Source organism: Pseudomonas sp. ANT_J12 (assembly GCF_008370045.1).
GTDB lineage: Bacteria > Pseudomonadota > Gammaproteobacteria > Pseudomonadales > Pseudomonadaceae > Aquipseudomonas.
Genome location: NZ_VOBN01000023.1, coordinates 1 through 85,101, shown reverse-complemented (window position 1 = coordinate 85,101; position 85,101 = coordinate 1). Strand labels below are relative to the sequence as shown.

The 85,101-nt window shown below is 59.3% G+C and carries 78 protein-coding genes and 1 pseudogene; 51 read left to right on the top strand and 28 right to left on the bottom strand.

The window, feature by feature from the left end; all coding sequences use genetic code 11:
* Positions 1–197 precede the first annotated feature (197 nt).
* The 5 genes from FQ192_RS29240 (at position 198) to FQ192_RS29220 (ending at position 6,164) form a co-directional block, all read left to right on the top strand.
* Positions 198–1,301 (top strand): ABC transporter ATP-binding protein, encoded by a 1,104-nt coding sequence (locus FQ192_RS29240; protein ID WP_149661645.1) that lies wholly within the window; start codon positions 198–200, stop codon positions 1,299–1,301.
* A 12-nt stretch (positions 1,302–1,313) separates the two neighbouring features.
* Positions 1,314–2,789, top strand: a complete 1,476-nt coding sequence (locus FQ192_RS29235) for a mannitol dehydrogenase family protein (protein WP_149661644.1) — start codon at positions 1,314–1,316, stop codon at positions 2,787–2,789.
* Positions 2,790–2,916: 127 nt separating this feature from the next.
* Positions 2,917–4,413, top strand: coding sequence for a xylulokinase (gene xylB, locus FQ192_RS29230; RefSeq protein WP_149661643.1), 1,497 nt, complete (start codon positions 2,917–2,919; stop codon positions 4,411–4,413).
* Positions 4,414–4,428: 15 nt separating this feature from the next.
* Positions 4,429–5,373, top strand: a complete 945-nt coding sequence (locus FQ192_RS29225; RefSeq protein ID WP_149661642.1) for a carbohydrate kinase — start codon at positions 4,429–4,431, stop codon at positions 5,371–5,373.
* 170 nt (positions 5,374–5,543) lie between these two features.
* The gene (locus FQ192_RS29220; protein WP_149661641.1) at positions 5,544–6,164 is read left to right on the top strand and encodes a hypothetical protein; all 621 of its coding nucleotides are present in this window, start codon (positions 5,544–5,546) and stop codon (positions 6,162–6,164) included.
* Between the two features lie 85 nt (positions 6,165–6,249).
* On the opposite strand, the gene FQ192_RS29215 is transcribed toward FQ192_RS29220, so the two are convergent.
* The gene (locus tag FQ192_RS29215; RefSeq protein ID WP_149661640.1) at positions 6,250–7,551 is read right to left on the bottom strand and encodes an OprD family porin; all 1,302 of its coding nucleotides are present in this window, start codon (positions 7,549–7,551) and stop codon (positions 6,250–6,252) included.
* 350 nt (positions 7,552–7,901) lie between these two features.
* Between FQ192_RS29215 and FQ192_RS29210 the strand changes: the two genes are divergently transcribed.
* Genes FQ192_RS29210 through FQ192_RS29175 form a run of 8 tightly spaced genes read left to right on the top strand, consistent with a single transcriptional unit; the run spans position 7,902 to position 16,546 of the window.
* Positions 7,902–10,193, top strand: coding sequence for a type VI secretion system tip protein VgrG (locus FQ192_RS29210; RefSeq protein WP_149661639.1), 2,292 nt, complete (start codon positions 7,902–7,904; stop codon positions 10,191–10,193).
* On the top strand, positions 10,190–11,758 hold the full coding sequence (locus FQ192_RS29205) for a hypothetical protein (RefSeq protein WP_149661638.1): 1,569 nt from the start codon (positions 10,190–10,192) through the stop codon (positions 11,756–11,758). The genes FQ192_RS29210 and FQ192_RS29205 overlap by 4 nt, the downstream gene beginning before the upstream one ends.
* Positions 11,759–11,762: 4 nt before the next feature.
* Positions 11,763–12,701 (top strand): PoNe immunity protein domain-containing protein, encoded by a 939-nt coding sequence (locus FQ192_RS29200; RefSeq protein ID WP_149661637.1) that lies wholly within the window; start codon positions 11,763–11,765, stop codon positions 12,699–12,701.
* A gap of 54 nt (positions 12,702–12,755) precedes the next feature.
* The gene (locus FQ192_RS29195; RefSeq protein WP_149661636.1) at positions 12,756–13,553 is read left to right on the top strand and encodes a PoNe immunity protein domain-containing protein; all 798 of its coding nucleotides are present in this window, start codon (positions 12,756–12,758) and stop codon (positions 13,551–13,553) included.
* The gene (locus FQ192_RS29190) at positions 13,546–14,313 is read left to right on the top strand and encodes a PoNe immunity protein domain-containing protein (RefSeq protein ID WP_149661635.1); all 768 of its coding nucleotides are present in this window, start codon (positions 13,546–13,548) and stop codon (positions 14,311–14,313) included. Before FQ192_RS29195 ends, FQ192_RS29190 begins: the two co-directional genes overlap by 8 nt.
* On the top strand, positions 14,303–15,070 hold the full coding sequence (locus FQ192_RS29185; RefSeq protein ID WP_149661634.1) for a PoNe immunity protein domain-containing protein: 768 nt from the start codon (positions 14,303–14,305) through the stop codon (positions 15,068–15,070). Before FQ192_RS29190 ends, FQ192_RS29185 begins: the two co-directional genes overlap by 11 nt.
* Positions 15,067–15,837, top strand: a complete 771-nt coding sequence (locus FQ192_RS29180) for a PoNe immunity protein domain-containing protein (protein ID WP_149661633.1) — start codon at positions 15,067–15,069, stop codon at positions 15,835–15,837. The genes FQ192_RS29185 and FQ192_RS29180 overlap by 4 nt, the downstream gene beginning before the upstream one ends.
* A complete protein-coding gene (locus FQ192_RS29175; protein ID WP_256672394.1) occupies positions 15,812–16,546 on the top strand; it encodes a YcxB family protein in 735 nt (244 codons plus the stop codon). The genes FQ192_RS29180 and FQ192_RS29175 overlap by 26 nt, the downstream gene beginning before the upstream one ends.
* Before the next feature lie 24 nt (positions 16,547–16,570).
* Here FQ192_RS29175 and FQ192_RS29170 read toward each other — a convergent pair whose 3' ends face one another.
* The gene (locus tag FQ192_RS29170; protein ID WP_149661632.1) at positions 16,571–16,867 is read right to left on the bottom strand and encodes a hypothetical protein; all 297 of its coding nucleotides are present in this window, start codon (positions 16,865–16,867) and stop codon (positions 16,571–16,573) included.
* Positions 16,868–17,245: 378 nt separating this feature from the next.
* Between FQ192_RS29170 and FQ192_RS29165 the strand changes: the two genes are divergently transcribed.
* The 3 genes from FQ192_RS29165 (at position 17,246) to FQ192_RS29155 (ending at position 18,745) form a co-directional block, all read left to right on the top strand.
* Positions 17,246–17,794 carry a hypothetical protein gene (locus tag FQ192_RS29165; RefSeq protein ID WP_149661631.1) on the top strand — a complete coding sequence of 183 codons (549 nt, stop codon included), beginning with the start codon at positions 17,246–17,248 and terminating at the stop codon, positions 17,792–17,794.
* 194 nt (positions 17,795–17,988) lie between these two features.
* Positions 17,989–18,258, top strand: a complete 270-nt coding sequence (locus FQ192_RS29160; protein ID WP_149661630.1) for a DUF2790 domain-containing protein — start codon at positions 17,989–17,991, stop codon at positions 18,256–18,258.
* A gap of 91 nt (positions 18,259–18,349) precedes the next feature.
* The gene (locus FQ192_RS29155; protein ID WP_149661629.1) at positions 18,350–18,745 is read left to right on the top strand and encodes a hypothetical protein; all 396 of its coding nucleotides are present in this window, start codon (positions 18,350–18,352) and stop codon (positions 18,743–18,745) included.
* On the opposite strand, the gene FQ192_RS29150 is transcribed toward FQ192_RS29155, so the two are convergent.
* Positions 18,742–19,011 (bottom strand): DUF1652 domain-containing protein, encoded by a 270-nt coding sequence (locus tag FQ192_RS29150; RefSeq protein WP_149661628.1) that lies wholly within the window; start codon positions 19,009–19,011, stop codon positions 18,742–18,744. The genes FQ192_RS29155 and FQ192_RS29150 overlap by 4 nt on opposite strands.
* 385 nt (positions 19,012–19,396) lie before the next feature.
* Between FQ192_RS29150 and eco the strand changes: the two genes are divergently transcribed.
* The gene (gene eco / locus FQ192_RS29145) at positions 19,397–19,879 is read left to right on the top strand and encodes a serine protease inhibitor ecotin (protein ID WP_149661627.1); all 483 of its coding nucleotides are present in this window, start codon (positions 19,397–19,399) and stop codon (positions 19,877–19,879) included.
* Between the two features lie 182 nt (positions 19,880–20,061).
* The gene (locus tag FQ192_RS29140) at positions 20,062–20,367 is read left to right on the top strand and encodes an NIPSNAP family protein (RefSeq protein WP_149661626.1); all 306 of its coding nucleotides are present in this window, start codon (positions 20,062–20,064) and stop codon (positions 20,365–20,367) included.
* Positions 20,368–20,391: 24 nt separating this feature from the next.
* Here FQ192_RS29140 and ilvA read toward each other — a convergent pair.
* Positions 20,392–21,387, bottom strand: a pseudogene (ilvA, locus tag FQ192_RS29135) (threonine ammonia-lyase, biosynthetic); the annotation flags it as partial.
* Positions 21,388–21,733: 346 nt separating this feature from the next.
* Between ilvA and FQ192_RS29130 the strand changes: the two are divergent.
* Positions 21,734–22,066 (top strand): DUF2834 domain-containing protein, encoded by a 333-nt coding sequence (locus tag FQ192_RS29130; RefSeq protein ID WP_149661624.1) that lies wholly within the window; start codon positions 21,734–21,736, stop codon positions 22,064–22,066.
* On the opposite strand, the gene FQ192_RS29125 is transcribed toward FQ192_RS29130, so the two are convergent.
* Both FQ192_RS29125 and FQ192_RS29120 read right to left on the bottom strand, forming a co-directional pair.
* Positions 22,047–22,970: a magnesium transporter CorA family protein gene (locus tag FQ192_RS29125; RefSeq protein ID WP_133839708.1), complete on the bottom strand. Its 924-nt coding sequence runs from the start codon at positions 22,968–22,970 to the stop codon at positions 22,047–22,049. The two genes, FQ192_RS29130 and FQ192_RS29125, sit on opposite strands and share 20 nt — an antisense overlap.
* A 7-nt stretch (positions 22,971–22,977) precedes the next feature.
* Positions 22,978–24,552, bottom strand: a complete 1,575-nt coding sequence (locus FQ192_RS29120) for a RimK family protein (RefSeq protein ID WP_149661623.1) — start codon at positions 24,550–24,552, stop codon at positions 22,978–22,980.
* 92 nt (positions 24,553–24,644) lie between these two features.
* Between FQ192_RS29120 and rimI the strand changes: the two genes are divergently transcribed.
* Entirely contained in the window at positions 24,645–25,745 is a 1,101-nt protein-coding gene (gene rimI / locus FQ192_RS29115) for a ribosomal protein S18-alanine N-acetyltransferase (protein ID WP_149661622.1), read from the top strand.
* Between the two features lie 126 nt (positions 25,746–25,871).
* On the opposite strand, the gene FQ192_RS29105 is transcribed toward rimI, so the two are convergent.
* Positions 25,872–27,023, bottom strand: coding sequence for a PQQ-dependent sugar dehydrogenase (locus FQ192_RS29105; protein ID WP_149661620.1), 1,152 nt, complete (start codon positions 27,021–27,023; stop codon positions 25,872–25,874).
* 51 nt (positions 27,024–27,074) lie between these two features.
* The gene (locus FQ192_RS29100) at positions 27,075–27,389 is read right to left on the bottom strand and encodes a hypothetical protein (protein ID WP_149661619.1); all 315 of its coding nucleotides are present in this window, start codon (positions 27,387–27,389) and stop codon (positions 27,075–27,077) included.
* A gap of 202 nt (positions 27,390–27,591) precedes the next feature.
* On the opposite strand from FQ192_RS29100, the gene FQ192_RS29095 reads away from it, so the two are divergent.
* Both FQ192_RS29095 and ligD read left to right on the top strand, forming a co-directional pair.
* A complete protein-coding gene (locus FQ192_RS29095) occupies positions 27,592–28,467 on the top strand; it encodes a Ku protein (RefSeq protein ID WP_149661618.1) in 876 nt (291 codons plus the stop codon).
* A gap of 33 nt (positions 28,468–28,500) precedes the next feature.
* Positions 28,501–31,008: a DNA ligase D gene (ligD, locus tag FQ192_RS29090; RefSeq protein WP_149661617.1), complete on the top strand. Its 2,508-nt coding sequence runs from the start codon at positions 28,501–28,503 to the stop codon at positions 31,006–31,008.
* 160 nt (positions 31,009–31,168) lie between these two features.
* Here ligD and lpxO read toward each other — a convergent pair whose 3' ends face one another.
* Positions 31,169–32,068 carry a lipid A hydroxylase LpxO gene (gene lpxO, locus FQ192_RS29085; RefSeq protein WP_149661616.1) on the bottom strand — a complete coding sequence of 300 codons (900 nt, stop codon included), beginning with the start codon at positions 32,066–32,068 and terminating at the stop codon, positions 31,169–31,171.
* 483 nt (positions 32,069–32,551) lie between these two features.
* Here lpxO and FQ192_RS29080 point away from each other — a divergent pair, with 483 nt between their 5' ends.
* Both FQ192_RS29080 and FQ192_RS29075 read left to right on the top strand, forming a co-directional pair.
* Entirely contained in the window at positions 32,552–34,141 is a 1,590-nt protein-coding gene (locus FQ192_RS29080) for an ABC-F family ATPase (protein WP_123410456.1), read from the top strand.
* Between the two features lie 272 nt (positions 34,142–34,413).
* The gene (locus tag FQ192_RS29075; RefSeq protein WP_149661615.1) at positions 34,414–35,601 is read left to right on the top strand and encodes an MFS transporter; all 1,188 of its coding nucleotides are present in this window, start codon (positions 34,414–34,416) and stop codon (positions 35,599–35,601) included.
* A 91-nt stretch (positions 35,602–35,692) separates the two neighbouring features.
* On the opposite strand, the gene FQ192_RS29070 is transcribed toward FQ192_RS29075, so the two are convergent.
* Both FQ192_RS29070 and FQ192_RS29065 read right to left on the bottom strand, forming a co-directional pair.
* On the bottom strand, positions 35,693–36,730 hold the full coding sequence (locus FQ192_RS29070) for a dienelactone hydrolase (RefSeq protein ID WP_149661614.1): 1,038 nt from the start codon (positions 36,728–36,730) through the stop codon (positions 35,693–35,695).
* A 263-nt stretch (positions 36,731–36,993) separates the two neighbouring features.
* On the bottom strand, positions 36,994–37,605 hold the full coding sequence (locus tag FQ192_RS29065) for an FMN-dependent NADH-azoreductase (protein WP_149661613.1): 612 nt from the start codon (positions 37,603–37,605) through the stop codon (positions 36,994–36,996).
* 130 nt (positions 37,606–37,735) lie between these two features.
* Here FQ192_RS29065 and FQ192_RS29060 point away from each other — a divergent pair, with 130 nt between their 5' ends.
* Entirely contained in the window at positions 37,736–38,644 is a 909-nt protein-coding gene (locus FQ192_RS29060; RefSeq protein WP_149661612.1) for a LysR substrate-binding domain-containing protein, read from the top strand.
* On the top strand, positions 38,641–39,000 hold the full coding sequence (locus FQ192_RS29055) for an MmcQ/YjbR family DNA-binding protein (protein WP_149661611.1): 360 nt from the start codon (positions 38,641–38,643) through the stop codon (positions 38,998–39,000). Before FQ192_RS29060 ends, FQ192_RS29055 begins: the two co-directional genes overlap by 4 nt.
* On the opposite strand, the gene FQ192_RS29050 is transcribed toward FQ192_RS29055, so the two are convergent.
* Complete coding sequence (locus FQ192_RS29050; protein WP_149661610.1) at positions 38,997–39,425, bottom strand: DUF1294 domain-containing protein; 429 nt, start codon at positions 39,423–39,425, stop codon at positions 38,997–38,999. The two genes, FQ192_RS29055 and FQ192_RS29050, sit on opposite strands and share 4 nt — an antisense overlap.
* Positions 39,422–40,252, bottom strand: a complete 831-nt coding sequence (locus FQ192_RS29045) for an undecaprenyl-diphosphate phosphatase (RefSeq protein ID WP_149661609.1) — start codon at positions 40,250–40,252, stop codon at positions 39,422–39,424. Before FQ192_RS29045 ends, FQ192_RS29050 begins: the two co-directional genes overlap by 4 nt.
* 291 nt (positions 40,253–40,543) lie before the next feature.
* On the opposite strand from FQ192_RS29045, the gene FQ192_RS29040 reads away from it, so the two are divergent.
* The 9 genes from FQ192_RS29040 (at position 40,544) to FQ192_RS29000 (ending at position 48,950) form a co-directional block, all read left to right on the top strand.
* Positions 40,544–42,178 carry a methyl-accepting chemotaxis protein gene (locus FQ192_RS29040; RefSeq protein WP_149661608.1) on the top strand — a complete coding sequence of 545 codons (1,635 nt, stop codon included), beginning with the start codon at positions 40,544–40,546 and terminating at the stop codon, positions 42,176–42,178.
* A gap of 129 nt (positions 42,179–42,307) precedes the next feature.
* Complete coding sequence (pnuC, locus tag FQ192_RS29035; protein ID WP_149661607.1) at positions 42,308–42,871, top strand: nicotinamide riboside transporter PnuC; 564 nt, start codon at positions 42,308–42,310, stop codon at positions 42,869–42,871.
* Complete coding sequence (locus FQ192_RS29030) at positions 42,868–43,392, top strand: AAA family ATPase (protein ID WP_149661647.1); 525 nt, start codon at positions 42,868–42,870, stop codon at positions 43,390–43,392. Before pnuC ends, FQ192_RS29030 begins: the two co-directional genes overlap by 4 nt.
* Positions 43,393–43,723: 331 nt before the next feature.
* Complete coding sequence (locus FQ192_RS29025) at positions 43,724–44,161, top strand: hypothetical protein (RefSeq protein ID WP_149661606.1); 438 nt, start codon at positions 43,724–43,726, stop codon at positions 44,159–44,161.
* A gap of 1 nt (position 44,162) precedes the next feature.
* Positions 44,163–44,735, top strand: a complete 573-nt coding sequence (locus FQ192_RS29020) for an adhesin (RefSeq protein WP_149661605.1) — start codon at positions 44,163–44,165, stop codon at positions 44,733–44,735.
* Positions 44,736–44,791: 56 nt separating this feature from the next.
* Positions 44,792–46,078 carry a heme utilization protein gene (locus FQ192_RS29015; RefSeq protein ID WP_149661604.1) on the top strand — a complete coding sequence of 429 codons (1,287 nt, stop codon included), beginning with the start codon at positions 44,792–44,794 and terminating at the stop codon, positions 46,076–46,078.
* A 62-nt stretch (positions 46,079–46,140) separates the two neighbouring features.
* On the top strand, positions 46,141–46,821 hold the full coding sequence (locus FQ192_RS29010) for a C39 family peptidase (RefSeq protein ID WP_149661603.1): 681 nt from the start codon (positions 46,141–46,143) through the stop codon (positions 46,819–46,821).
* Between the two features lie 33 nt (positions 46,822–46,854).
* A complete protein-coding gene (locus FQ192_RS29005; RefSeq protein WP_149661602.1) occupies positions 46,855–47,622 on the top strand; it encodes a hypothetical protein in 768 nt (255 codons plus the stop codon).
* A 47-nt stretch (positions 47,623–47,669) separates the two neighbouring features.
* Positions 47,670–48,950, top strand: coding sequence for a transporter (locus tag FQ192_RS29000; protein ID WP_149661601.1), 1,281 nt, complete (start codon positions 47,670–47,672; stop codon positions 48,948–48,950).
* 147 nt (positions 48,951–49,097) lie between these two features.
* Here FQ192_RS29000 and FQ192_RS28995 read toward each other — a convergent pair whose 3' ends face one another.
* Positions 49,098–50,423, bottom strand: a complete 1,326-nt coding sequence (locus tag FQ192_RS28995) for a sigma-54 dependent transcriptional regulator (RefSeq protein WP_149661600.1) — start codon at positions 50,421–50,423, stop codon at positions 49,098–49,100.
* A 343-nt stretch (positions 50,424–50,766) separates the two neighbouring features.
* Here FQ192_RS28995 and FQ192_RS28990 point away from each other — a divergent pair, with 343 nt between their 5' ends.
* The 3 genes from FQ192_RS28990 (at position 50,767) to nhaB (ending at position 54,161) form a co-directional block, all read left to right on the top strand.
* Positions 50,767–51,033, top strand: coding sequence for a hypothetical protein (locus FQ192_RS28990; protein ID WP_149661599.1), 267 nt, complete (start codon positions 50,767–50,769; stop codon positions 51,031–51,033).
* 265 nt (positions 51,034–51,298) lie between these two features.
* Positions 51,299–52,588, top strand: coding sequence for a hypothetical protein (locus FQ192_RS28985; protein ID WP_149661598.1), 1,290 nt, complete (start codon positions 51,299–51,301; stop codon positions 52,586–52,588).
* Between the two features lie 70 nt (positions 52,589–52,658).
* Positions 52,659–54,161, top strand: a complete 1,503-nt coding sequence (gene nhaB / locus FQ192_RS28980) for a sodium/proton antiporter NhaB (protein ID WP_149661597.1) — start codon at positions 52,659–52,661, stop codon at positions 54,159–54,161.
* A 115-nt stretch (positions 54,162–54,276) separates the two neighbouring features.
* Here the strand turns inward: nhaB and FQ192_RS28975 are convergent, their stop codons facing one another.
* Genes FQ192_RS28975 through gnd form a run of 3 tightly spaced genes read right to left on the bottom strand, consistent with a single transcriptional unit; the run spans position 54,277 to position 57,598 of the window.
* Positions 54,277–55,101, bottom strand: a complete 825-nt coding sequence (locus tag FQ192_RS28975; protein ID WP_149661596.1) for an HAD family hydrolase — start codon at positions 55,099–55,101, stop codon at positions 54,277–54,279.
* Complete coding sequence (zwf, locus tag FQ192_RS28970) at positions 55,098–56,621, bottom strand: glucose-6-phosphate dehydrogenase (RefSeq protein WP_149661595.1); 1,524 nt, start codon at positions 56,619–56,621, stop codon at positions 55,098–55,100. The genes FQ192_RS28975 and zwf overlap by 4 nt, the downstream gene beginning before the upstream one ends.
* Positions 56,618–57,598: a phosphogluconate dehydrogenase (NAD(+)-dependent, decarboxylating) gene (gene gnd, locus FQ192_RS28965; RefSeq protein ID WP_149661594.1), complete on the bottom strand. Its 981-nt coding sequence runs from the start codon at positions 57,596–57,598 to the stop codon at positions 56,618–56,620. Before gnd ends, zwf begins: the two co-directional genes overlap by 4 nt.
* A gap of 273 nt (positions 57,599–57,871) precedes the next feature.
* On the opposite strand from gnd, the gene FQ192_RS28960 reads away from it, so the two are divergent.
* The 4 genes from FQ192_RS28960 (at position 57,872) to FQ192_RS28945 (ending at position 62,833) form a co-directional block, all read left to right on the top strand.
* A complete protein-coding gene (locus FQ192_RS28960) occupies positions 57,872–58,051 on the top strand; it encodes a DUF6026 family protein (RefSeq protein WP_133839677.1) in 180 nt (59 codons plus the stop codon).
* A gap of 229 nt (positions 58,052–58,280) precedes the next feature.
* The gene (locus tag FQ192_RS28955) at positions 58,281–60,029 is read left to right on the top strand and encodes a phosphoethanolamine transferase CptA (RefSeq protein ID WP_149661593.1); all 1,749 of its coding nucleotides are present in this window, start codon (positions 58,281–58,283) and stop codon (positions 60,027–60,029) included.
* 211 nt (positions 60,030–60,240) lie between these two features.
* Positions 60,241–62,481, top strand: a complete 2,241-nt coding sequence (locus FQ192_RS28950; protein ID WP_149661592.1) for a TonB-dependent siderophore receptor — start codon at positions 60,241–60,243, stop codon at positions 62,479–62,481.
* 145 nt (positions 62,482–62,626) lie between these two features.
* Positions 62,627–62,833 carry a hypothetical protein gene (locus FQ192_RS28945; RefSeq protein WP_149661591.1) on the top strand — a complete coding sequence of 69 codons (207 nt, stop codon included), beginning with the start codon at positions 62,627–62,629 and terminating at the stop codon, positions 62,831–62,833.
* 83 nt (positions 62,834–62,916) lie between these two features.
* Here FQ192_RS28945 and FQ192_RS28940 read toward each other — a convergent pair whose 3' ends face one another.
* From FQ192_RS28940 to FQ192_RS28920, 5 genes are all read right to left on the bottom strand, one after another.
* On the bottom strand, positions 62,917–63,408 hold the full coding sequence (locus FQ192_RS28940; protein WP_149661590.1) for a GNAT family N-acetyltransferase: 492 nt from the start codon (positions 63,406–63,408) through the stop codon (positions 62,917–62,919).
* 72 nt (positions 63,409–63,480) lie between these two features.
* Positions 63,481–64,062 (bottom strand): DinB family protein, encoded by a 582-nt coding sequence (locus tag FQ192_RS28935; RefSeq protein WP_149661589.1) that lies wholly within the window; start codon positions 64,060–64,062, stop codon positions 63,481–63,483.
* Positions 64,063–64,079: 17 nt separating this feature from the next.
* On the bottom strand, positions 64,080–65,198 hold the full coding sequence (zapE, locus tag FQ192_RS28930; protein ID WP_149661588.1) for a cell division protein ZapE: 1,119 nt from the start codon (positions 65,196–65,198) through the stop codon (positions 64,080–64,082).
* 225 nt (positions 65,199–65,423) lie between these two features.
* The gene (locus FQ192_RS28925; RefSeq protein WP_149661587.1) at positions 65,424–65,765 is read right to left on the bottom strand and encodes a nuclear transport factor 2 family protein; all 342 of its coding nucleotides are present in this window, start codon (positions 65,763–65,765) and stop codon (positions 65,424–65,426) included.
* A 52-nt stretch (positions 65,766–65,817) separates the two neighbouring features.
* Positions 65,818–66,534, bottom strand: a complete 717-nt coding sequence (locus FQ192_RS28920) for a YafY family protein (protein ID WP_149661586.1) — start codon at positions 66,532–66,534, stop codon at positions 65,818–65,820.
* Between the two features lie 191 nt (positions 66,535–66,725).
* On the opposite strand from FQ192_RS28920, the gene FQ192_RS28915 reads away from it, so the two are divergent.
* The gene (locus FQ192_RS28915; RefSeq protein ID WP_149661585.1) at positions 66,726–67,778 is read left to right on the top strand and encodes an aldo/keto reductase; all 1,053 of its coding nucleotides are present in this window, start codon (positions 66,726–66,728) and stop codon (positions 67,776–67,778) included.
* Positions 67,779–67,898: 120 nt separating this feature from the next.
* Here FQ192_RS28915 and speB read toward each other — a convergent pair whose 3' ends face one another.
* Together speB and FQ192_RS28905 are read right to left on the bottom strand one after the other, a co-directional pair.
* Positions 67,899–68,858: an agmatinase gene (speB, locus tag FQ192_RS28910; protein WP_149661584.1), complete on the bottom strand. Its 960-nt coding sequence runs from the start codon at positions 68,856–68,858 to the stop codon at positions 67,899–67,901.
* A gap of 13 nt (positions 68,859–68,871) precedes the next feature.
* Positions 68,872–69,963 carry a polyamine ABC transporter substrate-binding protein gene (locus FQ192_RS28905; RefSeq protein WP_149661583.1) on the bottom strand — a complete coding sequence of 364 codons (1,092 nt, stop codon included), beginning with the start codon at positions 69,961–69,963 and terminating at the stop codon, positions 68,872–68,874.
* A 102-nt stretch (positions 69,964–70,065) separates the two neighbouring features.
* Here FQ192_RS28905 and FQ192_RS28900 point away from each other — a divergent pair, with 102 nt between their 5' ends.
* The 3 genes from FQ192_RS28900 (at position 70,066) to FQ192_RS28885 (ending at position 73,510) form a co-directional block, all read left to right on the top strand.
* A complete protein-coding gene (locus tag FQ192_RS28900; RefSeq protein ID WP_149661582.1) occupies positions 70,066–70,959 on the top strand; it encodes a LysR family transcriptional regulator in 894 nt (297 codons plus the stop codon).
* Positions 70,960–71,351: 392 nt separating this feature from the next.
* Positions 71,352–72,800, top strand: a complete 1,449-nt coding sequence (locus FQ192_RS28890) for a nucleobase:cation symporter-2 family protein (protein ID WP_149661581.1) — start codon at positions 71,352–71,354, stop codon at positions 72,798–72,800.
* Positions 72,801–72,853: 53 nt separating this feature from the next.
* Entirely contained in the window at positions 72,854–73,510 is a 657-nt protein-coding gene (locus tag FQ192_RS28885; RefSeq protein ID WP_149661580.1) for a TetR/AcrR family transcriptional regulator, read from the top strand.
* Between the two features lie 48 nt (positions 73,511–73,558).
* Here FQ192_RS28885 and FQ192_RS28880 read toward each other — a convergent pair whose 3' ends face one another.
* From FQ192_RS28880 to FQ192_RS28865, 4 genes are all read right to left on the bottom strand, one after another.
* Positions 73,559–77,119, bottom strand: coding sequence for a molybdopterin cofactor-binding domain-containing protein (locus tag FQ192_RS28880; protein ID WP_372242368.1), 3,561 nt, complete (start codon positions 77,117–77,119; stop codon positions 73,559–73,561).
* A gap of 16 nt (positions 77,120–77,135) precedes the next feature.
* Positions 77,136–77,612, bottom strand: a complete 477-nt coding sequence (locus FQ192_RS28875; RefSeq protein WP_149661579.1) for a (2Fe-2S)-binding protein — start codon at positions 77,610–77,612, stop codon at positions 77,136–77,138.
* A gap of 159 nt (positions 77,613–77,771) precedes the next feature.
* Complete coding sequence (locus tag FQ192_RS28870) at positions 77,772–78,257, bottom strand: MarR family winged helix-turn-helix transcriptional regulator (RefSeq protein WP_149661578.1); 486 nt, start codon at positions 78,255–78,257, stop codon at positions 77,772–77,774.
* 132 nt (positions 78,258–78,389) lie between these two features.
* A complete protein-coding gene (locus FQ192_RS28865) occupies positions 78,390–79,442 on the bottom strand; it encodes a 2,5-dihydroxypyridine 5,6-dioxygenase (protein WP_149661577.1) in 1,053 nt (350 codons plus the stop codon).
* 310 nt (positions 79,443–79,752) lie between these two features.
* Here FQ192_RS28865 and FQ192_RS28860 point away from each other — a divergent pair, with 310 nt between their 5' ends.
* From FQ192_RS28860 to FQ192_RS28840, 5 genes are all read left to right on the top strand, one after another.
* A complete protein-coding gene (locus tag FQ192_RS28860; protein ID WP_149661576.1) occupies positions 79,753–80,901 on the top strand; it encodes an FAD-dependent monooxygenase in 1,149 nt (382 codons plus the stop codon).
* Entirely contained in the window at positions 80,898–81,704 is an 807-nt protein-coding gene (locus FQ192_RS28855) for an alpha/beta fold hydrolase (protein WP_149661575.1), read from the top strand. The genes FQ192_RS28860 and FQ192_RS28855 overlap by 4 nt, the downstream gene beginning before the upstream one ends.
* An 18-nt stretch (positions 81,705–81,722) precedes the next feature.
* Positions 81,723–82,475 carry an Asp/Glu racemase gene (locus FQ192_RS28850; RefSeq protein ID WP_149661574.1) on the top strand — a complete coding sequence of 251 codons (753 nt, stop codon included), beginning with the start codon at positions 81,723–81,725 and terminating at the stop codon, positions 82,473–82,475.
* Positions 82,476–82,694: 219 nt separating this feature from the next.
* On the top strand, positions 82,695–83,327 hold the full coding sequence (locus tag FQ192_RS28845) for an N-carbamoylsarcosine amidohydrolase (RefSeq protein WP_149661573.1): 633 nt from the start codon (positions 82,695–82,697) through the stop codon (positions 83,325–83,327).
* A gap of 423 nt (positions 83,328–83,750) precedes the next feature.
* Complete coding sequence (locus FQ192_RS28840; RefSeq protein ID WP_149661572.1) at positions 83,751–85,061, top strand: MFS transporter; 1,311 nt, start codon at positions 83,751–83,753, stop codon at positions 85,059–85,061.
* Positions 85,062–85,101 lie beyond the last annotated feature (40 nt).

The following is an 85,101-nucleotide window of genomic DNA, read 5'->3' as shown; positions in this document are numbered from 1 at the left end:
GATCTTCGGCTGGATCAGCCAGAAACAACTGGGCCGCGGCCTGTCGTTTGGTGCAGTGAAGTAGCCCGGAATCCGCTCCTTGTAGGAGCCAGGCTTGCCGGCGAAGGCGTCCGTTAAATCGCCTTCGCCGGCAAGCCTGGCTCCTACAAAAAGCGCGCCCGGCTCAAATAAATAAAAACATGTGGAGGCCCATCATCATGGCCAACCTGAAAATCAAGAATCTGCAAAAAGGCTTCGAAGGCTTTTCCATCATCAAGGGCATCGACCTGGAAGTGAACGACAAGGAATTCGTGGTGTTCGTCGGTCCATCGGGCTGCGGCAAGTCCACCCTGCTGCGCCTGATCGCGGGCCTTGAAGAGGTCAGCGGCGGCACCATCGAACTCGATGGCCGCGACATCACCGAAGTCAGCCCGGCCAAGCGCGACCTGGCGATGGTGTTCCAGACCTACGCCCTGTACCCACACATGACCGTAAAAAAGAACATGTCGTTCGCCCTCGACCTGGCCGGCGTGCCAAAAGCCGAAGTCGAGAAGAAAGTCGGCGAAGCGGCACGCATCCTCGAACTCGGGCCGATGCTCGAACGCAAGCCGAAACAACTGTCCGGCGGCCAGCGCCAACGGGTCGCCATCGGCCGCGCCATCGTGCGCAACCCGAAAATCTTCCTGTTTGACGAACCGCTGTCCAACCTCGACGCCGCCCTGCGGGTGCAGATGCGCCTGGAACTGCTGCGTCTGCACAAAGAACTCAAAGCCACCATGATCTACGTGACCCACGACCAGGTCGAAGCCATGACCATGGCCGACAAAGTCGTGGTGCTCAATGGCGGTAAAGTTGAACAAGTCGGCTCGCCGCTGGACCTGTATCACCAGCCGGCCAACCTGTTTGTCGCCGGGTTCCTCGGCACGCCGAAAATGGGCTTCCTCAAGGGCAAAGTCACTCGTGTTGAAAGCCAGAACGTCGAAGTCCTGCTCGACGCCGGCACCCGCATCACCCTGCCGTTGAGCGGCGCCAATCTGAGCGTCGGCGGCCCCGTAACCCTGGGGATTCGCCCGGAACACCTGAACCTGGCGCAAACCGGCGACTGCACCCTGCAAGTCACCGCCGACGTCAGCGAACGCCTGGGCAGCGACACCTTCTGCCACGTGGTGACCACCTCCGGCGAAGCGCTGACCATGCGCGTGCGCGGTGACCTGGCCAGCCGTTACGGTGAGTCGCTGAGCCTGCACCTGGACGCCGAACACTGCCATTTATTCGATGCCGACGGCGTGGCGTTAACTCGCCCACTGCGCGCCGCTGCCTGACGAGACTATGCGATGAAACTGAATAAACAGAACCTCAATCGCCTCGCGCCTGAGGTGGCACTGCCCGCCTACGCCCTGAGCGATACGCGCCAAGGCATCGCCCACATCGGCGTCGGCGGTTTCCACCGGGCGCATCAGGCGTATTACACCGATGCGCTGATGAACACCGGCGAAGGCCTCGACTGGGCGATTTGCGGGGTCGGCCTGCGTGCCGAAGACCGTCGCGCCCGGGACGATCTGAAGGAACAGGATTACCTGTTCACCTTGTTTGAACTGGGCGACGACGCTGACGCCGAAGTCCGGGTGATCGGCGCGATCCGCGACATGTTGCTGGCCGAAGACAGCGCCGAGGCGCTGATCGACAAACTCGCCAGCCCCCAGATCCGCATCGTCTCGCTGACCATCACCGAGGGCGGCTACTGCATCGACGACAGCAACGGCGAGTTCATGGCCCATTTGCCGCTGATCCAGCACGACCTGGCGCACCCGAACGCACCGAAAACCGTGTTCGGCTTTCTCTGCTCCGCGTTGGCCAAACGTCGCGCCGCCGGCACGCCAGCGTTCACCTTGATGTCCTGCGATAACCTGCCGCACAACGGCGCGGTAGCCCGCAAGGCACTGCTGGCCTTCGCTGCGCTGCGCGATGCCGATCTGCGGGACTGGATCGACCAGAACGTCAGCTTCCCCAACGCCATGGTTGACCGCATCACGCCGATGACCAGCACCGAGCACAAACTGCAATTGCACGACAAAACCGCGATCGACGACGCCTGGCCGGTGGTCTGCGAACCGTTTGTGCAATGGGTGCTGGAAGACAAGTTCGTCAACGGCCGCCCGGCCTGGGAAAAGGTCGGCGTGCAGTTCACCAACGACGTCACACCTTACGAAGAAATGAAGATCAAGCTGCTCAACGGCAGCCACCTGGCCCTGACATATCTGGGGTTCTTGAAGGGTTATCGCTTCGTCCACGAAACCATGAACGACCCGCTGTTCGTGCGTTACATGCGCGCCTACATGGACCTCGACGTCACGCCACAACTGGCTTCGGTGCCGGGGATCGACCTGACCGAATACAAGAACACTCTGGTGGCGCGGTTTTCCAATCAGGCGATTGCCGATCAACTGGAGCGGGTGTGTTCGGACGGTTCCTCGAAGTTTCCGAAATTCACCGTGCCGACGATTAATCGCCTGATCGCTGACGGCCAGGAGACCAAGCGTGCGGCGTTGGTGGTGGCGGCCTGGGCCTTGTATTTGAAGGGCGTGGATGAGAATGGCGATACCTATTCGATTCCCGATCCGCGGGCGACGTTCTGTCAGGCGTTGGTGGCGGATGATGCGTTGATCACCCAGCGGTTGTTGGAGGTCGATGAGATTTTTGGCACGGCGATCCCGCGTTCGGCGGAGTTTGTCGCGGCGTTTGAGTGGTGCTGCAACAGCTTGCGAGAGGTGGGCGTGACCCGAACCCTGGAAAAAGTACTCGCGGCCTGATCGTTCCCACGCTCTGCGTGGGAATGCAGCCCGGGACGCTCCGCGTCCCCCATCCAAAAGCGGACGCAGAGCGTCCATTGAGGCATTCCCACGCAGAGCGCGGGAACGATCTTCGGTAGGGTCATCCATGGCAAACCAACAACGATTCCTCGGCATCGACTGCGGCACCCAAGGCACCAAAGCCATCATCCTCGACGCGGTCAGCGGTCAAGTGCTGGGCCAGGGCGCCGCCGCCCACACCCTGATCAGCGGCGCCAACGGTCGGCGCGAGCAAGACACCAATCAGTGGCTGGAAGCCTTCGCCCTCGCCACCCGACGCGCCCTGCTCGCCGCCAACGTCGACGGCCAGGACATCCTCGGCATCGGCGTCTCCGGCCAGCAACACGGCCTGGTGTTGCTCGACGATCAAGGCCAGGTCCTGCGCCCGGCCAAGCTCTGGTGCGATACGGAATCCACCCCGGAAAACGATCGTCTGCTGACGCATCTGGGCGGCGAAAAAGGCTCGCTGGAACGCCTCGGCGTCGTCATCGCGCCGGGCTACACCGTGTCCAAACTGCTCTGGACCAAAGAACAGCACCCACAGATTTTTGCCCGCATCGCGCGCATCCTGCTGCCCCACGACTTCCTCAACTATTGGCTCACCGGCCGCAGTTGCAGCGAATACGGCGATGCGTCGGGCACCGGTTATTTCAATGTACGCACCCGCCAGTGGGACTTGCAGCTGCTGCGCGACATCGACCCCACCGGGCGCCTGCAAGCGGCGCTGCCGGAGCTGATCGATGCGCACCAAGCGGTAGGAACCGTCCTGCCCAGCATCGCCGAACACCTGGGCATCAACCCGCAAGCGCTGGTGTCCAGCGGCGGCGGCGACAACATGATGGGGGCCATCGGTACCGGCAACATCCAGCCCGGGGCGATCACCATGAGCCTGGGCTCCTCGGGCACGGTCTATGCCTATGCCGAACAGCCCAAAGTCAGCCCGGACGCCTCGGTCGCCACGTTCTGCTCCTCCAGCGGCGGCTGGTTGCCGTTGATCTGCACCATGAACCTGACCAATGCCACCGGGGTGGTTCGCGAGTTGTTCGAGCTGGATATCGAGCGCTTCAACGCTCTGGTCGAACAGGCGCCGATCGGTGCGGACGGCATGTGCATGTTGCCGTTCCTCAACGGCGAACGCGTCCCCGCCCTGCCCCACGCCACCGGCAGCCTGCACGGCTTGACCATGACCAACCTGACCCAGGCCAACCTGTGCCGCGCCGCCGTCGAAGGCACGACCTTCGGTCTGCGTTACGGACTGGACCTGCTGCGGCAAAATGGCTTACAAAGCCGCAGCATTTGCTTGATCGGCGGCGGCTCGAAAAGCCCGGTGTGGCGCCAGATCGTCGCCGACATCATGAACACCCCGGTGATCTGCACCGAACAAAGCGAAGCCGCCGCCCTCGGCGCGGCGATTCAAGCGGCGTGGTGCAAGTCCTGGTCTAACGGCCACGAAAGCACCCTGGCGGACTTGTGCGAGCGCTGCGTGAAACTCGACCTGGCCAGCGAAACCCTGCCGATCGCAGAGAATGTGGCGGCCGCGCAGCAGGCTTACGAACGCTATCAACAGCATGTCGCAACCCTTTAAAGAGCGAACAATTCTATGTATCTGGTGTGTGGCGAAGCGCTGTTCGATTTCTTCAGCGAAGACGATGCCAGCGGTCTGGCTTCAAAAGTGAATTTCAAGGCGATTGCCGGCGGTTCGCCGTTCAACGTCGCGGTGGGTTTGCGCCGCTTGGGCGTGGATTCGGCGTTGTTTGCCGGGTTGTCCACCGACTACCTCGGCCGCCGCTTGCAGCACGTGTTGCAGGACGAAGGTGTGTGCCCGGATTACCTGGTGGACTTCGCCGCGCCGACCACCCTGGCGATGGTCGCGGTCGGCGCCAATGGCTCGCCCCATTACAGCTTCCGCGGTGAAGGCTGCGCGGATCGGCAATTGCGCCTGGAGCATCTGCCGGTGCTGGGGCCTGAAGTGCGCGGTTTGCACATCGGTTCGTACTCGCTGGTGGTGCAGCCGATTGCCGACACCTTGCTGGCGTTGGTGGGTCGCGAAAGCGGTAAACGCCTGATCAGCCTTGATCCGAATGTGCGGTTGAATCCAGAGCCGAACATCGACCTGTGGCGTTCGCGGATTGCCGAACTGGTGAAGTTGGCCGACCTGATCAAGGTCAGCGATGAAGACTTGAGCCTGCTCTACCCCGAGCAAGACCCGGCGCGTGTCATTGAAGGCTGGTTGCAGCATCGCTGCCAATTGGTGTTTTTGACCCGTGGTGGCGAAGGCGCAACGGTGTTCAGTCGGGCCCATGGTTCGTGGTCGGTGCCGGCGCAATCGGTGAAGATTGCCGATACGGTCGGGGCTGGCGATACCTTCCAGGCTGCGTTGATTACCTGGCTGACCGAGCATCAGCTGGATTCGGTGGACGGTGTGCAGCGCCTGAGTCGGGAGCAGATTGACGGGATGTTGAAGTTTGCGGTGCAAGCGGCGGCGCTGACCTGCAGCAAGACCGGGCCGGATTTGCCGTATCGGCAGCAGTTGGATTTGCACTGAACCGATCGTTCCCACGCTCTGCGTGGGTACGCAGCCCGGGACGCTCCGCGTCCCATCCAGAGCCAAACGCGGAGCGCGCCGACCAGGCATTCCCACGCAGAGCGTGGGAACGATCAAAGGTCCTGTGTAAACTGTCGCCCTTTTTAAGCGCATGACGGGAAGACGGGCTTTTGAACTCTAGGCAAACAGCTGGGCTTGTATTACTCACGACAGTGCTGGCCGGTTGCAGCACCTCGCCGCCCCGCTCCCCCAACGATATCTGCGAGATCTTTCGGGAAAAGAGCGACTGGTACGACGCCGCGCAAGTCACGCAAAAACGCTGGGGCGTGCCGATCCAGGTGCCCTTCGCGATCATGTATCAAGAGTCCGGCTATCGTTACGACGCCAAGACACCGCGCAAATACCTGCTCTGGATCATTCCGTGGGGCCGGGTGTCGACGGCATCGGGCTACGCCCAGGCCAAGGACGAGGTCTGGTCCGACTATCAGAAAAGCACAGGCAGAGGTGGGGCCGACCGCGAGGATTTCGATGACGCCATCGATTTTGTCGGCTGGTACATGGACAAAACCGCCAGCATCAACGGCGTCTACAAATACGACGCCTACGGGCAGTACCTCAACTATCACGAAGGCTGGGGCGGCTATCGCCAGAAAACCTACGCCAGCAAAGCCTGGCTGGTGGCCACGGCCGGCAAGGTCCAGGGTCGATCCGATCTGTATGCGCAGCAATACGCTGGGTGCAAGAACGATCTGAATCGCGGGTTCTGGAGCCGGTTCTGGCATTGGCTCTAAACCCCGTAGCTGCCGAAAGCTGCGATCTTTTGCTCTTGCTTCTAAAAGATCGCAGCCTGCGGCAGCGCCTACAAAGTCCTACCGGTCACAACACCGAGAAGTTGTAACTCACGATCAACCGGGTCTCATCCACGTCCCGGGCAAACTTCTCGTAATTGGTACGGTACGTCGCATTGCGCAAACGCAAACTCACGTCCTTGAACGTCCCGCTCTGCACCACGTACTTCAGCTCGCTGTCGCGCTCCCACTCCTTCCCGTCCTGAGCGCTGCCCAGCACCTTGATATGGTCGCCGTTCACATAACGGGTCAGGAAACTCAGCCCGTTGAGGCCAATCGCCTTGAAGTCATAGTCATAGCGCAACTGCCACGAACGCTCTTGCGCGGCGGCGAAGTCGTTGACCTGCACATAGTTGACCAGGTACGGGTTGGTGCCATCCAGGTACGGCATCGAGTTGTCGCCATTCATGCGCTGCCAGCCGGCGCTGAAGGTGTGGCCACTCAACGCATACGACAGCATGCCGCTCAGGGCACGATTGTCGATGGAACCGGCACGGGCGGCGCCGCTGTCGGCACTTTTCAGCAGTCGCAGATCCGCCTTCAGTACGCCATCACCCAACGGTTGGTTGGCCAACACACCGACGAAGTGCTGGCGGTAGATGTCCTCCAGTTCCGCGTAGTGGTACTGCGCGGTCAGGCGCTCGTTGATCTTGTAGTCGAAGCCGTACATGTCGAAATGGTCAGCGGTGACATTGCAGGCGTAGCGCTTGTTCTTGCAGTGCACGCGGATGTCTTGCGCATCCGTCGAATCCCGGGCCGTGTATTTGTCCAGCCGCGCGGCCATGAAGGTCAGGTCTTTGACCTCTTTGGAGGTCAGCATCGCGCCGTTGAACATCGTCGGCAGCAGACGGCCGTCGTTGTACTTGAGCAGCGGCAAATCCGGCAGCAACGCGCCGTACTTCAACACGCTTTGCGATACCCGCACTTTGGCGGTCAGCCCGAGCTTGGCGTACTGGTCCTTCGAACCGCGCGGGTTCTCGCCGGATGACGGCAGCAAGCCGCTGTTGCTGCTGTCGGCGCTGGAATCGAGTTTGAGCCCGAGCATGCCCAATGCATCGATCCCGAAACCGACCGTGCCCTCGGTATAACCCGATTGCAGATTGAGAATGAAACCTTGCGCCGACTCCTCACGCTTGGAAGCGCCCTGGTCGTTGCTGGTGTGCCCATCACGGAAGTCGCGGTTGAAATACACCGTACGCGATTCGATTTTCGCCGTGGTGTCGTCGATAAAACCGCTGGCCTGGACCGACCCGGTAAAACCGGCGCACAGGGCTAGAGCGCCGAAGCCGAATGACTGGCGGGCCGTGATGAGGGGAAATGGGGGACGCATGAAAAAAAGCTCCAACAGTGCAGCGTTTGCGCAAGGCGCAATAAGCCAGAAAATAGCTTCCGCCCTGGACCGGTGACGGGCCAGAGTGAAGTGAACACACGGGGGTGAACGGCGATGATGGCACAAGGCTTTTACGGGTTGAAGGCGACTTTAGTCTGAAACTGACTGGCAGTTCTTCAGTTCGAGTTCCCTCCTGTTGGAACCGGGCAGGTCTAAAGCTCCGCATTCATTGACCGAATCCCTGCACATAGGGGATTTCCCTACCCTCAAGCACGGCATTTGCGCCTTGAACGCGCCCGGTTAATCCTGCACCATCCGCCCCAGCTTATTCAAAGGACGGAATTCAAGGCATGCTGGACGCGAACGCAACCCATATTTCCCTCACGCTGGAAGGTGTTTCCACCGACCTTCAAGTGCTCAGTTTCGTCGGTCGCGAAGCCCTCAACCAACCGTTCTGTTTCGACATCGAACTGGTCAGCGCCCGCCCCGACCTCAAACTCGAAGAGCTGCTGCACAAGCCTGGCTGCCTGACCTTCGGCGCCACCGGCGAAGGCATCATCCACGGCTTGGTCTACCTCATCGAACAAGGCGATTCCGGCAAAAAGCTCACGCGCTACAGCGTCAGCCTGGTGCCGCAACTCGCCTACCTGCGGCACAACCATGACCAGCAGATCTTCCAGCACCTGACCGTACCGAAGATCATCGGCCAGGTCCTCGAAGCGCGCGGCATCCTCGCCGATGCCTACAGCTTCCAACTCCGTGCGGTCTACCCCGAACGCGACTACTGCGTGCAGTACGACGAATCCGACCTGCATTTCATCCAGCGCCTGTGCGAAGAAGAAGGCATTCACTTCCACTTCCAACACTCCGCCAGCGGCCACACACTGGTGTTCGGCGATGACCAGACGGTGTTCCGCAAACTCGCCCCCGTGAGCTACCAGCAAGACTCCGGCATGGCCGCCGAAAAACCGGTGATCAAGCGCTTCAACCTGCGCCTGGAAACCCGCACCACCCGCGTCAGCCGCCGGGACTACGACTTCGAAAAACCACGCATCCTCCCCGAAGGCACCGCCAAAAGCACCTTCGCCCCGGACCTCGAAGACTACGACTACCCCGGCCGCTTCACCGACCGCGAGCGCGGCAAGCAACTGGCGACCCGCGCCCTTGAGCGCCATCGCAGCGACTACAAACTCGCCGAAGGCAAAAGCGACGAGCCGACCCTGGTCAGCGGCCACTTCCTGGCCCTGAGCGAACACCCGCGCGCCGAGTGGAACGACCTCTGGCTGCTGCTGGAAGTCGTGCACGAAGGCAAACAACCGCAAGTGCTCGGCGAAAACACCACCAGCGACGTCACCGACAACAAGGACGATTTCCACCAGGGCTACCGCAATCGCTTCCTCGCGACCCCGTGGGACGCGCACTTCCGCCCTGCCCTCGAACACCCAAAAGCCAAAATCCTCGGCAGCCAGACCGCCATCGTCACCGGCCCCAAGGGCGAAGAAATCCACACCGACCAGTACGGCCGGGTCAAAGTCCAATTCTTCTGGGACCGCGACGGCCAGGCCGACGACAACACTACCTGCTGGCTGCGCGTCGCCACCGGCTGGGCCGGCAACGCCTACGGCGGCATCGCCATCCCGCGCATCGGCATGGAAGTGCTGGTCTCGTTCATGGAAGGCGACCCGGATCAACCGCTCGTCACCGGCTGCCTGTACCACAAGGAAAACGTCGTCCCCTACGACCTGCCGGCCAACAAAACCCGCAGCACCTTCAAAACCCTCAGCTCACCGGGCGGCAAGGGCTACAACGAATTCCGCATCGAAGACAAGAAAGGTGCGGAACAGATCTACCTCCACGCCCAACGGGATTGGGATGAAAACATCGAGCATGATCAGAAGATCCGCGTCGGCAACGAGCGCCACGACACGGTCGAGGCGAATGTCTTAAGCGAATTCAAGGTCGAAGAACACCGCATCACCCACCTGGATCGCAAGACCGAATCCCGGGCGAATGACCACCTCACGGTTGGCGTGACTCAGCATGTGAAGGTGGGGACGGCGCAGTTTGTCGAGGCGGGCCAAGAGATTCACTACAACGCTGGGGAAAAGGTTGTGGTTGAGGGGGGGATGGAGCTTACGGCCAAGGCTGGCGGGAGCTTTGTGAAGGTGGATGCGGGGGGTGTGACGATTAGTGGGGCGAATGTGAAGGTTAACTCCGGTGGTGGGCCGGGTTCTGGCACTGGCATCGGCATCCTCGCTCCGCTGATTCCAGGCCTCGCCGCCGCCGACATCGCCGGTCGCCTGATGAAAGAAGCCAAGTCCAATCCGACCTGGCTGGAATTGAACCTGCACTACGACAACCTTGAACCTGTACCGGGCGCGGCCTACCGCGTCGACTTTGCCGACGGCTCGACCCGTGAAGGCGTGCTGGACGATGACGGCTTTGCCCGGTTGGAGGACGTACCGAAAGGACCGGCCAAAGTGTATTACGGCGAGGATCCACGGCCGTACACCCGTGAAAGCGTCACGGTTGTACAGAACTCTGACGAAAAGGTTAACGCAGACTTACGCAAGCTCGGCCTGGACCCGGACGAGGTTGATTTACAAGCATTGGTGGAGAAAGCCGCAGGGAGGCTGTCATGAGTGACGAAGTAGTTGAGAGCGCAAACGAAGGTGACGAAGACCGTAGCGCCGCTTACCAAGAAGCCGCGATAGAACTGGCAAAAGGCATCGCCCTCGGCGCCGTGCCGTTTCTTGGCCAGGCGATCGACGCCTACGACACGATCGAATCCGCTATCGTCCTCTACAACGCAGAGTCGACCGACGGTAAGGAAGAAGCTCAATTTGACCTGTTGATGGCCGTCATCGGCTGGGTTCCAGGGCCGGGCGACGGGTTGAAGAAAAGCCTGCGCATCGTCAATAAAGACCCACAGCGCTACGCCCCGGTACTCTTCGACCTGCTTCGCTTCGTACTGCAAGAATGCGGAATCAAAACCAGCCCCGAAGAACTGCTCAAGCAAATATTCGATGCCGGCAAACTGCGCGTTGAACTCGACGAAATCATCACCGGCGTCAAAGGCTCATCGACGTTCCAAAGCCTTCCAAACTGGGCAAAAACATCCGTCGTCACCGTCCTCGCCGCCTCCCGCGACAACATGCCCGCCATGGTGGGGATTGTTGAGAAGCGCTTGGTTAAATGGAAAGGGATGCAGCGTAATAGCTCGGCGGCTTCCTCCGGGTCAAGTCACCCGAAAAGAGCGGAAAAGCCTGCAAGCAAAGACTCGGCTGTTGCGGCGAAGGGCAAGGACGGCGCCAGCGGCACCCATTCCAACCAAGTTGAAGCCTCCAAAGTAGGCCTTCAAGCCCCTTCCGGCATTTTGAATGAAGGGCTGGGGGTTAGTGGGGAGCATATTGCCGACTACATTTGTGCGGAAGATTTTGGCTGGGGCAAGGATTGGGATGGGCATGATAAAGGGGCGGATGGGAAGTGGCTTGAGGGGGTTCCCGGTGCCAATAAAAAAGGCAAACTTTCTTCCGGGGGCAGCCCAAAGTCACGCCACATCCTTTATAAACTTACCGACGGTGCAAATGGTACGGGCATAGATGCAGTATGGCGAGCTGACCCGACAAATAACGAAGGCAAAAAATTTGCCATAGTCGAAGCGAAGGCAAGCCGCAATGAAGATGCTCCTAAATTTATGCGCAAACCTAACAACACCCGAAAACCGGGAATCAGCTCAAAGTTATTAATTTCCGGAGTAACTGATCCTAGTGAGCTGATTGAGCCGATAGAAGAAATTGACACGCCAGATCAGAGTAAAAACAAAAGCCCTGTAAGCAGTGGAAAAAAGAAACCAACTAACACCAAACGCAAAAAAGACTTCACAAACAGAAGAAGAGACATACTGGTTCAGATGAGCAGCGAGTGGATCGAAATCAACATTACCAAAGCTGTTTCTTCCAGAAATCTGATGGCTCAAATAATGAATTCCTATAGCCGCCACCTGTTTTACACTCCGCTATTCCACACAAGCTTAAGTCCGAAAGAGCATGCCAGCGCGCAACTAAGTAGTTTGAACGAAAGCACTCACCAAAATCACAAAGGCTTTCATTACTCTGATCGCGAAGTAAAAGAGTTCGTAAACAAACGTAAAAAATCTTTAGCCAAAAAGTACGGCGCTTTAGACTCACTCAAGATCGAGGCCTGATCAAATGAATAAAAGACAAAAATATTTTAGTGAGTATCAATATAAAAACTTCTTGAAAGAGCACGATGAAGTAGTAGAGTTTTTTAAAACAAACACGTTCCAGTCTGATTCCCCTGAAGAAGAGGCGACACTTCGCTCAAGGCATTTTCAGCAGTTAGCGCTGGACAAGCTTTTAGCAACCTATACAGCAGGAGAAAAAATACCATCTCTTCTACCATTACTTGAAACTCTGATTGAAAAATACGAAACCAGACAAGCCAAGCTGGCGGAATATCAGAATAGTCCTGACATATCACCACTTGCGATAAACGACTGGTCTTTCCAATATGAAGAGTGCGTACAAGTTATAGGCTTTTGTGTTCTGCTGCATCGCACCGACTTACTTCGCCGCTTTGTAAAGCTAATAGATCGAGCAGGCTATGCTGGCGACGATACCCTGTATGAAGATCTACTTACCAAACTACTTCCGAATAGACAAGATGTTGACCAATGGTTTCACGACGTCTATTCACCTTTGATTCGGGCCATTTATGCAGACAGCAAAGAGGAAGCGACTCAGTTTCTTAAAAAATACTGTAGCCAATGGTATCCCGCGTTCAAACAAGCGCCTTGGCATGACTCGCACTTACAAGGAGAAGATGGGAATTACGTTGGATACTGGGCTATAGAAGCGGGAGCTATCGCTTTTCTGTACGGTATAGACGACAGCAACATCGATCACATGGTTTATCCAAAAGACTTGGTCAAGTACGCCAGAAATTACCAGCTGACTGACCCTACAAAAATGACCTGTATAGACGCCGGTCAGCCTTGTAGCCAAACAGGGTATTGGTTTACACCCGTACAAGCAGATTCCCGTCGCTATTTCGAACGGGGCGCGGTCATGCCTATTGCAAATGATTCAAAGCGGGGCAACACGATTTGGTATTGGGCGAGCGAATAACAAGATCCTCCCTGACTTAGAATGCGGCGTATTGCTCCAGGTAACTAGGCATTTATGAAGGTAAGACAACATCTATTCAGTAAAAAACACTATGAAAACTTCCTCCGCGAACACGACGAAGTCATAGAGTTCTTCAAAAGCAATACATTTCAATCTGACTCGGTGGAGGAGGAAGCCTCTCTTCGTGCAAGTTACTTTAAAACCCTGGCACGTGACAGGCTATTCGCCGCCTATACCGGCGGAGAGGACATAGCCTCTCTTATTCCTCTGCTTGAGGATGTGATTGCAAAGTACGAAGTACGCCAGAAAGCATTGGCAATATATGAGGAATCCCCGGATATCTCGCCTTTAGCGATGGATGACTGGGCTTATCAATTTGAAGAAGGCGCTCAGGTCATCAGCCTGTGTATTCTGTTACACCGCACCGACCTGCTCCCTCGATTCGTCAGGCTCATGGACAATGCGGGCTATGCAGGTTTCGACACGCTTTACGAAGACTTGCTGAAGAAGGTTCTACCTGGCCGGCACGATGTCGACCAGTGGTATCACGACGTCTATACGCCTCTTATTCAATCAATCTACGTCGACAGTAAAGAAGAGGCTTCTGAACTGCTTCAACAGTACTGCGAGCAATGGTATTGCGCCTTCGAACATGCCCCGTGGCATGACACCCACCATCAAGGAGAGGATGGAAACTACGTCGGTTACTGGGCGTTGGAAGCAGGCGCCATCGCCTTTTTATACGATATAGACGACAGCAAAATCGATAACATGGTATATCCGAAAGATTTGGTCGAATACGCCAGAAACCATAAAACAACTGCTGATTCCTTACGTGGTCGTCATGAATAAACGACAAGAATTCCTCACTGAGACCCGATACGCGAACTTCCTGGCTTACAGCGAAGAGACCAAAATTTTCTGGAAGACTCACACATTCGAGTCGGACTCTCCCGAACAAGAAGCGTCCCTCAGGGCTGCTCACTTCAAAAGTGTGGTGCAAAGAAAACTATTTATTTCTTATACTTCAGGAGTGGATATCCACTTATTGGTGCCAATGCTTGAAGAACTGATATCAGCCTACGAAGAGTGTCAGAGAAAACTTTCGATCTCCGAGGGGGTAATCAACATCTCGCCCCTTGCCATTGATGACTGGCCAGATGAATTTGAAGAATGCGTACAAGTCTTTAGCCTGTGCGTCCTGCTCAACAGAACGGACTTGCTCAAACGATTTGCCAAGCTTGTAGACGATGCAAATTACAAGGGTGAGGACACGCTCTACGAAGACTTGCTGCGCAAACGGCTACCCGACCGAGAGGATGTCGATGAGTGGTACCACGATGTCTACACCCCTTTAATCGAAGCTATCTATGCAGATGAAAAAACCGAGGCGTCTCAGTTACTAGCGGATTACTGTGAACAATGGTACGCGGCATTTAGCCACGCTCCCTGGCACGATTCACACTTGAATGGGGACGAAGGCAGCTATGTAGGATATTGGGCATTCGAGGCGGGTGCTATTGCGTTTTTGTATGGAATCGATGACAGCAAAATCACCCATAGCGTCTACCCAAGGGATTTGGTCGAATATGCGAGAGCACATGACGGTTAGACAGGCATTCTACAGTGAGGCCAACTATAAAGGCTTTCTGAAGGAATACGATGAAGTTATTGAATTTTGCAAGAGCAATACCTTCCAATCTGGCTCCCCTCAACAAGAAGCTGCCCTTAGAGCACGACATCTTAAAGACTTGCTACTTGACAGAATCCTGGCTTGTTACACGGCAGGTGGAGCGATTGCTGCGCTTATACCGCTGCTTGAAACGCTTGTAGAAAAATACGAAATATCGCAGAAAGCATCAGCGGTCTACGAACAACTCCCCAATATCTCCCCCCTCGCAATAGATGATTGGTTGGACCAGTATGAAGAATGCGTCCAAGTCATAGGTTTGTGTATCCTGTTGCATCGCATCGACCTATTGAAGCGACTCGTGACTTTAATAGATCAAGCGGGATACACTGGCGATGACGCCCTGTATGAAGACTTGTTGCGTAAAGTACTGCCGGACAGACATGACGTTGATCGATGGTATCACGATGTATACACACCGTTAATTCAAGCCATCTATGCAAATACTAAAGCGCAATCGAGCAAGCTTCTCGGCGACTATTGTGAACAGTGGTATCCCGCATTTCCGCATGCGCCCTGGCACGATACGCACCTGCAGGGAGACTGCGGAAGTTACGTTGGCTACTGGGCGCTCGAGGCGGGAGCCATTGCATTTCTGTATGACATTGATGACAGCAACATTGATCATATGGTTTATCCAAAAGACTTGGTCAACTGCGCTAGAGGCATAGCACATTGATTAAACGACAAGAATACTTTAGTGAAAACCACTATAAGATCCTCCTGAAAGGACAAGACGAAGCCATTGAATTTTTCAAGACACACACATTCCAGTCGGACTCTCCCGAACAGGAAGCAGAGCTCCGCTCAAGATTCTTTCAACGCATGGCACTTTATAAGCTTCTGGCGGCCTACTCTGCAGGAGAAGAGATCAGCTCCTTCCCCCCTTTGCTTGAAGACTTGATTGATAAATATGAAATCAGACAGGCCAAATTAGCAGAAGCCGAACAATCCCCAGATATCTCTCCGCTTGCGATAGATGTTTACCCGTACCAGTATGAAGAATGTGTGCAGGTCATAGGTCTTTGCATCCTGCTACACCGCACAGATCTCCTTCCCAGATTTGTGAAGCTTATAGACAATGCCGGCTATGCGGGTGATGACACGCTGTATGAGGATTTACTTTGCAAAGTACTTCCTGATCGACAGGATATAGATCAGTGGTATCACGACGTCTATTCGCCGTTAGTTCAGGCCATCTATGCAAAGACGAAAGAAGACGCCACCCGTTTTCTTGAAAAATATTGCGGCGAATGGTACGACGCATTTACCCAGGCGCCGTGGCATGACACCCATTTACAGGGAGAAGGCGGCAATTATGTTGGGTACTGGGCGATAGAGGCCGGGGCAATCGCGTTTTTATACGGCATCGACGACAGCAAAATCGATAGCATGGTTTACCCCAAAGACCTGGTTGCCTATGCCAGACGCGCAGCAAAAACGTAAACTCCCGCCCTCTTTAGAAAAGGACTTCGGACTCAAAGCGATGGAACTGCTATTCACCATTACCCCCGAGCACACCCAGATCAGGATCGGCGAACAGCTTGAGCGCGAAATGCTCAAGCATGATGAGCAGCAGGCCCAACTGATGGGTTTCGTCGCACGCTTGCAGGAACGTCTGCTCGCCCCGCTGGTGTTTGTGCTGTGCCTGGCCGGCGGGATGCTGGCGATCTATTTTCCCGAGCGCCAGTTCACTCCCGAGAAGATTATCTCCATGACGCTGTCCGGGGTGCTTTTAGCGGTGGTTTGGTGGTTCTTCTCCGGTCGTTTGTTGCGCCGCCTGCGAGCACGTTTGGCCGCCAGCCACGCCAAGCCGCGTGCGCCTTTGCGCGGCACGAATCAGCGCCTTATCGAAGCCAAGCTGCGTATTAACCTCAAGTCTGTTGAGGGTGCGTATCGCTTGCTGCTTGATGATCAGGGTTTCAGTTTGGTCAATGCCAAGGGGGCAAAAGGCGGGTTGGCTTGGGGGAAGATTGTGCGTCTCAAGGAGACACCTGACTTTTACTCGGTGGCCTGCGCTGAGTCGGATCGCAAGGACAAGGCCTATCACATTCCCAAACGCAGCGATGTGATGGACGCCGAGCAGTATCAGCAAGGTTTGGCGCTGTTTTTGAGCCGGGTGCCCGCCTCTGCCGTGTTGACGCCTGCCTCGTAGAAGGCAGGCGTATTTCTGCGGGCGTCAGGCTGGGGCTGTCCAGCCCAGCATTTGTTGCTGCGCGACTTGCAATAGATCGCAGCCGTCCTGCGTCAGCAGATACAGCGCGTGGGTAATGTGGGGAATGTCCTGGACGTCACCGTCTTTGAAGCACTGGCAATGCAACGTTTCCAGCAAGTTGCTGGAGGCACGGATGCGTTGGAGTGCGGCTTCGAGAATGTCTTGGGGATTGGCCTCGGTGTCGATGACCAGGGGGCTTGAATCAGTGACGCTGCTCTTGATTGGGCGGTAGCGATCGGGAAATGGATTTAGCGTTGGCATAGTGGTTACTCGATGATTTGTGAATAACCGCCAGCATCGTGACCAAACGATGGAGGCGGACTGTGTACAGGCTTGGTCAACCGATACCATCGACTCGGCTCGCCCGAAGGCGTCCGGCACACAGCCGCCATTACAACGCACTACGAACACATAGAAGTCCGCGGGGCGAATGATGGCACACACATCTGTGTGATGGCAGCAGGTGACCAAACCTGACCGCTGATTTTGCAGCGATGCCAAACAGTACCCGCCGGAAGCCGGCCGGCGAAAGTCGACAATGCGCCCAAGCTTGTAGGAACGGGACGAAGCTTTCTTAGGATTTTTTACGACTCACGGGCAGTAATGTAGGACCCAACAACCGAAAGGATTCCCGCCCCAATGAAATCACCTTGGCCGTACCTCATCGCAGCACTGCTAACCACCCCAGCCTACGCGCAACCGCTCAAGACCATCCTCACCTGCCCTTTAGCCGGCCACTCCAAGGTATCGCTGCTGGCCGAGCCCGCCGAAGACGGCCATCGTCTTTTCGTAAAACTCGACGGCAACACCCACATCGCCTTCACCGATATGCCCCAAGAGGACTTTATCGGCCGCATCGTCCTGGCAAAGTGCGTGTCCTCAACCCTGATATTCGCCCTGGAATACGGCTCGCCCTATATGAAAGGCGTCGTGTTGCGCAAAAACCCGGTCACTCACAGCGTTGAGCAAATCGATTTCGCCGAGAAGGCCCTGCCCCGTTGGCTCTATCTGGGGCCGCAGCAAATGCGTCTGGTCATGCCAAACGAAGGCTATGAAGTCCCGACGAAGTTGCTGCTCTATGACTACGTGGCCGGCAAAGGCCAGGCTGAAACGGCTATCGGCATTGACACGCTTCCCGAGGCGCGTGGTTTTAAAGTCGTGCGCCTGGAGAGTCGTTCCAGCAACTAACTGACCGGTCCCACATGAAACCTCTGTCAGAAACCGCCTTGCGACAGGTGGCGTTCATCCGGGTTAACCATCGCTTAACGCCGCGGTCCAAAACTTTACGGGACCGCACGCCTTCAGACTCTCCTGATGCCCAGTGCGGCAGGTTCGACGCCTTATTCGTCGAGCTGACTTTAAGCCTGCACCGGAGAACCTCCATGAACATGCGCACCTTGCTGATCACCACTGCCCTCGCCTGCACCGCGTTTACCGGTCTGGCCCAAGCCAACGACACTTCGACCTCCCAGGCGACTCCGTACCAGTACGGCATGCCGCTGCACGTGGGCAAGGTGATTGCCTTGAACGAACCGACGACGTTGGACTGCAAAGTGGTCAACGCAGACATGAAGTACATCGACAGTGCCACGGGTAAACCGTCGGAGATCACCTATCGGAAATTGTCTGACGCCTGCAGTTATCAGAACTGACAGAAGGCTCTGATTCGGCGCTTTGCGGTTTGCCTGTGAGGGATCTGGCGCTATGCTTTGGGCGCCTCCCTCACTGCCGCAAGGATTCGCCATGCAGTTATCGTTTCGTACGTTGTCGACGTTCACCGCCGCGCTGTGTTTCGTGCTGGCGTTGGTGTGGGGCTTGATGCCGGATCAGTTATTGGCGGTCTGGAGCATCGAGTATTCGTCGGCGGCGGGACTGGTCGCGCGGCGTAGCGCCGTGCTCTTTGCGGCGTTGGGGGTGATGTTTTATCTGGTTCGCAACGAGGCGCCTTCCGCGACTCGCAGTGCTTTGAGCAACGGTTTTATTGTCGGCTGTTGGGGTTTGGCAGCACTGGGCTTCGGCGAATGGCTGAATGGCCATGCCGGGCCAGGTATTTTGCTGGCTGTCGGGGTCGAACTGGCGCTGGGCCTGGGATTTTTCCAGACCCGGCGCGTATCGGTCGAGCTCGAAACTGTGGGTTAAAGTGCTTTGCGATCCGGATGCAATGTCTGGGCGGATGCCCTGTGCTGCAAGTCGGATCGAAGTTCGGCAATCAGGTCGTTGATTTCGCGACAACCATTCAAGTGTTTGGCGTTGATACCGGTCACCATCAGATCCAGTTGATCGGTGTGCGTGTCGGCATACACTTTTACGGTCATCGACAAGTCAGGCGTCAGCGTGCATTGACAGCGCTTCGGCAGGAAGCTGCTTTCAATGATGTTGCGAAGTTCCAGGGCAGAAAGAAACATGGCGACCCTCTCCTTAATGTGAGACTGCCAATCAAAATAATCATCGGTCGGTGCTGAAAAAACCCGTTTGTCTTCCTTGCGGGCCTGAACATTTCATTACCTGGCCGTTCTCTCGTAGCAACACTGACTCATATGAACTCGTCGGTCAGCTTAAGACCAGCTACAGCATAAAACATGCCCAAGAATTCGCTCTGCACCTCGTCGGCAAATCAAAGGTTTAGGCTGCGCGCCATCAGATTGCCCTCATGCAAGATGCAAGAAGGGCCGGTAAAAGCCCTGCAATATGCAGGTATCAGCGATGGGTTTGCATCCATCGTGTTCGGCAGTAAAAATGCTACCCAATATTTCAGTATCCGCTGACCCCACTCACACGCAAGGAGGCATCATGGGTTCGTTGACCTTAAACACGACCGTTGGGCTAATAGTTGCCGGGCTGTCGTGCGCCGCGCACGCCGCAAAACTTGAGGAAGTTGCGCCATTCCCCAAAGCCGATAGCGGTTTTACCCGCCAGGTGATCCGTCTCGCGCCACAAACCCAGGAAGACAGCTACCAGGTCGAGATTCTGGCCGGCAAGACGTTGACTGTGGACTGCAACCGTCAGCGCCTGGGCGGAATGCTCGAAGAGAAGAATCTGGAGGGTTGGGGTTATCCGTTCTATCGGCTGGAAACGGTGATCGGGCCGATGAGCACGATGATGGCCTGCCCGGATGGCAAGACCACAAAAGACTTCGTGCCGGTGGTCGGTGACGGGTTCATGCTGCGCTATAACAGCAAGCTGCCGATCGTGCTTTACGTGCCCAAGGATGTTGAGGTTCGTTATCGTATCTGGACGGCGTCGAGCAAGATTGAGAAAGCCGTCCAGGAGTAGCGCGATACTGTGGCGAGGGCGCTTGCTCCCGCTTGAGTGCGCAGCACTCACAAAACCTCCCACCGCCCTCGAAGTCTTGAGGCCGCTAAGCAGCCCAGCGGGAGCAAGCTCCCTCGCCACAGGGGCACCACCAGGCTTGGGATCATCCTCAGCCTTCCGATATTTGCCACAGGAGCTTTCTTTTGATTACCTGCCACGTCAAATACGTGATCGATCCCTATCAACTGCCCGAGTTCGAAGCCTACGCCCAGGCCTGGCTCGGTATCGTCGAGCGCCTGGGCGGCACTCATCACGGCTACTTCCTGCCGTCCGAGGGCGCGAGCAATATTGCCTACTGCCTGTTCAGTTTTCCGTCGCTGGCGGACTATGAAAGCTACCGCCATATCGCGATGACCGATCCGGAAACTACCGCGCTGGTGGCCTCGCTGGTGGAGAAGAAGTTTATTGTGAGCTACGAGCGCACGTTCCTGCGCCCGATGCTGGCCTGATACCCCTCACGCCGGGACGCCGCTCAACGCAGCGCGCTCGGCCACATGGCGCAGGCTGTCGAAATTGATGTTGGCGCCCGAGTCGATGGCCACCAACGTCTGGCCCCGGACGCCGGTCTGTGCCACGTACTTCTTGATTCCGGCCACGGCCAAGGCGCCGGAAGGCTCGGTGATCGAGCGGGTGTCGTCGTAGATGTTCTTGATCGCCGTGCACAATTCGTCGTTGCTGACGGTGATGACTTCATCGACACAAAACCGGCACACCTCGAAACCATAAGCACCGATCTGCGCCACTGCCACGCCGTCGGCGAAGGTTCCTACGTTGGGCAGAACCACCCGTTCACCGGCCCGCAACGCCGCCTGCAAACACGCGGAGTGTTCCGACTCGACGCCGATGATGCGCACTTCCGGTCGCAGGTATTTGACGTACGCGGCGATACCGGCGATCAAGCCACCGCCGCCCACCGGGACGAAGATCGCATCCAGTGGTCCTTGGTGCTGACGCAGGATCTCCATAGCGACGGTACCCTGCCCGGCAATCACGTCCGGGTCGTCGAAGGGCGAGACAAAGGTGCGACCGGTTTGCTGCGCCAGGTTCAGGGCGTATTCCAGGGCGAAGGGAAAACTCTCGCCATGCAGCACCGCGTCGGCACCACGGCTGCGCACGCCGAGCACCTTCAACTCCGGCGTCGTGCAAGGCATGACGATGGTCGCGGCGATCCCCAGTTCCCGCGCCGCCAACGCCACGCCCTGGGCATGATTGCCCGCTGAAGCCGTGATCACGCCGCAGGCCTTTTGCGCATCGCTGAGCTGCACCAGTTTGTTGTAGGCGCCACGGATCTTGAAGGAAAAGGTCGGTTGCAGGTCTTCGCGCTTGAGCAGGACCTGATTGCCCAACGCCTCGGACAGCGCCGGCGCCGGTTGCAGGGGCGTGCGCACCGCCAGCTCATACACCGGCGCGGCGAGGATCTTTTTCACGTAGTGCTCAAGCAAGGCCTGCTGGGCGACGGTACTGTTCATGCTGATCTCCTGTTCCACACGACCTGCTTAGGAGCTGCCGAAGGCTGCGATCTTTTGATCTTCAAACAGCAAAAGATCGCAGCCTTCGGCAGCTCCAACACGGGTGGTGCGTCGATTCAAAACCCAGGAGACAGAAAGTAAAAACCCGCCTCTAGGGCGGGTTGGGTGCTGCAGTCGTGAGCTAGCCCGCCAAATAAGGAATGGCGGTAATAATGCTTGGCTGGCAGCGCAATACGGTGGAAGTCATGGCTGGAAATTAGCCGGGCGACGCGGGCAAGTCAATGGCCAATTTTGCCGGGGCTCTGTAGTCTGGCGACTCCGCTCATTGCCCCCAAGGATGGAAACCATGAAGTCTGTCGCCCTGCCCCTGATTGCCTTGATCGCGTTTGCTGGCTACACCGTGTCGGTGATGCTGCAGGCCGAACAGTCGTTGATCGATTTCGGCATCAGCTTGATGTCGCGTCCGGATACGGCGCAGGTGGTGATTGATCTTTATCTGCTGGCGACGCTGGCGGGCATCTGGATGTACCACGATGCGCGCAAGCGCGGCCAATCGGCGCTGTCCGTGATTCCCTATCTGTTGCTCACCGCGATTTTCGTGTCGATCGGGCCGTTGCTATACCTGGTTGTCCGTGGCTTGCAGGATCGGCGCAAGGCACTCACTTCGCCAGCCGCCTGAGCCCCAGCACCATTACACCGGCCCCGAGCATCATCGCCGTCAAGAACAACGGATAGGACACCCACCACGGCGTCCCGGCCGTCATCATGCTGAACTCGGACATGCCGCCAATGCTCGCAATCAAATTCAACGGCAGAAACACCACGTTGATCAGCGTCAGTTTGCGCAACAGGTTGTTCATGCTGTTGTTCATCAGGTTGCCCCGGGCGTCGATCAGTCCGGAGAACACCGTGGAGTAGATTTCCGCCTGTTTGTAGCACTGGTTGTTTTCGATGATCAGGTCGTCGATCAGGCCAATGGCCTCGGCGCTGAAGTGTTCCTTTTCCGCGTGGTTGCGCAGCCGGGTCAGCACGGCGCCGTTGCTGTGGATGGCGTTGATGTAATAGATCAGGCTTTCGCTGAGGTTGAACATTTGGATCAGGTGCTGGTTTTCCATCGAGGCGTTGAATTTTTGCTGCAACTCCCGGGCAACCAGTTTGATCACCTTGAGGTGGCCCAGGTAGTGATGGATGTTGTTGAACAGCAAATCCAGCAACACATCCAGCGGCGTGTTGAGCCGCTGGCGGGTGCCGAGCCCGTGCAGCGGCGAGTCGTCGGTGGCGATCACCAGCAAGCGGCCCGGCGAGAACAGCAAGCCGCAGGACGACACCTCGAAGGCCAGGCTGCCGGCACCGGAATAGTTTTCCGGGCGTTTCCAGATCAGGAACAGGTTGTCGGGGTGAAACTCGATGCGCGACACCTCGTCGGGGTCCAGGGCCGAAGCCAGGGCATGTTCATCGAGTTTGAAATGGCTGTGCAGCAAGTCCCGCTCGGCGGCATCGGGGTTGCTGAACAGCATCACTTCGGCGTCCAGCCGTTCAACCTTGTGCAGGGCGCCTTGGGTCAGTTGAAAACTCTTGATCATCGGCCGTTCACCAGGCCTGGCCGCGTCGCTTGAGCTCCAGGCGCCGGACGAACTCTTCCAGCACCAGCGAGTACAAATCGTCCTGCAAATAAGCGTCTTCGATGCCAGCGTCCATGTTCGGATTATCGTTGACCTCGATGACCACCACTTTGTCGCCAGACTGCTTGAGGTCGACGCCGTACAAGCCATCGCCGATCAGGTTGGCAGTCTTCACCGCCAGCTCCACCACCGCGCGCGGCGCTTCGTGGACCGCCAGGGTGCGACATTCGCCGTTGATGTCCTGGCCCTTGGCTTTGTGGTTGTAGATCTGCCAATGGCCCTTGGACATGAAGTACTGGCAGGCAAAGATCGGCTTGCGGTTGAGCACACCGATGCGCCAGTCGTACTCGGTGTAGAAGAATTCCTGAGCCAGCAGCAACACCGAGTGTTCGAACAATTCAGCGGTGGCTTCGAGCAAGGCTTGCTGGCTTTCGACCTTGATCACGCCTCGGGAGAAGCAGCCGTCGGGGATCTTCAACACCAGCGGAAAGCCCAGACGCTCGCCGACCCGTTCGAAGTCTTCCGGTCGCTCCTTGTAGAGAATTTCGGTGGCGGGCATGCCCAACTGGTGGCTTTTCAGCAGGTCGGTCAGGTAGACCTTGTTGGTGCAGCGCAGGATCGACGCCGGGTCATCCATCACCACCAGCCCTTCGCTCTCGGCTTTCTTGGCGAAGCGGTAGGTATGGTTGTCGACGCTTGTCGTCTCGCGGATCAGCAGGCCGTCGTATTCGGCGATGCGGGCGTAGTCCTTGCGCTCGATCAGCTCGACGTCGATGCCCAGGGTCTTACCGACCCGCACGAAGTTATCGAGGGCCTTGGCGTTGGAGGGTGGTAACGCTTCTTGCGGATCATGCAGGATCGCCAGGTCATAACGCGCCAGGCGCCGTGAGCGCGGTACACGCCAGATCTTGCGACTGAAACTGTCCAGGGAGTTGGCAAATTGGTCTTCCTGATCTTCACGCAACTTGTGCAAGGCGCCGGACTTTACACCTTCAATGTGCCAGCCGTTAGTTCTTCTAAACTCAACTAGCAATATCGGACATGGGAACACTTCAAACAGTTGCCGCGCCAGATCCTGCAAGGGTTCGATATTAGTCTTGCCAAAATAAAGGGTTAGCGTAAAGCCTTCGGTATCGCTGTAAAGATGATTACTGAGGGCTTTTTCCAGCGGTTTATCCAGATCGTCCAGGGACAGCCCATACAGCGATTTACGCGTCAGTTCACTGATGGTCCGCACCGATGGAATGACCTTGTGCCCCCGGGCTTCGGCCAGCAGCGAGCAGTAGTAACCGTGCCCCAGGTACTTGTAGCTGCGGCACAGGTTGATCACCTGCACCCGTTTACCCTGCTCGTTGTCGCGGGTTTGTTCCAGGTATTCCTGGGCCGTGACGATGTCTTCACTGGGAAAATATGACGCCCAGTCTTCCTTGCGTTCGACGATGATAATCAACTGACTTGAAGTGCTGACCGCGTCATTTAAATAAGTTGCCGCCGGCAAACTTTGCTCGGATACTTCGCGCCAATGACCTTGTACCGCTGACATAGTGATTGATCCGTTGGAGAACAAGACCTTTCCTATTAAGCACGAACTTTTTCGAAAGTCCCGTTTCGTTACGCAACTTTTACGGCGGTCATATGAATCCTGTCTTTCGCTTGGCGGTAGTTGAAGACTTACCGGCACTGTTGAAACTTGAAGAGCAATGCTTCACCACGGACCGGCTCAACAGTCGCAGTTTTCAGTGGATGATCACCAAGGCTCACGGGCAGTTGCTGGTGGCGGAACACGCTGACGCACTGCTCGGCTACGCGGTGGTGCTGTTCCACCGTGGCACGTCCCTGGCGCGGTTGTACTCCATTGCCATCGCGGCCGAGGCCCGAGGCAACGGCTTGGGCAAACAGTTGCTGGAGCGGGTCGAGGCCTGCGCGCTTGAGCATGATTGCGCCTACTTGCGCCTGGAAGTGCGCATCGACAACCCGGCAGCGATTGCCTTGTATGAGCGCAATGGTTACCGGCGGTTTGCGCTGATTCATGACTATTACCAGGACCATGCCGACGCGCTGCGTCTGGAGAAGCGCATCCTCCAGCACCGTGATTCGCGCAACATCCAGGTGCCTTGGTATCGGCAGACCACCGATTTCACCTGTGGCCCGGCGTGCTTGCTGATGGCGATGGGGGCGCTGCAGCAGGGGCGATTGCTGGAGCGACGTGAAGAGCTACAAATCTGGCGCGAGGCGACCACGGTGTTCATGACCTCGGGCCACGGTGGTTGCAGCCCGCAAGGTTTGGCGTTGGCGGCATGGCGGCGCGGGTTTCGTGTGCAGCTGCAACTGAGCATGGCCGGGCCGTTGTTTCTCGATGGGGTGCGCGATGAACATAAAAAAGACGTCATGCGTTTGGTGCACGAAGAGTTCACCGCGCAGTTGCAGAACACCGATGTGGAGCGGGTGATTGGCGGAACGCTGGATTTGCCACGGTTGCTGGACGCGGGTGGACAGCCATTGGTGCTGATCAGCAGCTACCGCCTGACCCGCTCCAAGGCGCCGCATTGGGTGATGGTGACCGATTGCGACGAAGAGTTTGTCTACCTGCATGACCCGGATGTGGATCACAGCCAGCATCGGCAACCCATGGATTGCCAGCATCTGCCGGTGAGTCATGGGGAGTTTGAGAAGATGTGCAGTTTTGGGCGGGGCAAGCTTCGGGCGGCGGTTGTCCTGTATGCCCGCCACCAGTGACCGTTCCCACGCACCGGGTGGGAATGCCTCTTGTGACGCTCCGCGTCACGCTTTGGGACGCAGAGCGTCCCTGGCTGCATTCCCACGCGGAGCGTGGGAACGATCAGCACGATCAGCGCAGAGACTTCACTTCAACCCAACCTTGTACAGCGCCCCATCCTCCTCATCCGTCAGCACATACAAATACCCGTCCGGCCCCTGTCGCACATCGCGGATCCGCTCCTTGAGTTCGCCCAGCAAGCGCTCTTCATGCACGACTTTGTCGCCATCGAACTGCAACCGAATCAGTTCCTGGCTCACCAGCGCGCCGATAAACACGTTGTGTTGCCAAGGCTTGAAGCGATCGGCGTCGTAGAACGCCATGCCGCTGATGCCAGGAGAAACTTCCCAGACATGGTGCGGTGGCACGGTGCCTTCGGCGGTCTTGCCCTTGGATTCCGGGATCGGCTGGCCGGAATAGTTGATGCCGTTGGTTGCCAGCGGCCAACCGTAGTTCTTGCCGCGCTCGATGACGTTGATTTCGTCGCCACCCTTGGGCCCATGCTCGTTTTCCCACAGCGTACCGTTCCACGGATTGAGCGCCGCGCCCTGGGGGTTACGCTGGCCGTAGGACCAGATCTCCGGTCGCACGCCGGCCTGACCGACAAAAGGGTTGTCATCCGGCACCTTGCCGTCCGGGTAGATCCGCACCACTTTGCCCTGCAACTTGTCGAGATCCTGGGCGGTCATGCGGTCGTTGTTTTCGCCCAGGGTGATGAACAGGTAGCCGTCACGATCAAATACCAGCCGTGAGCCGAAATGATTGCCGACCGAAAGCTTCGGCTCCTGACGGAAGATCACCTTGAAATCCTTGAGGGTGGTCAGGTCTTCGGACAAACGCCCGCGACCGACCGCGGTCCCGGCCTTGTCACCCTCACCGCCACCTTCGGCGTAGGACAGATAGACCATGCGGTCCTGCTTGAAGTCAGGTGACAGCGCCACATCGAGCAAACCGCCCTGCCCCTTGGCCCAGACCTTGGGTACCCCGCTGATGGGCGCCGAACGTTTGCCGTCGACCGTGACCACCCGCAAGTTGCCGGGCCGTTCGGTCACCAGCATGCCTTTGCGGTCCGGGAGAAACGCCAGGGCCCACGGGTGTTCCAGGCCTTTGGTGATCGGCGTGACCTCAAGGGTGCCTTGTTCGCTTTTGAGTTCCTGGGTGGGCGCGGCGAAAACAGGCGCCGTGGCGGTGATCAGTACGCTGGCGCAGAAGGTGGCCAGGAGGGTTTTACGCAACATGCACGCTTCCTTTTGCTGTTCGAATGGCTGACAGAACCTCAGTCCCGCCGTTCAACGGTTGCTGCTGTCCGAGTCCCTTGGAGGTGGGTTGGGAATGAATTTCGGTGGCGCGCTGGGCGCCGATTTGTTCTGGGGATATCGGTTGCCGATGCCGCCGTTGTCCAGGGTGGGCGGACGCGGCGTCGGCGCGAACGTTGGCTGCCGGGTGGCGGGCTGCGTGCCCTGCATGCTGTTGGGATTGGCCCGGTGAATCGGGCTGTTGTAGGGATTGTTGTTGCTGCTGCCCGTCGGGCTCTGGGCCTGGGCCGCCTGGCCGAGCAAAGCGCTCAAGGCCAACACGGTGCAACCGAGCACAAATCTGTTCATGGGGAGCCTCACTGCGGACACGGGAATAGAGTCTTCGATGCCACGCTACGCCCGAGGTTCGCATTTGTTAACTGAAACCTCCTTCACAGATGTAACACCCGTTTGCCGCACCGCTGATCCCCCCGCAGGGCTTGGGCGCAAGCCGCTGAAACTTTTGCGCGGGGCCGCAGGTCACCTGATCATCACTTGCGAGTACACGACGATGGCCCGGGCAATCTGGAAAGGCGCAATCAGTTTCGGCTTGGTGCACATCCCTGTGGCACTGGTGTCGGCCACTTCATCCCAAGGGGTGGATTTCGACTGGCTCGACAGCCGCAGCATGGACCCGGTGGGCTACAAGCGCGTCAACAAGGTCACCGGCAAGGAAGTCACCAAAGAACACATCGTCAAAGGCGTGGCCTACGAAAAGGGCCGTTACGTGGTGCTCAGCGAAGAGGAAATCCGCTCGGCGCACCCGTTGTCGACCCAGACCATCGACATCTTCGCCTTTGTCGACAGTGAGCAGATTCCGCTGCAAAACATCGACACACCTTATTACTTGGCACCGGACAAACGTGGCGGCAAGGTCTACGCACTTTTGCGTGAAACCTTGAGCAAAACCAACAAGGTCGCCCTCGCCCATGTCGTGCTGCACACCCGCCAGCATTTGGCGGCGCTGATGCCACTGGAATCGGCCATGGTGCTGGTGATGCTGCGCTGGCCGGCGGAAGTGCGCAGCCTGGATGAATTGGCGTTGGGCAGTGAAGTGACCAAACCGGAACTGGCAAAAGGAGAGCTGGAGATGGCCAAGCGCCTGGTGGAAGACATGAGCGCCGACTGGAAACCCGAGGATTACCGCGACAGCTTTGAAGACAAGATCATGGCCCTGGTCGAGAAAAAGGCCCATGAAGGCAAGATCGAAGACGTCGAAAGCACCAGCGGCGAAGAGGAACGCAAAACCGCCGATGTTATCGATTTGACCGAACTGCTCAAACGCAGCCTCGGCGGCAAGGCCGCCGCCAAACCAGCGGCCAAACCGCGCAAAGCCGCCGCCAAACCGGCCCCAGCGAAAAAAGCCACGGAGAGCTCTCGCGGCTGACGGCCCGGGACTCGCAGCACAGGGTAGTCCGCCATGGCTAAACCGGTGAGTGAATACACGCGCAAACGCAACTTCGAGATCACGTCGGAGCCGCCCGAATCGGCGCCGGCCAAACGCGGAAAGAAAACTGCCTCGGCCCTGCGTTTCGTGATCCAGAAGCACGATGCGCGCAACCTGCATTACGACTTTCGCCTGGAACTCGACGGCACCCTGAAAAGCTGGGCGGTGCCGAAGGGCCCGAGCCTCGATCCAGCGCAAAAGCGCCTGGCGGTGCATGTCGAAGACCACCCGATCAGTTACGGCACCTTTGAAGGCAGCATCCCCGAGGGCCAGTACGGCGCCGGGGATGTGATTGTCTGGGACCACGGCGTCTGGCAACCGATTGGTGATCCGCAGCAAACCTACAAGGCCGGCAAACTGAAATTCACCCTGATCGGCGAAAAGCTTTCCGGTGACTGGGCCTTGGTGCGCACGCACCTGCGCGGCAGTGGCGACAAGGAACAATGGTTGCTGATCAAGGAGAAGGATCAACAGGCACGGCCGATCAGCGAGTTTGACGTGGTCGCCGAGCTGCCCAAAAGCGTGTTGAGTGATACCACGGTGGGCGATAAGACCATCAAAAAAGCCGTCAAAAAAATCGTTAAAAAGCCCAAACCGACCACCCTGCCCGAAACGTTCAGCCCGCAACTGGCCACGCTGATGGAAAAGGCCCCGGCCGATGATTGGCGCTACGAAATCAAGTTCGACGGCTACCGCATCCTCGCCCGCATCGACGACGGCGAGGTGAAGCTGTTGACCCGCAACGGCCACGACTGGACCGCCAAACTGCCGTTGCAGGCCAAGGCCCTGGCCGAGATGAAGCTCGACGGCAGTTGGCTCGATGGCGAAGCGGTGGTGCTGAACGACAAGGGTTTCCCGGATTTTCAGGCGCTGCAAAACGCCTTCGAAATTGGGCGCTCGGTGGACATCGTTTATTTCGTGTTTGACGCGCCGTTCCTGCACGGCGTCGATCAGCGTGCGATGCCAGTGGAAGACCGCCGTGCGGCGTTGAAAAAAGCCTTGGGACGGAAGTCGCGGCAAGTGCTGCGCTTTTCGGAAGCCTTCACCGCGAACCATCAGGACATCGTCGAAAGCGCCTGTGCGCTGTCCCTGGAAGGCGTGATCGGCAAGCGCGCCGGCAGCCCTTATGTGTCACGCCGCAGCCCGGACTGGATCAAGCTCAAATGCCGCTTGCGCCAGGAATTCGTGATCATTGGTTACACCGCGCCGCAAGGTTCGCGCAGCGGTTTCGGCGCCCTGCTGCTGGGCGTCTATGACGATCAGGCGTTGGTGTATGCCGGGCGGGTCGGCACCGGGTTCAACCAGGCCAATCTCAAGTTGTTTCATGGGCAATTGCAGAAGCTCGAACGCAAAACCTCGCCGCTGAACAAGCCACTGACCTCCGCCCAGGCCCGAGGCGTGCATTGGGTCGAGCCGAAACTGGTGTGCGAAGCCGAATTTGCCGAATGGACTCGCGAAGCCGTGGTGCGCCAAGCCGCGTTCATCGCCATGCGCACCGACAAACCGGCGACCGAAATCGTGCGTGAACAGCCCCAATCCCCCAAGGCGAGCAAACCCGTGAGCGAAAAGAAAACCAGCAGCAAGGACAGCACCGTCGCCGGGGTCAAGATCACCCACCCCGATCGCGTCATCGACAAGGACAGCGGCACGCAGAAACTGCAACTGGTGCAGTTCTACGAAAGCATCAGCGAGTGGATTCTGCCGTTCCTGCGCAACCGACCGGTGTCGCTGTTAAGGGCCCCCGAAGGCGTGGACGGCGAGCAGTTTTTCCAGAAACACGCCGAGCGCCTGGCGATCCCCAATATCAAGCACCTGGACCCGAACATCGACCTGGGGCATGCACGCCTGATGGAAATCGACAGCGTCCAGGCGCTGATCGGGGCGGCGCAAATGGGCGCGATCGAGTTGCATACCTGGGGCGCGACCCACGACAAGATCGAAACGCCCGACCTGTTTGTGCTCGACCTCGACCCCGACCCGGCGTTGCCGTGGAAAAGCATGGTCGAGGCGACGCAACTGACCCTGTCGGTACTTGATGAAATCGGTCTCGACGCCTTTCTGAAAACCAGCGGCGGCAAAGGCATGCACATCATTGTGCCGCTGGCGCGCAAGGATGATTGGGACACGGTCAAGGGGTTCGCCAAGGCCATCGCCCAGTTCATGGCGCAGCAGTTGCCGGAACGGATCACCGCGACCATGGGCCCGAAAAACCGGGTCGGCAAGATCTTCGTCGATTACCTGCGCAATACCCGTGGGGCCAGTACGGTGGCGGCGTATTCGGTGCGGGCGCGGCCGGGGTTGCCGGTGTCGGTGCCGATTGCACGGGATGAGTTGACGGCGCTGCATGGCTCACAGGAATGGACCGTGGCCAATTTGCTGGAGCGGCTTGAAGGGTTGAAAGGTGATCCGTGGGAAGGGTATGCCAATCGGCAGAAGATTACGGCGAAGATGTGGAAGCAGTTGGGGGGCAAGAAGCCTTAGGTGTTGTGTTGAATGTACCGGCCTCTTCGCGGGCAAGCCTCGCTCCTACACAGGATTATGCGGCGTTCAAATAATAGGTGAACGACACAAATCCCTGTAGGAGCGAGCGGTGCGGCGATCCGACTTGCCCGCGAAGGCGTCGGCCGCCCCACCACAACACTCAGATCAGAACGAAAACCGCCAACAACCCACCAAAAATCGCCCACTTCTCCAGGTAATAACGCGCACGATTGCGCTTCTTCAGCTCCTTGCCACGTAGGCGAACCTTGTAGATTTTGGTGAACAACCGGTTGATGCCACCTGTCTTGTCGCCCGCATCGTTCGGCGCGCCCGCCGCCGACATCACGGTACGGCTGAACCAGGCATTGAACGCCGACGCCCAGCGATACTTCATCGGCCGTTCGACGTCGCAGAACAGGATGATGCGGTTCTGGTCGGTGGTGTTTTCGGCGTAATGAATGAATGTCTCGTCGAACATCACCGCTTCACCGTCGCGCCAGTGGTAGTTCTCACCGTCGACGTTGATGTAACAACCGGCGTCGTTCGGCGTTTCCAGACCCAGGTGATAACGATACGAACCGGCATACGGGTCGCGGTGGCGCACCAGTTTTGAACCCGGTGGCAGTTCGGCGAACATCGCAGCCTTGATCGAGCCGATGCTTTGCACCAGTTCGGTGGTGCGCGGGCAGAGCTTCTCGGCCGAAGGGTGGCTGTCGCCGTACCACTTCAGGTAAAAACGCTTCCAACCGCTCTTGAAGAACGAGTTGAAACCCACGTCATCGTATTGGTTCGAGCGCTTGATCTCCCCGGCACGCAGCAGATTCTGGCCCTCGGCTCGGATTTCTTCCCAGTGCGCCTGCAACGGGCTCAGGTCCGGAAAGTCGGCCGGGTTGAGGTAAGGCTTGCTCGGGAGTTTGGAGAACAGATAAAGGAAGCAGTTGATCGGCGCCAGAAACGTCGAGTGGTCGCTCAACTGGCGGCCCAACTTGTGTCGCACACGACCGCGCAAGTGAACATACGCGATGGAAACAACATAAATAGCGGCAATGATAAGTTTCACGGCAATCGTCACAGGTCAGAAGTGAACAAGCTGCGCCTAGCCGGCCAAGCGGTCTGGCGCAGTGTCTGAATACGAAACAGCGGTCCAGGTGGCACGTCCTTGAGCCGATGCCAAAGTGGCATTGGATTGATAGGTGGCATTTTAGCCATGCTTTGTAACAAATAGTTAGCATCCTGATGTGAATATCTGTCCACTGATGCCACCAAAACGCCCGTGCGGCCTCAACGCCCTATCGTTTAAAGAGCCAGACCAGTACAATCGCCGCCAAACATTACGCGCCCCCCTTGGTTGATGACGGGAATGATCCCCGCCTCAGCGCACTTTCACTCGGGCCAAGCGCTCCATTGCTGCTGTCCACTTATTGCCAGATGGACCTTCCGCTTCTGACCGGGATGCATTTCCCGTGGTTTGAAAACCGGAACCGGGTACTGAATCGGTACTGCCGCACCCCTAGCTACTCTGAATGCTTCGCAGGAAAAACCTTTGATTTCTACAGCTAACATCACGATGCAGTTCGGCGCCAAGCCGTTATTCGAGAACGTTTCGGTCAAGTTCGCCGCGGGCAACCGCTATGGCCTGATCGGCGCCAACGGTTGCGGCAAGTCGACCTTCATGAAGATCCTCGGTAACGATCTCGAGCCGTCCGGTGGCCAGGTCATGCTCGAGCCGAACGTGCGTCTGGGTAAATTGCGCCAGGACCAGTTCGCCTACGAAGAATTCACCGTGATCGACACCGTGATCATGGGTCACGAAGAGCTGTGGAAGGTCAAGGCCGAGCGCGATCGCATCTACTCGTTGCCAGAAATGACCGAAGAAGACGGCATGGCCGTGGCCGAACTGGAAACCGAGTTCGCCGAAATGGACGGCTACACCGCCGAATCCCGTGCCGGTGAACTGTTGCTGGGCCTGGGTATCGGCATCGAGCAGCACTTCGGCCCGATGAGCGAAGTGTCCCCTGGCTGGAAACTGCGCGTATTGCTGGCTCAGGCGCTGTTCTCCGATCCTGAAGTGCTGTTGCTCGACGAACCGACCAACCACCTGGACATCAACACCATCCGCTGGCTGGAAAACATTCTGACCCAGCGCTCCAGCCTGATGATCATCATCTCTCACGACCGTCACTTCCTGAACAGCGTGTGCACCCACATGGCTGACCTGGATTACGGCGAGCTGCGCCTGTTCCCGGGCAACTACGACGAGTACATGACCGTGGCGACCCAGTCCCGCGAGCAACTGCTGTCGGACAACGCCAAGAAGAAAGCCCAGATTTCCGAGCTGCAATCGTTTGTCAGCCGCTTCTCGGCCAACGCCTCGAAAGCCAAGCAAGCGACCTCCCGTGCCAAGGCGATCGACAAGATCCAGCTGGCCGAGGTCAAGCCTTCGAGCCGTGTGAGCCCGTTCATTCGTTTCGAACAGAACAAGAAGCTGCACCGTCAGGCGGTCATCGTCGAGCGCATGGCCAAAGGCTTCGACGGCAAGCCACTGTTCAAGGACTTCAGCTTCCAGGTTGAAGCCGGCGAGCGCGTAGCGATCATCGGCCCGAACGGTATCGGTAAAACCACCCTGCTGCGCACCCTGGTCAATGAACTGACCCCGGACGCCGGCACCGTGAAGTGGACCGACGCCGCGGAACTGGGCTACTACGCCCAGGACCACGCGCACGACTTCGAAGACGACTGCAACCTGTTCGACTGGATGGGCCAATGGACCCAGGGCGGCGAGCAGATGGTTCGCGGCACCCTCGGCCGGATGCTGTTCTCCAACGACGAGATTCTCAAGTCGGTCAAGGTCATCTCCGGTGGTGAGCAAGGTCGCATGCTGTTCGGCAAGCTGATCCTGCAAAAGCCGAACGTGCTGATCATGGACGAACCGACCAACCACTTGGACATGGAATCCATCGAGGCGCTGAACCTGGCGCTGGAGAACTACCCGGGCACGCTGATCTTCGTCAGCCACGACCGTGAGTTCGTATCGTCGTTGGCCACCCGCATTATCGAACTCAGCCCTAGCGGTGTGATCGACTTTAGCGGTACTTACGATGATTACCTGCGCAGCCAAGGCGTGGTGTTTTAAGGGCAGCTTTTAGTTTCAAGCTGCAAGCGGCAAGTAGAAGCCCTGTCCATGTGACGGGGCTTTTTGCATTCGGGCTTTTGATCGTTCCCACGCTCTGCGTGGGAATGCCTCGAGGGACGCTCCGCGTTCCAATGGGACGCGGAGCGTCCCGGGCTGCATTCCCACGCGGAGCGTGGGAACGATCAGGTGGCGAGAAGTAGTTAGCCTGCTTCCTTTTATTCCCGGCCCACGCCATGATGCAGGTCTCCCACCGCCGCCCGCGAACGAGCCCTATGTCTGCGCAGCCACTGCCCCCGCAAAGCTCCATGGCGATCACCCTGCAGATCGTCTCCATCGTTTTCTATACCTTTATCGCCTTCCTCTGCATCGGCCTGCCGATTGCGGTGATTCCGGGGTATGTCCATGAACAACTGGGGTTCAGCGCGATCATTGCGGGGCTGACCATCGGTTGCCAATACCTGGCCACCCTCCTCAGCCGGCCGATGGCCGGGCGCATGTCGGACAGCGTCGGCACCAAGCGCGCGATTGTCTACGGCTTGTCGGGGATTGTGTTAAGCGGCTTGCTGACCTTGCTCTCGACCTTGCTGCAAAGCCTGCCGTTGCTGAGTCTGATGATCCTGATTGCCGGCCGGTTGCTGCTGGGGATCGCCCAGGGCTTGATCGGCGTCGGCACCATCAGTTGGTGCATGGGCCAGGTTGGCGCCGAGCACACGGCGCGCTCGATTTCCTGGAACGGCATCGCGTCCTACGGCGCCATTGCGATTGGCGCGCCGCTGGGGGTGGTGATGGTCGCCGAGTATGGCTTTGAAAGCCTGGGGATTGTCCTGTCGGTGCTGGCCCTGGGGGCGCTGTTGCTGATTCGCAACAAGCCATCGGTGCCGGTGATTCGCGGCGAACGCCTGCCCTTTTGGAACGTGTTCGGGCGTATTGCCCCGTTTGGCGCGAGCCTGAGCCTGGCGTCCATCGGCTACGGCACCCTGACCACCTTTATTACCCTGTATTACCTCAATCGCGGCTGGACCGGCGCGGCGTACTGCCTGACGGTGTTTGGGGTGTGTTTCATCCTGTCGCGGCTGTTGTTCATTTCCACTATCAGCCGATACGGCGGCTTCACCTCGGCCATTGCCTGCATGACCATCGAAACCGTGGGCCTGGTGCTGCTGTGGCTGGCGCCGTCCACCGGGTACGCGTTGATCGGCGCCGGGTTGACCGGGTTCGGCCTGTCGCTGGTGTATCCGGCGCTGGGGGTCGAGGCGATCAAGCAGGTGCCCAACACCAGTCGCGGCGCGGGATTGAGTGCTTATGCGGTGTTTTTTGACCTGGCGCTGGCGATTGCCGGACCGCTGATGGGCGCGGTCGCGTTGAACCTGGGGTATTCGTGGATTTTCTTTTGTGCGGCGTTGTTGTCGGTGACAGGGTTGGGCCTGACATTAATGCTGAAACGCCGCGCAATGGCCTGATGCGCCCGACCTCTGTAGGAGCAAGGCTTGCCCGCGATGGTGTCCGTGAGACCGCCATCGCGAGCAAGCTTTGCTCCTACAAGGTTCGGCGTTATTGATCGGCGGTTTGCATCCCGGCCCGACTCGGTTTGCCCAGGGCATGGGAGAAAAACCGTCCCGCTTCCGAGATCAGGTTGCGGTGAATGTCCTCACGATCAACCCCATCGGCATCGGTACACAACGCCGGCATGGCGATGATCTGCTCTTCGTTGCACGGCGCCATGAACACGAAGTGCCCTGCCCCGGCCAGCAGCTTGAAGTCCGGCGCGATCGGCAGTTTGCGCGCCAGGGCAGCGGCGTTCTTGTCGAAAGCCACCAGTTTGTCGCCGTCGCCGCTGTACAGCAGCACCGGCACATGCACATCCGCCAGGGTGTGGCGGCCGAACTTCAGGCTCAGCGGCGCCATCAGCAGCAAGGCGTGGACACGCGGGTCGGCCACTGGCTGCAAATCATCACGGTCGACAATCAGCTCGCCCTGGGTGTTGCAGGCATCGCGGTCGTCCGGTCGCTCCTGGCAATAGCGGCGCAGACGATCCAGGTCGGGTGTGGCACCGGACAGGATCAACGCCGTTTCGCCGCCCGCCGAGTAACCAATCACCCCCACCTGATCGGCGTTGACGAACGGCGCGAGCATGGGATCGCCCAGGGTGGCGGTAATGGCTTCGGAAATTTGCAGCGGCCGACCGTACAGGTTGCTCAAGGTGCCGAGACGGCTGTGATCCTTGGAGTTGTCGCCGGGGTGAATCACCGCCACCACCACAAAGCCCTTGCGTGCCAGCGAGGTGGCGAGGTCGTGCAAGGCCAGCGGCGTGCCGACGTTGCCATGGGACAGCATCAGCATCGGGAAACGGCCGATCGCCACGCGGGCGTCTTCGCTCGCTTCGACGGTGTAGCCATCGAGTTTGCTGGTGTGTTCTTTATCGCTGGAGGGATAAAAGGCAATGGCGCGCATCGGCTGCAAATCCAGCGGATCGAGGAACGTCATCTCGTGATAGCCGACGCCCCAGTGCGCATGCAGCCCAGGCGCGGCGTGCACTGAAAGCAGGCTGCTGAGCAGGCATATCAGTAACGTTGCACAAAGACGCACCATGGGATGCCCCACCTTTGATACTTGCCTGAAAAGCCCGTAGTGCTCCGATGTACGGAGTACGCGGCCTCGTGCCAGTGTTTGCGGCCACCAAGGTCATTGCGCGACGGGGACGTTAACCCTCGACTGCATAACCTGGGCCAGAACCTATAAAACGGTCAAAAACAAAAAAACTCTGTAACTGATCATTACGATGATCAGAATACAGAGTTTTTCGGGTATTACCTGAGCTGTTTAGTATTTTTTACGCAAGCCTTACACAGGCCTTATGCCGCAGCGAACAGTTGATCGCTGATGTGCGTGTGAGCGTCGCTCAGGGCTTTGGTGCGCACTTCGTCACCGTAAGCCAGGCCATGGGCGCGAACGAACTCAATATCAGTGATGCCCAGGAAACCGAACAGCACTTTCAAGTAGTCTTCGTGCGCTACGCCGGTGGCTTGACCGACGTGGAGGCCACCCGAAGTCGAAACGATCACCAGTTTCTTGCCACCGCACAGGCCTTCCGGGCCGGCTTCGGTGTAGCGGAAGGTCTGGCCGGCCACGGCGATGCGGTCAATCCAGGCCTTGAGTTGAGTCGGGATGGTGAAGTTGTACATCGGCGCGGCAATGACGATGGCGTCGGCAGCAAGGAATTCAGCCAGGGTCGAAGCGCTCAGTTCGGCTTCGTGCTGTTGCGCGGCGTTGCGCAGCTCAGCGGTGGTGCCAGCGGCAACCAGGGTAGTGGAGGAGAAATGGCTGATGGCGTCAGCAGCCAGGTCGCGGTAAGTGACGACGGCCGAAGCGTCAGCGGCTTGCCAGGCTTTGACCACTTCGCCGCTCAACTGACGGGACGCCGAGTTGTCACCCAAAATGCTCGAATCGATATGCAACAGTTTCATTTAAGGATCTCCAGGTGAGGATCGCCACCGGGCGATCTGATGGAGGTGATCCTACAGATGAATCTAATAGGTGATTAGCCCGCAACAATGCGATAGTTCGTCTCACTGATAGAACAATCGAGTCCAGATCATGCAAGACCTTAACGACCTCTACTATTTCGCCAAAGTCGTCGAAGCCGGTGGTTTCGCGGCCGCCGGGCGCTTGCTGGGGATTCCCAAGTCGCGGCTGTCGCGGCGCATCGCCGAGCTGGAAGAACGCCTGGGCGCGCGTCTACTGCAACGCACCACTCGCCAACTGAAATTGACCGCCGTGGGCGAACGTTACTTGCGCCACTGTCAGGCGATGTTGCTGGAAGCGGAGATGGCCGACGAAGCGGTGGCCAGCATGTCCAGCGAACCCCGAGGGCGATTGCGGGTGTCCTGCCCCGTGGGGTTGGCCAATCAAATGTTGCCAACGATCATCAGCGACTTTCTCGGGAAATACCCGCAGGTCCAGCTGGAGGTCATGCTGGTCAACCGCCGGGTCGATCTGGTCACCGAAGGCGTCGATGTCGCCCTGCGCGTCCGCGAATTGGGAGATGAAGACCCATTACTGGTGACCCGACGCCTGCGTCAGGCGCAGACGCTCATGGTCGCCAGCCCCGCCTTCTTGCACGGCCGGGAAATCAACCATCCGGACGACCTCAAGAGTTTGCCGGTCCTCGGAGCGCTGGAACCCGACCGCATGGTGCATATCCGTATGCTCGATCAACAGGGTAAAAGCCATGACCTGGCAATGGAGGCACGGCTGGGTATTGACGACTTTATCGTGCGCCGCGCCTGCGCCCTCGCTGGCCAGGGCTTTACCGTTCTGCCAATGATGTATTGCGAGTCGGAGCTGGCGGACGGTTCATTGATCCAGTTGCTGCCCGACTGGTCGATGCCTGGCGGCTGGCTGCAAGCGGTCTACCCTCATCGGCGCGGGGTAATGCCGGCCGTGCGCGCCTGGCTCGACCACTTGATCGAATCATTCAATGCCTGTGGGGACCGATTGATATGAAGGCTGGACGCATGAACGAAGCGGATGTCGCGCAGTTTTGCCTGGGGCTGCCCGGCGCGCGGGAAGACTACAAATGGGGTGGCGTGCGGGTGTTTTCGATTGCCGGGAACAAGATGTTCGCGTTGCAGAACCTGCGGGGCGAATCCCTGGCGTTCAAGGTCGACAAGGATTTGTTTCTCGGCCATTGCGACCGACCGGGCATTCACCCGGCGCCGTACCTGGCCCGGGCGCAATGGATCATCATGCAGACGCCCTACCCGCTGGGCGCCGAAGAACTGAAGGCGCTGCTGCAACGTTCCCACCAACTGGTGGTGGGCAAGTTGCCCAAGCGCTCTCAGGTCGGGCTGCTTCTTTAAAACAACGCCAGCAGGTTCGCACCGAGAAACAACTGGTCGATCCAGAACACCTGGTGCATGAGCACGATCAGCCAGAACACCAGTTGAAACGAAAGCTTGCGAGTCTTGTGCCGGAACACTTGCTGGGCCAACAAGGCACCCGGCCAGCCACCGGCCAGTTCGACTGCGTGCAAGACGTTTTCCGGCGTGCGCCAGGTGTCGGCGCGGGCCTTGCGCTTGTCGCTCCAGTACAGGAAAAACGCGACCACGCTGACCACGCCGTAGGCCGCCAGCGGGATCACGGAAACCCCGCGCAGCCACACCATCAGCGAACCATACAGCGGCAGCGCGCACAGGATGGCGAGCACCAGCAATTTCAAGCGTGGATGCTGGACTTCGCCCCCGGACTTGCGACCAGGGTTGTTGCGCGCGCTGGAATCACTCATGGCTTGGCGGCTGCCCAATCGACCCAACCGAACTGCCAGGTCGCCAGGATCACCAGGCCAAACGCAATGCGATACCACGCAAACACCGCGTAGCTGTGACTGGCAATGAACTTGAGCAGCGCCTTGACGGCAATCATCGCGAAGATAAACGCAGTGACAAAACCGATGGCGAACACCGGAAAATCCGCCGGGACGAACAGATGGCGGTACTTGAACCCCGAATACACCGCCGCCGCGACCATGGTTGGCATGGCCAGGAAGAACGAGAACTCGGTGGCGGTTTTGCGCGACAGCCCGAACAGCAGGCCGCCGATGATCGTCGAGCCGGAACGCGAGGTCCCCGGGATCATCGCCAGGCATTGGGCGAAGCCGACTTTCAGCGCGTCCTGCCAGGTGATGTCATCGACCGTTTCGGCATGCACTTCGTGCTGACGCTTCTCGGCCCACAACATGATGATCCCGCCCACGACCAACGCCGCTGCCACGGTGATCGGGTTAAACAGGTAGTGGTGAATCAAATCGGAAAAAATCACCCCCAGTACCACGGCCGGCATGAAGGCAATCAACAGGTTGGCGGTAAAGCGCCGTGCGCTCGGCTGGGTCGGCAAGCCGACGACCACGTCGAGGATCTTGCGCCGGAACTCCCAGACCACCGCGAGAATCGCGCCTAGCTGGATGATGATGTTGAATGCAATGGCCCGCTCACCACCGAAGTCGAGCAAATCCGCGACGATAATCTGGTGTCCGGTACTCGAAATGGGCAAAAACTCCGTCAGCCCTTCTACAACGCCTAGAATCAGTGCCTGGAAGGCCGTCCAAAGATCCATCAATCCCCCAAAGGCAGCGCTCAAAGGCATGCCCCGTTAATATTTTTAGTTCGTTCACTGCGCTCAGCGTAGCTGAAGTCTCTCGCGCACAGGATCCCCACGAAACCGTAAAAATTCCGTGAAAAATCAACTTGGATTCAGGTTTTTCCACGCGAGGCCGAAATCCTATCAGACAAGCTCCGATTACGCCGCCGTGTAATTGGACTTGGGTCGAATAGGCCCCACCGGCACAGTGTGGTTGGATGCTCGCGATCGTTTATTACAAGAAGAAGAATCTGGAGTGACAGCGTTATGAACAGCTTACGCAGTGTGTCGATCAGCCGACGCTTGTGGCTCATCTTGATCGTGGCCATCGTGATGTTATTGACGCTGGGCATCTTGATGCTCAAACAGATTCACGACGACCTGTACCATGCCAAGGCGCAGAAAACCCAGCACGTGGTGCAGACGGCCAGTGGCATCCTGAACTACTACCACGACCTGGAAACCGCCGGCACCCTCACCCGCGAAGCGGCGCAAAAACAGGCGCTGACCGTGGTTCGCGGCCTGCGCTATGACCAGAACGACTACTTCTGGATCAACGACCTGGGGCCGGTGATGATCATGCACCCGGCCAACCCGAAACTCGAAGGCCAGAACCTCTCGGCGATCCGCGACCCGGATGGCTTTGCGCTGTTCAACGAGATGGTCGCCATCGCCAAGTCCAAGGGCGCCGGCATGGTTGACTACCGTTGGCCGAAACCGGGCGCCAGCGCGCCGGTGGAAAAAACCTCCTACGTCAAACTGTTCGAACCCTGGGGCTGGGTCATCGGTTCGGGCGTGTATGTCGATGACCTGCAAGCCGAATTCTACGGGCAGGTCTGGAAAGCTTCGTTTATCGGCATGGCAATTACCCTGATCATGGCGCTGCTGGTGATCATGATTGCCCGCAGCATCGTGCGTCCATTGCAGGAAACCGTAAACGCCATGGCCAATATCGCCAGCGGCGAAAGCGACCTGACCCGCAGCCTCGACACTCACGGCCAGGACGAAGTCACGCAACTGGCGCACCACTTCAACGCCTTTACCGCCAAGCTGCGGCAGGTGATCAGCCAGTTGCAGGTGTCGGCCAGCGCCCTGGGCCAGTCGTCCAGCGATCTGGGTAACGATGCGGCGCAGGCACAGCAACGCAGTCAGCAGCAGTCCCAGCAAATGGAACTGGTGGCGACCGCAATCAATGAAGTGACCTACGGCGTGCAGGACGTAGCGAAGAACGCCGAGCATGCGGCCAGTGAAATGCGCGACGCCGAGTCCCAGGCGCAACAGGGTCAGGTCAACATCGATGGCAGCTTGCAACAGATCGACAAGCTCTCCGGCACCATTGATCAAGCGGTGGAAGTGATTCGCACCCTGGCTGCCGAAAGCACCCAGATTGGCAGTGTGCTGGAAGTGATTCGCTCGATTGCCGAGCAAACCAACCTGCTGGCCCTCAACGCGGCCATCGAAGCTGCCCGGGCTGGCGAGCAAGGTCGCGGGTTTGCGGTAGTGGCCGATGAAGTGCGCCTGCTCGCCCAGCGCACACAGAAGTCCACGGCGGAAATCCAGGCGATGATCGAACGCCTGCAAAACCACTCCGAAGCGGCGGTCAAGGTGATCGGCGACAGCAGCCGCGCCTCGCAACTGACCATCGAACAGGCCGGACTGGCCGGTGCGAGCCTGAACGCCATCGGCCAGGCCCTGCGCAACCTCAACGGGCTGAACGCCTCCATCGCCAGCGCCACACTGCAACAGGCGCATGTGGTGGAAGACATCAACCAGAACGTCACACAGGCGGCGGGGTTGTCCCACAGCACGGCGCTGGCGGCGGAACAATCGAGCCTGGCCAGTGTTCACCTCAAGGAATTGAGCGAGCAGTTGAACGGGTTGCTCAAGCAATTCCGGGTGTAAAGCGAAAAGATCGCAGCCTTCGGCAGCTCCAGGGTTTTGTGTACACCTGTAGGTGCTGCCCAAGGCTGCGATCTTTTGATCTAACCGCTACAATCCGCCCCCTCTTTCGACTCCTCCCAAGGAACCTCCATGTCCGGGCTTGAACTGTTTGCTGCCGCCCTCGGCGTGATCGCCGTCTGGCTGACGGTCAAACAGAACCCGTGGTGCTGGCCGATCGGGCTGGTGATGGTGCTGCTTTACAGCTGGATCTTCTTCGAGGTGAAGCTGTATTCGGACATGTTGCTGCAGGTGATCTACGCCGCGTTGCAACTCTACGGCTGGTGGCAGTGGACCCGAGCCGGCGATGCCCATGACGGCCGGCAAGTCAGCGCGCTGGATGCCCGGTCGATCATGCTCGGCCTTGCCGTGGGCGCCATCGGCAGTCTGTTGCTGGGCGCAGCCATGGCCCACTGGACCGACGCCGCGCAACCCTGGCTCGATGCCGCTCTGACGGGCTTCAGCCTGGTGGCGCAGCTATGGATGGCGCAAAAACGCGTGCAATGCTGGCCGCTGTGGATCGTCCTCGATGTGATCTTTGTCAGCCTGTTCATCTACAAGGGCCTGTACCTGACCGCGACCCTCTACGGGTTGTTTACCCTGATCGCGGTGCAAGGCTGGCGTGAATGGCGCGCCGATCCGGCGCTGCACGCATGAAAGCGCTGGTGCTGACAGGCCCGGAATCCAGCGGCAAAAGCTGGCTTTCGAGTGAAATCCAGGCGCATTTTGGCGGGCTGTTGGTGGGTGAGTACGTTCGGCATTTCATCGAAAGCCAAGCCCGCGAAACCTGCCTCGATGACATTACCGCCATCGCACTCGGCCAACTGGCCTGGGAAGATGAAGCACGAGCCAAACAGCCGTCACTGCTGATTCTCGATACACACCTGTTGAGCAATATCCTGTGGAGTCGCACGTTGTTTGGCGCGTGCCCGACGTGGATCGAGCCAGCATTGTTGGCACGGCACTACGACCTGCATTTGCTGCTGAGCCCTGAAACAGTGGCCTGGCACGACGACGGGCAACGTTGCCAACCGCAACTGGAGGAACGCCAAGGGTTTTTCCAGGCGAGCCACGATTGGCTTGACCTTCACCACCAGCCTTACCAGATACTGCAAGGTGATTGGCAACAGCGTAAAGACGCGGCATTCGCGGCCGTGAAACGCTTGCTCGAAGCCTGACACGAGCCCCCAGACCTGGCGCAAGTGTCCATTCCTGAAACACCCCCTCCTGAGCGAACCCGCGAACTAAAGCGGTTTCAGCGCTGCAGAACGAAACTGTTAAACCTCTGATACAACCTGCGTTTCGCCGCTCTAGCGTGCAATGCCGCCCGCATGGACGGCGTTTTTACGTGGTGCTGTCTCAGTGGCGTTACAAATATTTTTTGACAACCTCGAGATTTAAAATCAACCCATTGTTTTTAAACGATAAATAAAAAGCGGCACACCTTCTGCTCTCTACCTCGCAACGCTGAAAAGGGCCAGCGTCCCAATTACAGAAGGAATTGCCGCCGTGGGGAAATTTGATAGAAGCATCTACCGCCTCCTGCTGATCGGATGCGCGCTGGGTTCAAGTTTCTGCCTGCCTGCTCAGGCTGACAACGGCATCATTACGATCAAACGTGATGTCCAGACGCGCAACGCCGTGGTCCCACCGCTGATCCCTGACCCTCACCCCACCACCGTTAACGCCAACCCTTCGCAACATATCCTCAATCAAACGAACGAGTTGAGCGACGGTGATTTTGCCGGTGTTGCCAGCGGTGCAGGCATCAGTCAGATGGTGACGCAAAACACCAACAATCTGGGCGGCAATATCAGCAATCAGTCCCAACTGTCCAACCTCCCCGGCGGGCGTTCGGGAAACTCGGGCAGCGGCATCGCCAACATGGTCAATTCGAACGTCCAGCAAGGCCTGGGTGCTCTGAAAATCATAACGGGAGACCGTTAGCATGAATCGTTCGCTGCTGATTATCGCCATGTTTTGCAGTGCATCGTCCTTTGCCCAGTCTCCCGTCATCGACAACGCGGACATCGACAGTTCGGGCGCGCAGTACCAGGGCAACCTCGGGGTCAACCAGGCTGCGGGCGATCAGCAACAACAGGTCAACGCCCGAGCCATCGCCATTGGCAACAACGCCCATGCATCCACACAGATTCGCCAACGGCTGCATTCACCTGCGGACCCACGCATCGACGCCAGCGCCAGCATTCAAGGTAACGCCTTCAGCAACGGTAACGGCGTGCTGGGCGTCAACCAGAGCGCGGGCGGCAACAACCAGCAGGCCAATGCCCTGCGGATCAGCATCAGTACACAGCCGCAAAGTATCGACGACAGCGTCCTCCTGCAACAGAACGTGGCGCTGATCAACAACTCCGATCCAACTGACTCCGCACCAGGCTATCGCCGGGTCGCTACAAGCGATCAGGCCTTCACCGGTAGCCGTGGAGTTATTCAGTTGAATCAGAGCGCCGGGGTGGGAAACCGAACGGCCAACACCGTGAGCGTACGGGTCGCGGATTGACCCAAAACAGGTAAAAAAAACAACACTTAACCTATAAATCAGTACGGAGAATCACCATGAAACCTTCGATGGCAATCAAGCCTCTGGTTTTCGCAATTGCTGCGGTCATGGCTGTTGCTGTACAAGCTGGACAAAGTGACGACCACCATAATGGCCACCACAATGGCCACAATAACAACGGTCAGCACACCCCTCCTCCAACCCGGATCCCTGTCTACGCGACTGCGAATGCGTGGGATACCCAAAGTAGTACCGATAACCGCATTAGCAACGCCGGGACTGTCAACAGTGCAGAGATGAATAACTCTGCTACAGGCACCAGCGGCAACGTCGGCGTCAACGTGGCTGGCGGCGACGGCAACCAACAAGACAACGCAGCCGCTATTGCAAACGCCGCAGCTGCCGCTCCTGATAATGCGTTCGTGTTCGGCACCGCCAGTGCCACGGCATCCGTCACCCAAACCAGCCGCAACAACCGGGTCGACAACTACGGCAGCCAAGCTACGGCTTCTATGAGCGGTTCGGCTAATGGCGGCAGCGGCAACATGGGCGTCAACGTGGCGGCCGGCGACCTGAACCAACAGAAAAACACCATGGCCATTGCTAACACCAATGCTCCATTGGGTAACGCCACAGCCACCGCCTCTGCTACACAAACCGGCCCTGGCCTGACCGTTAATAACAATGCCGATCGGACCTACCGCGTCGATACGCTGACCTTTACCACCTCGGCCAGCGGCAGTAAAAACTATGCCAACGCAAGCGCAGCGTCCGGCAGTAAAAGCTCCTCATCGAGCTTTGACGTGAGCGGTTCGAAAAGCTTCGATGCCAGTGGTTCAAAAAGCTACGAGAAGAGCAGTTCTTCTAGCTCTAATTTGAATGCTTCGTTGAACGCTACGCTGGATGCTTCGGCTGCGGCTTCTCAAAATGCTGCCTGGGATAATGGCTATCACCATTCGGGTAGCAGCAGTTCGTCTTCCGACGCGTCTCTGAACGCATCGCTTGACGCCACGCTGGACGTATCGATCGATAAGTCGCACAACAAGTCGGGCAGTTCGTCGTTCGATAAGTCGTTCGATTCCTCGTTCGAAAAATCCGGCAGCAAATCCCACGAGTCTTCGTATGACAAGGCGAAAGCCTACGCTGAGAGCAGTTCATTTGATCTGAGCAACACCTACTCCTATCAAGTGCTGACTCCAACTGGCTGGGCCAACCCTGTAACCAACACTGCAACCCTGAGCGGTTCGGTGAATGGCGGCAGCGGCAACCTGGGTGTCAACGTGGCTGCTGGTGTGGGCAACCAACAAAGCAACTCGCTGGCCATTTCCAACAACTCGTTCTAATGCCTGTCTTTTGGGCCCCCTCACGGGGGCCTTTTTCAACAACAACCAGAAGGCGTCCCACCATGCGCATCATCGCCTTGGCAATTTTGCTTTGCGTGGCCAGTGTGATCGAGGCTGCACAAATGCCGCTTTCCGTCCTTCCGGGCGGCGCGGTGGTGTACAAGCCGATCCAGAGCGTACGCGAGCGTAAATTTGCTGATCTGGTGCAACAGAAAACCGACTTCAGTTGCGGCGCCGCGGCGCTGGCAACCATCTTGCGCCAGGCCTATTGGTTGGACGTGAGTGAAAATCAAATCATTGAAGGCATGCTGGCCCACTCGGATCAAAATCTTGTCCGCGTCCAGGGCTTCTCCATGCTCGACATGAAGCACTACGTGGAAAGTATCGGCATGCGGGCCCGTGGCTACCGGGTGGCGACGGAAACGTTGAGCGAAATCAAAATCCCCGTAGTGGTCCTCATGGACATCCGTGGCTACAAGCATTTTGTGGTCTTGCAAAGAGTCCACCAAGGCTGGGTCTATATCGGCGATCCGGTACTCGGCCATAAACGTTACAGCGTCGACGACTTTGTCAAAGGCTGGAACGGCATCATCTTTGCCGTCATCGGCCAGGGCTACGACAAATCCAATGCGTTGCTCGAGCCCCCCCTGCCACTGACTGCCAAAAACCGCCTCAACATGTTCAGCCCGGTGCAAGACGCGGAGTTGATGGATTTCGGATTCATCCAAAGCGACTTCTTCTAATAACAAGGGAGCATGAAGCTCCGGGAGCATCCAATGAAAACTTCAACCTGGCTGGCTGTGGTTTGCCTGGCCGCCAGCCTGCCAACCCAGGCAGAGACGTTCAAACCCATTGAACTGAAGGATCAGGAGTTGGCGACCCTGCGAGGCCGATTTGTCATGCCGGGACGTATCGTCAGTTTCGGCATTGTCATGACCAGCACTTGGCAGAATGCCGAAGGCCAGTTGATCGGGGCGACGTCCGCGATGCAAATTCAACAATCGACCATCAAACCCCAGTTCTATGTGTCGATGATTGACGAAAAACCTGCTGGCCAAACGAGTTCGCAAGGCTCCGGCTCCGGCGCAGGGACAGGCACCGTCACGGGCGGCGGCGGCCTCAACACGACAGAAGGCGTTACTCAAGTAGTACGCGCTGCCGGCGACAACAACACCGCCTACAACAACGTAGATATCAACGTCGCAAAAGCTAGCCAGGTCAACCCGTCATCCGCAACGCAACCGCAGGGTCAGGCATTGACCCCTGGAACGACGTTAGTGGGCAACAATGGTGCGGGCTCGCTCAGCGTTTCCTCAACCGGTAGTGGAGTTCAACTCAACATCGTGGCTAACAACAACCAGGGCAGCACCATGCAGCGCCTGGCCCAGGGTGGACTGATGCAGAACACGACTTTGCTCGGCAGTAGCAACCAGGTCCGCAACTTGACATCCCTCAATGTTGTGCTGCGTGACAACGTGCCGACGGCCGGATCCGTGAGCGGCAATCTGGACCAGCTCAAAGGCCTTCGCACTATCGGATTCTGATCTACGCTCAGTCTCATTCAGATCTAATCAGAAGGGACGGCTAATCCATGCACCGATCGTTAACGTTCAGAGCTATCGTCTGTTTGAGTAGCCTGACCCCGGCAACACTGCTCTACGCAGCACCGGACCCTCAGGTCGAAGCATTAAAACAAGAACTCACGGAGTTGAAACAGCGTTATGAAGCACAACAGAACGCGCTGATGGTACTTGAACAGCGCGTTCGCCAAGTCGAAGCAGCACCTGCGACACCGGCGCCCAAACGCCTGACCAAATCCCCGGCCGAGCCGGTCAAGAGTGGTCAGACGGTGGCCTCCGGTGCGCCAGGCACCACCGGCAGCTCATACGGCCAATCGCTCAAGGATGATTCTGAGCCTGCGCAAAGCGTCTCCAACCTGTATGACGAAGCCAGCGGCTTCTTCGGTGGCGGCAAGTTCAGCCTCGAAACCGGCGTGACCTACACGCACTACGACACGCGGGCATTAACGCTCAACGGCTTCCTGGCACTGGACTCGATTTTTCTCGGCAACATCAACCTCGACCGCATCAAGGCCGACAACTGGACCCTGGACCTGACGGGGCGCTACAACGTGGCACAACGTTGGCAGTTCGACATCAACGTCCCGATTGTTTATCGCGAATCGACGTATTCCTCCGGCGGCGCGGGTGGCGCAGGTCCGGTGACGTCGGACGCAACCGTGACCCGGGACCCGACCATCGGCGATATTAACGTCGGCGTTGCGTACAAGTTTCTGGATGAGTCGGCCAACTGGCCCGACGCGGTCGCGACACTGCGCGTCAAGGCTCCAACCGGCAAGGACCCTTACGGCATCAAGCTGGTCAGTGACCCGACCAACGATAACCTCTCGGTCCCCGAGGACCTGCCGACCGGCAACGGTGTCTGGGCGATCACGCCGGGGATCTCGCTGGTCAAGACCTTCGACCCTGCCGTGCTGTTCGGCACGTTGTCCTACACCTACAACATGCAAGACTCTTTCAGCGACATCAGCCCTCAGGTCGGCTCCAAGGTCAAGGGGGACGTGAAACTGGGTGATTCCTGGCAGGTTGGCGGCGGCATTGCGTTCGCGTTGAACGAGAAGATGAGTATGTCGTTCTCGGTCACCGATCAGTTCGCCCGCAAGAGCAAGATCAAGCCGGACGGTGGCGATTGGCAGTCGATTTCCAACAGCGATTACAACGCGGCCAACTTCAACATCGGCATGACCCTGGCCGCAACGGACAACCTGACGATCGTGCCCAACCTGGCCATAGGCCTGACCGAAGACTCGCCAGACTTTTCCTTCAGCCTGAAATTCCCGTACTACTTCTGATCCACAACGGCAAAGCCCCGCTGCGACTTCAATCGCAGCGGGGGCTTTTTATTGGTGGGCCTTCGAAAGATCGCTCCTACAGGTACGCGCGGATTCCTTGTAGGAGCTGTCGAGTGAAACGAGGCTGCGATCTTTTGATCTTTGCGTCTAACGAATCTGATGCTTGTGCAACAACCGGTAGAACGTAGGCCTGGATATCCCCAAGACCTTGGCGGCGATGCTCAAATTGTCGCTGTGGCGGTTAAGTACGTCGCACAAGGCCTGGCGTTCAGCCCGGGTCTTGTAGTCTTCCAGCGTCCCCATCGGCGCGGCTATGGTTAGCTGGCTGATCAGCCCCAAGTCTCGCGCTTCGATCTGCCGGCCTTCGGCCAATACCAACCCGCGACGCACCCGGTTGGCCAGCTCGCGAACATTGCCCGGCCAGTCATGCTTGCCCATGGCAATCAGCGCATCTTCGCTGAAGCTGCGGGGGCGACGACCGGTTTCATGGCTATAGAAATGCGAAAAGTGGTTAGCCAGCATCGAGAGGTCGCCGTGGCGTTCACGTAGCGGCGCGGTGACTACTTGCAGAACGTTGAGGCGGTAGTACAAATCTTCGCGAAAGCGTTTCTTCTCGATGGCGGCTTCAAGGTCGACGTGGGTCGCCGCCAATACCCGCACATCCACCGGAATCTGCTGGCTGCCGCCGACATGCTCGATGTGTTTTTCCTGGAGAAAGCGCAGCAGATTGGCTTGCAGCTCCAACGGCAGGTCGCCGATTTCATCGAGAAACAGCGTGCCGCCGTTTGCCGCCTCGATCCGCCCGATCTTGCGCTGATGCGCGCCGGTGAAGGCGCCTTTCTCATGACCAAACAGTTCGGACTGGATCAAGTGTTCGGGAATGGCACCGCAGTTGATCGCCACGAAAGGTTTGCTGTGGCGCTGGGATTGTCGGTGCAGGGTGCGGGCGACCAGCTCTTTGCCGGTGCCGCTTTCGCCACGGATCAGTACCGGCGACTCGGTAGGCGCCAGTTTGCTCAGCAGCTTGCGCAGTTCGCGGATCGGCTTACTGTCACCGAGCAGCTCGTGTTCCGGCTGATCGATGTGAATCGTGCCCTGCCCGCGCAGTCGCGCCATGCCGAACGCGCGCCCCAGTGTCACCTGGACCCGGGCCACATCGAACGGCAAGGTGTGGAAGTCGAAAAACCATTCGCACACGAAGTCCCCGACGTTCTGCAAGCGCAGAACTTCCTGATCGAGCACCGCGATCCATTCGGTGCCGCTGCGGCTGATCAGTTCCTTGACGGCTTCGGGACGTTCCAGATGGAACGGCTGCAATCGCAAGAGGCCGACATCGCATGTTCGGTCGGCGGCGTTTTCCAGCGTACAGCTGTCAACATCCCACCCAACAGAACGCAAACCCGGCAAAAGACGATGGCAATCGTCGCAAGGATCAACCACTAACAGACGTCGTAAGGCAGGCGCTTCGATCATGACTGTTCCTTGGCGCCAAATTTAAGGAAATATTATTAAAAACAGTCATTTGGCGGACCTGGCTGTAACATTAGCAAGAATTTGACAGGGCCTTGTATCAATTGCTTATAGGAGTGTTAACTGATTAGTTATAAGAACAGGCTTCGTTAGTTGCCTAACGACTTGAACCTTTCATTCAGCTTTCAATCACTGCCTGAACATTGAGTATATGAAAGAAAGTTGAATTTTCTTTGGATTGTGTGTGACCCGACCCCCTATTGAGGGCATCAGTACAAGTAACCAGCCGAACGGTAAGCCCAACCGACGGCATGTCACTCGATTGGGCATACAGAGAGAAAACCCCATGACCGCCCCGCTCCGTATCAACGAAGCTCTTTTGATTGCCGACCGCGCGTTCAAGCCATTTCAATGCGTGGCCTGGGCCCCACAAGACGGCAACGGCGAACTCAGCCTGAGTGTCATCGACCGTACTAACAATCGCATCGGCCGTGCGCAAATCCCGAGCAGCGCCTATTCCGATCCGGTACAACTTGAACACTTGCTGGAACAAGCGCGCAAAGCGTTGAGCGAAGATGGCTACACGCTGCAATCGTGGTCCATGCCGCATTAATTATTCCGCCGGATATACATTCCCTGTAGGAGCAAAGCTTGCTCGCGATGGCGCCCTCGAAATAGCCATCGCGAGCAAGCTTTGCTCCTACTGTGCTGTTAGCTCAATATCAACTGGGTCCAAAAGACACTGTTCTGGCACACAGCGACCCTCCGCCTGTTAGTTATGACAGTTGTGCGCTCATGCATTCAGGGATTGAATGTTTCGCACGCGCCGTCACCCGCCCGGTTACCGGGATCGGGTCGATTGGCAAGGAGATGCGTGCATGCAAACCCAGACCGCTTTTGCCCGCCCTGCCACCCTGAATCAAGCCGGGCATCTCGACCCTGATTTTGCCGCGGCGGGCAAAACCCAAGTGTATTTCGCCGGCAGCTCCTCCAGCATGGCCAACGGTATCGCCATCGACGCGGATGGCCGTTTGTTGGTCGCGGCCAAGGTCGGCACCCACGGCGGCAGCCGCTTCGGTCTGGCCCGTCTGCTGGAAGATGGCTCGGCGGACCTGTCCTTCGGCAATCAGGGCAGCCTGATCGGGCAGTTCGCGCTGGGTTTCGAGGCCATGGCCAGCAAAGTCCATGTCCTGCCCTGCGGTTCGATCCTGCTGGCCGGCCTGCATTACGAAAACGCGCATCGCACCTTGCCCGCCCTGGCGCTGTTCAACCCCGATGGTCAACGGGTTCGAGACTTTGGCGACGACGGCCGCCTGGTGGTGCGGCTACCGGGCGACCTGTCCCGAGGCTTGCGTGACGACTGGTTGCCACCTGGTGTGCCGGGCGCCGAAGCCTGTGATATCTGCGTGCAGGAGGACGGGCGGATCCTGCTGCTGGCCAATCATCATTTCGAACTGGCCGATCACGCCGGCCTGCTGATCCGCCTCAACACCGATGGCACACTGGACAACGATTTCAATGGCCGTGGTTTCGTCGTGGTCAGGCATCTGCTGATGAATACCTGGCTCGGCAGCCTGATGGTGCAACGGGACGGACGAATCCTCGCTGGCGGTGCGATCAATTTCCCCGGGGAAGGCTTGCTGGCGCGCTACCACGTCGATGGCACGCTGGATAACAGCTTCGCCGTGGATGGCTTCATGACTTTCCAGGCCCAGGGACGCAGCGCGCTGATCAGCCAGATCGTCCAGCAGGCCAATGGCGACTTGCATTGTTTTGGCAGCAGCCGTGACCCGATGCACTGCCTGTCACTCAAACTGCACAGCAACGGGCGCCCGGATAATCATTGCAATGGCGGCCAGCCGCAGCACCTGGAAATCGGCCACACCGCCAGCCAATGGACCGCCGCCCAGGTTCAGCCCGATGGCAGCGTGCTGGCCGTGGGGGCCACCGTCGGCGGTATCGAAGCCGACTTCATCCTCGCCCGTTATTTGCCCCAAGGGCAGCTGGATCGCAGCTTCGCCAATGGCATCGGTTGGGTGCGCACTCGTCTGGGCCGCAGCCTCGACACCGCCACTGCCCTGGCCGTGCAGGCCAACGGCCGAATCGTCGTCGGCGGTTACTCACTGGACGGCAATTACCGCGCGGTGGTGGCGCGCTACCTCGCCTGACACGCGGCGGCGCTTGATCTTCCCTGCCCCTTGCGGCAAGTTGCGCGCTTCTTAATACAAGGAGTAGCCGATGTCCGGTTCGATGACCCAGGCGTTCGCGCATAACTTTCTCGGGCACTCTCCCCGCTGGTACAAAGCAAGCATTGTCGGTTTTCTGATACTGAACGCCCTGGTGTTGTGGACGGTCGGGCCGATAGCGGCCGGATGGCTGCTGGTCCTGGAGTTCATCTTCACCCTGGCCATGGCACTCAAGTGTTATCCGCTGATGCCCGGCGGATTGCTGTTGATCGAAGCGCTGCTGCTGAAGATGACCACGCCCCAGGCGCTGTATGACGAGCTGGTGCACAACTTCCCGGTGATCCTGCTGCTGATGTTCATGGTGGCCGGCATCTATTTCATGAAAGACCTGCTGCTGTTTCTGTTCTCGCGCCTGTTGCTCGGGGTTCGCTCCAAGGCGCTGCTGGCGTTGCTGTTTTGTTTTCTGTCGGCCTTCCTCTCGGCGTTTCTCGATGCCTTGACTGTCACGGCGGTGATCATCAGCGCGGCCGTGGGGTTTTACTCGGTGTATCACCGCGTCGCCTCGGGCAATGATCCGCGCCAAGACAGCGCCTTCAGCGACGATCAGCACCTGCCGACACTGCATCACCAAGACCTCGAGCAGTTCCGCGCGTTCCTGCGCAGCCTGTTGATGCATGGCGCCGTGGGTACCGCGCTGGGCGGCGTGTGTACGCTGGTCGGTGAGCCGCAGAACCTGTTGATCGGGCACGAGATGGGTTGGCATTTCGCCGAGTTCTTCCTCAAGGTCGCCCCGGTTTCTCTGCCGGTGCTGGCCGCCGGCCTGGTGACCTGCGTGCTGCTGGAGAAGCTGCGCTGGTTCGGTTACGGCACCTTGCTGCCGGACAACGTGCGCGCGGTGCTGGCCAACTACGCCGCCGAAGACAACGCCGAACGCACCTCGCGCCAGCGCGCGGCGCTGCTGGTACAGGGCGCGGCGGCGTTGATCCTGATTGCCGGGCTGGCGTTTCATATCGCCGAAGTCGGGCTGATCGGTTTGATGGTGATCGTGTTGATCACCGCGTTCACCGGCATCACCGACGAACACCGCATCGGCAACGCCTTTAAAGACGCTATGCCGTTTACCGCGCTGCTGGTGGTGTTCTTCGCCGTGGTCGCGGTGATTCATGACCAGCAACTGTTCACGCCATTGATCCAGTGGGTGCTGGCCCTGCCGGCGGATCAACAGCCGGGCATGCTGTTTATCGCCAATGGCCTGTTGTCGGCGATCAGCGATAACGTGTTTGTCGCAACGATCTACATCACTGAAGTGAAACAGGCATTCATCTCCGGCCATATGAGCCGCGAGCATTTCGAGACGCTGGCGATTGCGATCAACACCGGGACCAATCTGCCCAGCGTCGCGACGCCCAATGGCCAGGCGGCGTTTCTGTTTCTGCTGACGTCGGCGATTGCACCGCTGATTCGGTTGTCTTACGGGCGGATGGTGTGGATGGCGTTGCCATATACGGTGGTGATGGGGGGTTTGGGGTGGTATGCGGTGAGTTTCTGGCTGTAACACCACGGTGATCGTTCCCACGCGCTGCGTGGGAATGCCTCAAGGGACGCTCCGCGTTCCAATGGGACGCGGAGCGTCCCGGGCTGCATTCCCACGCAGAGCGTGGGAACGATCATTACGCGGGACGGAGAATGTATTGCTCGATGGCTTGGGCCGCGCCATCTTCGGTGTTGGCGCCGGTCACCACATCGGCCTGGCGTTTCACCGCCTCTTCCGCCTGGCCCATGGCAATCGACAGCCCGGCACGATGGAACATCGCCGGGTCATTGCCGCCGTCGCCCAGTGCCGCAGTCTGCTCCAGCGGCACGCCGAGGAACCCGGCCAGTGTCGCCAGCGCATCCCCTTTGTTGGCTTGCATCGCCGTCACGTCGAGGTAAATCGGCTGTGAGCGGGAGACTTGCGCCTGGCCTTCCACTTTCGGCAGCAGAAGCGCTTCCAGCTCGATCAACAAGTCCGTGTTGTTGCTGGTGGCGACGATCTTGTCGATCCGCTCCAGGTACGGCTCAAAACTCTCGACCACCACCGGCGGATAACCCAGACCGTGCTGTTCTCGAGGAACCATCGGACCGTGCGGGTCTTTCAACAGCCAATCACCACCGCTGAACACCCAGATTTCGATGTCCGGCCGGTCGGCAAACAGTGCCAGCGCGGTCAGTGCGGCCGTCGCCGGCAAGTAATGCGCAACCAGCAAACTGCCGTCCGGATTGACGATGGTGCCGCCATTGAACGCCGCGGTCGGCAGATCAACGCCCAGGGCTTCGATCTGCTGCAGCATGGCTTTCGGCGGACGGCCGGTGGCCAGGCTGAACAGCACGCCGGCCCCGCGCAGTGCGCGGACCGCGTCGATGGTGCGCTGGCTCAGGCTGTGATCGGGCAGCAGCAAGGTGCCGTCCATGTCGCTGAGCAGAAAACGGATGGGTTGTTGCGTAGCGTCACTCATCCGAGGCTGTGCCAGACGCGACCATCGCGGGCCAGCAGGTCCTCGGCGGCTTGTGGGCCGTCTTCAACGGCCGGGTAGCTCTGCACGCTCGCATCCTGCTGCCAGGCGTCGAGGAACGGCTGCACGGCGCGCCAGCCGTTCTCGATGTTGTCAGCGCGCTGGAACAGCGTCTGATCGCCCGTCAGGCAATCGTAGATCAGGGTTTCGTAGCCAGTGGACGGTTGCATCTCGAAGAAGTCCTTGTAGGCGAACCCCAACTCGATGTTGGCCATTTTCAACGCCGGCCCCGGCCGCTTGGCCAGCAGGTCGAACCACATGCCTTCGTTGGGCTGGATCTGGATCCGCAGGTAGGTCGGCTGCAACTCGTCGACCTCGGTGTCGCGGAACTGCGCGTACGGCGCCGGCTTGAAGCAGATGACGATCTCGGTGTCGCGCACGCTCATGCGCTTGCCGGTGCGCAGGTAGAACGGCACGCCGACCCAGCGCCAGTTGTCGATCATCACTTTCAGCGCGACGTAGGTTTCGGTGTTGCTGTCAGGCGCGACGTTGCCTTCCTGGCGGTAACCGGCCAGTGGCTTGCCATCGACTTCGCCGGCAGCGTATTGCCCACGTACCGAGTTGGCCCGCGCATCTTCGACGGACCACGGGCGGATCGCACCGACCACCTTGGCCTTCTCACCGCGCACCGCATCGGCGCCAAACGCGGCCGGCGGTTCCATGGCGACCATCGCCAGCAACTGGAACAGGTGATTGGGCACCATGTCCCGCAGGGCGCCGGTGTGTTCGTAAAAACTGCCACGGGTTTCCACGCCAACGGTTTCGGCGGCGGTGATTTGCACGTGGTCGATGTAATGGTTGTTCCAGAACGCTTCGAACAGGCTGTTGGAGAACCGGCTGACCAGAATGTTCTGCACGGTTTCCTTGCCCAGGTAGTGGTCGATCCGGTAGATCTGCTTCTCCGACATGACCTTGAGCAAGCACGCGTTCAAGGCTTCGGCGGTTTGCAGGTCGGAGCCGAACGGTTTTTCGATCACCACCCTTCTGAAGCCTTCGGGCGTCTCTTCCAGCAAACCGGCGCTGCCGAGGCGGCGCACCACTTCACTGAAGAAACGCGGTGCGGTGGCCAGGTAGAACACCGCATTGCCCGTGCCGCTGTCGGCGATTTTCGCCGCCAGCGCTTGATAAGTGCTGTCGTCCAGGAAGTCGCCCTGGACGTAGCTGATGCCTTTGGCGAGCTTGGCCCACAAGGTCGGGTCAAGGGCTTCATCGCCCTTGCCGACCTTGGCGGCCGCTTCGGTGCGAATGAAGTCTTCGAGCTTTTGCGCGAAGGCTTCATCGCTGATGGCGTTGTGGTCAACGCCGATGATCCGCAGTCCATCGCCCAGCAGGCCATCGCGACTGAGGTTGTACAGGGCCGGCATCAACAGACGCTTGACCAGGTCACCATGGGCACCGAACAGGAACAGCGTGGTCGGTGGTGCGGGTTCTGCCTTGGATTTCCTGCGGATCGTGTTGGTCATTTTTTCGGAGTCTCCACATGGCCGCCGAAGCCGAAACGCTGGGCCGAGAGGATTTTGTCGCCAAAGGTGCCCTGGCCGCGCGAGCGGTAGCGCGAGAACAGCGAGTTCGACAGCACCGGTACCGGCACCGCTTGTTCCATGGCAGCTTCGATGGTCCAGCGACCTTCACCGCTGTCGGCCACTTCGCCCGAATAGCCGTCAAGCTTCGGATCGCTGGCCAAGGCGTCGGCGGTCAGGTCGAGCAACCACGAGGACACCACGCTGCCACGACGCCAGACTTCGGCGATGTCGGCCACATTCAGGTCGAAACGCTGGTCTTGCGGCAGGATTTCGCTGGATTTGGTCTTGAGAATGTCGAAGCCTTCGGCGAAGGCCTGCATCATTCCGTATTCGATGCCGTTGTGGATCATCTTCACGAAGTGACCTGAACCTGCAGGGCCGGCGTGGATGTAGCCGCGTTCGGCACGATCGTCTTCGGACTTGCGGTCCTTGGTGCGCGGGATGTCACCCAGGCCCGGCGCCAGGCTTTCGAACAGCGGATCGAGGCGCGTGACGGTCTCGGCGTCGCCGCCGATCATCATGCAGTAGCCGCGCTCCAGGCCCCAGACGCCGCCGGAGGTGCCGACGTCGATGTAGTGCAGGCCTTTCTCCGCCAGGGTTTTCGCCCGGCGAATGTCATCTTTATAGAACGTGTTGCCGCCGTCGATGATGGTGTCACCGGCTTCGAGCAGGTTGCTCAGGGTGTCGATGGTGTCTTCGGTCGGTGCGCCGGCCGGCAACATGACCCAGACCGCGCGCGGCTTGGCCAGGCCGGCGACCAGTGCAGGCAGGTCGGCAACGCCGGTGGAGCCTTCTTTTGCCAGGTTCTCGACGAAGGCGGTATTGCGGTCGTAAACAACGGTGGTATGCCCGTTGAGCATCAGGCGCCGCGCAATATTCCCGCCCATGCGGCCCAGTCCAATAATCCCGAGTTGCATGTGCTGATGCTCCTTACTACAAATAATGTGTGTCAAAGGTTATAGCCCAACGCGACTAATGTGGGTTAGTCCAGAGCGCCGGGATGAAGTTTCCGGGCATTGTGCCCGATCCTGATTGATAACGTCGGGAATCGTGCTGAAGACACACCGACCATTAAAAATAAAAAAGTTCCATTCACAGGCAAAAGAAATCAAAATCGGCGCCGATAGTGAGGGTGTCGCTCGCAAGAACGACACAACCACAGTTGAAGCAGGCCATTTGCGAGGTGAGCAATGGACACAATCGTTACCGCACGTCCCCCACAAACTCTCTACGTCACGATCCGTCGTGATGAATTGCGCCAATTGAAAGACGAGCGTGACACCTTGAAACACCAGGTGGCCCAGCTCCGGCAATTGTTGCAGCAACAGGCTCAGCTGTCCGGGCAAGCGATGCCCGCGTTGAACGCCTGATTTCCGGCAACACCTCTGCCTTGTGGCGAGCCCCCTCGCCACATAAATCTTCTCCTGATCAGTAAATAGCGACCTGTTACCTGTCGTGCACCTGAACAAAACTCACAAAGTTTTCACATCTGCCTAGCGATACTTCGCGTCCTTGTGGCTGTTCGGTTCTCGGACAGTGGTGTCTCGTGGGTTTCGTTTGATGACGCCGGTGGCTTGCTGATGCCGGTGGGAGTTCTGAATGGCAGTGTTCAAACGCAGCAAAACGTCTGCGACAGGTTTCGATTGGGCCGGGTTCCTCTGGCTATTTGTGTTCTTCTGGTATTTTTCCGGCATTACGCAACTGCTGATCCAGTTGACGGGCACCTCCGGCTTCACCGGTTTTCGCCAGGCCTTCGTGATGAGCGCCGTGTGGCTCGCACCGATGCTGCTGTTCCCCAAACGTACCCGCCTGCTGGCCGCGCTGATCGGCGTCGTGCTGTGGGCCTGCTCGATGGCCAGCCTGGGCTACTTCTTTATCTATCAGCAGGAATTTTCCCAGAGCGTCATCTTCATCATGTTCGAGTCGAACATCTCTGAAGCTGGCGAGTACATGACCCAGTACTTTGCCTGGTGGATGGTGTTCGCGTTCCTCGCCCACACGGCGTTCGCCTACTTCCTCTGGACCCGCCTGCGCCCGGTGTACATGCCCCGTGGCCGCGCGCTGGTCGCCGCGACCGCGATTCTGGTGGCCGTGGTCGGTTATCCGCTGATCAAGCAAACCGCGCGTACCGGCAGTTTTGCCGGCGGTTTCGAGAAGTTCGAAACCCGCATCGAGCCGGCAGTGCCTTGGCAGATGGCCGTGGCGTATCACCGATACCTCGACACCCTGGCCGGCATGCAAGACATGCTCGACAGTGCAAGCAAGATCGCGCCGCTGAAAAACCTCAAGAACACCATGGCCGACCAGCCGTCGACCCTGGTGCTGGTGATCGGCGAGTCCACCAACCGTCAGCGCATGAGCCTGTACGGTTACAACCGGGACACTACCCCGGAGCTGGACAAGCTCAAGGATCAACTGGCGATCTTCAATAACGTCATCACCCCGCGCCCCTACACCATCGAGGCGTTGCAGCAGGTACTGACCTTCGCCGACGAAGAAAACCCGGACCTGTACCTCTCGACGCCGTCGCTGGTCAGCATGATGAAACAGGCGGGCTACAAGACCTTCTGGATCACCAACCAGCAGACCATGACCAAGCGCAACACCATGCTCACCACGTTCTCCGAACAGGCCGACGAGCAGGTGTACCTGAACAACAACCGCAACCAGAACGCCGCCCAGTACGATGGCGACGTGATCGAGCCGTTCAACAAGGCTCTGACGGATCCGGCGGCGCACAAGTTGATCGTTGTGCATTTGCTCGGCACGCACATGAGCTACCAGTACCGCTACCCGCCAACCTTCGACAAGTTCAAGGACCGCGCCGGGGTTCCGGCCGGTGTACACGATGCCGAAGTGCCGACCTACAACAGCTATGACAACGCGGTGCTGTACAACGACTTCGTGGTGTCGAGCCTGATCAAGGATTACGCCAAGGCAGACCCTAACGGCTTCCTGATGTACCTCTCCGACCACGGCGAAGACGTGTTCGACTCGCCGGGCCACAGCACCCTGGGTCGTAACGAGAACAAGCCGACGGCGCCGATGTACACCATTCCGTTCATGGCCTGGGCTTCGCCGAAATGGCGTGAAACCCACGACTGGAATTTTGCCGCCGACCTGAGCCGCCCTTACAGCAGCTCGCAGTTGATCCACACCTGGGCCGACCTGGCCGGGCTGAGCTTCGATGAACTGGACCGCAGCAAAAGCCTGGTCAGCGACAGCTTCAAGCCACGGCCGCTGTTGATCGGCAACCCGTATGAACGCCAGGAACGTCCGCTGATCGATTTCAGCTTGATGAAGCCAAAGGCTGCGGTTGTCGAAGAACCGGCCGTGGTCAAGCAATAACCCCGCAACCTCCTGTAGGAGCGAAGCTTGCTCGCGAAGACGTCAGCACATTCACTACGGATGCTGCCTGACACACCGCTTTCGCGAGCAAGCTTCGCTCCTACAGCCCTCCTTCCGATGATAATTATTCTCGTTTATCGCTAAATCTCCCCGCCCTCCTTCGTCTTTGAACAAACGGAATTTTTCCCTCGAAGACAAGGAGTCGGCTGCGATGTTCGCGCCTATTACCCGTTCCATGACCTTGACCCTCGGCCTGTGCAGCGCAGCCCTGAGCCCCGATCTGCTGGCCGAAACCGAGCCCGACAAGGACCCGGCCGCCAGCACCCTGGAGCTCACCGCCACCAACATCACCGCCGAAGGCCTGGGCACCACCACCGAACACACCGAGTCCTACACCACCGGCGCCATGAGCACCGCGACCCGCCTGAACCTGTCAATCAAGGACACCCCGCAATCGGTGTCCGTGGTCACTCGCCAGCAAATGGACGACTTCAAGCTCGGCACCCTTTCCGAAGCCATGAGCCAGACCACCGGCGTGGTGGTCCAGCACAATGACTCGGACCGGGTCAGCTATTCGTCCCGTGGCTATGAGATCAACAACTTCCAGATTGACGGGATGCTCAATACCTTCGGGCGGATGAAGTCAGACTCAGACACCATCATCTACGACCGCATCGAAGTGGTTCGCGGCGCCACCGGGTTGACCACCGGCGCCGGCGACCCGTCAGCCACCATCAACATGGTGCGCAAGCGCCCGACCGCGCAATGGCAAGCCCAGACCGGCGTCAGTGGCGGCAGCTACGACGATTACTACAGTTACGTGGACGTTGGCGGTCCGTTGGCGTTCGACGGACGTTTGCGCGGCCGCAGCGTGCTGGCCTACCGCGACAGCCAATCGTTGCGCGATCATTACCAGATGCAACGGGAAGTCGGCTACGGCGTGCTCGAAGCCGATCTCACCGACGACACTGTGCTGGCGGTGGGTTACGACTATCAGGACAAGCAGGTTCAGGGCACGTCATGGGGCACCGTGCCGTACTGGAATTCGTCGGGGGGCAAGGCCAACCTCGGGCGCTCGACCAACATGGCGACGTCGTGGAGTTCCTGGCCACTGAAAGACAAGACCGCTTTTGCCAACCTTGACCAGCAACTGGCCGGCGGCTGGCATCTCAAAGCGGCCTACACCCACCGCGAGAGCGATACCGACGGCAAGGTCTACTACGGCGGTGGCGGCTTCCCGAATGACGATCGAAGTGGCATGAGCGCCTACCGTGGCCACATGGTCGGCACGCAGAAAATGAAAACCTATGACTTTAACGTGGCGGGCCCCTACGCGCTGTTCGGGCGCGAGCATGAGCTGATGTTCGGCTACGGCGAAGCCGAGCGCAGTGACGAGTCGCCGTACGCCGTGGCGGGCGCCGTACCCGCCGGCTACGACAACATTGCCGACTGGAAATACATGGGCGGTATCGCCAAGTTTCCCGACACCGTGACCAGCCTCAATGGCTCATCGGACAACACCCGTCAGAAGGCCGGCTACCTGGCCACCCGCCTCAACCTGACCGACCGCTTTCACGCGGTGCTCGGCAGTCGTTACGGCAGCTGGAAAGCCTCGAAAAACAGCAAGACCTACGATGACAACCTGCAATTGACGGGCGTGGAGACCACTTCGCAGCAACACAGCGATATCTGGACGCCCTACGCCGGGTTGCTCTACGACCTGACGCCCGAGTACACCGTTTACGTCAGCTACACCGACATCTTCAAACCCCAGAAAAATCGCGACGCCAATCGCAAATACCTGGAACCGGTGGTCGGCAGCAACTATGAACTGGGCCTCAAGGGCAGTCTGCTGGATGAACGCCTGAATGTGGCCACGGCAGTGTTCTGGAGCAAGCAGGACAACGTCCCCGAAGTGGACGATGCGGTGCCGCCAGACCCGGTGACGGGTGAGGAATTCTACAAGTCCGGGGGCAAGGGGCAGAAGGTCCAGGGCTTCGAAGTCGAAGTGTCCGGCGAAGTCATGACCGACTGGAACATGACCGCCGGCTACACCTACACCCACGCGGCCAACGGCGAAAAGCAGCGGGCGAACACCAATGAACCGCTGAACATGTTGCGCCTGTCCACCGCGTACCGCTTGCCCGGCGACTGGCATGCGCTGACCGTCGGCGGCGCGCTGAATTGGCAGAGTGATATCTGGGGCAACTCCAATCGCCCGGTCGGGCGCAATGCCGAGGGTGGCCTGATCACTGAACGCACGAAGATCCGCCAGGAGGCCTACAGCGTGGTCAAGTTGATGTCGCGTTACGAGTTCGACAAGCACCTCTCAGCCTCGCTGAACGTCGATAATCTGTTCGACAAAAAGTATTACGACAACGTCGGTTTTTATAACGGTGTGTTCTGGGGCGACCCGCGCACCGTGACGCTCAGCCTGGACTGGAAACTCTGAGCCTGACTTGGCCTCTGCTGTGGGAGCGCCTTGGCTCCCACATTTTGCTCGGTGTTAACCCCGATTTAATGAGCTCTGCCAATACTGCGCCCACGCCCTTGAATCACGGATGAAAGGCCCCGTCATTCTTAGTGGGAGATCCATCATGAAACGAGTCAGCCTGATCCTCGCCGGCCTGCTCATCGTCGGCTCCAGCAGCGTGTTTGCCGAAGGCGGTGCGCAGCGGATGAAGCATTACTGGGACAACTTCCCGGTTCCCTCCGCGCAAACCCCGACCGATCATCGCCCAAACGGCGAGCTCCGGGTTCCGGATGATCAAACCGCACAAGTGACCGAATCCTACAGAACCTGAACCGATGGACCTCTGGCGACCTGCTCCGTCGCCAGAGCTGACACTTGGGCGTCCTGCTGGACGCCCTTTTTTATGCCCGGGATTTACAGCGACTTGATCCAGAACAGCATGCGGCCATGGGCCGGGTCGAACATGCCAGCGGCAAAGCCGAACTTGGCGTAGGACGCCTGAGCCACGGCGTTGCCTTCCAGGACTTCGAGGGTGATCTTGCAGCAACCGCGCTGGCGGGCGATTTCTTCGACCTTTTGCAACATCTTCTGGCTCAGGCCCAAACCACGAAACTTCGCCACCACCGCCACGTCGTGCACGTTGACCAGAGGTCGGCAGGCAAAGGTCGAAAACCCTTCAAAGCAATTGACCAGCCCCGCCGGTTCACCGCCGACGAAGGCGAGCACGCTGAATGCATAAGGACGCTTGGCCAGTTCCGCCGGCAGTTGCTGCAGGACATCGGCTGAAAGCGGCTTGCCGCCGCCCATCGGGTCTTCGGCGTAGTGGTTCAACACCAGGCAAATGGCCTCGGCGTGTACCGGGTTGGTGTAGCTGGCCTGGAGTACAAGTATTTCTGCGGATTCCATTTCCACCCTCGATCGCATACATCAAATTGGCCAAGGACATTAGCGTGACGGCGGCGTGGCGACAACCGGATCTTAGTGACCCCAAATCAATTCTTCGGTCCAACCCAACTCGGCAAAATCCCCCGCCCGCAACCCCGCCTCCCCGGCGCAGAAAAACTCATCCAGTTGCGGCGGTTCCACCGACGTGCCACTGAGCATCCCATGCACCTGCCCGCGATGATGAATCTGGTGTTCGAACACATGCGAGAGCATACGCAGGCGGCTGTCGTGTTGCGGCGTGTCCCGGGCGATGGTCACGAGTCGCCCGAGGTCGGCGTCGCGCAATTGCTCGCAATAGGCAATTAGCCGGCGGTCTACCTGGGCTTGCTCGCGCTGGAGATCGGCAGCGGCCGTGAAGGGTTGCTCGTCGTTGAAAAAAACGTAGCAATCGGGATGCGGCACATCACCGCGCAGTTCGCGCTCAAGGGCATCCACATAGAACCAGTCGCAGGTCAGGATATGGTTGAGGGTGGCGCAAATGCTGGGGAAGAAACTGACCCGCGTGGCCGTCAATTCCGCCGAGCTCAACTGACCCCAGGCCTTGGCCAGTCGGTGGTTGGCCCAGGCGTTCTGGTAGGCCATGGTCAGTAAATGGTGAGACAGGGGTTGAGTCATCGTCGCGCCTCCTGTGTTCAAGCTTCGGCAAACCGTTGCAACTGCATTTCCTGCAAGCGACTGAGGGTGCGGCGGAACGGGAATTCCAGATAGCCCTCGGTGTACAAGGCCTCCATTGGCACCTGGGCTTCGAGGTACAGCGGCACCTTGCGGTCGTAGCACTCGTCCACCAGGGCGATGAAACGCCGAACGCCGTCATCGTGCACCGACAACTGCGGCAACTCACGGTCACCGGCCACCACCCGCTCCACACCGTCTTCGGTGCCCCTGGCGATGCGCCCTTCGCGTTTCTGCGCGCTCAGGTTGGGCACTTCACTCATCAGAATAGCGCTGAAGGTGTCGCACAGGGCCATGAAGTCCATGGCGGCAAACGGTTGCTCGCACAGATCCGCGTAACGACACCACAGCACCGTGGCGCTGGCCTGCACCACATGAACGCTGCGATAGCCGACCTGGATCGGAGCACTGGAAACCGATTGCCCAACGGTCAGAGTCTTGAACGCTTCGGCCAACCCGCTGGGCTCATCGAGCGCCCCCACCCAATAGCGCTGCAACGCCGCGCCGGGGTGCAGGCGATGATCTTCGCCGCCATCCACCGCGATCACTTGCATGTGCTGCTTGATCGCCTCGATGGCCGGGGTAAAACGGTCGCGGTTGAAGCCGTCGGCATACAGCTGATCCGGCGGCTGGTTGGAGGTGCTCACCACCACCACGCCTTCCTCGAACATGACCTGAAACAAGCGGCCGAGAATGATCGCATCGCCGATGTCGTTGACGAACAACTCGTCGAAACACAGCACGCGGACTTCCTGGGCCAATTCCCGGGCCAGAGCTTTGAGTGGGTCGGCGGTGCCGGTCAACTGGAACGAGCGCTGATGCACCCAGCCCATGAAATGGTGGAAATGCTGTCGCCGGGCCGGTACCCGCAGGCTCTCGTAGAACTGATCCATCAGCCAGGTCTTGCCCCGACCTACCGGGCCCCAGAGGTACACGCCGGTGATCGACTTGCGCCCTTCATGCAAGGCTTCGTGACACTTTTGCAGGGCCCAGACGGCATGTTCCTGGGCTTCGTCCTGAACAAAGCCCTTCTGTTCAATGGCGTACTGCCAGGCGCTTAACGGGGAGTCGAATGTCATAGGGCCGCGCTTCAGATCAGAAGCTGCGCAGTATGCCAGTCACCCCACCATTTGAAACACCACAATTCCCCGTGCAGGAGCGGGCGGTGCGACGATTAGGCTTGCCCGCGAAGGGGCCTTCACATTCAACACCTTTGTTGACTGTTAAACCGCCTTCGCGGGCAAGCCTAATCGTCGCACCGCTCGCTCCTACAGGGTATTGCACCCGCATTGACCGGAGTGGTGTCAGAGGGAAATGTCCAACCGGGCGATCTTGCCCTGCTCGTTCAACCGAAACGTGTAGCGTAATTCCAGCGGGCTGCCGGGAAACGTCCCGGAAATCAGGTTGTGCACCAGCACCTTGCCGGTGCGCAACTGAACGTCGAGCACCTCGACCCGTGGCTGGTAGCGTTGCGCGGTGTCTTGCATCCATTGGGCGATGGCCTGGGGCCCGACCTGATGCTCGCCTTCGTCGAAGACATTGGCATCCTCGGCGAAAAAACTGGCGACCCGCGAAGTGTCACGGGCATTGGCGGCGGCGATGTAAGCGGCGATGGCCGGGGCCAGTGAAGCGGCTGGACTAGACATGTTGATAGCTCCTTGTTGTTTGATTCTGGAGCCATGCTAAATCAGCGCTGTGTCAGTTCTTGTCAGGAGTGAAGCGCCCGGCCTCATCCAGTTGCATCTGCTTGCGCCAGGTGCGCAACAGGTCGCTGCGCCGGCCGGGATAGCGCTCGCCCTGCTCGCTCGCGGCTGAAATCCGGTCGGTGCGAAAGGTCCGATAGGCACTGCGCAATTCGCACCAGGCGACGATGATCCGCACCTCGTTGAGAAAGCCCAGCGCCAAGGGCCAGATCAAGCGCTGGGTCGGCACCTGATGGGCGTCGGCGTAGTCGATGTGCAACTTGGCCTGATTGCGGATCGCCTGGCGGAACACATTCAGCGGCACAGCGTTTTGCGCAAAACCGTACCCCGACGGGCCGGGCAAAACCGTCGGGTTGTGCAACGCCTCCAGCGCCTCGGGCGCCAACACCGCAGCTATCTTCGCCAGCGCATCCGCCGCCGCCTTGCTCAACACCTCATCGCCACGCTGATCGACATAGCGCAAACCGAGCACGATGGCTTCGGTTTCGTCGGCGTTGAGCATCAAGGGCGGCAGAAACAGACCGCTGCGCAATACATAGCCGATTCCCGCCTCGCCATAAATCGGCGCGCCGAGGGCCGTCAGTTCGGCGATGTCGCGGTACAGCGTGCGTTCGGAGATCTCCAGTTCGCTGGCCAGGGTCGCGGCGGTCGCCGGGCGGCTTTTCCCGCGCAACACTTGGAGCAAGGTCAGTAAACGAGTGGTTCGCGACACGATCGGCACGCTCAGTCCGGGAAAGTGGCCGAAGCTTAGCAAAGGCTGCTGTCAGAAACTGGCAGGAGTGATCGGCCCTTTCATCGCCCCTGAAAAAAGCGTCTTGACGCTGGATATTACTCGCATCATATTAAATACATGTTGATGAACATTTATATTCAACCCCGACGTTTTCCCTCAGGAGTCCTCCCATGCATTACAAAGTCTTTGGCCGTAAAACCGGCTTGCGGGTTTCGGAACTGGCGCTGGGCGCCGGCAATTTCGGCACTGGTTGGGGCCATGGCGCCGAACGCGACGAAGCCAAGCGGATTTTCGACGGCTACCTGGAGGCCGGCGGCAACTTCATCGACACCGCCAACGGTTATCAGGGAGGCGAGTCGGAAGGCATGCTCAGCGAGTTCATTGCTGCCGAGCGGGATCGGTTGGTGATCGCCACCAAATTCACCATGGGCACCGAGCGCACGGCCAATATTTCCTTCACCGGCAACAATCGCAAGAACATGGTCCGCGCCGCCGAAGAAAGCCTCAAACGCCTGAAAACCGATCACATCGACCTGTTCTGGGCGCACATCAGCGACGGCGTCACGCCGATGGAGGAAATCCTGCGGGGCTTCGATGACCTGGTGCGCGCCGGCAAGATTCACTACGCCGGTTTGTCGAACTTCCCGGCCTGGCGCATCGCTCGTGCTGATGTGCTGGCCGAAGTGCGCGGCTTTTCGCCGATCGCCGCGATCCAGACCGAATACAGCCTGGCCGAACGCACCGCTGAACGAGAATTGCTGCCGATGGCTGAAGCCCTGGGTCTGGCGGCAACCTTGTGGTCACCCTTGGGTGGCGGCTTCCTCACCGGTAAATACCGCACCAACGACGAGAACAACCGCGCGGCCAAACTCGGCATGTTGATTCACAGCGAGAAAAGCGCCCGGGAAACCGCCCTGCTCGACACATTATTGGCGGTTGCCGCCGAAATGGAATCGAGCCCGACTCACGTGGCCATTGCCTGGTTGCGCGAGAAAGCCAAGCGCTCGACCACGGCGCTGATTCCGATTCTGGGTTCGCGTACCCGTGAGCAGTTGGACGCCACGTTGGGCGCGTTGAATGTGCATCTGAATGACGAGCAGTTGGTGCGGCTGGATGGCAGCAGCAGTGTTGAGCCGGGTGTGCCGCACGCGATGATCGCCGGGTCGGTGGCGCGGTATACCGGGGTTGAGATTTTGGATTTGCCGAAGATTCCGGTGGCCTGAAAAAGCTTCGCGGGCAAGTCGAATCGTCGCACCGCTCGCTCCTACAGGTTTTACGCAGTCATAACCTGTAGGAGCAAGGCTTGCCCGCGAAGGCGTCCTCCTGACCGCTACACATCCCTCTCAACGATCAACCTTATGTTTGGCCGCATACAAACACAGCATTTCCATCGCCAACGTCGCCGCCGCCAGTGAGGTAATGTCCGCGCTGTCATAAGCCGGCGCCACTTCCACCACATCCATCCCCACCAGATTGATCCCGCGCAAGCCGCCAAGAATCTCCAGCGCCTGCACCGTGCTCAGCCCGCCGCACACTGGCGTTCCGGTGCCAGGCGCGAACGCCGGGTCCAGGCAATCGATATCAAACGTCAGGTACACCGGGTTATCCCCGACCCGTGCCCGAATCGCCTCGACAATCGCCTCACACCCCTGGCGATGCACCCGCCGGGCGTCCAGCACCTGAAACCCCATGTGATCGTCATTGGTCGTGCGCAAACCGATTTGCACCGAACGCGACGGATCCACCAGCCCTTCCTTGGCCGCATGCCAGAACATCGTGCCGTGATCGACCCGCTTACCCTCCTCGTCCGGCCAAGTGTCGCTGTGGGCGTCGAAGTGGATCAGCGACAACGTGCCGTGCTTGCGGGCATGGGCCCTGAGCAGCGGATAAGTGACGAAGTGATCGCCACCGAAAGTGAGCATCGCGCTGCCGGCGCTGAGGATGTGCTCGGCGTGGGCTTCGATGCTTTCCGGGATCGAGTGCGGCGAGCCGTAATCGAAGTCACAATCGCCGAAATCAATCACCGCCAGGTGATCGAACGGGTCGAAGGTCCACGGCCAATGGCGTTCCCAGGCGATCCCGGTGGACGCGGCGCGAATGCCCCGTGGCCCGAAACGCGCGCCGGGGCGGTTGCTGGTGGCGGTGTCGAACGGCACACCGCTGACCGCCACATCCACACCGCGCAAATCGCGGCTGTAGCGTCGGCGCATGAAGCTGGTGATACCGGCGTAGGTGCTTTCGGCGGCAGTCCCATAGAGGCTGTCGCGGGTCATGGCCTGGTCGTTTTGCACAGGGACATCCATGGTGAGTTCCTTATTATTGGCGGCTACGGAAAGTGGTCCACAGGCGGGTGCGCTGGCGCATGTCTTTGAGGCTCATGCTGCGGTCGGCGTACAAACGGTCGCGAACGTCGGCCAGCGGGTAGATATCCGGGTCGGTGCGCACCGCTTCATCCACCAACGGCGTGGCGGCGGTATTGGCGGTGGCAAAGAACAGGGTATTGGTCAGCGCGGCCACGGATTCGGGGCGCAGCATGAATTCAATGAACTGGCGCGCGGCTTCGGGGTGCGGCGCGTCCTTGGGGATCGCCAGGTTGTCCTGCCACACCAGCGTGCCTTCCTTGGGAATGCGGTACGCCACTTCGTACGGTTTGTTGGCCTTGCGCGCCTGATCGGCGGCCATGCTCGCGTCACCGTTGTACGTCAGGGCCAGGCACACGCTGCCGTTAGCCAGATCGCTGATCTGCCGGCCGGTGGCGACGTACAACACATTCGGCTGGAGCTGATGCAACAACGCCTCGGCAGCTGACAGATCTTTCTGATCAGTGCTGTAGGGATCTTTACCGAGGTAATGCAGCGCCAGGCCGATCACCTCTTGCGGCGAATCGAGAATGGCGATGCCGCAGTCTTTCAGCTTGCTGGCGTATTCGGGCTTGAACAGCAGATCAAGGCTATTGAGCGGCACGTCCGGCAAACGCTGTTTCACTGCTTCGACATTCATCCCCAGGCCCAACGTGCCCCAGGTGTAGGGCACGCCGTAGCGGTTGCCGGGGGCGACGGCGGCGAGTTTTTCCAGCAAGTCCGGGTCGAGGTTGGCGTAGCCCTTGAGGCCTTCGCGGGGAATCGCCTTCAACGCGCCGGCCGCCAGACCACGGGCCAATACGCTGGACGATGGCACCACCACGTCATAGCCGCTGCCACCGGTGAGCAACTTGGTTTCCAGCACTTCCGACGAGTCGAAGGTGTCGTAGCGCACGTGAATGCCGGTTTCCTGTTCGAAGCGCTGCAAGGTCTCGGGCGCCACGTAATCGGCCCAACTGTAGAGGTTGACCACCTTTTCCTCAGCCTGGGCCGACGCGGCGATTGCCAACAACAATGCGGGAAAACACAGTTTGAGAAGAGGAGGCATCACGAACACCTGACTTTATTGGAGTGGTTGCAGCGTGCGCCCTCGGATACATTGGAAAAATATCAAGTTTGTTAACCTGACTTTATCCAGGAGTAATGCGTGATGCTCGGCCAACTGCACGATCTGGACCTGCAACTGCTGCGCCTGTTTGTCAGCGTGGTGGAATGCGGCGGCTTCAGCGCGGCCCAGGGTGAACTGGGGTTGAGCCAATCGAGCATCAGCCAGCAAATGGCCAGGCTGGAAACCCGCCTCGGTTATCGCCTGTGCAGTCGCGGCAAGGGTGGCTTCCGGGTGACGCCCAAGGGCGAGCAATTGCTGATCGCCATTCGCAGTCTGTTTGAATCCATCGAAGTCTTTCGTCATCAGTCCAACGGCGTGGCCGGGCGTTTGATTGGCGAGGTGCGCCTGGGGTTGTCCGAAGCCCTCGACCAGTCGGTGCTGCAACGGGTAGCCGATGCGATCCGGCGCTTTCGCGAGCGGGATGAGTCGGTGCGCATCGAGTTGATCAGCGCCATGCCCGGGGAAATGGAGCGATTGATGCTGCAACAGCGGCTGGACCTGGCGATCGGTTATTTCTCACAGGTGCAACGTGCGTTTGACTACCGGGAACTGTTCCGCGAAACCCAGCATTTGTACTGCGCGCCGGGGCATCCGTTGTTCACCAACGAGGCGCCGGATGATCAAGCGCTGCAGGCGTGTGACCGGGTGGATCATCCCTACCGCTTCCTGCGCAGTGATGAGCCGTTCCAGGGCAAGGTGTGTTCGGCGCGCTCGGAACAGGTCGAGGGGACGCTGGCGTTTATTCTGTCCGGGAAACATGTGGGTTATTTGCCGAGCCACTTTGCCCGGAGCTGGGAAGACAAGGGGTTGCTGCGGGCAGTTCGTGTAGGGGACATGAGTTTTGATGTGGGATTTCACCTGGCCCGGCATCGGGCGCAAGTGCCGGGGGATGCGCAGAAGGCGTTTGAGGAGGATTTGCTGGCGGCGTTCACCTGACCTGATCGTTGATGATCGTTCCCACGCTCTGCGTGGGAATGCAGCCCGGGACGCTCTGCGTCCCAGTGGAACGCGGAGCGTCCCTTGAGGCATTCCCACGCAGAGCGTGGGAACGATCGGTACGCGGAGCATGGGAACGATCATGTAAACACCGCCGCCGCCCCCCCCTGTGGCGAGGGGGCTTGCCCTCGTTCGGCGGCGCAGCCGTCGTAAAACCGGTAAACGCGGTATGCCTGAAGAACCGCGTTGGCTGGTTTTGGGGCCGCTTTGCAGCCCAACGGGGGCAAGCCCCCTCGCCACAGTTGGGTGGTGGTCACAGGATTTGTGTCAGGTTGTAACTTTTCTGGCATCCTGCGCCTCCTTTTTCTGACCTGGCCCCTGGCGCTTTCCTCGTGACCTCATCCGAACACGCAAAATCCCAGCCCCGCTCCGACCTGATCTACGGCCTCAACGACCGCCCGCACCTGACCGCCACGGTCTTCGCCGCCCTGCAACACGTACTCGCGAGTTTCGTCGGCATTATCACGCCAACCCTGATCATGGGCGGTGCGCTGGGTCTGCAAAGCGAAATCCCCTACCTGATCAGCATGGCGTTGTTCGTCTCTGGCCTGGGCACCTTCGTCCAGGCCCGGCGCTTTGGCCCAGTGGGTTCCGGTTTGCTGTGCCTGCAAGGCACCAGTTTTTCCTTTATCAGCGTGATCCTCAGCGCCGGGTTCATGGTCAAGGCCCGGGGCGGCGGCACCGATGAGATTCTGTCGACGATCTTTGGCGTGTGCTTTTTCGCCGCGTTTATCGAAGTGGTGTTGAGCCAGTTCATCGGCAAGCTGCGGATGCTGATTACTCCGGTGGTCACCGGGACCATCATCACGCTCATGGGGCTGTCGCTGATCAAAGTCGCAATGACCGACATTGCCGGCGGCTTCGGCGTGGCGGACCTCGGCGCCAGTCATCACCTGGCCCTGGCAGCACTGGTGCTCGGGACCATCGTGGTACTGAACCGGGTCGATGTGCCGTTCCTGCGCCTCGGCGCGATTGTGATAGGCCTGACCCTCGGCTACGTCGTCGCCTGGTTGATGGGCGATGTGGATTTCGCCAGCCTGCCGGCGGTGCCGCTGGTGAGCGTGCCGGTGCCGTTCAAGTACGGTTTCAACTTCGATTGGGTGGCGTTTGTGCCGGTGGCGGTGATTTTCCTGGTGTCGCCGCTGGAAGCTGCGGGCGACTTGACGGCCAACTCGATGATTTCCCGGCAGCCGGTCAAGGGCCCGATCTACATTCGCCGGATCAAGTCCGGCCTGCTCGCCGATGGCCTCAACTCGGCCATGGCGGCGGTGTTCAACAGCATGCCGATGGTGACCTTCGCCCAGAACAACGGGGTGATCCAGCTCACCGGCGTGGCCAGCCGTTACGTGGCGTTTTTCATCGCCGGCTTGCTGGTGCTGCTGGGTCTGTTCCCGATGATCGGCGCGGTGCTGCAACTGATGCCCAAACCGGTACTGGGCGGCGCGGAGCTGGTGATGTTCGGCACCGTGGCCGTGGCCGGGATCAAGATCCTCGCCGAAGCCGGCCTGCATCGGCGCAACATGCTGATCGTGTCGATTTCCCTCGGCATGGGCCTGGGCATCGCGGCGGTGCCGGAAGTGTTGCGCGAGTTGCCCCTGGCGCTGCACAACATCTTCGAATCGCCGATTACCGTGGGTGCGCTGTGCGCGATCATCCTCAACGTGTTCCTGCCCGAGGAATTCATGGAGCTTGAGGAAGACGATTTCGACCCGGAAGCGCCGATCCTGCAAGTCATGGAAAACCCGCAAGCCACGGAATCCGCCAGCCACCTGAACCGCTGAAGCGCGCGTGCTACATTCGTGGCGACTCCGCTTGGCACAAGGTTGATCGCACGTTGAACAAGAAGACCGGCATCCGGGCCGCCCAGGCCCAGCAGACCCGCACACGGATCCTCGAAGCAGCGGTGAAAGTGTTCACCCGCGACGGTTATTCCGGAGGGCGGGTCGAGAGCATTTCCCGGGAAGCCGAGTCCAACGACCGCATGCTCTATTACTACTTCGGCAGTAAGGAGCAGCTGTTTATCTGCGTGCTCGAACACACCTACGAGCAATTCAATAAGGCCGAAAGCCGACTGAAGCTGGACCTGAGCCAGCCGCTGGTGGCGTTGCAGGAACTGGTGGCGTTCGTCTGGCATTACTACGTCAAGCACCCGGAATTCGTCGCGATCCTGAGCAATGAAAACCTCCACGGCGGCAAGCATGCGCAACAGTCCAGCGAGTTGCGCCGATTGTCCGGGGAAGCGGTCGGGGTGTTGAAGCCGATCATTGAGGCGGGTCAGGCCCAAGGGCTGTTTCGCGAGGTGCTGGACATCAAGCATGTGTATTTGATGATTGCCTCGCTCTGTTATTTCTATAACTCCAACCGGCACACCCTGAGTTCGTTTCTGGGTGAGGATTTGGCGGACAAGGGGCAGCAGCAGGATTGGTTGGGGTTTATTCAGGATTTGGTGGTGCGGGGGGTGATGAGGTTGCCCCCGCGGGATCTCGGTTGATAGGGCCGGCCCCTTCGCGGGCAAGCCTCGCTCCTACACGCGATGCTTTTAATGGCTGCCGGGATTCGCCCGCAAATGCGCCAACGTCGATTCCAACCCTTCCCAACCCGGCGCATTCCCGGCAAATCGACTGCGTAGATACGCCGCCAGTTCCGCCACCTGGGTATTGGACAAACTGTCCTTGAAAGCAGGCATGTAACCCAAGTCCTTGGTCGCCGGGGTATCGATGCCTTGCAGAATGACCTTGATCAGGTTATCCGGCAGATCGCTGTGCACGTTGGTGTTGGTGGCCAGCGACGGACTCACGCCAAACAGTTTCGGCCCCAGGCCATCGGCATGACAGGCCTTGCACGAACCCTCAAATACGCGCTGGCCGTTGCTCAGGGAAACGGTGGCCACCGGCCGCGTGGCTTTCTCCACGACTTGCGCCTCAGCCTGCGCGCCATTAAGTGACGCCAGATACACCGCCATCGCCCGGATATCATCCTTGGGCAACTTCGCCAATTCCGTGACCACCGGCCCCATCGGCCCGGTCGCCACGCCATGTTCAGCGGAATAACCGCTGCTCAGGTAACCGAACAGCTGATCCTCGGTCCACGGTGTCGGTGCCTTGGACAAACCATTCAGCGCCGGCGCCTCCCAGCCATCGACCATCCCGCCCGCGAGGAACGATGCACCGCCCTTCTCCGCCCCCATCAAATTGCGCGGCGAATGGCACGCTGCGCAGTGGCCCAAACCGTTGACCAGGTACGCGCCGCGATTCCACTGTTCGCTACGCTGCGGCTGCACGCTGATTTCACCCTTGCGCAGGAACAACGCATTCCACCCCGCCATCAACGGTCGCAGGTTGAACGGAAAGCGCATGTCGTTGGCCTTTGCCGCTTGGCTGACCGGCGCTTGTGACATCAGGTACGCATACAACGCCTGCATATCCGCATCATTGATGTTGCGAAACGCGGTGTAGGGGAACGCCGGATACAGATTGCGCCCATCCCGGCCGATGCCGTCGCGCATCGCCCGTTCGAACGCCGGATAGGACCAACTGCCGATCCCGGTTTTCACGTCGGGCGTGATGTTGCTGCTGTACAGCGTGCCGAACGGCGTCTCCATCGCCAGGCCACCGGCATTGGTCGTGCCGCCCGGTACCGTGTGACACACCGCGCAATCGCCGACCGCCGCCAGCAAGCGTCCGCGCTCCAGAGTCGCCGTGGACCAGGTGCCGGCGCTCGGCGGCGCTATCGGTGCGATTTCGCCGTGAAACGGCCACGCCGTCGCCGCCATGCCGAGCACCGCGCCGAACGCGGCAAACATTGATCCCAACAGCCATTTCGAACGCTTGGCCGGGGACTTCGGCGGTTCATCACAAGTGCCGGCATTCAACGCGGCCAAGACCCGCTCCGGTGTGATCGGCAGTTCGCGAAAACGGATCCCGGTGGCGTCATAAATCGCATTGGCAATCGCCGCCGCACTGGGCACCGAAGCCGATTCGCCAGCGCCCATCGGCGGCTGGTCCTGGCGCGGCATCATCAGCACGTCGATCTGCGGCACTTCGGGAAAGGTCAGGATCGGATAACCGCCCCACTCCTTGCTCGCCACCGTCGATTCCTCGAACGTCACCCGCTCCTTGAGCACGCGGCTGGTGGACTGGATGACGTTGCCGTGGATCTGATGCTGCACGCCGGCCGGGTTGATCATCATCCCCGAGTCATGGCCGATCACCACCCGCGTGACCGAGACATCGCCGGTCTGCCGGTCGATGGCCACGTCCGCGACCCACGCCGCCCACGCCGCACCGAAACCGGGAAATTTGCTGTGGATGTAGCGCGCGTAGGCAAAGCCGCGACCGCGCAACAACTGGTCTTCGTTCGGGGTTTGCATCGGCGCGGTGCGCGGGGTCCAGGCCGCGCGTTCGGCGGTGGATTTCACCAGATCGATGGCGCGCTCGTCGTGCAGGTAGCGCAAGCGGTATTCCACCGGATCGACGCCGGCGGCGAAGGCCAGTTCATCGATGTAAGACTCGTGGGCGAAGGTGTTGGGCAACGCTGACACCCCGCGCATCCATGAGGCGCGGACAATCGGCGCCATGTCGTTGATGGTCACGCGCATGTTTTCAAAGTCGTAGGGCGGGATCGAGGTGCGGTCGCCCATCTCGAACATCGCCGCCACCGGCTCGACCCGCCCGGTCAACAGCAGGGCCAACGTCGGCGCGCCGTTCGATGGGTAACTGGTCTGGAAGTCATAGGCGGCAACGCTGCCATCGGCGTTCAAACCGCCATCAACGTCCATCAGTTGCGCGGTGCCTTTGGGCTCCCACAAATGCTCCTGCTCGCGGGTCAATTGCACCCGCACCGGTTTGCCCACGGCGCGGGACAACAGCAAGGCATCGGCGCACACGTCGTCGGCACAGTTGCGCCCATAACAACCGGAGGCCTCCATGCGAATGATCTCGATGGCTTCCTCTTCACACTCCAGCAACCACGCGAGGTCGGCGCGCAGCAAATGCGGATTCTGGCTGCCGGACCACACCCTGCTGCCCAATGGCTGATAGTCCGCGACGCCACAGGACGGGCCGATCGAACCGTGCATCTGATACGGCCACATATACGTGCGCGGCATGCGCTGAGTGGCGGCGGCCAGGGCTTCATCGACGTTGCCCTGATCCAGCACCACCCGTTGCACCCGGGGGTTGTCGCGAATCGCCTGCTCGACATCGCTCAGGTCCGGCAAGCCTTGATTCCAGGTTTTCCAAGTGACTTTCAACGTTTGGGCAGCCTTGATCGCCTGCTCTTCGCGCAACGCCACGATGCCGACGAAATCGCGGATCACCACCACGGCGACGATTCCGGCGATGTGGGCGATGGAGGATTCGTCGACTTCCAGCAGGCTGTTGCCGACAAAATCACCGCAATCGAGCCCGGCATAGGGCGGGCGAATCACCCGGCCGTGGAGCATGTTCGGCACGCGCATGTCGTGGACGTAGGTCAGCTCGCCAGTGGCCTTGCCCGGAATGTCCACCCGCGCCGCGCCCTTGCCCACCAGTCGATAGGCTTCGGCGGGTTTCAGCGGTGCGGTACCGGAGATGCGCAGTTCAACGTGCTCGCCGCTGACCAGTTCGGCGTAAGTTGCGGTGCGGCCGTCCTCGGCGCGAATCACGCCTGCTTCGATCTTCAGGCTACTGGCCGCCACCGACCAACGTTCGGCTGCCGTTTCCAACAGATAACGCCGCGCCTCGGCCGCCGCATTGCGCAACGGAATCGCGGAAATCTGCAACGTCGCACTGGCAATGGTCGCGCCCTGATTCGGCGCACGCTCGGTGTCGCCGAGCACCATGCACACCTGTTCCATTTGTAAATCGAGTTCTTCGGCGACGATCTGCGCCAGCGAGGTGCGAATGCCGGTGCCGAGGTCGACATGGCCGTTGAACGCATACACGCGCCCGTCATCACTGATGGCAATGAACAGGCCCAGTTCCTTGGGTTTGATCAGCGGCGTACCGCCCTTCGCCACCGGGCCGGACGGCGGCAGGATGTCGTCGACGATCAGCAGCACGCCGGACTTGGCCAGCAGTTGGTCGCGGGTCGGGATGGAAAGTGCGATGGAGCCAGTCATGGTCATTGATCCACCTTCAAGGCATTTGACGGGCGGCACGCAGCACCGCGCGGAGGATTTCGATGTGGGTGCCGCAGCGGCAGAGATTGGCCGAGAGTTCGTTGCGGATCTGGGTTTCGCTGGGGTGCGGGATGCGGTCGAGCAAGGCCTTGGTGGTCATGATCATGCCGTTGAGGCAGTAGCCGCATTGCGCCGTTTGCTCATCGATAAAGGCTTGTTGCACCAAGTGCGGCGCGGCGCGGGTGCCGAGGCCTTCGAGGGTGACAATTTGCCGATCCACGGCACCGGCCAGCGGAAACACGCAAGAACGCGCCGCCACCCCGTCGATGATCACCGTGCACGCCCCGCACTCGCCCAGGCCGCAGCCGTACTTGGGACCGTTGAGCTGCAAGTCATTGCGCAAGATCAGCAATAGCGGCGTGTCCGCCATGGCGGTGACGGTGCGGGTGAGGCCATTGACCTCAAGCGTTACGGTGATTTCCTGGCTGGTCATTCGCGGCGCCTGCTTCGTTTGATGAAGTGGCTACTACACCAAAAGGTCGAAAAAAACGTCGCGGGCCGGATGGGGTTGTGGCGACGCGACACACTCGACTGGTGAAGTGGCTACTACATGAAACAGGAGCAAAAACGATGCCAAAGACCTGGACGCGATTTATGCGTCCTGCGGGTCGTCGATCATTTTGCGCAGCAAAAACAGCACCGCGACCTGCTCGGCCGGGTTGAGGTTGCTCATGGTCAGCTCGGTGATTTTCCCGGCGCAGGGCACGGTTTGCTGCACCAGACGGTCGCCGGCTTCGGACAGGCCGACGATGACTTTGCGCCGGTCTTGCGGGTCGGGTTCGAGGGTAATCAGTTCCCGGGCCTTGAGCCGTTCGACGATGCCGCGAATGGTCGCCTGGTCCACGGCGGTGGCCTTGACCAGCTCAGTCAGGGAGCTGGGACCGTGATCGCGCACGGCGCACAGGGTCACGAACTGCACCGCCGTGAGCTGGGAATCGCCGACATTCTGCTGAAAAATCGCCATGTGCCGCTGATAGGCCTTGCGCAGCAAATGCCCGACTTGTTCGGAGAAAACGTAGGAAGCATCAGGAGTTTCAGGCACGGCGGACTCGAAAGGCGATGAGTGGTGGGGAGGCATGATGGACAGGTTGGCAGGCGGACTCAAGAGCGGTTTGGGGCAAACACCTGAACCGCTTTGCGTAGGACCAAGGCTTGCCCGCGATGGCGCCCGTGAGATCGCGATCGCGGGCAAGCCTTGCTCCTACAGGTTTCAGCGAACCCGGGAGGCTTCTGGCGCCACCACATCCCCGCCGATCACCACCGCCTGGTCATCCAGATACACATCGCAATTGCGCAGCGGAATGTCCAGGTGGCACGGGGTTTTGCGCTTGCCGCCGACTTCGGTGTTCGGCCCGGTGGAGAACAGGAAGTTGCCATAGAACGCCCGGGCGTCCATGCACATGCCATCGTTCTTGTCGTGCAGACCCATGGCGGTCCACTGGGCTTTTGGCTGCAAACCCCAGCCGATGTGGGAGATGCCGTACACCTCGGGATCGTTGAAATACTTCATGTAGTCGCGCAGGTATTCGGCCTCGAAACCGCCGTGGATTGAGGTGATAAAGCCCTTTTCGATCTCCAGGGTGATCTTCTCCCGGGCGTAGGTCTTGAACGGCAGCACGATGTCGCCGATGTCCAGCACCAGCACGCCTTCGGCGGTTTCTTCGTTGGGCCAGGAGAACAGAAAACCGCTGGGCCAGTGGTCCCAGCGCCCCGGTTCATCGGCGAAACCGTACTCGGTGACCGCCGGATATTGCCCCAGCGCCGCCCGGAAATCGCTGCCGGCGCGGGACGTGACGTGGATCGAGCGCGCTTGTGTCAGCAGCTTCTCCGCCGCCATCACCCGCACCTTGTCCGCCTCGGTCGGCAGCATCCGCGCCAGCACTTCCGGGGGTTCGACGGCCAACAGAATGCGCGTGCCGGTCTTGAGGATCTGCTCCTGTTCCGGCGAGTGCAGCAGCATCATGGTGTCGACGATCAGGTCCGCCGCTTCCAGCGCCCGTTGCGCCGCGATGTTGCCAGTGAGCGCGGTGTCGCCGCAGTAGGCGGTCATGTCATCGCCCATGGCCGTCGGGTGGTTGAACGACGGCAGTTCCACGGCGTAGACCTTGGCACCCAGGCGTTGGGCGGCGTCCATCGCGGCACGCACGGTGCGCGGGTCGGAATAGTGGCTCTTGAGCACGGCGACGCTCTGGGTCGCATCGACCTTCGACAGCTTCAACACGTGTTCGAACATCTGGGTCAGTTCGCAATCGCTTACCGGCATTTCCAATCTCCTCAATCGTCTGCTGCGCACCAAGTCGAGGCGCCACGCCTCACCCCAGTGCATTTTTATAGCGTGTACGCCATTTGTTATCGATAAGACATCAAATGCGAGCGGACTGCAAGCGCCGGACCATAACGTTACCAACCCACACAAACCCAACAAACAAAGGTTACATTCGGTGACCACGGGCAAAAACGCCAAAAAATAATTTTTACCAACGGCTCTTTCTTTTTGAAAAATACAGCGTATACACTTTAACAACCTTGCAGCGACACAGCCAGCGACCATTCGAAGAAGAGGAACAAGCCCCATGGCCCAAACACAAAAAATCGCCATCGTCGGTGCAGGTCTTGGCGGTGCAGCCGCTGCGACGTTGCTGCAACAAGCCGGGTTCCAGGTGGACATCTACGAACAGGCCCCGGAGTTCTCCCGCCTCGGCGCCGGGATCCACATGGGCCCCAACATCATGAAAATCTTCCGGCGCATGGGCATCGAGCAGCAGCTTGATTTGATGGGCTCGCACCCTGATCACTGGTTCAGCCGTGATGGCTTGAGCGGCGACTACCTGTCGCGCATCCCGCTGGGGGATTTCGCTCGCAAGGAATACGGCGCGTCCTACGTCACCGTGCACCGCGGCGACCTGCACGCCTTGCAGATGTCGACGATCCAACCGGGCACCGTGCACTTCAACAAACGCCTGGAAACCCTCGAAGAAACCGAGACCCAGGTGCGCCTGACGTTCAGCGACGGCGAAGTCACCTACGCCGACATCGTGATCGGCGCCGACGGGATCAATTCGAAGATTCGTGAAGAGTTGCTGGGCGCGGAAAAACCGCTGTACAGCGGCTGGGTCGCACACCGGGCACTGATCCGTGGCGATCAACTGGCCAAGTACGACTTGAAGTTCGAGGACTGCATCAAGTGGTGGACCGAGGACCGGCACATGATGGTCTACTACACCACCGGCAAGCGCGACGAGTACTACTACGTCACCGGCGTGCCGCACCCGGAGTGGGATTTCCAGGGCGCGTTCGTCGATAGCAGCCGCGAAGAAATGTTCGAGGCATTCCAGGGTTATCACCCGACCGTGCAAGCGCTGATTGAGTCCACCGAAAGCGTGACCAAGTGGCCGCTGCGCAACCGCAATCCGTTGCCACTGTGGAGCCGGGGTCGCCTGGTGTTGCTCGGCGACGCCTGCCACCCGATGAAGCCGCACATGGCCCAAGGCGCCGGCATGGCCATCGAAGACGCCGCAATGCTGACCCGCTGCTTGCAGGAAACCGGCCTCGGCGATTACCGCACCGCGTTCGAACTCTATGAAGCCAACCGCAAGGAACGCGCCTCCCGCGTTCAGTCCGTGTCCAACGCCAACACCTGGCTGCGGACTCAGGAAGACCCGGCCTGGGTCTATGGCTACGACCTGTACGCCCAGCAGCTGAAATCGGGGGTGGCCGCGTGAGCACTTTCGTCCATGGCGGCAACGTCCAGGCCAACGGCATTCGCCAGCATTACTTGCGCTACGGCGGCAAAGGCCCGGCGCTGGTGCTGATTCCCGGCATTACCAGCCCGGCGATTACCTGGGGGTTTGTTGCCGAACGCCTTGGGGAGCATTTCGATACCTACGTGCTGGACGTGCGCGGACGTGGCCTCTCCTCCACCGGGCCCGATCTGGATTACAGCGCTGAGACTTGCGCCGATGACATCGGTGCGTTTGCCCAAGCCATGCAGCTCGACAGCTACCACTTGGTCGGCCACTCCATGGGCGCGCGGTTTGCCGTGCGCAGCGCCGTGAAACATCCGGCCGGGGTCAATCGCCTGGTGTTGATCGACCCGCCCGTCTCCGGCCCCGGACGCCGTGAATACCCGAGCAAGTTGCCGTGGTACGTCGACTCGATCCGCCAGTCATTGATCGGGATGGATGCCGAGGCGATGCGCGCCTTCTGCGCCACCTGGACCGACGAGCAACTGCAACTGCGCGCCGAGTGGTTGCATACCTGCTACGAGCCGGCGATCGTGCGCGCCTTCAACGATTTCCATGACGTGGATTTCCATCAGGACCTGCCAAAACTCCAGGCTCCGGCGCTGTTGATGGTCGCTGGTCGTGGCGGGGTGATTGCGCCCGAGGACGAGGCGGAAATCCTCGATCTGCAACCGAACATTCGCAGCGTCCACGTTGAAAACGCCGGGCACATGATCCCGTGGGATGACCTCGAAGGTTTCTTCGCGGCGTTCGGTGATTTCCTCGGCCCGCGCCTCAACTAATCGAATCGGGAGACTTTTATGCTCAAGCCCTACCGCATCGGCCAGATTGTGCCGAGCTCCAACACCACCATGGAAACCGAGATCCCGGCGATGCTCAATGCGCGCCAGTTGATCCGCCCGGAACGTTTCACTTTCCACTCCAGCCGCATGCGCATGAAGCAAGTGCGCAAGGAAGAACTGGCGGCGATGGACGGCGAATCCGACCGTTGCGCCATTGAACTGTCCGACGCCAAGGTCGATGTGCTGGGGTATGCCTGCCTGGTGGCGATCATGGCCATGGGGCTCGGTTATCATCGCCAGTCCGAGCAACGGCTGCGCAAAGCCACCGCCGATAACGATGCCAACGCGCCGGTGATTACCAGTGCCGGTGCCTTGATCGAAGGCTTGAAAGTCATGGGCGCCAAACGCATTGCCATCGTCGCGCCGTACATGAAGCCGCTGACGGAACTGGTGGTCGATTACATTCGCGAAGAAGGCTTTGAAGTGGTGGATTGGCGCGCCCTGGAGATCCCCGACAACCTGGCCGTGGCCCGGCACGACCCGGCGAACCTGCCCGGCATCGTGGCTGGCATGAATCTGGAAGGGGTGGATGTGATTGTGCTGTCGGCCTGCGTGCAAATGCAGTCGCTGCCGGTGGTGGCGCAAGTCGAAGCGCAAACCGGCAAACCGGTGCTGACCGCGGCCATCGCCACCACCTACGCCATGCTCAAGGCCCTGGACCTGGAGCCGATCGTTCCCGGTGCGGGTGCCCTGCTCTCCGGCGCTTATTGAGGTGGCTCAGCGCACACTTTTTTGTGGCAACCGGGCTTTTGTGGCGAGGGGGTTTACCCCCGTTGGGCTGCGCAGCAGCCCCATTGAGTTTTGTCTGAAATAACGCGGTGACGGTATTGGGGCTGCTTCGCAGCCCAACGGGGGCAAGCCCCCTCGCCACAGGGTATTTGCAGTGCCCAAGAGAATGTTGGCAATGCCAAAGAATGAGGACGCAATGAAATGAGCGAACAAACCGCCAACGACAACTATCAAGGCGTGTGGGGTCAGCGTATTGGGTTTGGGCAGAAGGCTGCGTTGCTGATGATCGATTTCATGCGCGGCTACACCACCGAAGGCGCGCCGCTGTACGCCCCTGGCGTGGTCAGTGCCGTGGCTCAAAGCGTCGAGTTGCTGGCCAGCGCCCGGCACCATGGCATCCCGGTGGTGCACACCAATATCCGCTACCATCCCGGCCATTTCGCTGACGGTGGGATCTGGGTGAAGAAGGCGCCGGTGATGAAGGACATGGTCGAGGGCAATCCTCTGGCGGCGTTTTGCGAAGAGGTACTGCCGCAGGCCGATGAAGTGGTGATCAGCAAACAGTACGCCAGTGCGTTTTTCGGCAGCAGCCTGGCCTCGATGCTGCACGCCCAAGGGATCGACACCGTGGTGCTGGCCGGTTGCTCCACCAGCGGCTGCATTCGGGCGACGGCGGTGGACGCGGTGCAACACGGCTTCCGCACCATCGTCGTGCGCGAATGTGTCGGCGACCGCCACCCGGCGCCCCACGAAGCCAACCTGTTCGACATCGACAGCAAGTACGGCGATGTCGTCAGCAAACAGGAGGCGATTGCCCACTTCAAAACAATGTAATGCGTGCGACAAGAACCCGCGCCGGTTAGAGCGCTGGTCTTGGTAAAAAACTGAGGCGTGCACCTGTCGCGGTGATCCGTTGTAGGAGCATGGCTTGCCCGCGATGGCAATTTTGAGGATGCCTTCGCGAGCAAGCTTTGCTCCTACAGGGGTGATCCGTTGTAGGAGCATGGCTTGCCCGCGATGGCGATTTTGAGGATGCCTTCGCGAGCAAGCTTTGCTCCTACAGGGGGGATCCGTTGTAGGAGCATTGGCTTGCCCGCGATGGCGATTTTGAGGATGTCATCGCGAGCAAGCTTTGCTCCTACGCAGGGTATGCGACCTCGGTCTTCTGACACTGCCTTTGGACGCCGCTTTCAGCGCGCCAAAGCGCTGAAAAAAGCGGCTGTATAAAAACCATAAGTCACCGCCAGGAGACATCCGATGCCCATTGCGAACGCAGCACCCGCGACCACGGTCGCCGACCCGATTCAAGCGCTGTACCACAAGATCACCTGGAAGCTGATTCCCTTCCTGTGTTTCTGCTACCTGGCCGCGTACCTCGACCGGATCAACATCGGCTTCGCCAAACTGCAGATGCTCGATCAACTGCACTTCAGCGAAACCGCGTTCGGCCTCGGCGCCGGGCTGTTTTTTGTCGGCTACATCCTGTTCGAAGTGCCGAGCAACCTGGTGCTGGAGAAAGTCGGGGCGAAGATCTGGATCGCCCGGATCATGATTACTTGGGGCCTGCTCTCGGCCTGCATCATGCTCGTGACCTCCACCACCCAGTTCTACGTTCTGCGGTTTTTGCTCGGTGCCGCCGAAGCCGGTTTCCTGCCCGGAGTCCTGTATTACCTGACCACCTGGTTTCCGACCTATCGCCGGGGTCGCATCATCGCGCTGTTCATGATCGGTTTGCCGCTGTCCAGCGTGATTGGCGGGCCGCTGTCGGGTTGGGTGATGAGCCATTTCGACAGCCTCGGCGGTTTGCACGGCTGGCAATGGCTGTTCCTGATCGAAGCGGTGCCCAGCGTATTGCTCGGCATCCTGACCTTCTGGGCGCTGCCGAACAGCTATCAACAAGCCCAGTGGCTCAACGAGGACGAGAAAGCCCTGCTGGCACAGGAGCTGCGTGCCGACGAGGCCGGTGCCAGCGATAGCAAGCACAGCTTTCGCGACGGCTTCTTCAACCTGAAAGTGTGGATGCTCGGCGGCATCGACTTCTCGATCCTGCTCAGCGCCTACGCCATGGGTTTCTGGATGCCGACCTTCATCCGCAACGCCGGGATTGTCGACACCTTCCACATCGGCATTCTCACCGCGTTGCCAAGCGTCGCCGCGCTGCTGGGGATGCTGCTGATCGGCGCCAGTTCCGATAAACACCGCGAACGCCGCTGGCACATCATCGTGCCGTTCCTGGTCGGTGCGGCGGCCATGGCCACGGCGCCGTTCTTCGTGCACAACGTGGTGGCGACCGTGGCGCTGTTCGCCATTGCCTCGGCGGCGATCATTGGTGCGGTGCCGGTGTTCTTCAGCCTGCCGGCGACGTTTCTCAAAGGCACGGCGGCGGCGACCGGGTTTGCCCTCGCCTGTTCGTTGGCGAACATTGCCGGGTTGGTGAGCAATTCGCTGATGGGCGTGGCGATTGATGTCACGGGCAGCAGCGCCGGGGCGCTGTGGTTCTTTGCCGGGTGTTTGATTCTCAGCAGTTTCCTGGTCATCGCGTTGCCGGCCAAATTGGTTAACCGCTAACCCCTCGGCCCTGTAGGAGCAAGGCTTGCCCGCGATGGCG

What these genes read in the sequence shown, in the direction of transcription:
- FQ192_RS29215 (WP_149661640.1), bottom strand. Translation starts at nt 7,551, where the DNA reads ATGCGTCCCCCATTTCCCCTCATCACGGCCCGCCAGTCATTCGGCTTC.
- FQ192_RS29155 (WP_149661629.1), top strand. Translation starts at nt 18,350, where the DNA reads ATGCAGTTATCGTTTCGTACGTTGTCGACGTTCACCGCCGCGCTGTGT.
- FQ192_RS29070 (WP_149661614.1), bottom strand. Translation starts at nt 36,730, where the DNA reads ATGGTGCGTCTTTGTGCAACGTTACTGATATGCCTGCTCAGCAGCCTG.
- FQ192_RS28860 (WP_149661576.1), top strand. Translation starts at nt 79,753, where the DNA reads ATGGCCCAAACACAAAAAATCGCCATCGTCGGTGCAGGTCTTGGCGGT.
- nhaB (WP_149661597.1), top strand. Translation starts at nt 52,659, where the DNA reads ATGTCCGGTTCGATGACCCAGGCGTTCGCGCATAACTTTCTCGGGCAC.
- FQ192_RS29195 (WP_149661636.1), top strand. Translation starts at nt 12,756, where the DNA reads ATGAAGGTAAGACAACATCTATTCAGTAAAAAACACTATGAAAACTTC.
- FQ192_RS29170 (WP_149661632.1), bottom strand. Translation starts at nt 16,867, where the DNA reads ATGCCAACGCTAAATCCATTTCCCGATCGCTACCGCCCAATCAAGAGC.
- FQ192_RS28840 (WP_149661572.1), top strand. Translation starts at nt 83,751, where the DNA reads ATGCCCATTGCGAACGCAGCACCCGCGACCACGGTCGCCGACCCGATT.
- FQ192_RS28845 (WP_149661573.1), top strand. Translation starts at nt 82,695, where the DNA reads ATGAGCGAACAAACCGCCAACGACAACTATCAAGGCGTGTGGGGTCAG.
- FQ192_RS29205 (WP_149661638.1), top strand. Translation starts at nt 10,190, where the DNA reads ATGAGTGACGAAGTAGTTGAGAGCGCAAACGAAGGTGACGAAGACCGT.
- FQ192_RS28880 (WP_372242368.1), bottom strand. Translation starts at nt 77,119, where the DNA reads ATGACTGGCTCCATCGCACTTTCCATCCCGACCCGCGACCAACTGCTG.
- FQ192_RS29165 (WP_149661631.1), top strand. Translation starts at nt 17,246, where the DNA reads ATGAAATCACCTTGGCCGTACCTCATCGCAGCACTGCTAACCACCCCA.
- FQ192_RS29100 (WP_149661619.1), bottom strand. Translation starts at nt 27,389, where the DNA reads ATGAACAGATTTGTGCTCGGTTGCACCGTGTTGGCCTTGAGCGCTTTG.
- FQ192_RS28905 (WP_149661583.1), bottom strand. Translation starts at nt 69,963, where the DNA reads ATGCCTCCTCTTCTCAAACTGTGTTTTCCCGCATTGTTGTTGGCAATC.
- FQ192_RS29235 (WP_149661644.1), top strand. Translation starts at nt 1,314, where the DNA reads ATGAAACTGAATAAACAGAACCTCAATCGCCTCGCGCCTGAGGTGGCA.
- FQ192_RS28865 (WP_149661577.1), bottom strand. Translation starts at nt 79,442, where the DNA reads ATGCCGGTAAGCGATTGCGAACTGACCCAGATGTTCGAACACGTGTTG.
- FQ192_RS28925 (WP_149661587.1), bottom strand. Translation starts at nt 65,765, where the DNA reads ATGTCTAGTCCAGCCGCTTCACTGGCCCCGGCCATCGCCGCTTACATC.
- FQ192_RS29190 (WP_149661635.1), top strand. Translation starts at nt 13,546, where the DNA reads ATGAATAAACGACAAGAATTCCTCACTGAGACCCGATACGCGAACTTC.
- speB (WP_149661584.1), bottom strand. Translation starts at nt 68,858, where the DNA reads ATGGATGTCCCTGTGCAAAACGACCAGGCCATGACCCGCGACAGCCTC.
- FQ192_RS28850 (WP_149661574.1), top strand. Translation starts at nt 81,723, where the DNA reads ATGCTCAAGCCCTACCGCATCGGCCAGATTGTGCCGAGCTCCAACACC.
- FQ192_RS28915 (WP_149661585.1), top strand. Translation starts at nt 66,726, where the DNA reads ATGCATTACAAAGTCTTTGGCCGTAAAACCGGCTTGCGGGTTTCGGAA.
- FQ192_RS29130 (WP_149661624.1), top strand. Translation starts at nt 21,734, where the DNA reads ATGAAGTCTGTCGCCCTGCCCCTGATTGCCTTGATCGCGTTTGCTGGC.
- FQ192_RS29045 (WP_149661609.1), bottom strand. Translation starts at nt 40,252, where the DNA reads ATGGATCTTTGGACGGCCTTCCAGGCACTGATTCTAGGCGTTGTAGAA.
- FQ192_RS29175 (WP_256672394.1), top strand. Translation starts at nt 15,812, where the DNA reads ATGCCAGACGCGCAGCAAAAACGTAAACTCCCGCCCTCTTTAGAAAAG.
- FQ192_RS28955 (WP_149661593.1), top strand. Translation starts at nt 58,281, where the DNA reads ATGGCAGTGTTCAAACGCAGCAAAACGTCTGCGACAGGTTTCGATTGG.
- FQ192_RS28985 (WP_149661598.1), top strand. Translation starts at nt 51,299, where the DNA reads ATGCAAACCCAGACCGCTTTTGCCCGCCCTGCCACCCTGAATCAAGCC.
- FQ192_RS28935 (WP_149661589.1), bottom strand. Translation starts at nt 64,062, where the DNA reads ATGACTCAACCCCTGTCTCACCATTTACTGACCATGGCCTACCAGAAC.
- FQ192_RS29010 (WP_149661603.1), top strand. Translation starts at nt 46,141, where the DNA reads ATGCGCATCATCGCCTTGGCAATTTTGCTTTGCGTGGCCAGTGTGATC.
- FQ192_RS29105 (WP_149661620.1), bottom strand. Translation starts at nt 27,023, where the DNA reads ATGTTGCGTAAAACCCTCCTGGCCACCTTCTGCGCCAGCGTACTGATC.
- FQ192_RS28975 (WP_149661596.1), bottom strand. Translation starts at nt 55,101, where the DNA reads ATGAGTGACGCTACGCAACAACCCATCCGTTTTCTGCTCAGCGACATG.
- FQ192_RS28870 (WP_149661578.1), bottom strand. Translation starts at nt 78,257, where the DNA reads ATGCCTCCCCACCACTCATCGCCTTTCGAGTCCGCCGTGCCTGAAACT.
- FQ192_RS29200 (WP_149661637.1), top strand. Translation starts at nt 11,763, where the DNA reads ATGAATAAAAGACAAAAATATTTTAGTGAGTATCAATATAAAAACTTC.
- FQ192_RS29065 (WP_149661613.1), bottom strand. Translation starts at nt 37,605, where the DNA reads ATGAAACTGTTGCATATCGATTCGAGCATTTTGGGTGACAACTCGGCG.
- FQ192_RS29210 (WP_149661639.1), top strand. Translation starts at nt 7,902, where the DNA reads ATGCTGGACGCGAACGCAACCCATATTTCCCTCACGCTGGAAGGTGTT.
- zwf (WP_149661595.1), bottom strand. Translation starts at nt 56,621, where the DNA reads ATGACCAACACGATCCGCAGGAAATCCAAGGCAGAACCCGCACCACCG.
- FQ192_RS28950 (WP_149661592.1), top strand. Translation starts at nt 60,241, where the DNA reads ATGTTCGCGCCTATTACCCGTTCCATGACCTTGACCCTCGGCCTGTGC.
- FQ192_RS29030 (WP_149661647.1), top strand. Translation starts at nt 42,868, where the DNA reads ATGAAAGCGCTGGTGCTGACAGGCCCGGAATCCAGCGGCAAAAGCTGG.
- FQ192_RS28995 (WP_149661600.1), bottom strand. Translation starts at nt 50,423, where the DNA reads ATGATCGAAGCGCCTGCCTTACGACGTCTGTTAGTGGTTGATCCTTGC.
- FQ192_RS29015 (WP_149661604.1), top strand. Translation starts at nt 44,792, where the DNA reads ATGAAACCTTCGATGGCAATCAAGCCTCTGGTTTTCGCAATTGCTGCG.
- gnd (WP_149661594.1), bottom strand. Translation starts at nt 57,598, where the DNA reads ATGCAACTCGGGATTATTGGACTGGGCCGCATGGGCGGGAATATTGCG.
- FQ192_RS29000 (WP_149661601.1), top strand. Translation starts at nt 47,670, where the DNA reads ATGCACCGATCGTTAACGTTCAGAGCTATCGTCTGTTTGAGTAGCCTG.
- FQ192_RS29040 (WP_149661608.1), top strand. Translation starts at nt 40,544, where the DNA reads ATGAACAGCTTACGCAGTGTGTCGATCAGCCGACGCTTGTGGCTCATC.
- pnuC (WP_149661607.1), top strand. Translation starts at nt 42,308, where the DNA reads ATGTCCGGGCTTGAACTGTTTGCTGCCGCCCTCGGCGTGATCGCCGTC.
- FQ192_RS29125 (WP_133839708.1), bottom strand. Translation starts at nt 22,970, where the DNA reads ATGATCAAGAGTTTTCAACTGACCCAAGGCGCCCTGCACAAGGTTGAA.
- FQ192_RS28990 (WP_149661599.1), top strand. Translation starts at nt 50,767, where the DNA reads ATGACCGCCCCGCTCCGTATCAACGAAGCTCTTTTGATTGCCGACCGC.
- FQ192_RS29050 (WP_149661610.1), bottom strand. Translation starts at nt 39,425, where the DNA reads ATGAGTGATTCCAGCGCGCGCAACAACCCTGGTCGCAAGTCCGGGGGC.
- ligD (WP_149661617.1), top strand. Translation starts at nt 28,501, where the DNA reads ATGGCTAAACCGGTGAGTGAATACACGCGCAAACGCAACTTCGAGATC.
- FQ192_RS29240 (WP_149661645.1), top strand. Translation starts at nt 198, where the DNA reads ATGGCCAACCTGAAAATCAAGAATCTGCAAAAAGGCTTCGAAGGCTTT.
- FQ192_RS29095 (WP_149661618.1), top strand. Translation starts at nt 27,592, where the DNA reads ATGGCCCGGGCAATCTGGAAAGGCGCAATCAGTTTCGGCTTGGTGCAC.
- FQ192_RS29020 (WP_149661605.1), top strand. Translation starts at nt 44,163, where the DNA reads ATGAATCGTTCGCTGCTGATTATCGCCATGTTTTGCAGTGCATCGTCC.
- FQ192_RS29060 (WP_149661612.1), top strand. Translation starts at nt 37,736, where the DNA reads ATGCAAGACCTTAACGACCTCTACTATTTCGCCAAAGTCGTCGAAGCC.
- FQ192_RS28960 (WP_133839677.1), top strand. Translation starts at nt 57,872, where the DNA reads ATGGACACAATCGTTACCGCACGTCCCCCACAAACTCTCTACGTCACG.
- FQ192_RS29185 (WP_149661634.1), top strand. Translation starts at nt 14,303, where the DNA reads ATGACGGTTAGACAGGCATTCTACAGTGAGGCCAACTATAAAGGCTTT.
- FQ192_RS29005 (WP_149661602.1), top strand. Translation starts at nt 46,855, where the DNA reads ATGAAAACTTCAACCTGGCTGGCTGTGGTTTGCCTGGCCGCCAGCCTG.
- FQ192_RS29225 (WP_149661642.1), top strand. Translation starts at nt 4,429, where the DNA reads ATGTATCTGGTGTGTGGCGAAGCGCTGTTCGATTTCTTCAGCGAAGAC.
- FQ192_RS29120 (WP_149661623.1), bottom strand. Translation starts at nt 24,552, where the DNA reads ATGTCAGCGGTACAAGGTCATTGGCGCGAAGTATCCGAGCAAAGTTTG.
- FQ192_RS29075 (WP_149661615.1), top strand. Translation starts at nt 34,414, where the DNA reads ATGTCTGCGCAGCCACTGCCCCCGCAAAGCTCCATGGCGATCACCCTG.
- FQ192_RS29160 (WP_149661630.1), top strand. Translation starts at nt 17,989, where the DNA reads ATGAACATGCGCACCTTGCTGATCACCACTGCCCTCGCCTGCACCGCG.
- FQ192_RS28945 (WP_149661591.1), top strand. Translation starts at nt 62,627, where the DNA reads ATGAAACGAGTCAGCCTGATCCTCGCCGGCCTGCTCATCGTCGGCTCC.
- FQ192_RS28900 (WP_149661582.1), top strand. Translation starts at nt 70,066, where the DNA reads ATGCTCGGCCAACTGCACGATCTGGACCTGCAACTGCTGCGCCTGTTT.
- rimI (WP_149661622.1), top strand. Translation starts at nt 24,645, where the DNA reads ATGAATCCTGTCTTTCGCTTGGCGGTAGTTGAAGACTTACCGGCACTG.
- FQ192_RS29150 (WP_149661628.1), bottom strand. Translation starts at nt 19,011, where the DNA reads ATGTTTCTTTCTGCCCTGGAACTTCGCAACATCATTGAAAGCAGCTTC.
- FQ192_RS29055 (WP_149661611.1), top strand. Translation starts at nt 38,641, where the DNA reads ATGAAGGCTGGACGCATGAACGAAGCGGATGTCGCGCAGTTTTGCCTG.
- FQ192_RS28940 (WP_149661590.1), bottom strand. Translation starts at nt 63,408, where the DNA reads ATGGAATCCGCAGAAATACTTGTACTCCAGGCCAGCTACACCAACCCG.
- zapE (WP_149661588.1), bottom strand. Translation starts at nt 65,198, where the DNA reads ATGACATTCGACTCCCCGTTAAGCGCCTGGCAGTACGCCATTGAACAG.
- FQ192_RS28875 (WP_149661579.1), bottom strand. Translation starts at nt 77,612, where the DNA reads ATGACCAGCCAGGAAATCACCGTAACGCTTGAGGTCAATGGCCTCACC.
- eco (WP_149661627.1), top strand. Translation starts at nt 19,397, where the DNA reads ATGGGTTCGTTGACCTTAAACACGACCGTTGGGCTAATAGTTGCCGGG.
- xylB (WP_149661643.1), top strand. Translation starts at nt 2,917, where the DNA reads ATGGCAAACCAACAACGATTCCTCGGCATCGACTGCGGCACCCAAGGC.